This is a genomic window from Nocardia sp. 2TAF39, from assembly GCF_052114905.1.
Classification (GTDB): domain Bacteria; phylum Actinomycetota; class Actinomycetes; order Mycobacteriales; family Mycobacteriaceae; genus Nocardia.
Genome location: NZ_JBFRFQ010000004.1, coordinates 1 through 115,343 on the forward strand (window position 1 = coordinate 1; position 115,343 = coordinate 115,343).

Below are 115,343 nucleotides of genomic sequence, written 5' to 3' on the forward strand. Positions count from 1 at the left end.
GTGTCTGCGGTGTCTGCGTCCGCATCCTGCAACGCCTGCTTGCGCTCACCGCCGCGATCTGGCACAACGACACCACCAACGCACCGATCCACCGGTCACTGACCGCCTACGATCACTGACCAGCGGTGAGACCCACCGCTTGGAATCATTCATCTAGGGGCGCCCGGCGGCGCCGCCCGAACCTCGACCGCGCCGGACTCAGCGCGCAGGGCCGCGACTCCCGAGTGGCATCGGCTGCCGTCGCGCCGACGTCGGCGAAGCACGCGGACCGGCGGTCTGGTTGTCTGGCGCGGTGGACATCGGTGACTGGGCGGTTCTGTTGACGGCGGCGACAGCCGCCGGATGGGTGGACGCGGTGGTGGGCGGCGGCGGGTTGATCATCCTGCCGACGCTGTTCCTGGTGGCGCCGGGCATCGCCCCGCAGACCGCGCTGGGCACCAACAAGCTCGCCGCGGTCGCGGGAACGAGCGCCTCGGTGGCGACCTTCGCACGCAAGGTGCCGATGCGCTGGCGGGTCCTGCTTCCTGCTGCGGCGATCGCCGCGGTGGCGGCCGGGATCGGCGCTGCCGCGGTCTCGCTGATCGACCGCGATCTGTTCATTCCTATCGTGATGGTGGTGCTCGTCGGTGTCGCCGTGTTCGTCACGCTGCGTCCGTCGATCGGTATCACGTTGGCCACGCACCCGCCGACGCGCCGCAAGGTCGTCCTCACGGTGGCGCTGGCGGCCGGGTTGATCGGGTTCTACGATGGCCTGCTCGGCCCCGGCACGGGAACGTTTCTGATCATCACGTTCGCCACCCTGCTCGGCACCGAGTTCGTGCGGGCCGCCGCCATGGCGAAGGTGATCAACTGCGGCTCGAACATCGGCGCATTGATCTTCTTCGGTGCGACCGGTCACATCCTCTGGGTGCTCGGCGCGACGATGGCGGTGGGCAATGTGCTCGGCGCCGTCGTCGGCTCGCACATGGCGCTGCGCAAGGGCGCCGAGTTCGTGCGCATCGTGTTGCTCGTGGTGGTGGTGGGGATGGTGATCCGGTTGGGGTGGCAGCAGTTCGGCTGATCAGCCGACGGGTTCGATGCGGTGGGAGGCCAGCCACGGTTGCAGGACCCGCGAGGTCGTCTCGTAGATGCTCCGGTGCAGGCGCTCACCCTCCTCCGCCCCGGCCACCGGCTGCTGGAACAGCACCGTGAGCGCACCCGACACGGCGCCGACGACGGCGCCGACCAGCGCCGCGGCGCCGACCTCGTCGAGTTCGGCAGCGAAGGCGACGTGCAACTGCATGGCGATCTCACGCTGCGCGATCAGCTGGGCGTACGCGGCCCGGCCGCTCACTGCGGGGACGGTCCGCGACACCTCGGCACGCAGCGCGGCGATCCGGGCGCTGAGGTCGTCGATCAGATGCTCGCCGGGGTTGTCGCCCGCGGCGCGTAACGCACGCAGCAACACCTCCACCGGACGTTCCCCTGGCCGCCTGCCCGCGATCGCCGCGACCGCGTCGCGCACCCGCTCATCGGACTCGGGGAAGAGCAGCTCTTCCTTACTGGCGAAGTAGTTGAAGAACGTGCGCGTGCCGACGTTCGCCGCGGCGGCGATGTCCGCCACCGTGGTCTCCTCGTAGCCTCTCGTCTCGAACAGCTCGGCTGCGGCCTCGAGAAGAGCTCGGCGGGTACGGTCGCGTTTGCGGTCACGGAGGGCGGATGGCGGCACCCGGGCACAGTACGGCATCCGGCAAGCAGCACGCGGTAGGCACAGTGTCGCGCGTGCCGTTCACAGTGTGCCACTGGCTGATCCATGAGCCTTGGCACGTGACGCAAGATCGCACGGCGTGCAATCACGGCACAGGCACTCGCGCTCGAAGCGGCAACGACTAGGTTGGTGCGGGTGAGCATCGCGACTTCCAAAGATGTGGACGCCGAGTTCCTCGGCCTGCCACTGGCCGCGCTCGCCGACGCCGCCCTCACCGCGGCGACAGCGGCCGGCGCCGAGCACGCCGACCTGCGTGTGCACCGGTTGGTCACGCAGTCGATCCGGTTGCGTGACGGTCGTGTCGAGGCCGTCACCGACAGTACCGAGCTCGGGTTCGCCGTGCGCGTGATCGTCGACGGCACCTGGGGTTTCGCCTCCCACGCCGCGCTCACCCCGGACACCGCCGCCGAGGTGGCCCGCACCGCGGTCACCGTCGCGACCACGATGCGCGCGCTCAACCGCGAACGCGTCGAACTCGCCGCCGAGCCGCGTTACGACGACGTGCGCTGGGTATCTGCCTACGACCTCGACCCGTTCACCGTGCCGACCGGCGAGAAGATCGCACTGCTGCAGGAGTATTCGGAACGTCTGTCGCATGCCGACGGTGTCGATCACGTCACCGCGAGCGTGTTGCAGGTCAAGGAGCAGACCTTCTACGCCGACACCGCGGGATCCTCGATCACCCAGCAGCGGGTGCGGCTGAATCCGAGCCTCGAGGCCATCACCGTGGACACGGCTGCCGGGGTGTTCGAGACGATGCGCACGCTGGCCGCGCCGGTGGGCCGCGGCTGGGAGTACGTCACCGGTGCGGACGGAACCTGGGACTGGGGCGGCGAACTCGCCCACATCCCGGAGTGGCTGGCCGAGAAGGTGAAGGCACCCAGCGTGCGGCCAGGGCCGACCGATCTCGTCATAGATCCCACCAACCTGTGGCTGACCATTCACGAATCCATCGGCCACGCCACCGAGTACGACCGGGCAATCGGTTACGAATCCGCTTACGCGGGAACCTCGTTCGCGACGCCGGACCAGCTGGGCGCGCTACGCTACGGTACCCCGATCATGCACGTCACCGGCGACCGCACCGAAGCGCACGGCTTGGCCAGCGTCGGCTACGACGACGAGGGTGTCGCCGGGCAACGCTGGGATCTGGTGCGCGACGGCATCCTGGTCGGCTATCAGCTCGACCGGGTGTTCGCCCCGCGCCTGGGCCTGGAGCGCTCCAACGGCTGCTCGTACGCGGACTCGGCCCATCACGTGCCGATCCAGCGAATGGCGAACGTCTCGCTGCAGCCCGACCCGGACGGCGACGCCAGCACCGAGGAGCTGATCTCCCGGGTCGACGACGGCATCTACATCGTCGGCGACAAGTCGTGGTCGATCGACATGCAGCGCTACAACTTCCAATTCACCGGACAGCGGTTCTTCCGCATCCGTAACGGCAAGCTGGACGGCCAACTGCGCGACGTCGCCTACCAGGCCACAACCACCGACTTCTGGGGCGCGATGGAGGCGGTCGGCGGACCATCGACCTGGCAGCTCGGCGGGGCATTCAACTGTGGCAAGGCACAGCCGGGCCAGGTCGCGGCCGTGAGCCACGGCTGCCCATCGATTTTGGTGCGCGGCATCAACATTCTGAACACCCGGACGGAGGCGGGACAGTGACCGAGAATCTGATCCCCGCAGGTGCGGTCGTCGAGCGGGCGCTCGGGCTGTCGCGCGCCGACGAGGCGATGGTGATCGTGCGCGACGAGCACGAAGCTTCGCTGCGCTGGGCCGGGAACTCGATGACCACCAACGGGTCGTCGGTGGCACGGACGTGGGCGATGATCTCGGTGTTCCGCGACGGGCCCACGCTCGCTCGGGTCGGCATGATCGGCTCCTCCAGCGTGGATCCCGACGACATCGAGGCGGTGGTGCGCGCCAGCGAGGACGCCGCGCGCACCGCCGAGCCCGCCAGGGACGCCATGCCCCTGCTGGAGCCGGATGCCGCACCCGACGACGACTGGGCAGCCGCCCCGGGCAGCACCGGCATCGAGGTGTTCACCGACCTCGCCCGCGACCTGGCCACCGGCTTCGACGGCGCCGACCGCCTCTACGGTTTCGCCCACCACCAGGTGCACACCAGCTGGCTGGGCACCTCGACCGGCGTCCGCCGCCGCTTCGTACAGCCCACCGGTTCGGTGGAGGTCAACGGAAAGCGCGGCGCGGGTGCGGATCTGGCCAGCGGCTGGGTCGGGGTCGGGACCGCCGACTTCACCGACGTCGATGTGTCCGGCCTGCTCGCCGAGCTGTCCCGGCGCCTGGACTGGGCCGAGCGCAAGGTCGAGCTGCCCGCGGGCCGCTACGAAACCCTGATGCCGCCGTCCACCGTCGCCGACCTCATGATCTATATGGCCTGGGCGATGGAGGGGCGCGGCGCGCATGAGGGCCATACGGCGTTCGCGCGGGCGGGCGGCACCCGAATCGGCGAGCGCCTCACCGACCTTCCACTCACGCTCTACTCCGACCCCTATGCCGCCGGGCTGCGGTACCGCCCGTTCGTCGCGACGACCGCATCGTCGGAGTCGATGTCGGTATTCGACAACGGGCTGCCCGCCGAGCGGGTCGACTGGCTGCGCGAGGGTGTGATCGAATCACTGGTCTACCCGCGCGCCACCGCCGCCGAATTCGACGCCCCCACCACGGTCCCCGGCGAGAACCTGCTGTTGACCGGCGGGGCCGACGTCACCCTCGACGATATGATCGCCCGCACCGAGCGCGGCCTGCTGCTGACCACCCTGTGGTACATCCGCGAGGTCGATCCGGCAACGCTGCTGCTCACCGGCCTGACCCGCGACGGTGTGTACTTGGTGGAGAACGGCGAGGTCACTGCCGCGGTGAACAACTTCCGGTTCAACGAGAGCCCGCTGGATCTGCTGCGGCGGGCGACCGAGGCGGGCGCCACCGAAATCACTCTGCCGCGCGAATGGAAGGACTGGTTCACCAGAACCGCCATGCCGCCCTTGCGGATTCCCGACTTCCACATGTCGTCGGTCAGCCAGGCGACCTGAGTGGTGCAGTCATCCCCGGAAGGCGGCGCCTTTCAGTTCGTCCTGTCGTACGGCGCTCACCTGTGGAAACGGAACCCGTTGCCGCTGTGAGCTCTAGAGCCGGAAACTGATCAAGCGGCCAGGGTGATCTCGACGCCGATGGTGCCGGATTTCCCGCGACGCAGGTTGCTGACGAGAATGACCAGCGGCCCGGTGAGCCAGTACTTGCGCCGCAGCAGTTTGCGCACCCGCTCGGTGCCGTCGGCATCGAGGATGCGGCCGGTGCCCTCGACTACCTCGCCGTGCGGCTTGCCGGAGGCCGTGCACGGCTGCAGGGTGACCGCAGGATTGCGGCGTAGCCGCTTGACCTTCCAGCTGTCGGTCACCGTCCAGACGTACAGCTTGCCGTTCTCGGCGACCGCCCACACCGCGGTGCCGACCGGGCTCCCGTCCTTGCGGAAGGTGGTCAGGAGCACATAGTCGGCTTCGGCGACCTCCGCCAGCGAATTCGTCATGGGGGCAGCCTATCCGCCGACCGCGCCGCCTGCCGCACGCTGTATCTCCGTCGCGCCGCGAGGAACATGGACCCATGTCCTACTCGGACATCCGATACTCTCCCGCCTCCAACCGTGCCAGCACCCCCTCGGTCCATCCCGACAGATTCCCGAACACACCGCTCCACAGCTCCAGCAGATCCGTTGCGTGCGGCGCCTCGTAGCGTCCCGGGAAGGTCGGAATCATGTCGAGCAGGGTGGCCCGCACCTCCTCGCTCCGGCGGCGCTGTTCGCGCAACTTCTCGATGACGTGCGCGCGGGGCAGTGCGTCCATGAAGGCGATGCCCGCGCCGAGTTCCTCCATGTCGATGCTCACCAGCGCCTCGTCCATGAGCTTGCGGAACTCGACCTCGCCCGCCTCGGTCAACTCGAACAGCGTGCGCCCCGGGCCCTGACTGCTGCCCTCGGTGCCGAACGCGCTCAGCTTTCCTTCCTGGGTGAGTTGTTTGAGCGCATGGTAAATGGATCCGGGTTTGACGTTCGTCCAGGTCTCGGCGCGCCAGGACAGCAGCTCTCTGCGTACGGCGTAGCCGTAGGTGGGCTGATGTAGGCGCATCACCCCCAGCACCAACAGGCGCACGGCCGACATGACGGGCCTCCTTCCCAATCGAAACGCCATAGTAGTCAAGTTTGACTTCCCAGCTGGAGCAACCCTACCCTCCAACTAGTCAAAATTGATTACCGCAGGAAATGGGAGGGTTCTATGGCCGACACAGCGGTACCGCAACTCTGGACCGGCGACCTGGCCGGCACGCTGGATTTCTACAAGACACTCGGCTACACCGTGACCCACGAGCAGACCCGCCCGTACGTCTACGGCGCGGTGCAAGACCACGGTTGCGCCCTACACTTCGTGCCCGCACCCAAGGACACCACCCTGCCTACCGAGCAGGTCGGCTGCCTGGTGATGGTCGATGACGTGGCGAGCAGACACCAGACGTTCACCGCGGCGCTGCGCGCCCGCTACGGCAAGATACCCGCGAAGGGCTGCCCGCGAATCACCCGTTTCCGGCCGGGCCAGAGCCGGTTCACCGTGGTCGATCCGGCGGGCAACGCGGTGATCTACATCCAGCACGACGAGCCCGAAGAGGTGGAGTACGGCGGCTCGAAGAAGCTCGAAGGACTGGCCAGGGTATTGGACAATGCCCGCATCCTGCGCGATTTCAAGACCGACTACAAGGCCGCGTTCCGCGTGCTCGAGGTCGGGCTGGGTCGGTTCCGCGTCGAGGCGTCCCGACTGGATCGAGCCAGGGCGCTGGCGGCACTCGCCGAACTTTCCGTCGCGACCGACGAGCCAGAGCGCGCCGAGCAGTTCCGTGCCGAGCTGCGCGCGATGGAGCTGTCCGACGAGGAACGGATCGCGGTCGCCGACGAGCTTCGCGCATCCGACGACCTCACCGCCTGGCTGTCCGAAAAATGACCCGAGGGGCGGACAGCGTCACGCCGCGCGAGTCAGCACCTCCGGGCCGTCCGGGGTGATGGCCACAGTGTGCTCGGAATGCGCGGTGCGCGAGCCGTCCGCCGAGCGAATGGTCCAGCCGTCGGGATCGGTGACGATGCGGTCGGTCGTGCGCGCGAACCAGGGCTCGATCGCGATCGTGAGCCCCGGCCGCAGCCGGTAGCCGCGTCCGGGGCGGCCGTGGTTGGGGACATGCGGGTCTTCATGCATGGTGCGACCGAGGCCGTGTCCGCCGAATTCGGTGTTGACCGGATAGCCGTGGTCGCGCGCGACGGCGGAGATGGCGGCGGAGATGTCGCCGATGTGGTTGCCCGGCACCGCGACCGCAATGGCGGCGGCGAGGGCCTCCTCGGTCGCGCGGACCAGCCGCACGTCCTCGGCCGCCGCGGACCCGACGACGACCGAGGTCGCCGAGTCCGCAACCCAGCCATCGATCCCGACCGCGAGATCCATACTCAACACATCACCGTCCCGCAGCACGTAGTCGAACGGAAGCCCGTGCAGCACAGCGTCGTTCACCGAGAGGCACACGGTGTTGCGGAACGGCCCACGCCCGAACGACGGCGCGTAGTCCCAATAGCAGGATTGCGCGCCGCGTTCACGGATCCGCTCGCGCACGTGAGCTTCCAGCTCGAGCAGGTTCGCCCCGACCCGCGCCCGCTGACGCAATTCCGTGAGCACGTCGGCGACGAAGCGCCCCGCCACTCGCATCCGCGCGATCTCCGCGGAAGTCTTCAACTCGACCATCGACCCTCCAGTGCTGGTATTTTAATACCACCCTAGCGACGTTGGTATTTTAATACCATCTTGCGGTATTCAAATACCGCCCATACCCTGATCGCATGGTCCGTCTCCCGTTGACCCCGGCACAGATCGACGCAGGACGCCGCCTCGGGTCCGCCCTGCGCACCGCCCGCGCCGATCGTGATATCACCGAAGTCGCACGGGCGGCCGGGATTTCGCCGGAGACGCTGCGCAAGATCGAGACCGGCAGACTTCCCTCCCCCGCCTTCGGCACAGTCGTGGCGCTCAGCCAGGTGCTCACGCTCCCCCTCGATGATCTCGCCGATGTCTGGCGCTCGGCGGTGCTGGCCGAATCGGCCTGAGCGTCAGTCACCGACGACCTTCTGATCTATCGCGATGCCGACGGAGGCGTCCGCGCCGCGCAGCAGCTTGTGCCCGCGAATGGCCAGCGTGCCCAGGACGCCGTACTTGCGGGCAACCACGCCGCGCACGCGCTCGGTGCCGTCGGAGTCGAGGATCCGCGCGCTTCCAGCCAGCACCTCGTCCGCCTTCGGGTGGCCGCGTCCGTCGCACACCTGTAACGCGACCTCCGGGTTGCGGCGGATGCGCTTCACCTTCCAGGTCTTCGGATTGGTCCAGACGACGATCCGATCGCCGTCGGGCGCCACCCAGACGGGCGTGCCAACCGGCGTTCCATCCTTCTTGAAGGTAGTGAGCAGGACGTATTTGCTCTGACCCATGTCGTTCCACGTCATAGGAAGAACGGTAGGCGCGCGAGCAGGCGAAGACATCCGACTACGGAACGGCTCGGCGCTACGCGTATGGACGTATTCGATGCGGACCTTCGGTCCGGAATACACCGAGGAAGGCGGCAGCGCGATCGATCCGCGCCACAACTCTCGCCCGCTACCGCGATAGGTGCGGAAGAAGGCCCGCACACCCGCGAGGCAATCGTAGTCGGCAGTCTGCTGCGATGACCAGCCCGGGCGGTCACCGGAGGGCCGGCGTGACCAGTTGCTGCGCTCGGCGTAGAGGCAACCCCGGAGGGACTCGATCCGGCGAACTAGCGGCAGATCGGCAGTAGTTCGATCTTCGATACCCCCGGCAGCCGGTCCACCCGCTTGCTCAGAGTCTGTTGCTCACGGTCGGTACCGCAGACGCCATAGTCGACCATCCAGGTGTTCGACACACCGATTCGCCGCACCTCCAACGCCATGACCCGACAACGGGGCGAATTGAGTAGGTGCGCAATCCTCACCACACCCGCAAACCCGTCTTCGACGGTAACGCGATACGTCGACGCTGTCCCGCTACGACCGCGGGTGTCGGACGGTCCAGGGCGCTTCGTTGTTCTCGGAAATTCCACTGGCGGGGGCTCTCGTTGAACCGCCGGACCGGATCCGACTTGGTGACGGTCCTCGATGTCGTGGTCGTGAGACTCCCGATTGACGTTGCGGGCTCCCGATCCGGTCATGTCAGCTTTCACCATCCTTCGTGGCTCGTAACCGGATCACGGCGTGGTCGGCGCCTTGCGCTCGAGGATTCAGGGCGCAAAGTACGCGACATCATTAATCCGCGCGCCGGAACCGTCGAGTGTGCCGCGCTTGGTCGAGCAGATCGTCAGGACATCTCACAAGATCCGCAACTCGTGACTTCCTCGAACTTCGAGCACCCAGCAGATATCTGGATCAGGCCACTCCTGCTTTGCCCGTCGAATACCTTATGCGACGCCACTCCTCAGTCGATATCCCAGCCCGCGACGCACAAGCAGCCAGCGAGAGCTGGCCGCCATACTCAACGCTTCCGTCGGAGGGCCGAGACTCGGCTCCCACCAAGGGGATGGACGGATCGACCGCACGCCGAACACGGACTCGCTCACTGTCATCCGTCACCACTCGTTTGCAGGCCGTGGCGGAGTAGATCGAGGGCCACAACGAGCAGGCGCTTCATCTCGTCCGCGTCGGCACGCAGCGGATCGGAACGCCAGCCGAGCGCAAGCAACCCGTTAAACATCGCCCAAGTGACCTTCGCCGTTCGCTCGGCGTCGACGCACCGGATATCGCCGGCGGCGGCACCATCTCGGAGTGCCGCGACGAGCCGGGCGTTCTGCTCGGCGACCGCGGAGGCGATCCGTGCGAGCACATCCTGACCGGGTCCACCGGCAGCCTCGCCGGAATAGGGCCGACCCGGCGGAAAGGCCAGGAGCTGGAACTGCTCGGGATGCTCGGCGGCGAACTGCGCGTAGGCTGCTGCCGCCGCCTCGAGCCGGTCAGGAGCCGAGCCCAGGGTTCCGTAGGCGTTGTCCATGTATTCACGGTCGAGGGCCATCGCCCGTTCCGCGGTTGCCAGGAGAAGCCCGTCCCGTCCACCGAAGTGGTTGTACACCGTCTGCACCGCGACATCGGCTCGGCTTGCTACACGCTCAACCGAGAATTGTGCCACACCATGGGTGGCCAACTCGTCTTCCGCCGCATTCAGCACGCTATGTCGCAGCGCTGCCCGTTTGCGTTGCCTCCGCGTTTCCGCACCGTCGTCCATGCCCCAGAACAATAGTAGGTCTTCTATTTATGTAATAGCCTCTTGCCATGGAGGCGCCTCCATGATTGGGTGTGGCAATGACTGCATCAGCACGCATTCCGAGGGCCGCGGGACGCGAAAGCGTTCTCATCACGGGGGCAAGTAGCGGCATCGGGTCGGCGTTCGCCCAGCTGCTCGCCGAGAACGGCCACGATCTCATCGTGGTCGCTCGGCGGGCCGGGCGACTCACCGAACTGGCCGAGAATTTGGCGGACACCGGCGCGCATATCGAGATCCTCGCCGCAGACCTGCAAGATCGCGACGATGTGCGGCGGGTGGAGAATCGGTTGAGCAGCCGAACTGAACCAGTCCACCATCTCCTCAACAACGCAGGCGTGACCGACTACGTCCGCTTCGCCGACAGTGACGTCGACCGCGCTGTAGCTCAGATGGTGCTGCACGCCGAGGTGCCGATGCGCCTCATGCGCGCCGCACTACCGCAGCTGATATCGCGGGGCAGCGGCGGAGTGTTGAATATCGCTTCCACCGCGGGACTGCAAGCGACCCCGGGTCTCGCGGCGTATGCCGCCAGCAAGGCAGCGCTTGTCGCCCTCAGTGAATCGATTCACCATGAGGTCAAGCCCTTCGGGGTACAGGTGAGTTGCGTCTGCCCCGGATATACCCGGACAGAGCTGCAAGAGGCAGCCGGCGTCGATGCGAGCGGCCTGCCACGTATGTCTTGGATGAATGCCGCCGCGGTAGCCCACGCGGGCTGGCGCGGCTACCAGCGCGGACGAGCGCTGATCATTCCCGGCGCCGTCAACCGCGCTGCCGCTGCGGCGCTCCGATACGCCCCACGAACTACCAGTCGCCGCGTCACGGCCAACGTCGTCAAAAAGGTGCGCGCGGCCGCCGCGGACGGCGACTCGTCGAAATGAGCTTCTACGCCACCCCGAAGCCGCCGTCGCCCTGCTGCTCCCCGACCGCAACCAACTCGAAATCGCCCGCGCCGAAAGGTGATCGGCGCCGATCGCGGCGCTTCGGCCAAGGCACTTGCGAACAGCTTTCCGGCAGCGAACGATCAACTATGCGGCGGCTGCGTTCGCGGGCCGTGCGGTCGCGCACCCTCGGTGGACCACGACGCGTTGGCCTCCGCGATATTGTGGAGCGATCACTCCGCACGAGGAGGATTCGATGTTCATCCAAGTCATTCAAGGCAAAGTCTCCGATGCCGACGGACTACGTCGATGCATGGATCTGTGGACAGAGGAATTGCAACCGGGAGCTGTCGGCTACCTCGGAACGACCTGGGGACTGTGCGACGACGGAACATGCATAGCGTTGGCAAGATTCGAGTCAGCGGATGCGGCGCGACGGAATAGTGAGCGGCCGGAGCAAAACGCATGGTGGGCCGAGACCGAAAGATGTTTCGACGGGCCTGTCACATTCATGGACTGCCCCGAGGTAACGCAATGGATGGGCGGCGGCTCCGACGAGGCCGGATTCGTGCAGATCCTGGAGGGCCACACTCGCGACGCAAGCCGAATGCGCGAACTGGAGACACAAGCCAGCGATCGTTTGCACGAAGTGCGCCCAGAGGTTCTCGGCGGCACCTTGGCGACCTACGGCAGCGACGGATTCGTCGAGGCGGTGTATTTCACCTCCGAAGCCGAAGCTCGCGCACACGAGAAGATGGAGATACCCGACGATCTGAGGTCGCTGTTCGAGGAAGAGAACCAGCTCATGCGGGAGGTCACATACTTCGACTTGCATGAGCCGATGTTGGTGTCGCCACGGAGTTAGCAAGCACTCGGTCCGGCCCGGGCGACCCGAGGATTCAGGGTGCCCACCCCAGAATCGATCGGGCGGCCGCCCGGGCCGCCGCGGGATCGGCGGCGACCAGCGCCGCGGCCGCGGCACGCTCACAGTTCTCGCGGGTGACCTCTGACAATCCCGCACCTACCGCGGCGATCGCACTCGCGGCCGCGGACAGGGATCCGACGCCGAGGCCGACCAGGACACACGCCAAAGCTGGGTCGGCTGCGGCTTCACCGCACACCCCGACCGGCTTGCCGAGGGTTCGCCCCGCAGCCGCGGTGCGCGCGACAAGAGACAGCACCGCGGGCTGCCAGGGGTCGGTAAGGGCGGCAAGTGCCGGAGACATACGGTCGGCCGCCATCGTGTACTGCGCGAGGTCGTTGGTGCCGACGGAGAGGAAGTCGACATACCGGAGAATCGCCTCCGCGGTCAGCGCGGCGGCGGGCACTTCGATCATCGCACCGGGGACCAACCCGCGCTGCCGCACTTTCGCGGCGAAGGATTCCGCTTCGGCCGCGGTCGAAATCATCGGCGCCATTACCCACGGAACAGGTTGGCGGCCGGCAGCGGCACGCGCGATGGCGTCCAGTTGCCGGTCGAGGATGCCGCTGTCCCGGGCGGCGATGCGGATCCCGCGCACCCCGAGCGCGGGATTCGCCTCGTCGGGATGGTCTGCGAACCGCAACGGCTTGTCCGATCCGGCGTCGAGGGTGCGGATCACCACTTTCGCTCCGGAATACGCGTCGAGCACGGCACGGTAGATCTGCTCCTGCTCGGACACGCTCGGTTCGGTTTCCCGGTCCAAGAAACACAATTCGGTGCGAAACAGACCCACACCCTCGGCCGGTGTCCGGCGCGCCGCCCGCGCCCCGGCGCCGTCCTGGACGTTCACCAGCACCTCCACCCGGTGACCGTCCGCGGTGGCACCCGGTCCAGCCCACGCCGCGTCGCGGGCGGCGCGGGCATGGAACTCCTCGATTGCCTGTGCCGCGAAGCGGGGATCTGGGTCGACGACGACTTCCCCGGACGAACCATCCAGCAGCACCCCCGCTCCCGCCTCGACCTCGTCGAGCCCGGCCACCGCGACGACACAGGGAATGCCGAGCTGTCGCGCGATGATCGCCGTATGGCTGGTGGGCCCGCCCAGTGACGTCGCCAAACCGACGATGAGTGCCGGATCGAGTCCGGCCGCATCCGCCGGAGCCAGGTCGTCCGCGAGCAGGATCGCCGGCTGCCCGGGTACCGGGATTCCGGGCTCCGGCACGCCGGCCAGCTCCGCGACCACCCGGTCGCAGACGTCACGCAAGTCCGTGACACGCTCGGCCATCAGCCCACCGAGTTTCGTGAACACCTCCGCGAACTGGTCGGTGGCCGCGACCGCCGCCGCCCGGGCGGACGTGCCCGCGGCGATCAGCTTCTCGGCAGCACCGAGCCAACCACGGTCGGTAGCCATCGCGGCGTCAGCCGCGAGTACCTCCGCCGCGGCGCCGCTGGCGCGCTCGGCGCGTTCTCGCAATCGACCGGCAACGGTCGCCGCTGCCGCGCGGAACGCGGCCGATTCGGATGCCCGATCGGGCTCTGGTACGGGGTCCGTCGACACTTCGACGGGCAGCCGCGGGATCGGACGGACCGCGGCCGCGAGCGCGACCCCAGACACTGCCGGAGTACCGTGCAGCACCACGGATCCTGCCCTTACCTGCAACGACCTGGTCATCCGTCGTCTCCTCCACGCCATTGCCGAGCAAGTCCAGTTTCATACTCGCCCCACTTCCGATGTGATCCAGAATACTCGAACATCTTGACAAAGCAACACATACAGATATAAAACAACATAAGTCAACATCAAGCCGGGAGGATCGGATGTACGCCGAAGAACGACAGCAGGCCATCGCCACGCTGGTCGGGCAACGGGGGCGGGTGTCGGTCACCGATCTGTCCGAGCAGTATGGCGTCACCACCGAAACCGTGCGACGCGATCTCGCGGCGCTCGATCGGATGGGGCTGATCCGACGGGTGCACGGCGGCGCGGTGCCCGCCGCCACACTGACCGCGATCGAACTCGGCACCGGCGAACGCGAACACAGCCACGCCGCGGAGAAGGACCGTATCGCCAAGGCGGCTTTGGAATTCCTTCCGCCGACCGGCGGCAGCGTCCTGTTCGACGCGGGGACCACGACCGCGCGCGTCGCCGCGCTACTGCCAACGGATCGAGAGCTCGTCGCGGTGACCAATTCGGTTCCGATCGCAGCACGGCTCAGCGGGCACGCCGCGGTGCGGTTGCATCTGCTCGGCGGGCGCGTCCGCGGCGTCACCCAGGCCGCCGTCGGACCCGAAACCCAGCGCATGCTCGGCGAGCTGCGCATTGACGTCGCGTTCATCGGGACCAACGCACTGACCGCAGGGCACGGTCTGTCCACGCCGGATATCGACGAGGCCGCGGTCAAACGGGTCATGGTCGCCAGTGCACACCGCGTAGTCGTCGTCGCCGACTCGAGCAAGGTGGGGCGGGAGGATCTCGTGCGATTCGCCGCCGTCGAGGATATCGATGCTCTGGTCACCGACACCGACCTGGTGCCATCGGTGCGCAACGAGCTCACCGAGTACGGCGTCGAGGTGGTCACCGCATGATCCTCACGCTGACCGCCAATCCCAGCATCGACCGCACCGTCACCCTGACCAGACCACTGCACCGCGGCGCGGTCCACCGCGCCGCCGCGGTGAGCTCGCATCCCGGTGGCAAAGGCGTCAACGTATCGCGGGTGGTCGCCGCGGCCGGCTATGCCACCGTTGCTGTGTTGCCCGGCAACGAAGGAGATCCCCTGCTCCGGGAACTCACCGACGCGGGCATCGCGTACCGCGCCGTGGCGACATCCGGCTCCGCGCGGACCAATCTCACTGTCGCAGAAGTCGACGGAACCACCACGAAGATCAATGAACCCGGGACCGCGCTGACCACTGCATGCACCGAGTCGCTGGCCGAGTCGCTCGACAGCCTCGCGAGCGCCGCGTCCTGGGTGGTGTTGTCGGGCTCGCTGCCCCCCGGGGTGCCTGCCGACTGGTACGTCGAGTTGCTCCGCAGGTTGCGCGGGATCCCGGTGGCGGTCGACGCCTCCGATGGCCCGCTGCGGGCGCTGGCCGCCGGATTCGGCTCGGCCGCACCGAGTTTGCTGAAACCGAACACCGACGAGCTGGCCCAGATCACCGGCGGCAACCCCGCCGACCTGGAGGATCCGATTGCGGCCGCCCGCGCCGGCGCGACCCTGGTCGACCGCGGTGTCGGTGCGGTACTCGCGACGCTCGGCAAGGCAGGTGCGGTTCTGGTGACCGCCGAGGGCGCCTGGTACGCGGCGGYGCCGCCCGTCACGCCGCGCAGCGCCGTCGGCGCGGGCGACTCGTCGCTGGCCGGCTATCTGCTCGCCGACATCGACGGCCTCGGACCAGCTGAGCGGTTGCGGCACGCCGTCGCGTACGGCAGCGCTGCCGCCGCGCTGCCCGGCACCGGCCTACCCGGCCCGCACGACATCGACCTCGACGCCGTTTCCGTGACGGCGCTGGATTCTCTGCACTACAGCTAGAAGGAGGCCACGGTGGCCGACTCGATCATCACTCAGGACCTGATCACCCTCGACGCCGATCTCGGCACCAGCAAAGAAGCGGTGATCGCCGCGCTCGCCGAACGCCTGGCCGGCGTCGGTCGCGCGGCCGACGCCACGGCACTACGCGAGGCCGCGCTGGCACGCGAATCGCAATCCGCGACCGGCCTTCCCGGCGGCATCGCGATTCCGCACTGCCGCGCCGAGACCGTCATCACGGCGTCGCTCGCGTTCGCCCGGCTCGCTCCGCCGGTCGATTTCGGCGCCCCGGACGGCCCTGCCGACCTCGTCTTCCTGATCGCGGCGCCGGAGGGGACCGGCGCCGAGCACATGAAGTTGCTGTCGAGTCTGGCTCGGGCACTCGTCAAACCAGAGTTTGTCGGCGACCTGCGCGCCGCGGCCACGCCCACCGACATCGTGGCCCTGGTCCAGGGCGTGCTCGGCGCGCCGAGTGCAGCGAAGGACGCGCAGCGCACACCGACCACCGCTGCCGCCCCGGCGAGCGCGGCCACGACGGCCGAGGGCGAGGAACAACGCACCGAGCGGGCGATCATAGCGGTCACCGCCTGCCCGACCGGTATCGCGCACACCTATATGGCCGCCGACTCCCTGGTCGCCGCGGGCAAGCGCGCCGGGGTGACGGTGCACGTGGAAACACAGGGTTCGAGCGGCAGCACTCCGCTCGGCCAGGCGACCATCGCGGCCGCCTCCGCGGTCATCTTCGCCACCGACGTCGGAGTGCGCGGGCGCGACCGATTCGCGGGCAAGCCTGTCGTGGAATCCGGGGTCAAACGAGCGATCAACGAACCCGATGGCATGATCGCCGATGCACTCCGCGCCGCGGACGATCCGGCCGCAGCGACCGTCGCCGATTCGGAAGCCGACGAAAAACCCTCCACCGCACCGGCTTCCGGCGCCATCGGATGGGGCACTCGGTTGCGGCAGATCCTGCTGACCGGCGTCAGCTACATGATTCCGTTCGTCGCGGCGGGCGGCCTGCTCATCGCGCTCGGCTTCCTGCTCGGCGGCTACGAGATCTCCGAGAAGGCCAAGTCCATCGTCCTGGACAACTCGCTCGGCGCGCTGCCCGACGGCGGCTTGGCCACCTACCTCGGCGCGGTCATGTTCCAGCTCGGCTCGCTCGCCTTCGGCTTCCTGGTCCCCGCACTGGCCGGCTACATCGCTTTCGCCATCGCCGACCGGCCCGGCCTCGCACCGGGTTTCACCGCCGGAGCGGTCGCGGTCTTCGTCGGCGCCGGGTTTCTCGGCGGTCTGGCGGGCGGAGTGATCGCCGGATTCGCGGCCCTGTGGATCGCGAAACTCGCTGTCCCGAAGTGGGCCAGGGGGCTGATGCCGGTCGTGGTGATCCCGCTGTTCGCGTCGCTGGTCGTCGGCGCGGTGATGTTCATCGTGCTCGGCAAACCACTCGCCGCCGTGACCAGCGGACTCACCAACTGGCTCAATGGCCTGTCCGGCACGTCGGCGGTCTTCCTCGGCGTCATCCTGGGGTTGATGATGTGCTTCGACCTCGGCGGACCGGTCAACAAGGCGGCCTACTCGTTCGCCGTCGCCGGTCTCAGCGTCACCGACACCGCCTCCCTGCGCATCATGGCCGCGGTCATGGCCGCGGGCATGGTGCCGCCGCTGGCCATGGCGCTGGCCACCACGATCAGGCCCGGCCTGTTCACCACCGCCGAACGCGAAAACGGCAAGGCCGCGTGGCTGCTCGGCGCGTCCTTCATCTCCGAAGGCGCGATCCCCTTCGCCGCCGCCGACCCGCTGCGCGTCATCCCGTCCATGATGGCGGGCGGCGCCGTGACCGGAGCGCTGGTCATGACCACCGGAACTACGCTGAGCGCACCGCACGGCGGCATCTTCGTCTTCTTCGCCGTGGGCCACCTGCTCTGGTTCCTCGCCGCACTGACCGCCGGAGCGGTCGTCGGAGCACTCTGCGTCACGGTGGCCAAAGAACTCGTCCGGGCTCGCCCCACCGCCTCCCCCGCAACCGTCACCGCTGTATAACCCGTCCTACAAGGAGTTCCACCATGGCACACGCGACCGTCGCAGTCGGCTCGTCCATCGGTCTGCACGCCCGCCCCGCCAACATCATCGCCGAAGCCGTCCAGGCAGCGGGCGTTCCCGTGACGCTGTCCGTCGTCGGCGGCGAGTCCGTCGACGCAGGTTCGGCGCTGATGATCATGACCCTCGGCGCCACTCAGGGCACCACGGTCGTGGTCACCAGCGACGACCAGGCCGTCTTGGACAAGGTCGCCGAACTGGTCGCCGCCGATCTCGACGCTTGAGCACACCGTCCCCGGTCGCTTCGTCGGTGGCCGTGCGGGCCGGGTTCGGCCGACAATGGTGAGATGACGGCGCGGCGTACCGAGCATGTGGCCGCCGATTCGGTGGCCACACGACGGGCAGCGCTGCCCGCGCGATCGGACGCACGCTCCCGGACGGACCCGGTCTGGTATGCCGCCTACGGTTCGAACATGAACCTGATGCGGTTGCGCACCTATCTGCGCGGCGGCAGGCCCGAAGGCGGAGCACTGACCCTGCCCGGCTGCCGCGACCCAGCCGATCCGGTCCGCTCGGTGCCCTTACTGCTCCCTGGCCTGTTGTACTTCGCCACCGAATCGCTGACCTGGACCGGTGGCCGAGCCTTCTACGACCCGGCCGGCCGGAGCGAGATCGCCGTGCACGCCCACCTCGTCACCGCCGCCCAGTTCTCCGACATCGTGGCCCAGGAGATGTACCGCGCCCCCGGTGCCGACCTGGACCTGTTCGAGGTGATCGAAAGTGGCACAACGACACTCGGTCCCGGCCGGTACGAAACATTGGTCCGCGCCGGAATGCACGAAAGCCACCCCGTCCTGACCTTCACCGCGCCCTGGCGCTACCGCGACCTGCCCGGCAATCCGCCCTCCCCCGCCTACCTCCGGCACCTCGCCACCGGCCTGTCCGCCGCACATCACTGGAGCACCGCGACCACCGCGGCCTACCTCGCGACCCGCCCCGGCGCGGACCGCCGATGGACACCCGACTCCGTCGATGCGCTGCTCCGCGCAGGTTTGTAGGGCTGGAGCCTTGCATCGAGCCGGCCAGGCAACACGTCCGAGTCCATGCGCGACGGCGTCGACGCGGGCCTTGCCGTAGGTGGCGAGTGGCCGGAGCGCCGCGCGCCGAATGCCTGGGTCGATGCCGGCGCCATCAGCACATTCCTCGACGCACTGACGTCGGTGTGTCGCGCAGCTACGCCGACTGGCTGCGAGACCGCGGTTCACAGGCCGGCGACGAGAGCGGCGCTCTCGCGGGCGCAACCGTAGCCGATGGTGATGCCGGAACCACCATGGCCGTAATTGTGGATCACGGGGATGCCGGGCAGCGCGGAGGTATCGAGTTCGAGCCGGACTTCGCTGCGGCCGGGGCGCAGACCAACGAGGGTTTCCAGAACCCGACTGTCGGCCAGGGCGGGGGCCAGATCGCGGCAGCGCGCCAGAATCGACCGGGTCAATTCGGCATTCGGAGTGGTGTCCCACTCGCCGAGGTCCAGAGAGCCGCCGAGAACGCAGTCGTTCGCGCGCGGGTGAACATAGGCGCGACCGAGCGGGTGGGCTTCGTCGCGCAGCGACATCGACAGTCCCGGGTTCGCGACGCGCACGATCTGGCCGCGGATCGGATACACCTCGAGGTCGTCGACGAGTTCGGCGGCGCGCAGTCCCGCGCAGTTGATCACCACGTCCGGGCACAGGTCGTCGAGGTCGTCGAGCCGGTGAATCGTGCGCAACACCCACCGCGCCCCGGCCGCGTCCACCTGGTCGCACAGATACGGCAGGTAGGTCGGCATCTCAACCAGCGGAACGGCGAACCGGAAGCCGAAGGAATAGCCCTGCGGCAATTCAGCCTGGTCGGCGGCGCGGAACGAGCGGACCGAACGCGACCACGCGGGAATCGCGGGCTCGCCGCGGTAGAGCGCCGTCGACTCGCACATCCGCACGCCAGGCGTGCCCGCCGCAGCCAAGGCCGCCAAGTACTCGAATGTCGTTTCGCTCCAAGCTCGAACGCGCTCGACCGGGCCCGCCGCGGTCGGAAACCAGACGGCGGCGGCCAGGAAAGAGGTGGTCGCGGTGATCGGCTCGGCGCTGACAATCGTGACGTCGTGCTTGGCACGCAGCAGTTCCGCCGCGGTGGAAAGACCCGAGATGCCCGAACCGAGGACGACGATCCGCATGCGACGAACCTATCGTCGGGGTCCGTGCGGCGGCATTTTCGCAGCACCGTCCGTGGGAGGCCGTCGCGACTCCCGATCGCCGGCACCAGTCTTCGCCCACGCGACGCCGTCCGAACCCGACCGAACGCGGCGATCCCGCGGGTGATCGGGCAGCATCCGAGCGGCGATCTCGCGCCGCAACCACCGACTAGCGACGGAAACCTTGGGTATCCCGCCAGCATGGACGCTGGGCGCGCGACCGTCGGTGTGGAAGAGGAGTTCCTGTTGGCCGATCCGGTCACCGGAGCGCCGGTCGCAAAGAACGTCGAAGTGGCTCGGACGGCAAAAGAGATCGGCATCGACCTGCAACTCGAGCTGACGCGCTGCCAGCTGGAGACCAACACCGCGGTGCATACCGACATCGCCGCGCTCCACGGGGAGCTGCGCCAGCTGCGACGCACCATCGCCTCCTGTGCCGAGCAGAACGACGCGCGCCTGCTCGCGGTGGGCGTCCCGCCGACGGCACCGAACGAGGTCCCGGTCACCAACACGCCACGCTATCAGCGCATCGCCGACAACTTCGGCATGCTCGGACACGAGCAGGGGCTGTCGGGGTGCCACATTCACGTCGGCATCCCCGATCGTGAGACGGCGGTGCAAGTCGGCAACTATCTGCGGCCGTGGCTGCCGCTGCTGCTGGCGCTCACAGCCAACTCGGCGCTCTACCGCGGCGTCGAGACCGGCTACGCCAGTTGGCGCAGCATCCTGTGGCGACGGTGGCCGAGCGCGGGACCGCCACCGTACTTCGCGTCCGCGCGCGACTACGACGCCATGGTCCAGATGATGCTCAGCAGCGGAACCATCCTGGACCGAAAGATGGTCTATTGGGACGTCCGCCCGTCGATCTCGTTCCCGACCGTCGAAGTGCGGGTGAGCGATATCCCCGCCACCGTCGAGGAGACCGCGCTGCTGGCCGCGCTGGTGCGCGCGACAGTGGTGATGGCACGGAAGTCCTTGGCTGCCGGTCGGATCGCGCCCGCGGTTCCGGCCGAGGTACTGCGGGCGGCGTACTGGAAAGCCGCGCACTCAGGACTCGCCGGGGAGGGAGTCGACCCGTACGACTGCCACCTGGAGCCCATCCGCACCTTGCTGGGCAAGCTGATCGACCACGCCGCTCCCGCCCTCGAGGAAGCGGGCGACCGCCAGTTCGTGGACGAGGCGTTCGCCGCCGTCCTGGCCCGCGGCAACGGTGCGCACCGTCAGCTCGCGGCGTTCCACGCCCACGGCGACGTGGGTGACGTCGTCCGTGAGGTGACGCGCGCGACCCTCGAAGGGTGCCGGTAGTCGCCCCTGGCGCACCGTTCGTGTCGGTCCGGTCCGCCGAGAGCGACCGCGGCGAGCCGCGCCGAGGCGCTCACGGTGAGCATGCCCCCGCCGGGCAGCGGGCATGGGATCTCGAATCCGATTGCACCAGTGGCTGTTCCGCGTCGATTCACTCGGCATGGCCGCCGATGGTCCGCTCGGCGATCACGACGGCCCCGGCCCCGACTGCGGCAACCACGGCGGCGACGACAGCGAGCCGGGCCAGCCGCGGTACCCGACCGACCACCGCCCCGCCGCACCGTTCGCGCCGTGCGTGGCCCGTCGATTGGTCGAGCGCCTGCAGGACCTTCGACTCCAGCGTCGGCGGCGGATTCAGCGCGGCGGGCACACTCAGCGCCGTCAGTGTTTCCCTGGTTCGGTGCACGGTGTCGGCGAAGGCTGTTGCGGTGACGGAATCGGCCTTCGCCACACGGTTTTCGATGCTGCGGCGTTCGATCTCGGCTACCGCGTCCATCGCGTAGGGATAGGCCAGGTCGAGCAGGTCCGCTTGGGGCTGCCCGGTCTCGGTCATTGCTGATCACTTCCGGTAAGACAGGTCCGGAGTTGTGTGAGCCGGTCCCGGACATGGCTTTCGGCAATAGGTGCAGGGACGGTCGGCGACCTCGCCGCAGGTTCGATCGTTCGCCTGGCCGCCCGAAAATCCAGTGGACGACCGCATGACCGAAGTCGGCCGACGCGTTCGCCTCCCCCGCTCCGTACGCGCCGACCAGGTCGATCGCTCGACGGGCCGCGACCACATCGGCCCTCCGGACGGACTGGGCACACCCCCCGCGCCGACTCGCCCGCACCAGCGCGCAGACGGATCGGCGAGAACTCCGAATCAACCTGCATGATTGGATTTCGCGACGAGCCACCCGGCGGATTGGCGCATCGCCACATTCCATCCAATTGGTGTCTGCCGCCAGCGGCGCGGGCACTCTACCGGCCAGGTAGATCGTCTCGGATCGGCGGACTACACGCCGCCGACGATCTCCGGGGCATTTCCGACCGTAGAAGAGCACCGCACCGCCCGCGCTGGATGCTCCCGTGCTCACACACGGACGCGTCGGCGCGATAGGTGGAACGATTTGGTAGACAAGGGTTTTCGTGGACATCGCAGAGTTGTCCGGAAGCGACCGCACCGCGGCAAGGCTCCAAAAAGACGTGCAGGAACAGTTCGGTGAAGAGCCTATCGCGGGGCCGCAATCGCAGAACCCGCAGCATCCCGCTCGACCACCTTCTGCCGGGTGCCCATGCGGCAGGGTTGGAGATCGCGCTACTACCTCATCGGCTCCCACACTGGCTCGGCGATGGACAGGATTTTCGCGCTGACGGCACCTGGCAATGCGATCCCCATGGCGAGCGGCGCCACCGCGACGCGTGCAGGCAACTACCAGTTTCGGTCGGCAGACGGCACTTTCGTCGCGAATGAGTGCCCACGTCGCTCGGCTGGTGTGGTATCGCGGTGTGTGCTTACTCCGGGGCTGATGGGGTAGGTTGGCCGCAGAACACGTACTCTCTGCGCCGTGCCCAGTGCGCCAGAGGTTCGACACGCACCGGAGGCAGAAGTGGCGCATGGCGGCCCGACGAGCGGGAGCAAACCCGAGTGTCCCGCCCATGTGCTGCCGTCGGTTTCCAGTCCCAGCACCGAATGGCGCGCCGCTCGCACGGGAGGTGGACTGTGAGTGCCGACAACATGCCCCGTGCACTGGAGGTCCAGGTCCGTTCGGCGGACGACATCGTGATCGTCACCGTGCACGGCGAGATCGATATGGCATCCGCGCCGCACCTGCAGTCGGCGCTCGAAGAGGTCCTGCGTGCGGCGCCACCCACCGTCGTCGTGGATATGTCGAACGTCGGATTCCTCGGCTCGGCTGGTCTGAGCGTCCTGGTCGCCGCGTCGGCGGCGACCGGTTCCGGTGGGCTGCGGGTCGTGCCCAGCGTCGCGGCGCGACGTCCGATCGAGGTAACCGCGCTGGACCGGCTGCTCACCATTTTCGACACTGTGGAGGCAGCACTGGCGGCCGACGAGCCGCAGTCGTGAACTGAGCAAGGGCCCCTCGAGCGGTTCCAGCGTCATGTCCACGTAGTCGACGAAGCTCCTTCGTCCGCGTGGATGTGGTCGTCGGCGGACATGTCCAGGATGAACCAGAGCCGCGTGCTTTCGGTGCAGGAAGGATCGATCCAGATCCGGCCGCCGGACAACCCCACACACCAACGCCAGCACCTCGACCACTTCCCGCACCAGATCATCGGTCCCCACGGTTTCGCCGGCAATGGTCGAACGGCGGAGCGCATGCCTGAGCTACGGGCCCGTCCACCCGGCATCTTCGGCGGCATTACGGACTCCGACCTGCGGCGATGAGGCAGACAGCCGGTGCGTGCGCACCCCGCGTGGTTTCAGGCGAAAATCGCCGGGTATTTGCTCGGTCGTCGGCACCGTGTCGACGTCGATACACCGGGAGGAGGCCGTATGACAAAGACCCGCGAACACCGACTGGTGGGGGTGTCCGCGGCGGCGGCATTGGCGGATCTCGGATTCGCCTCGGTCGCGTCCGGGGTGATCGCACGGCGGCGGCCGGTGATGGGATTGCTCGAGCGCACCAGGGCCGATTCCCGGGCCATCGATCGTATGCGGCTGCTGCGTCGCGAATTCGGTTCCGGTCCGGTAGAACTCGTTGTACCGGGACGACGGATCGTCGTGGTCCTCGACCCGGGTGACGTCGGCCGGGTGCTTGCCGACTCGCCGACGCCGTTTCACCCGGCCAATCGGGAGAAGCGTGCCGCGCTGCGTCAATTCCAGCCACACGGTGTCCTATTGTCCGACGGCCCGATTCGTGCACAGCGCCGAGCGCTCAACGAGGCCGCGCTGGACGCGGCCGAGCCGCTGCATCGACTCGCGGGGCCCTTCGCCGCGGTCGTCGCGGACGAGGCGCGCGAGATCGTCGTGTCCGCGCTGCACCGCGGGCACCTGGACGCGTCGGAGTTCACGGTGCACTGGTGGCGACTGGTGCGACGGCTGGTACTCGGCGACCGGGGCCGCGACGACAGCACACTGACCGACGAACTCTGGCGACTGCGCTCGGCGGGCAACTGGTCGTTTCTGGCACCTGCGCACCGCAGGCAGCGCGACCTGTTCACCAATCGCCTGTACCGCTATGTCGAGTCCGCCCAACCCGACAGTCTGGCCGGTGCGCTGGCCGATATCCCCGCCGGAGGCGCCACAGACCCCGTCGGGCAGATTCCGCATTGGTTGTTCGCGTTCGATGCCGCGGGGATGGCGCTGAGCCGAGCGCTTGCGGTGCTGACCACCCATCCCCGGCAGCACGCTCGCGCGTTGGCCGACGCCGCCGATCCTGATCGCCTGGACCTGCGGAACTACCTGCGGGCCTGCGTGCTCGAGTCGGTGCGGCTGTGGCCGACCACGCCGACGATCCTGCGCGACATCACCACCGACACGCAGTGGCGCGACGGCGACGAACGCTTCACCATCACGGCGGGCGCCGCGCTGATGATCGCGGTCCCGGCCTTCCATCGGGATCCCGACCTGCTTCCGTTCGCCGACGAGTTCGTTCCGGACATCTGGCTCGACGGCCGCGCGGAGCAGTATCCGCAACTGGTGCCGTTCAGCGCGGGCCCGGCCGACTGCCCCGGCCGCAACCTCGTCCTGTTCGTCACGAGCACGCTGCTCGCGCACTTGCTGACCGCGGCCGAATTCCGACTGCGGTCCACGCCGCAGCCGGACCCGACCGCTCCGCTGCCGGTGACGTTGAACAACTTCGGGCTCGACTTCGCAGTCGAGCCGTGCATGACACAGACGCGGTAGCAGCTGCGAGCCATCCGATACGGCTGTCGACCGCGGAAGCAATACTTTCCTGGTCTTGGACGCGCCCCCGCTCGCCGAACACCTGATGGTCACCGCGGCGCGATTTCGGCGCGCAGCGGGGCTCGGATGACAAGCCGCACAGTACAATTCGGTGACGCAGAGAACCGGCCGCGCTCGGAAGTTGCGCGCCGATCACGGCCGATTCGCCGCCGATGACCTTCGTTCAGCGCCCTACTACTGGTTGGCGCCCGCGATACCGCCGATGATGCCACCGATCACGCAGCCGGGCAGGAACCCGACGATGAAGAAGAGGAGACCGATCAGCGCGCCGACGGCGCAGCCGATCAACACACCCGCCACGGTGGTGCCCGCATCACCGATGAACTGTGGCGCACCCGGTTCCGGGACGGCGGCTCCGACCGGCGTCAACGTCAACGTGGTCGCGGCCGCGTCGACTTCCGGCACCACCCGGACCTGCTGACCGGCCACGGTCTGCAGGGTGGTCGGCACAGTCGCGACCATCGCGCCGTCCGGCGCGAGCACCGCCACCTCCGCGTCCGGCGTCAAGCCGAACGTGCCGGAGGCCAGCGTGACGGTCGCACTCGACCGGTCGGGTGCGACGGCCGCCGTGTAGGCGACACCGCGGTCGACGCCGCTGATCACTTGCTCGGACACCCCGGCTTGACCGTGGGCGGTGGCCGCGGTGACTCCGGTGGCGGCAATGGTCAGCAGCGTGGTCGCTACCAATTTCTTGATCCTCATGAGACTTTCCCAATCATCCAACCGATACGAATGTGGCGTTTCCCGGAAATGGCCATGAAACATCACTAATCATGCGCTCCCGACATGACGATGTCGAGAGCTGTGGATAATCGAATTGCCTTGCAAGATCATATATTTCGATATACCCCGAAACTGGGGGGTTGATTTTTCGGATTATTCCAATTCCCCTTCGGTCTCCAGATAGACCTGACGCAGCCGATCGAGGGTGGCCGGTTCGGGGTGCTCCCAGAGCTTGCGCTCGGCCGCCTCCAGCAGCCGCTCGGCGATACCGTGCAGCGCCCACGGGTTGGACTGCTCCATGAACTTGCGGTTCACGTCATCGAAAACATAGCTCTCCGACAGCTTCTCGTACATCCAGTCGGCGACGACATCGGTGGTGGCGTCATAGCCGAACAGGTAGTCGACGGTCGCCGCCATCTCGAAAGCGCCCTTGTAACCATGCCTTCGCATGGCCTCCAGCCAGCGCGGGTTCACCACGCGGGCACGGAACACTCGCGCGGTCTCCTCCGACAGCGTCCGCGTGCGCACCGCGTCGGGGCGCGTGCTGTCGCCGATATAGGCCTCGGGGTTCCTGCCGGTCAGCGCCCGCACGGTGGCGACCATGCCACCGTGGAACTGGAAGTAGTCGTCGGAGTCGGCGATGTCGTGCTCGCGGGTGTCGGTGTTCTTGGCGGCCACCGCGATACGCCGGTACGCGCCACGCATGTCTTCGGCGGCGGGCGCGCCGTCGAGATCGCGGCCGTAGGCGTAGCCGCCCCACGTGGTGTACACCTGCGCGAGGTCGTCGTCGGTGCGCCAGCTCTTCGAATCGATCAGCTGGAGCAGGCCCGCACCGTAGGTGCCGGGCTTGGAGCCGAAGATGCGGGTGGTTGCGCGTCGCCGGTCGCCGTGTTCGGCGAGGTCGGCGTCGGCGTGCGCACGCACGTAGTTCGATTCGGCGGGCTCATCCAGGTCTGCGACCAGGCGGACCGCGTCGTCCAGCAGGGCGAGCACATGCGGGAAGGCGTCGCGGAAGAAGCCGCTGATGCGCACGGTGACATCGATCCGGGGGCGGCCCAGTTCCGCGAGCGGTACCACCTCGAGTGTGGTGACCCGGCGGCTCGCCTCGTCCCAGACCGGTCGGACACCCAGCAGCGCGAGTACTTCGGCGATATCGTCGCCGGAGGTGCGCATGGCGGAGGTGCCCCACACCGACAAACCCACCGATCGCGGGTACTCGCCGTGGTCGGCTTTGTACCGGTCCAGCAGCGATTCCGCCATGGCCTGACCGGTTTCCCAGGCCAGGCGCGACGGCACAGCCTTGGGGTCGACCGAGTAGAAATTGCGTCCGGTCGGCAGCACGTTGATCAGGCCGCGCAGCGGAGAACCACTCGGGCCCGCCGGGATGAACCCGCCATCGAGCGCGTGCAGCACCCGCTCGATCTCCGCGCCGGTCTGGCGCAGGCGCGGCACCACCTCGGTGGCCGCGAACCGCAGCACCCGGCGGACCTCGGCGTTGTCGGCAATGCCGTCGACCGCGTCCGGCGACCAGTTCGAGGCCTGCAATGCCGAAACCAGTTCTCGGGCCAAGCCTTCGACAGCGTCGACGCGCTCGCGCGCCTCGGTTCCGGACTCGTCGAGGCCGAGCGCTTCACGGAGGCCGGGCACCGAACGCTCGCCGCCCCAGAGTTGACGGGCACGCAGCATTGCCAGCACCAGGTCGAGTTCGGCCTCTCCCGCAGGTGCCTGGCCGAGCACGTGCAAACCGTCGCGAATCTGCACGTCCTTGATCTCGCACAGCCAGCCGTCGACGTGCAGTAGCATGTCGTCGAAGGACTCCTCATCCGGGCGCTCCGTGAGGCCCAGATCGTGATCCATCTCTGCGGCGCGCATCAACGTCCAGATCTGCTGGCGGATGGCCGGGAGCTTGGCCGGGTCGAGGGCCGAGATATTGGCGTGCTCGTCGAGCAGCTGTTCCAGACGCGCGATGTCGCCATAGCTTTCGGCGCGGGCCATCGGCGGGATCAGGTGGTCGACCAGCGTGGCGTGCGCGCGCCGCTTGGCCTGGGTGCCCTCGCCGGGGTCGTTCACCAGGAACGGGTAGATCAGCGGCAGGTCGCCGAGCGCGGCGTCGGTGCCGCAGGAGGCCGACATGCCGAGCGTTTTGCCGGGCAGCCACTCCAGATTGCCGTGCTTGCCGAGGTGCACCATCGCGTCGGCGGCGAAACCCTCTGGCGCGCTGAGCCAGCGGTAGGCGGCGAGGTAGTGATGGCTCGGCGGCAGGTCGGGGTCGTGGTAGATGGCGACCGGATTCTCGCCGAAGCCGCGCGGCGGCTGCACCATCAGCACGATGTTGCCGAAACGCAGTGCCGCGATGACGATCTCACCATTCGGGTCGGACGAGCGGTCGACGTACAGCGCGCCGGGCGGCGGGCCCCACGCCTCGACGACGGCTTCGCGCAGATCCTCGGGAAGCGTGTCGAACCAGGCGGCATAGGTCGCCGCGCCGATGCGGATCGGATTGCCCGCCAGCTGTTCGGAGGTCAGCCAGTCCGGATCCTGTCCGCCCGCGGCGATGAGGGCATGGATGAGGGTGTCGCCGTCGCGATCGTCCAGGCCCGGGACCTCGCCGAGATCGCCGAGATCGTAACCGGCGGCGCGCATTTCGGTGAGCAGCCGGATCGCGCTGGCCGGGGTGTCCAGGCCGACAGCATTGCCGATGCGGGCATGCTTGGTCGGGTAGGCAGACAGCATGACGGCGACGCGCTTGCGCGCGGCAGGAATGTGGCGCAGGCGTGCGTAGCGCGTCGCGATACCCGCGACGCGGGCCGCGCGTTCGGGGTCGGGAACGTAGGTGGACAGGCCGTCGGCGTCGAATTCCTTGAACGAGAACGGGACCGTGATGATCCGGCCGTCGAACTCCGGTACCGCGACCTGTGTGGCGACATCCAGTGGCGACAGGCCGTCGTCGCTCGCCTCCCACTGGGCGCGGCCGCTGGTCAGACAGAGTCCCTGCAGGATGGGTACATCCAGATCAGCGAGCGCGCCGACATCCCACGCCTCGTCCTCGCCGCCGGCGGAGGCGGTGGCGGGCTTGCTTCCTCCCGCGGCCAGCACCGTGACCACCAGGGCGTCGGCCTGCCGGAGGGTGGCGAGGAGTTCCGGCTCGGCAGTACGCAGCGACGCGCAATACAGCGGCAGCGGGCGCGTTCCCGCGTGTTCGAGTGCGGCGCACAGGGCGTCGATGTAGGCGGTGTTGCCCGCGAGATGCTGTGCGCGGTAATAGATCACCGCGACCGTAGGCCCCTCGACCGGCGCCGCGGCACGGTCCAGTTCACCCCAGCTGGGCAGCTGGACCGGCGGCTCGAAGCCGTGCCCGGTGAGCAGCACGGTGTCGGACAAGAAGTTGTGCAGCTGACGCAGGTTCCCCGGGCCACCGGCGGCGAGGTAGTTGTGCGCATCGGCCGCGACGCCGCCAGGCACGGTCGAGCACTCCATCAGCTCGGCGTCCGGAGCGATCTCGCCGCCGAGCGCCACCATGGGAACGCCGCTGGCGCGCACCGCAGCCAGCCCGTCCTCCCACGCCCGCTTGCCGCCGAGGATGCGCACGATCACCAGATCGGCGCCGTCGAGCAGACCGGGCAGATCGTCGACCAGCAGGCGGGCAGGGTTGCCCCACCGGTAGTCGGCGCCGCTGGCGCGGGCACTCAGCAGATCCGTGTCGGATGTGGACAGCAACAAAATCACGGGTGGCAGCCTTCCTCGGGTGACGCGCCCATCGGGGGTTCGCTGCTCGCCGGAGAGGGTCTGGCTTTCTACAGTGGCGCGACCGCACCGGACTTCCACCGGTTTCCTCGTCGTCCGCCGAGCAAGCAGATGCTACCCGCCGCCCGCGTCGGGCTTGCCCGTGTGCCCGCGCCGCGCTGCTCCGTTCCGCTGCGCCCGGCGTCAGCGGCCCCGGAAGTCCCATGGCTGGCGGGCGTCGCTCATCAGACTCGCGGGATGGGGCGTTGCGGCGAATCAGGCCGACGTCAGGTCAAGTCGCCGTTCCCGTCGAGGACCTTGAGGTAATAGTGGAACCGGTTGATCCGCCACCCGTCCGGGGTGCGCACGGTGCCCAGCGAATAGCTGCCGACGAACGTGCGGGTTTTGCCGTTGGCCGCCGAGTTCTTCACGTGCACGGCGATCGCGTCGGCATGTACGATCGCGACGTCACCTCGCAGATCGATCAGGTGATTGCCGGACTGGTGGTGCACCTCGTCCAGCTCGGCGAGCCCGGTCCGCCAGTCCCCGACGATGTCGGCCGCAGGCCGCTCCCCGACCGGCCCGCCGAACCCGCCGTCGAAATCCACCGTGGGCGTGAGAACCTCCCCCAGCAACTCCTCCCACCGCCGCTGGTCGGTGTACACGAACAACTTTGTGATCACCTCGACGATATCGAGCCGGTCCGACACCGTGCCAATTTCAGACATTCGCCCACATTAGACGATCACACACCGCCGACCCGGACGTCCTGAAAGGCCCGCCGCCGTCGATCCGCTTCCACGTGGGGTGGCGTCCAGGTCGTGGTGAGCCTACGTATCCACCGGGCCGGGTGCCCCGCGGGATACGTAGGGTGAGAATGCTATGACGCGAAAAGTTGCTGATTCCTGTCCCGGCGTGCTGCGGCTGCACGAGGCGGCCGACGGGCCGCTGGCGCGGATTCGGGTGCCCGGCGGGCGGGTGGAGGCCGTGCAGTGGCAGGTGCTCGCCGAGGCCGCGCGCGACCTCGGGGACGGGAACATCGAGCTCACAGCGCGCGGCAACGTCCAGCTGCGCCGGATACACGACGCCGAGGCGCTGATGGAACGGCTGGCTGGCGCGGGACTGTTGCCGAGCCGCAGCCACGAGCGGGTGCGCAATATCGTCGCCTCGCCGCTGTCCGGACGGATCGGCGGACTCACGGACGTGCAAGCGCTGGTACCCGCACTGGATGCCGGGCTGCTCGCCGCGCCGCGTCTGGCCGACCTGCCGGGCAGGATGCTGTTCACGCTCGACGACGGTCGCGGCGATGTCAGCGGACTCGGCGCCGACATCGGTGTGCACGCCGTCGCTACGGACGACTTCGCGCTGCTACTGGCCGGAGGCGACAGCGGCATCCGGATCACCGCCGCCGACGCGGTCGACATCATGCTCGCCGCCGCGCACGGCTTCCTGGAGTTGCGCGGCGACGACCCCGGCCGGTGGCGGTTGCGCGACCTCGAGCACGGCGCTGAACGCCTAGCCGATCTCCTCGGTCTCTCACCCGGCCCCGATCGACTCGAATTCACTGCGGGACAGGACATTCCGATCGGATGGTTGGAGCAGGACGACGGCCTGGTCGGTCTCGGCGCCGGCGTGCGTCTCGGCTCCCTGCCCGCCCGCACCGCCGAATTCCTCGCCGCCGTCGAACGGACGGTATTCGTCACGCCGTGGCGCAGCCTGGTCGTGACCGACCTGGAGGAATGGGCCGCCGAACAGGTGGTGCGTGTGCTCGCGCCGATGGGCCTGATCTTCGACGCCGATTCCCCGTGGCTATTGGTCAGCGCCTGCACGGGACGGCCCGGTTGCGCGAAGTCGCACACCGATGTCCGGGCCGATGCGGCGGAGGCGGTCGCAGCAGGCCGTGTGCTTCCGAGAGCTGACCGAGCCGAATGGAGAACCGGGCATGCGGAACCGAATCCCGCTCCGCGACAAGGTGTCCCGGATGTTCCACTCCTGGCACCGGCGGAGGTCTCGGTGGCCGGACGTCAGCACTGGTCCGGGTGCGACCGCCGCTGCGGCCGCCCCCGCGGAACGGTCACCGATGTCGTGGCGACCGACGAGGGCTATCGCTTCGAATAAAAGCCTGTCGTAGTGCGGCACGCACCCGAAGCCGCTCGGTGACCGAAATGCGATTGACCACCATGCCTGTCACTTGTTCAGGGTATCCGTCACCGTGATCAAGAGTTGGGTTGGAGATGGTTCGACCCCCAGCCATAGATGGCGGTCCCAAATTTTGTCGGCGGCTGGGGTCACACACAGCGGCGACGATTGGACTCAGGGAACGCGCGGTAGCCGAATGTCGTGCGTTTTCGCGCGGGAGTAAATGGGGTCGAGCGGCGGGGTGTAGGCGATCTAGTATCGCCTGGTGGTGGATGTGGTGAACAGGCAGTGGGTGTTGGGGCGGCGGCCGGTAGGGGCGCTGCGGGACAAGGATTTCGAGTTGAGGAGTGTGCCGGTGCCGGTTCCGGGGCCGGGGGAGGCCTTGATTCGGGTGCATTGGCTGGGGATCGATCCCACCCAGCGGGGCTGGCTCAATGAGGCTGACAACTATATCGACGCCGTGCCGGTCGGCGCGGTGATGCGTGGTAGTGGTGTCGGGCAGGTGGTGCGCTCGAACAATCCGGATTGTCCAGTGGGTAGCTGGGTCGCGGGAATGGTGGGGTGGCAGGACTATGTCGTCCGGTCGGCGGGCGGGTTGTTCGGGTTGAACGTGGTGCCCGACGGTGTGCCGCCTACGTCCATGCTGAGTCTGTTCGGAGCGCCGGGTTTGACCGCGTACTTCGGTATGACGGATATCGGCCGTCCCGAGCCCGGCCAGACGGTGCTGGTTTCGGCGGCGGCCGGTGTCACCGGGTCCATCGCGGGGCAGATCGCAAAGGTTTTGGGCTGCACGGTCATCGGTATCGCCGGCGGCCCGGATAAGTGCTCCTGGATCACCGAGCATGCGGGTCTGGATGCCGCCCTCGACTACAAACACGACGATATCGATGCCTGTTTGACCCGTCTTGCCCCCAACGGCGTCGACGTCTTCTTCGACGGTGTGGGCGGCCGTATCCTCGAGCATGGTTTGGCGCACCTGGCCTGTCGTGCGCGTGTCGTCCTGGCCGGGGCCATCTCTTCCGGGTATCAGGGCGCCGATCCGGCATGTGGGCCGCGGAACTATATGAGGCTGGCGCTGGACCGGGCACGCATGGAAGGGTTCATCTTCCTCGATTACCTGGACCGTTTCCCGGAAGCCTTCACGGCATTGCTTGACTGGCAGGCCCAGGGAGCGATCACCATTGCCGAGACCGTCAGTAGTGGACTGGAATCCGCGCCGAGCGCGTTGCGTGCCGTCTTCGAGGGTCGTAACCTCGGCAAGCAGCTGGTCAAGATCGCAGAGTCCTGACACCTGACGGACACGAGATATGGATGCCTCCAGGTCTCCCGAATGTACTGATCAGCCGCATCCCGCGCTGACCGGACCGGCTGCCTGGCACCTCGGAAGATCAACAGGCTGCGGACATCCGACTCCAGCCGGACGCACGCTATCGCCGCATATCGCGCCCGGCACCGGTCGACGCAGACCATGTACGTAGCCGCCGAGAAAACCTGGCAACACCCGCCGACTACACCTGGGAACGGACGAAAATAGAGATGCGGATAGAGCGACGCCGGATGGATGAAGCCGTGCTGGCAGCGGCCCGCGATGGTTTCGCCGAGCGAATCCATCGCGAGTGCCACTCCATGGCGAAGGCCGGCCCGATCGGAACCTACGAGTGGTGGCGGATCTCGGGCGAGTTCCTCGACTATCTGGGTGCTCTTTCCGTCGTGCTCCCCGACCTCGACGCTCCAGAGGTCAAGGCGGTCCTCGACAACGCCGCCGAGGCCGCCGCCGGTGGCGTGCAGTGCGCCGCCTACTTCGGCAACACCACCTTCTTCGTCTTCCTTGACTACGCGAACTTCGGGATGGACTACCAGAGGGAAACCCCGCGCGACCCGGATCCTGTCTCCGCCAACCAGTGGCTGGACGCCTTCTGCCTGGCGATCCTCTCCGAGAGAGCGGAATGGCATGGCGAGGCATTCCACTTCGCCCGCAAGGAGCTCGATGGCGAAATGGTCGGCGAGCCCAACGTCGAGCTGGTGAACGGCCTGATGGCCTACGCCATCGGGGACACGGGGAACGAGGACGCCGACTACCCGCCGTCCAGAGAATCGGTGGTCGCCGCTATCGACGCCGCGCTTTCCCGAGTCCAGGTGGGAGAGGGGTATCTCGACCTGCCGCACCACACCGCACTGTGCGCCCTGCGCGCCTTGGCCGCCGGTGACCGGGAGGCCTTCGGCACCGAGTTGACCGAGTTGCTGCTCCAATACGGCGCCGTGCCCGACCCCTTCGGCAGGCCTCGTGCTCTGCTTCCCCTCGTGCCGCTCGCCCTGACCGCTCTCGCCTACCGCTGCGAGGGTTGGCGACCGCCCGTCGAGACCGACTATCTGCCGCGCACGCTGATCACCGGATGCTGGACCGGTTCTTGAGCGGCCTTGGCCTCCGTCGCAATTGCGGCAGAAGTAGTAATCGCGCGGAAAACAACGTATATGACGTAATCCCCTAGGTTGCAAAGGGTTTGGCGTCACGGGGCTTGGAGAGGACCCCGTGACAAGCTGTTGCTGCGCGGGTCGACATCCCATCAAGCGGCGTCGAGGGCTGCGGTGATCGAGTTGGATGCGGCGTGCGAGTCCTGAAGCAGCAGCGCGGATGTGTGCAGCCGGTCGAGACGTCGTTCGAGTCTACGGATGCCGGCTCCGCCGCCTGCGAGTAGATCAGACGTGGCCTGCTGCGCATCACGAAGCCGTCTGTTGAATGCCGCTCTCAGACGCCTCAGGATTCCGTGGGACGTCGTGGGCATCAGACCGAGGTCAGTGACTGCGGCTGCCTCGAACGCGACAGCCGACGCCCTGGTCAGCTGCGGGAGTTGGCTGTTGCATCGCCCTTGTGGCCAGTCTGGTCCGGCGGGGTGGCGCGCGGTATGCGTCAGGTGACTGCTTCCACGGCTGGGCATGCCTTATTCGTGGTTGCCGGGCGTAGCGAGCGTCCCCTCGATGAGGTCGCGCAGCTGGGACCGGGCGGTGATGCCCAGCTTGGTGAAGCTGCGGTAGAGGTGCGAGCTGACCGTGCGCGGGGAGAGGAAGAGCTTCTCTCCGATTTCGCGATTGCTCAGTCCGCGGGCGGCGAGCTGGATGATCTGTTGCTGTTGCGGGGAGAGTTCGGCGAGCGCGTCCGGGTTCGAGTCCGTGACGTCGAGGCCGGCCGCGCGCGATTCGGCCCGGGCGCGCTCGATCCACGGGCGCGCGCCTAGGCGCCGGAAGGTCTCCAGGGCCTCGGTGAGTGGCCCACGCGCCGCTGCGATGCGCCGACGGCGCCGCAGCCACTCGGCGAGGTCGAGCAGGGTCTGCGCGCGTTCGAAGGGCCAGTTCGCCACTACCGGATCCGCCAGGGCCGCCCGGAAGTGCGGCTCGGCGTCCTCGGGATCCGCCACCGCGCGGTCAAATGTGTTGTTTTCCGCGCCGTTTCTACCGGGACCCCGACTGCGTGCGCGTCCCAGCCTCCCCTCAGTGGATTTCGAGCGTGCAGCATTTGACGCTGCCACCCGCCTTGAGCAGTTCGGACATCTCGATACCGACCGGGTTGTAGCCGCGGGCGCGGAGAGCTTCGCTCAGTTCGGTGGCACTGCTGCTGAGGAAGACGTTGAATCCGTCGCAGACGCCGTTCAACCCGAGTACCGCCGCGTCGGCGTCGGTGGCCAGGATCGCGTCGGGGTAGAGGTCGGCGAGGATCGCTCTGGCGGCCACACTGAAGGCGGGCGGATAGTAGGCGACGGTGCTGGAGTCCAGTGGCAGCAGGACTGTGTCCAGGTGATAAAAGCGCGGATCTACCAGTTCCAGGGATACCACAGGCAAGGAGAAATGGCGAGACACCTCCTCATGCGCCGCGAGTGAGCTTCGGAACCCCATGCCCGCCAACAATCGATCGCCGACCAGGAGGAAATCCCCCTCCCCCTCGTTCAGTTCCTCGGCGCCGACCACACCGGCGAGTCCGAGCTCCGCGAATCGGCGGTGATAGGCCGGGCCCTCGGCGGCACGTTCCGGGTGGGTGAAGCGGGCCGACATCGCGCGGTCCCCTACGATCAGCCCACCGTTGGCGGCGAACACCATGTCGGGCAGGCCGGGGAGGCCCGGCACCACATCGACCTTGTGTCCGTACTCCTCGTAGGTGGCGCGCAGTGTTTCCCACTGCGCGATCGCCAGGCCGCGGTCGACAGGCTCGTCGGGGTTCATCCAAGGATTGATCGAGTAGGTGACCTCGAAGTGATCGGGGCGGCACATGACGAACCGTCGCGGCGACGGACGACGTGCGGCGGACTCGGCCTGGAGGGTGGCTACAGATGTCAACGTGGGCTCCGTAGGTCGGCGCGAACTTTCAACTACAACGACCGTAATTCGCATACTATTGCGCCGGGAACAGCAATTCATTGTGTAGATCCCCTTTGACACGGTTAATCGTTGCGCGAAGACGGAGAAGGTGTGGCGTGGACAACCTCGATCGCCGAATTCTCGAACATCTCCTCGAGCACGCGCGCGCCTCGTTCCAGGAGATCGGCAGCGCGGTCGGGCTGTCCGCGCCCGCGGTGAAGCGCCGGGTCGATCGGTTGGTCGCGAGCAAGCAGATCACCGGATTCACCGCCCTGGTCAATCCGGCCGCGCTCGGCTGGAAGACCGAGGCATACGTCGAGGTCTATTACCGCGACAACATCTCCCCGGTCGAGCTGAGGCGCAGTCTGGAACCGATCCCTCAGGTGGTGGGCGTGTGGACGATCGCAGGGGAGGCCGACGCCCTGGTGCACGTGATGGCCACCGATATGGCCGAGATCGAGGTGACCGTCGAGCGGATTCGCGAGAACGCGCGCGTGGGGCGCACACGCAGTTCGATCGTCATGTCACGGATACTCGAGCGTCCGAGGACCTGATCGGATCCGCCGCGGCGCACGAAGCCGGCGACCCGAGCCGCCCAGGCCCGCACGCCACCTCCTAGGGTGGACCGCATGCCCGACGTACGTGCCAGCTACCTGACCGACGGAGCCGAGATCTACCGGCGCTCGTTCGCGACGATCCGCGCCGAAGCCGATCTGAGCGGGTTCCCCCCGGACGTGGCACAGGTGGTCGTGCGGATGATCCATGGCTGCGGCCAAGTGGATTTGGCGGCGGACATCGCCTTCACCCCAGGTGTCGTCGCGTCCGCGCGGGCGGCGCTGCGCGCGGGCGCGCCGATTTTGTGTGACGCGACCATGGTTGCCTCCGGGGTGACCCGCAAGCGACTGCCCGCTGACAACGAGGTGATCTGCACCCTCGGCGATGCCCGCGTACCGGACCTGGCTGCGACGTTGGGCACTACCCGCTCCGCCGCCGCGCTCGAGCTCTGGCGCGACCGTCTCGACGGCGCGGTCGTCGCGATCGGCAACGCCCCGACGGCCCTGTTCCATCTGCTCGACCTGCTCGACGCGGGAGCGCCCCGACCGGCCGCCGTACTCGGCATCCCGGTCGGCTTCGTCGGCGCCGTCGAGTCCAAGGATGCGCTGATCGATGTCGGCGGCGTCGAGTACCTCACGGTTCGGGGCAGGCGAGGCGGCAGCGCCATCACCGCGTCCGCGCTCAATGCGATTGCGAGCGAACAGGAATGAGCACTCGCGGCCCCGGCAAACTGTGGGGCGTCGGGCTCGGCCCTGGTGATCCCGAGCTGGTTACGGTCAAGGCGGCCAGGGTGATCGGCGCGGCCGATGTCATCGCGTTCCACAGTGCTCGCCACGGCCGCAGCATCTCCCGCCGCATCGCCGCGCCGTACCTGCGGCCCGGCCAGCTGGAGGAGCACCTCGTCTATCCGGTGACCACCGAGACGACCGACCATCCCGGCGGCTATCAGGGCGCGATCGACGAGTTCTACGAGCAAGCGGCCGAGCGGCTCGCCGGACACTTGGCGGCGGGCCGTTCGGTCGCGTTGCTAGCCGCCGGCGACCCGCTGTTCTACAGCTCGTATATGCACATGCACCGGCGCCTGGCCGACCGGTTCGAGGCCGAGATCATCCCCGGCATCACGTCGGTAAGCGCGGCGTCGGCCGCGTTGGGAACACCGCTGGTCGAGGGCGAGCAGGTGCTCACCGTCCTGCCCGGCACCATGCCCCCCGACGAGCTCACCCGGCGGCTGCGCGACACCGACGCCGCCGCGATCATGAAGCTGGGACGAACCTATCCCGGTGTGCGCCAGGCTCTTTCGGATGCCGGACGCCTCGCCGGTGCATACTACGTCGAGCGCGCGAGTACGACAGACCAGCGCGTCCTGCACGCCGACGCGGTCGACGACACCGAGGTCCCCTACTTCGCCATCACCCTCGTCCCCGGCCCGGAGCCGACCACGCCACTACCTCGCACCGACGCGAATTACGCTGCGGCTCAGCATATCTCGGTCCCACAGACGGACTCGGCCGAAAGCATCGGCGAAGTGGTCGTGGTCGGTTTGGGTCCCGGTGCACCGGAGTGGACGACCGACGAGGTGCGCGTGGCCTTGGCCGAGGCCACCGATCTGGTCGGATACACCACCTATCTGAACCGGGTACCGGAGCGTCCGGGCCAGCACAGGCACGCCAGCGACAATCGAGTGGAGTCCGAGCGCGCCACCATGGCCTTGGACCTGGCCGAGCGCGGCGCGCGCGTCGTGGTCGTCTCCTCGGGCGATCCAGGGGTGTTCGCGATGGCGGCGGCCGTGCTGGAGGAATCCGCGGACCCGCGGTGGCGCAGGGTGCCGGTGCGCGTGCTTCCCGGAGTCACCGCGGCCAACGCAGTCGCCAGCCGGGTGGGCGCACCGCTGGGACACGACTACGCGATGATCTCGCTTTCCGACCGGCTCAAGCCCTGGGAGGTTGTCGCACAACGCCTTTCCGCCGTCGCGGCCGCCGACATGGCGATCGCGGTCTACAACCCCGCGTCGTCGCAACGCACCTGGCAGGTGGGCGCGATGCGAGACCTGCTGTTGGAGCACCGCAAGCCCGACACGCCCGTGGTGCTCGGCCGTGACGTGGGCGGGCCCGCCGAGTCGGTCCGCGTGGTGGCCCTCGGTGACCTCGATCCCGCGGAGGTGGACATGCGCACGCTGGTGATCATCGGCGCGTCCACCACCACCGTGGTGGAGACCGACCAGGGCACCCGCGTCTATACCTCCCGGCGCTATGGTCACGCAGGCGACGCGGCTGTCGACGGCGCGTAAGATCTCGACCGGCTGGCCGGCGACGCCTAGTCGTTCCATTCGGGTAACATTCCACTATGGAATGTTAGAGCGAAAGGGAGCAGTCGTTGACGAACACCGCGACCACACGCAAGCCGTTGAACTCCACGGCGGCGTCGTTACTCGGATTTCTGCACGAAGGTCCCATGTCGGGATGGGATCTGGTGGCCGAGGCGCAAGACCGCATCGGTGACTTCTGGACGATCACGCAGAGCCAGGTCTATCGCGAGCTCGGCGCGATGGATGCGGCGGGGCTGGTCGAGAAGGGCGAGACCGGCGCTCGCGAACGGACGCCCTATCGCATCACCGACGCCGGACGAGAGGCCTTCCTGACATGGATCGGCCGCGACCCCGGCGGCGAGACCATCCGAGTGCCACTGCTGCTCACGCTCTCGTTCGGCGAGCACCTCGATCGTGATCGGCTGGATGGCATCGTCGCAGCCAACCGGGAGATCCACCTGGGGCGGCTCACCGAGTATCTTGCCGAGAGCCCTGAGGGGAAGTCTGCCTTCGCCCGGGCCACATTGGATTTCGGCATCCGCTACGAGAGGGCGGTGCTGGAATGGTTCGACCATCTGCCGGAGCTTCTCGGCGGTTGATCGGGCCGCCACTCGCCCGGTATTCAGCGAGACCGGATGCCACCTCGGTCCTCGCGTAGCCAATTCCATGCCTGCGCAACGGTTTCCACCGTCACGGCGCCCTCGGGCAAGGGCGGGCGTTCGATCAGGACAACCGGAATACCCGCCGCGCGTGCGGCGGCCAGTTTGGCGTCGGTCTGGTCGCCGCCGCTGTCCTTGGTGACGAGCACGTCGATCCGATACTCCGCAAGCAGCCGCGATTCGTCCTCGAACGCGAAAGGCCCTCGGGCAAGCAAGATTTCACGGTTCGGTGGCAACGGGCCCTCGGGCGGATCGATGGCACGGATCAGGAACCACTGCCCGGCCGGTCCCGCGAAGGCGCTGACACCTTGGCGGCCGATGGTCAGAAAGACGCGTTCGCCGAGCGTGGAGACGACGCACGCGGCGGCGGCGAGATTCGGCACGCGAATCCATCGGTCCCCCGCCTGCGCCGACCAGCTCGGCCGCCGTAGATGAACCAGCGGAACTCCCGAATCACGCAGGGCCACAGCGGCATTGACACTCATGGCGGCAGCGAACGGGTGTGTGGCGTCGACCACGGCCTCGATACCGTTGGCCGCGACCCAGTCGCGCAGTCCCTCGGCGCCGCCGAAGCCACCGATCCGGACCTCACCCTCCGGCAGCAGGGGTGCACGCACACGACCGGCGAGCGAGGAGACGATCTCGAAACCTCGCTCGCCGGTAGCGATATGGGCCAGCTCCCTGGCTTCCCGGGTGCCGCCCAGAATCAGAATTCTCAGGGCTGGCCGCTGAAGTAGGCGATGCCCGCGTTCAGCAACTCCGGCCCACCCGCGACGGCGAGACCGATGATCGCGCCGAGCACGGCGCCGGGCAGGATGCCGACACCGAAGAAGAGGATGCCGATGGCGGCGCCGATCAGGCCACCCACCAGAGCACCGAGGGATGCGCGCTGCAACTCGGCGAAGAACCACTCCTGCGCACCGATGAACTCGGCCGCGACCGGCGCGTTCGCGGTCGGCGCGACCTGCGGTGTCAGAGTCAGCTGTCTGCCCTCGTCGGCGATGTTCGCGGCGATCTGGACCTGCTGCCCCTTGGCCGTCGCGGCCAGCGGAACCGTGGTGACGGTCTCGCCGGCGGCATTCTTCAGGCTGACCGACTGCTTGTCGGTGTCGAGGCTGAACACGCCGCCGGTCACGCTGGTGACCACGGACTTACCCGCGTCAGCGAGCTGCAGCATGTAGCCGACACCCTGATCCGTACCTGTGACCGTCGGCGAGGTGGCCTGGTCCTGCGACGCGGGCGCTGTCGGCGGCGCGGGCGCGGGCGCAGTCGGCGGCGCGCCATAAGCGGTACCAGCGGCGACTCCGGTGGCGGCGATCGCCATCAGTGCGGTAGCGGCGAATTTTTTGTATCTCATGTATCTCCCCGTCAGGAACCGGATTTCCGATCATGATCGGAACTCGGCCCCGACCCTACCCCCACGACCGAGAACACGTTCATCCATCGGCTGGGAATTCCGGAACGATATCTTCCCTTTTCACCACAGACCACTGTGCCACGGGAAGCTGCGGCCGCCAGGCCGTGAAGGATCCCAGCGGTTCGGCACGGTATATCTGAAACTTCCGCAGCTCACCGCCTTCTGCGGCCGCCCAGCTGAGCAGCAGCGATTCCGATTCCGCGGTCACCGCGTTCGCGACAAGCCTGCCGCCGTGTCGCAGCTGCGCCCAGCATGTCTCGAGCAGGCCATCCTGAGTAAGCCCGCCGCCGACGAAAATCGCGTCGGGAGAGGTGATTTCGGCGACCCCGACCTCCGCGGACAGCTCGCCGCGCACCACGATGTACGGGACTCCGAGGGCAGCCGAATTGTCGGCGATCTGCCGCCGTCGGTGCTCCAGCCGCTCGAAGACGACGGCGCGATTGGCCGGATGCGCGCGGCACCATTCGATCGCGATGCTGCCTGAGCCGCCCCCGACGTCCCACAGCAGCTCCCCCGGGGCCGGGGCCAGCGCCGCCAACGTCAGTGCGCGGACCTCACGCTTGGTGAGCTGCCCGTCACCGCCGAACAGCTCGTCCGGCAAGCCGGGCAGCCGCGTGGCGCGCGGGCGCTCCAAGTCCTCCGCACAGGAGACCGCGACGATGTTCAGCGGGTCACCGGGCGGGCGCACCCACTGCTTCGCGACACCGATGGCGAGGCGTTCGGCCGGTCCGCCCAGTTGCTCGAGAACGGTCAGCTCGGACGCACCGAAACCGTGGCGGCCCAGCAATTCCGCCAGGCGCGCCGGTGTGTGCTCGTCGGCGCTGAGTACCAACAGACGCCTGCGGTCGACCAATTCGGACAATACCGTCTCCAGCGCACGACCCACGGCGCTCACCACCGGCGTTTCGGCCAGCGGCCACCCGAGTCGTGCACAGGCCAGCGACGCGGACGACGGCTGCGGCAGTACCCGCAGCGCCTGGGGCCCCAGAAGCCGAGCCAGAGTGACGCCGATGCCGTAGAACATCGGATCACCGCTGGCCAAGACACACAGCCGTGTCCGGGCATGCCGTTCGAGCAACCCCGGCAGTGCGGGGACCAACGGCGAAGGCCAAGCCACCCGCTCGCCCGCCACCAGGTCGGGCACGAGCGCGAGCTGACGGGCCGAACCGAACACGACCTCGGCGTCGGCGACGGCTTCCCGCGCGACGCGCCCGAGACCGTCCCAACCGTCGGCGCCGATCCCGACGACGGCGATCGGCGGCCCGGTCCACACCACAGACGAGCTGGTCACCGTGGCATCCGACGCCAGATCGGTTGAGGAAGAAAGCGCATCGCGAAGAACACCGGCCGCAGGATCCAGGGCACCCACACACCGCCCGCTCCCGTGCGCAGCCCCCTGACCACGGCGGCGGCGACCTGGTCGGGGGTGCTGGAGAACGGGGCGGGAGACATGCCTTCGGTCATCCTGCCGATGACGAAGCCGGGACGGACCAGCAGCAGATGAACGCCGCTGCCGTGCAACGAGTCGGCGAGACCACTCGCGAAACCGTCGAGACCAGCCTTGGCCGAGCCGTAAACGTAGTTGGCGCGGCGGACGCGGATGCCCGCGACCGAGCTGAACACCACGATCTGCCCAGCTCCCTGGGCGCGCAGCAGACTCGCCAGGCTGGTCAGCACGCCGGCCTGCGCGACGAAGTCGGTGTGCAGGATCGCCATCGCGTGGGCGGGGTCCTGCTCGGCGCGACTCTGATCGCCGAGCACACCGAACGCGAGCACCGCGATGCCGATCGGCCCGTGCTCGGCGGCGATCTTCGCCAGCATCGCCGGATGACTTGCGGCGTCGTCGGCGTCGAACTCCACCCTGTGCACGGCGGTCGCACCCGCGGCCGCGAGTTCCGCGCTCTGCGGACCCAATTCGCCGCTGCGCCGGGCCGCGAGGACCACCACCCGCCCCGGCGCCAGCCGCCGAGCCACCTCGATCCCGATCTCACTACGCCCCCCGAGCAGCAACACCGCGCCTTCGGCCAACCCTCGCGTTCCCATACGCCCAGTCTGTCAGTCCGACGAGTGGTACCAGCGGAGGGGCGTCGCGCGCTCCGCCGCAGCAATGTGCCACTCGCCGAGGCTGATGGCGAGTGGGTTACGGTCGGGGGATGCCGACGAGTATTGCCGAGTTGTCGCCTGGTGCTGTGGAGTTCGTGGCGGAACGGCACCTTGCCACGTTGACGACATTGCGGGCGGATGGGACGCCGCATGTAGTGGCGGTGGGGTTCACCTGGGATGAAGAGGCGGGAATCGCGCGGGTGATCACCAACGACGGATCGGTGAAGGTGCGTAACGTGCGCCGCTCCGGGTACGCGGCGGTCAGCCAGGTCGACGGAATCCGGTGGATCACCCTGGAGGGCCCGGCGACCGTGCTCGACGACCCGGACGACGTCGCCGAGGCGGTGGAGCGCTACGCCGACCGCTACCGCGCCCCCCGGGAGAACCCGACCCGCGTGGTGATCGCGATACAGGTCCGGCGCGTCCTTTCCAGCAGTACCCTCGTCGCACCGGCCGTCGACGGCAAAACCGCGGAAAACGGTGTCACAGCACCGTGAGGCCATGGGGTTGATTGTTCATGGACTCGCTGCCGTCGGCGGTGACGACCACGATGTCCTCGATACGAGCGCCCCACTCGCCGCGGAAGTAGATGCCCGGCTCGATGCTGAAGGCCATACCTGGCTGGAGGACGAGGTCGTTGCCTTCCACGATGTAGGGCTCCTCGTGCACCGACAGGCCGATGCCATGGCCGGTGCGGTGGACGAAGGCGGGGCCGAAACCAGCCTCTGTCAACGGATTTCGTGCGGCGGCATCCACCGCGGCGGCAGTGACGCCGGGGCGAACGGCGGCTACCGCGGCCGCCTGGGCGCGCTCGAGTTCGGCGAACCGCGCAGCCACCGTCGGGTTCGGGTCGCCCAGCACATAGGTGCGGGTCGAGTCCGAGTAGTAGCCCGGGTCGACCGGGCCGCCGATATCGATCACCACCACGTCCCCGGCCTCGATGCGCCGCTCGGACACCCCGTGGTGCGGGTCGGCGCCGTGTGGACCGCTGCCGACGATGACGAACGCCGCCTCGGTGTGCCCCTCCGCTATGATCGCGGCCTCGATGTCCGCGCCGACCGCGGCCTCGGTGCTACCCACTTGCAAGAACTCACCCATCCGCGCGTGCACCCTGTCGATCGCGGCGCCCGCGCGGCGCAGCGCGTCCACCTCGGCGGCGTCTTTGATCATGCGCAGTTCGCGCAACACCGGAGTGGCGGATACCGGTAGGCCGGTGAACGATTCCGCGAGCGGCAGCAGGTGCAGCGCGGGCATGGCATCGGCGACGCCCACCCGAGAGCCGACGTGCAGCGCGGACTTCACCACACCGTACGGGTCGGTGCCATCGACCCAGTCGAGCACCTGCAGACCCAGTTCGCCCGCCGCCGAATTCTCCAGCGACGCGAGCTCCAGCTTCGGGATCACCACCGACGGGGTTGCGCCATCGGCGGGGATCACCAGGCAGGTGAGCCGCTCGAAGGACTCGGCCGCCGATCCGATCAGGTAGCGCAGGTCCGACCCTGGAGTGATCAACAAAGCATCCAGATGGGCGGCCCGCATCAGCTCCACCGCCCGCTCGAGTCGAGCACCGTAGACGTCTGCCGCGAATCTGGAATCCGTATGCGAGCTCATACGACCGACGTTACCTGCCCGGTGCCGGACATTGGGCACGGGCGCCGACACGGGCAAGCCCGCCCGACGGCCTGCCCGTTCCAGCGGGTCGTGTCGGGATCGGCGAGTAGCCTCAGCCCGTGACCTCTGCTGCTGATGGGCCCCTATTGCTGCTGGATGGAGCCAGTCTGTGGTTCCGCGCCTTTCACGCGATCCCCGACAAGATCACCGCGCCGGACGGCCGTTCGGTGAACGCGCTGCGTGGTTTCACCGACATGGTGGCATCGCTGATCACCAAGCACACCCCGAGCAGGCTGGTGGTGTGCCTGGACCTGGACTGGCGACCCGCGTATCGGGTGGATCTGGTGCCGTCGTACAAGGCGCACCGGCTGGACACCTCGCCGGATGCCGCGCCCGGCGCCGAGGTGGTTCCGGACACGCTGACGCCGCAGGTGGCGATGATCCTGGAGGTGCTCGGCGCGGCCGGCATCGCGACCGGCGGAGCGGCCGGGCTGGAGGCCGACGACGTGCTCGGCACCCTCGCCACCCGGGAGCGCACCGACGCGGTGATCGTCGTCAGCGGCGACCGCGACCTGCTCCAGCTCGTGCGGGATGAACCGGCACCGCAGGTGCGGGTGCTGTACGCGGGGCGCGGCCTGGCCAAGGCGGAATTGTTCGGCCCGGCCGAGGTCTCCGCGAAATACGGTGTGCCGCAGCAGAATGCGGGCCCGGCGTACGCCGACATGGCCACACTCCGCGGTGACGCCTCCGACGGCTTGCCCGGTGTCGCGGGCATCGGCGAGAAATCCGCGTCGATACTGATCTCACGCTTCGGTTCACTCGACGCTCTGCGCGCGGCCGTCGATGATCCCGACGCCGACCTCTCCAACGGTGTGCGCGCCAAACTCCGTGCCGCGCAGGAGTACTTGAAAGCGGCGGCGCCTGTCGTGCGTGTGGTGTGTGACGCCGACGTGGAACTCTCCCGCACCGACATCCTCCCCACCGAGCCCGTCGATCCGGTCCGGCTCCGGGAACTCGCCACCGCCTACAACGCTGAGAGCCCGATCACCCGCCTGATCACGGCCATGGGCGCAGCACGCGAAACCTGACCCCCATGCAGAAAATCCCATCGCGCACATTTCGCGATGGGACGGCTCGATTTCGACGCCGGGCTCGGACCGGTGCGGCCCACCCGTGGGTGGGCCGCACCGGGATGCAAGCGGGGTGGGAACTAGTTCGGGCGACCGACCTCGTAGGTACCGTCCTCCTTGGTGATCTTGATGGTCACCTTCTTGGCCTCGCCGCTGACCTTCAGATCGCACTGGAAGGTGGCATCGACCTTGACCTCCTCGCCGGACGGGCACGAGACGTCGCTGATGTCCTGGATGCCGTAGGAATCCGACAGCACCTTCTTCACGCCGTCCTGCACCGCGGCCTGATCCAGTTTGTCCTTGGCGGTCAACACCAGCACCAGGGCGATGATCGCGCCGACCACTACGACACCGAGCACGGAAAGGCCGATGATCAGGCCCTTGCCCTTACCGCCCTGCGGCTGCGCCTGCTGCGCACCCCACTGCGGCTGCTGCTGACCCCACTGCGGCTGCTGGCCTTGCTGGCCCCAGTCCTGTGGTTGGGACTGGCCCCACTGCGGCTGGCCCTGCTGCGCGGGCTGCTGCCCCCACTGGGGCTGCTGCGGTTGTTGCTGGCCCCACTGCGGCTGCTGCGGTTGCCCCCACTGCTGCGGCTGCTGTTGCTCACCCCAGGTCGGCTGCGCCGACGCCGGGGTCTGCGGTTGACCGCCCCACTGCTGCGTGGGACCTGCCCCGCCGGGTGCCTGCTGTCCGCCCCACTGCTGGGTGGGATCGTTGCGTCCCTCCCCGGGGTCGCTCGGTCCGAAAGGGCCGCTCATCTACTTGCCTCCACTCGCATCGTTGTACTCACGGTAGCCCCCCGCGTGGGCCTCGTCGCATGACACGACTCTTCCGCCACGGTCGGTACGCGAAAGAAATCAAATCACAAACGAATCAGCTGTGTTGAGATTGGCGGCGTTCACGGTCCCCTGGTTACGCAGGCTGCCTCCTGCCGGATCCGTCGCTCACACCGCTCAGGCGGCGTCCACCGCGACGACACCCCGCCGGATCGCCCGCACCGCCTTCGCCGCCGTGGCGGCGATCTCGGAATCGTCGGCGGTGCTGTGGATCTGATCGAGCAGATCGATCACCTGCCTGCACCAGCGCACGAAATCGCCCGCCGACAGTGGCGCGCCCTGATCACCACTGGCGAGCAACGAGTCGGCCAGCCCGTCCCCGCGCGCCCACTTGTAGACGCCGGTGACGAAGCCGAGATCCGGCTCCCTGGTCGGCGGAAGCTTGTGCCGGGCCTCATCGGAACGCAGCTCGGTCCACACGCCGATGGTCGCGCCGACCGCCCGCCGGATCGGCGCCGTCGGGCCGCTCGCGGCGAGATATCCACCCTCCTGACGGGATTCGTACACCAGGATCGAGACCACGCCGGCAAGTTCGGCGGGGCCGAGGCCGCGCCACAGTCCCTGCCGCAGACATTCGGCGACCAGCAAGTCGCTCTCGGCGTAGATGCGGGCCAGTCTGCGCCCGTCGGCGGTCACCTCACTCTCGTGCACGAACCCGCGCTCCTGCAAAAGCCCGAGGATCCGATCGAAGGTGCGCGCCAACGAGTTGGTGGTCGCGGCAACCTTCTGGCGCATCGATTCGGTTTCGCGCAGCAGCCGCTGGTAGCGCTCGCCGATCCGGGCCATCTGCTCGCGGTCGGGTCGCGTGTGCGCCGGATGCGAACGCAGGCTGCGTCGCAATGTGGACAGTTCGTGGTCCTCTGCCGCCGTGGAACGCTTGCCGCGCCGCGGCCTGCCGGGCGCCGAGATTCCGGTGCTGCGCAGCGCCGAGGCCAGATCGCTGCGAATGCGCGCGGTGCGATGGTCCACCCGGCGTGGCAACCGCATGTGTCCGAGCGCTTCGGCGGGCACCGGGAAGTCGGCGACCGATACCCGGCCCGCCCACTTGTCCTCGGTGAGCACCAAGGGACGCGGATCCCCCGGCGTCGCGTCCGGCTCCAGGATCACCGCGAGCCCGGCACGCCGCCCGGACGGAATCGCGACCACGTCGCCGCGGCGCAGTGCTACCAGCGCGTCCACCGCCGCACCCCGCCGGTCGGCCCGGCCCTGCTGCGCCAGCTGCCGTTCCCGCTGCTTGATCCGTTCGCGCAGCGCGAGATAGTCCAGGAACCCTCCCTTGCTGCCACCGAGCTGGTCGCGCAGCTTGCGCAACGCGGCCTCGTTGCGCTCGATGCCGCGCACCAGCCCGACCACCGAGCGGTCCGCCTGGAACTGGGCGAACGACCGCTCCAGCAGGGCACGTGACTCATCGGCGCCCATCCGGTCGATGAGATTGATCGACATGTTGTAGCCCGGCCGGAACGAGCTGCGCAGCGGGTACGTGCGCGTGGAAGCCAGGCCCGCGACCGCACTGGTATCCACCTCCGGCTGCCACAGCACGACAGCGTGGCCTTCGACGTCGATACCGCGCCTTCCCGCGCGCCCGGTCAGCTGGGTGTATTCCCCCGGCGTGAGTTCCGCGTGCGACTCGCCGTTGAACTTCACCAAGCGCTCCAGCACGACGGTGCGCGCGGGCATATTGATGCCGAGCGCCAGTGTCTCCGTGGCGAATACGGCTCGCACGAGCCCGTTGACGAACAGTTCCTCGACGGTATGCCGGAACGCAGGCAGCATGCCCGCATGGTGCGCGGCAAGCCCCCGGTGCAGTGCCTCGCGCCACTCCCAGTAGCCGAGCACCTCCAGATCGGTCTTGGGCAGATCGCCGGTGTGCTTCTCGATGATCGCGTCGACCTCGTCGCGCTCGTCCTCGCGGCTCAGCTCCAGCCGCGACCGCAGGCACTGCGCCAGCGCCGCGTCGCATCCCGCGCGGCTGAAAATGAACGTAATCGCGGGCAGCAGGCCCTCGTCGTCCAGTTTGGCCAGCACCTCGGGTCGCGGCAGCGGACGGAAATCGCGGCGCGGACCGCCGCGGCCGTTGCGCGGACCGCCCCAGCCGTTCATCCGGTCGGCAGCCGCACGGTGCCGGATGAATCGCACCAGATCTTCGTCGACGAGCACCTTCTGATCGGTGGACTTCGTGTCGAACAGGTCGAACATGCGCCGCCCCACCATGACGTGCTGCCACAGCGGCACCGGCCTGGTCTCGTCGACCACCACGGCGGTGTCGCCGCGCACGGTTTCCATCCAGGCGCCGAATTCCTCGGCGTTGCTGACCGTGGCCGACAGGCTGACCAGCCGGACGTCCGGCGGCAGGTGCAGGATGACCTCCTCCCACACCGCCCCGCGGAACCGGTCGGCGAGGTAGTGCACCTCGTCCATCACTACGTAGGACAGCCCGCGCAGAGCGTCGGAGGAGGCGTACAGCATGTTGCGCAGCACCTCGGTGGTCATCACGACCACCGGTGCGTCCGGGTTGATCGACTGATCGCCGGTCAGCAGGCCGACGCTGTCGCGGCCGTACCGTTCGGTGAAGTCGGCGAACTTCTGGTTCGACAGCGCTTTGATCGGCGTCGTGTAGAAGCACTTTCCACCCGCCGCCAGCGCCAGGTGTACCGCGAATTCGCCCACGACGGTCTTGCCCGCGCCGGTCGGGGCGCAGACCAGCACGCTGTGGCCGTCCTCGAGCGCCGCGCAGGCATTCTGCTGAAACGGATCCAGCTCGAACTTCAGCTCGGCCGAGAATACGGCCAACTCGCCCGTCTGCGACCGGTGATATGTCACCGTCAGAGGGTATCGGAGTAGTCCGACACGGGTCGCGCGGATTTCTCCCGCGGCGTCGTGATCGACCCCGCCGGATCGATCGGTTCGGGCCCGCCCAGCTCGGAGGCTTCCTCGTCGGACAGCGCGCCCCAACCCTCGCGCTCCTGGCGGGCGCGGCGGAGGTCGTTGATCCTGGCGAACTGGATGGCGACCTCGAACAGGACCGTCAGCGCCAGCGCGAGCGCCAGCATGGAGAACGGGTCTTGCGGGGTCACGATGGCGGCGAAGACGAACAAGCCGAACGTGATGCCGCGCCGCCACGCCTTGAGCCGCTGGTAGGTGAGGACACCGATCAGGTTCAGTCCGATGATCAGCAACGGCGTTTCGAAGCTGACGCCGAAGATGATGAGCAGGTTGATGATGAAGCCGAAGTACTGCGAACCGCTCAGCGCCGTGATCTGCACGTTGTCGCCGATGGTGAGCAGGAAGCTCAACGCGTGCGCGATGACGACGTAGGCCAGCACCGCACCAGCGGTGAACAACACCGTGCCCGAAGACACGAACCCGATCGCGTACTTACGCTCCTTGGCGTACAGCCCCGGCGTGATGAACGCCCACAGCTGATACAGCCAGATCGGCGCGGCGAGCACGACACCGGCGGTCATACCGACCTTCAAGCGCAAGGTGAACTGCTCGAACGGTGCAGTGGCCAGCAGACGGCACGCGCCATCCGGGCTCAGCGACGCGCGCGCCGACGCGGGCAGCGAACAGTACGGCCCGCGCAGAATCTCGCCGAGGCTCTCGATGCCGAGGAACGAATGCCCGTACCAGAGGAATCCGAGCACCGTGGTGACCAGCACCGCGGCGATCGAGACCAGCAGGCGGTAGCGCAGCTCCTGCAGATGCTCGATCAACGACATGGTGCCGTCGGGATTGGTCCTGCGCTTGCTGCGGCGCGGATCGAACGGGATTCGCATGGTTGGTGATCGCCCCTGGTTTGACGTGCCTCGCTCAGCTCGGCAACAGCGCTATGTCCGGAGTGAGCTCTTCCTCACCCCGGCACGAACGTTTCCGCTCAGACCGACTTCTGCTCGGTACGGGGCTCGGTGACCGACGGCGCCACCGGCTGCGCGGGCGGCAGCTGCTGCTGCTGCGCGGGCTCCTGCGTCGACGCGGTGGCGTTCGACGTGTTGCTCTCGCTCTGCATCTGGCTGACCTCGCTCTTGAAGATGCGCAATGATCGGCCCAGGCTGCGGGCCGCGTCAGGCATCCGTTTCGCGCCGAAGAACATCACGAAAACCACCGCAATGATCAGCCAGTGCCAGATGCTCAGACTGCCCATAATTTACCTCCCAAGACTGTGATGTCTCGATGCTACCGGACCGTGACGTGCGCGAACGCCGCCGTCACTGCTCGTTTCCCGGGGATTCGACCGGGCCGCTCGCCGCGGCGGCGCGCAGTTGAGTGAGCAGTTCACTGCCGGTCCAGCTGCGCCGATCGCCGTGTTCGGCGGCGACGATCAGTTCGATCAGCCGCTGGTTCACCGGCGTCGGTACCCCGACCATCGCACCCAACCCGACGATTTCACCGCACAGCCAGGAGATTTCGGTTTTGCGGCCGAGTTCCAGATCGTCCGCCATGGATGATCGCGCCGTCGGATCGATGGCGAGCACCTGCCCGAACACGCGCTGGAACAGGCGGTCGGGGACGGTCAGCAGCGCGACCATCACCCGCGGCGGCAGCGGGGTCAACCGGGCAGGGCGAATTCGCGCCCCGCTCATCGCCGTGAGCGCTTCGCGCTGCGCCAGCGCGAGGCAGCGGCGGAAGTCGCGGTCGGCGAGTTCCTCGCGCAGCGGGCGCCCGGACAGCGCGTTGATCGGGTTGTTGAGATTGAGCAGCAGCTTCGCCCACTGGACCGGGCGCAGGTCCGGGTAGCGGCGCAACCCGAGTCCCGCCTGCTCGAAGACATCGAGGAACGGAGCGAGTGCCGGGTCGTCCTGCACCGCGAGCCCACCCTCGGTGCCGCGGTGGAAGTGGCCGTCGGGATGGTGCACGACGTTGAACATCACCATGCCCGCCAGGACCACGCAGTGCGGTAGCAATTCCCGGATCACCGAGTCGTTGCCGATGCCGTTCTGCAGGCTCAGCACCACGGTGCCCGGCCGGATCTCGTCGCGGAGCCCGCGCACCGCCTCCGCGGTCGCCGCCGATTTGACCGTGACCAGCACCAGATCCGCCGATCCTGCGTCCTCCGGTTCGGTGGCGACATGGAACCGGTCGGCTGCCAGGGCGTCGTCGGCACCGTCCAGATCGGTGAGCCGCAGCCCTGAAGCGGTGATCTCGTCGAGCATCCGCCTGCGGCCGACCAGCGTGACCTGCGCCCCGGCTACTCCCAGCTTGCCACCGACGAACGTACCGATACTGCCCGCGCCGATCACGAGCACGCGACCCTTCACGCCGATTCAGCCCCTCGCGTCCGACGGGACACCCGCACCCGGTGCGGCGACGAGACGCCGGACGACCTGCTCCTCATCGAGCCTCCGCGGACATTGGGCCACCCGTCGGCTCGATACGGCGCTGTCGGTTGTCCCCTCATCGGGCCTCCAGGTCTCCGGCTTCCTCGTAGGCGGCCAGGGCGGCGTTCGAGCGCTCTCGCACCGCAGCGACCAGTTCCGGCGGACCGAGGACGGTGACGCCCGCGCCGAAGCCGAGCAACAGGCGTGCCATCCAGTCCAGCGTGGCGAACCGCATGGTCGCCTCCAGGCTGCCGTCGGGATGCACCGCGAGCCGGTGCATCGGGTACTGATCGAGTACCCAAGCGTAGTGAGCGTGAATGCGCAAGCGCGCCAAGGGAACCGCCGGATCGTCCTGGAACAGGTCGAGCCCGGCCGCCGCCTCGGTGGCATGTTCGGGCGCCCGCGCGGGCTCGTCCAGCGCCGTCGCGTCCTCGATTCGGTCGAAACGGAACAGCCGCACTCCTTCGGCCTGTCTGCACCATGCCTGCAGATAGCTGTTGTTGTCCACGAGGACGATGCGAATGGGGTCGACCACCCGTTCGGACACCACATCGCGGCTGGCGGAGTAGTACACCAGGCGCAGCGCGCGCCCGCGCGCCAGCGCCGACCGCACGGTGGCCACGCCGGGCGCCTCCCGCGGCGGCGTACGAGACTCGTCGGCCTCGGCTGCGTGCGCGGACCCGCCCGCGATGGCCGATTCGATCTTGGCTATGGCAGCGTGCGCGGCGGTCGGGTCGACCATACCGGGCATGTCCACGATCGAGCGCAGCGCGACCAGCAGTGCGGTCGCCTCGGTGGAGGTCAGCCGCAACGGCCGGTCGATGCCCGCGGAGAAGGTGACCTCGACGCTCTCCTCGGAGAACGACAGGTCGATCAGGTCGCCGGGGCCGTACCCGGGCAGCCCGCACATCCACAGCTGATTCAGGTCGCTCATCAACTGTTTGGTGGTCACACCCAGGTCGGCGGCGGCCTCCGCGGCGCTGATGCCGGGGTGCGCGATGAAATACGGGATCATATTGAGCAGCCGCGAAAGGCGCACCGAGAGCCTCGAACTCACCACGCCACCTCGCACATCGTGCCGAGTTCGCACTCGGCTGCACCCAATGCTCGCTCGCTACGCTCGCTCATGCCTCCGCCACGCTGACGCTCGGCTCCAGCCCGACCGAGCGGCGCTCGGCTGTACCCAATGTTCGCTCGCTACGCTCGCTCATGCCCGAACCTCCGTGTGGTCGAAGACCGAGCGCAGCCTGGCGATGACATCGGTCCTGAGCGCCTCGGGCGCGAGTACCACCGCATCCGGCCCGAGACCGGTGATGAGCCGGGCCAGCCAGTCGCGGGAGCGGACCGGCAGCTGCACGACGGCGCCCGTGCGACTTCCGAGGCTGCGCTCGCCGATGACCTGTCCGAGCCTGCGGATCTCCTGTCCGCGCCCGTCGGCGACCCACACCGTGGCCGAGCCGCTGACCGGCGCCGTGCTGGTGACCTGGTCGACGATCGCGCGCAGATCGACACCATCCGGCTTACGGACCGCATTGCGCGGGCCACAGGCGGTCACGTCGTCGCCGATCCGGGACAGCCGGAAGCTGCGCACCGCATCCCGATCCCGGTCGTGCCCGACGAGATACCAACGGCCGTGGTGGGTGACCACGCCCCACGGTTCGACGTCGCGCATCAAGTAGGGGGCGTTGATCGCGCCGCGGTGCTCGAATCGAACGGCCTGGCCAGCATCGATCGCGGCGAGCAGCTTGCCGAGCACCGGTTCCGAGCCGCGGGTGCGAGCCGGGACGGCGGGCACCGACGCCACCGCGGCGTCGGTCTCCACGTGGATACCCGCCGCGCGCAGTTTGAGCAGCGCGCCCTCCGCGGCTGCGGCGAGCTCGGGCGATTCCCACATCTGCACGGCCACCGCGACGGCGGCGGCCTCCTCGTCGGTCAGGTCGATATCGGGCAGTTCGTAGGCGTCCCGGTTGATCCGGTAGCCCTCGATCGTCGAATACCGGCTCACCGGTCCGACCTCGAGCGGTATGCCCAGATCGCGCAGTTCGTTCTTGTCCCGCTCGAACATCCGGCTGAACGCCTCGTCGCTGGCGGAGTCCTCGTATCCCGCGACACTGTCCCGAATCCGCTCCGCGGTCAGGAACTGCCGGGTCGACAGCAGCGCGATGACCAGATTCATCAGCCGCTCGACCTTGGATATCGCCACCCGATAGAGGGTAATCGGCGCCGCGCCGACACCGCGCGGCGGCGCGCAATTCAGTCGGTCACAGCGTGCGGACGGGCATCATCAAGGCATGATCATCGCTTTCTCCGTAACTCCGCTCGGCACCGGCGTGGACGTCGGGCGAGCCGTCGCTGAAGCGGTCCGCGTGGTACGCGCCAGCGGACTGCCCAATCGCACCGATGCCATGTTCACCACGGTGGAGGGCGAATGGGACGAGGTGATGGGCGTGGTGAAGCAGGCAACCGACGCGATCCTCGCGGTCGCGCCACGGTGCAGCCTGGTGCTGAAGGCCGACATCCGGCCGGGCATCACGGATGCTATGACTGCAAAAATCGACAAGGTCGAGCGGTACCTGTCGGAGAACTAGTGTCCGCCGCCGGACCGCCGACCCGATCACGAACTCGCCGCCCGCTGGCAGAACACAGACCCCACCGTCCGCCACACGAACTCCGGCGATGTTGCGGCGGATGAATGCCGCAAGAGTGTCGGATGCCGACGACAGCCCGAACGTAGACACTGGTCAAGACCTCGCGCAACGCGGACTCGGCGCCCTCGCGATAGCCACGACGCCGATGTAGACCAAGATCACGGCAGCGCCCGCATGGACCAGGCATGGGTCCTGGACGAACACACAAACCGACCGTGATCACACTCTCAACCCCGTCGAGTGCGAGTCTTACGAGCACCGTTCGCGGCCCGGCTCGCATCCGAGCGACCGAAGCGCATGCGCCGCGGGCGCTGGTCTCGGTCGCTCGGACGCGAGCCAAGAGAGGGCCGCGAACACGCCGCGCGGAGGCGCGGCAAATCCAACACAGCTCTCACATCGACGCGATGAGGCGATCCACGCGCTCGTCGACCGAGCGGAACGGATCCTTGCACAGCACAGTGCGCTGCGCCTGGTCGTTCAGCTTCAGGTGCACCCAGTCGACAGTGAAGTCGCGGCCCGCCTCCTGAGCGGCGGTGATGAAGTCACCGCGCAGCTTGGCCCTTGTGGTCTGCGGCGGGGTGTCCACTGCGGCGTCCACGGCCTCGTCCTCGGTGACCCGCTTGGCCAAGCCCTTGCGCTGCAGCAGGTCGAAGACGCCGCGTCCGCGCTTGATGTCGTGGTAGGCCAGATCCAGCTGAGCGATCTTCGGATCGGACAGCTCCATGCCGTAGCGGTCCTGATAACGCTGAAACAGCTTGCGTTTGATCACCCAGTCGATCTCGGTGTCGACCTTGGCGAAGTCCTGTGCCTCCACCGCGTCCAGGGTTCGGCCCCACAGGTCGACCACCTGATCTATCTGGGGATCGCGGTCGCGGTTGCGCAGATGCTCCACCGCGCGGGCGTAGTACTCGCGCTGGATCTCCAGGGCGCTGGCCTGCCGGCCGCCGGCCAGGCGCACCGGGCGGCGGCCTGTCAGGTCGTGACTGACCTCGCGGATCGCGCGGATCGGGTTGTCCAGGGCGAAATCGCGGAAGGAGACGCCCGCCTCGATCATCTCCAGCACCAGCGCGGCCGTGCCGACCTTGAGCATGGTGGTGGTCTCGGACATGTTGGAGTCGCCAACGATTACGTGCAGGCGGCGGTACTTCTCCGCGTCCGCGTGCGGCTCGTCGCGAGTGTTGATGATCGGGCGCGAGCGGGTGGTCGCCGAGGAGACGCCCTCCCAAATGTGCTCGGCGCGCTGCGAGAGGCAGAAGGTGGCGGCCTTCGGCGTCTGCAGCACCTTGCCCGCTCCGCAGATCAGCTGGCGGGTTACCAGGAACGGCAGCAGCACGTCCGAGATCCGGGAGAACTCGCCCGCGCGGACCACGAGGAAGTTCTCGTGGCAGCCGTAGGAGTTGCCTGCGGAGTCGGTGTTGTTCTTGAACAGATAGATGTCGCCGCCGATACCTTCTTCGGCCAGACGCTGCTCGGCGTCGATCAGCAACTCTTCGAGGACCCGCTCGCCTGCTCGGTCGTGGGTCACCAACTGCGCCAGGTTGTCGCATTCCGCGGTCGCGTACTCCGGGTGCGACCCGACATCGAGGTAGAGCCGAGCACCGTTGCGAAGGAACACGTTCGAGCTACGGCCCCAGGACACCACCCGGCGGAACAGATACCGGGCCACCTCGTCGGGGGACAGTCGACGGTGACCGTGGAAGGTGCATGTCACACCGAACTCGGTCTCGATCCCCATGATTCGTCGCTGCACACTATCGACATTACAGCCATGTCATGGACTTGCGTGGTTCAGCGAACAACCCGGATGCATACGTCTTCGCAACGATTTGGCCCGCTTTGTCGGAATTCGCACGGTTGACCCCGTGCTTGCACCGAAGAATGCACACCCGGATCCGGAACCGGGACGCGACGGAACGGCCCGCGAACGAGGCTCCGTCGATGCATCGTTCACGGGCCGTGGAACTCGGCCGCCCGGCGCTTCACTCCGACTTCGGAGCGACCTCCGCAGGGGATTCCTCGTCCTTCGACTCCGGCTCATCTGCCGCCTTCGCCGGGCTCAGCAACCGCTCCAGCGCGGTGTTGGTGACCCGCCGGAACGCCCGGCGCGGCCGGGCCTGCTCCAGCGTGGCCACCTCGAGCGAGTTCACGCCCAGCACCCGCTTCTCCTTCTCGGTGCCCTCCGGCACGCCGGCCTGCAGCGCGCGCACCGCGACACCGACCGCGGAGGCCAGGTCGAGACCCGACTTGTAGGAGGCCTTCAGCGCTGTGACGATCGGCTCGGTCGTGCCGCCCATCACCACGAACTCGCGCTCGTCCACGATCGAACCGTCGAAGGTGATCCGGTACAGCACCGACCGCGCGGCCTGTTCCGGATAGCCTACCTCGGCCACGCAGATCTCCACCTCGTACGGCTTGAGCTGGTCGGTGAAGATCGAACCCAGAGTCTGCGCGTACGCGTTGGCCAGGGCGCGGCCGGTGACATCGCGGCGGTCGTACTGGTAACCGCGGATGTCGGCCTGCAGGATGCCGCCCCTGCGCAGGTTCTCGAACTCGTTGTACTTGCCGACCGCGGCGAACCCGACCCGGTCATAGAGCTCACTCACCTTGTGCAGCGTCGCGGACGGATTCTCCGCGACGAACAGCACACCCTTGTCGTAGGCCAGCACTACGACACTGCGACCCCGACCGATGCCCTTTCGCGCGAGCTCGGTCTTGTCGCGCATGATCTGCTCGGCCGATGCGTAGTACGGCAGTGTCATACTCAGGCGCTCCCTTCTTCGGCGGCCTCACGGTCGGCGATGATCCCGCGGGTGATCTCCGCCAGCCGCGACTCGGTCACCTCGACCGCGCCCTCGTCATCGACAACAATCGCCGTCGGGAAGATGCCGCGCAGCAGATCCGGACCACCCGTCGCGGTATCGTCGTCAGCCGCGTCGAACAGCGACTCGACAGCGATGCGCAGCGCACGATCCTGATCGATTCCCTTGGCGTACAACTTCTTCAGCGCGGACTTCGCGAACACCGAGCCGGAACCGACCGCGGCATAGCCGAACCGCTCCTCACTGCGTCCACCCACCACATCGAACGACACGATGCGGCCCGCCTTGTCCGGATCGGCGGCATCGAGTTCGTAGCCGACCAACATCGGCACCACCGCAAGACCCTGCAGGGCCGCGGGCAAATTCTCTCGCACCATCTTCGACAGCTTGTTCGCCTTGCCGTCGAAGGTCAGCGGCACGCCCTCGAGTTTCTCGTAGTGCTCCAGCTCCACCGCGAAGATCCGCACCAGTTCCACGGCCATCCCTGCGGTACCGGCGATGCCGGCCGCGGAGTAGCTGTCGGTGATGTAGACCTTCTCGATGTCCCGGCTGGCCAGCAGGTTCCCTTGCGTGGCACGCCGGTCACCGGCAATCAGCACACCGCCGCGGTAGCTGACCGCGACGATGGTCGTGCCGTGCGGAGCGATGTCCTTCGCGGAAGTGCCGCCGGAAATTCCGGCGGCACCCTGTCCGAATCTGCTGGAAGGCAACAGGTCCGGAGCATGCGCGCGCAAGTATTCGGAGAAGGAAGAGAGGGCGTACCCCAAGTGGAGACGCGAGGGGTCACCTACTGTCACTGGCCGCCTTTCTGGACGTACGCACGAACGAAGTCTTCGGCGTTCTCCTCGAGTACGTCATCAATTTCGTCGAGCAGGTCGTCGGTATCCTCCGCCAGCTTTTCGCGGCGCTCCTGACCCGCGGCGTCGACACCATCCGGGCCCTCGTCCTCGTCGCCGCCCCCGGCGCGCTTGGTCTGCTCTTGTGCCATGGCAGCCGACCTCCTCTGTCCTCATCATGACCGGAGCCCATCTGAGCACGGCTCCGATCATGAGCAATGTCCGTGCTCGTCCTTCAACACTACCCAGCGACACCAACACTGTGTCTAATTTGCGACGCGCTGTGTTTATGGCCGCGCCTGCCGCGCGGCGTGTTCGCGGCCCCCTTTTGGCTCGCGTCCGAGCGGCCGCCGCTGGCGACTTCGTCGCGAACGCGCCGGCCGCTCGGACGCGAGCCGGGCCGCGAACGGGTAATGCTCGGTCTCGCTGCGCTCGAAAACAGGAGTGGGGCCGATGTGGCTTCGTCAGGACGCAACCATCGGGCCACAGGCACGCTGGGTCGATCGGCCGGACCGGTTTCTTAGTCACCGCGACGAACGACCGACCGCACAACTCGCACCAGCGACTCGGCTGCAAACCCGACTTCGGGGAGGCGAGATCGAACATTGCCTGGGTCGCGGTGCAGCGGGCACTCTGAGAACGGCGCCCTACGTGGTGAGCTGTTCGACCAGGTCGGCGGCGGTGTCGACGCCGTCGAGCAGCTTCCCGACGTGCGCTTTGGTGCCGCGGCGCGGCTCGAGAGTGGGGATGCGGACCAGCGAGTCCCCGCCCAGATCGAAGATCACCGAATCCCAGCTCGCCGCGGCGATATCGGCGCCGAAACGGCGCAGGCATTCGCCGCGGAAGTACGCGCGCGTGTCGGTGGGCGGATTGGTCATGGCGTCCAAGACTTGCTGCTCGTTGATCAACCGCTTCATCGAGCCGCGCGCGACCAGGCGGTTGTAGAGGCCCTTGTCCAGGCGCACGTCGGAGTACTGCAGGTCCATCAGGTGCAGCTTGGGGGCCGCCCAGCCCAGGCCCTCCCGGCTGCGCATGCCCTCGAGCAGGCGCAGCTTGGCGGGCCAGTCGAGCAAGCTCGCGCACTCCATCGGGTCGCGCTCCAGCAGGTCGAGCACCATGGCCCAGTTCTCGATGATGTCCTGGACGCGCTTGTCGTCGTTGCCCGCGCGGTCCACGAACTCGACCACCCGATCCAGATAGACGCGTTGCAGCGCGAGACCGGTGAGCTCGCGGCCGTCGGCGAGCGCGACGGTGGCCCGCAGGGTCGGATCGTGGCTGATCGCGTGCACCGCGGTGACCGGGCGGGCCAGCTGCAGGTCGGACAAGTCCTCCCCCGCCTCGATCAGGTCGAGGACCAAGGCGGTGGTGCCGACCTTGAGGTAGGTCGACATCTCGGCCAGGTTGGCATCGCCGATGATGACGTGCAGCCTGCGGTACTTGTCCGCGTCGGCGTGCGGTTCGTCGCGAGTGTTGATGATGCCGCGCTTGAGCGTGGTCTCCAGGCCGACCTCGACCTCGATGTAGTCGGAGCGTTGGGACAGCTGGAAACCCGCATGGTCGCCGGACTGGCCGATGCCGACCCGGCCGGAGCCGCAAATCACCTGGCGGGACACGAAGAACGGGGTCAGCCCCACGATGATTTGGTTGAACGGGGTGTCGCGGCTCATCAGATAGTTCTCGTGGGTGCCGTAAGAGGCGCCCTTACCGTCGACATTGTTCTTGTACAGCTGCAGGCGCGGGGCTCCCGGCACGCTCGAGGCGTGCCGTGCGGCGGCCTCCATCACCCGCTCGCCCGCCTTGTCCCAGATGACCGCGTCCAAGGGGTCGGTGACCTCGGGCGCGGAGTATTCGGGGTGAGCGTGGTCGACGTAGAGACGGGCGCCATTGGTGAGAATCATGTTGGCCGCGCCGACCTCATCGGCGTCGATCACAGGCGCGGGCCCATTCATCCGGCTCAGGTCGAATCCGCGCGCGTCACGCAGCGGCGACTCCACCTCGTAGTCCCAGCGGGTGCGCTTCGCCCGCGGCACACCCTCGGCCGCGGCGTACGCGAGAACCGCCTGCGTGGAGGTGAGGATCGGGTTGGCCGACGGCTCGGTAGGGGTCGAGATGCCGTACTCGACCTCGATTCCGATGATGCGCTGCATGGTGTCGAGCCTAGGCGACGCACCCGGCCGCACCCGTCGCGACCGGCGGAGTCCAAATGTCATACCGCAGGTGGTACTTCCGGAGGACCCCTCCCGCGCAGGTCGACGCGATAGTCGGTACATGACCGAATCTATCGCCGAGCTCGGCGCGGATACCCGGGGGCCGCACCGCGTGCCGGAACCGACAACGCCGCCCGCACCCACCCGATTGGTCGCGCTGGACGTGCTGCGCGGGATCGCGATACTCGGCACACTGGGCACCAACATCTGGATCCTCACCAACCCGGAGGGCCTGGTCGGGTACCTGCACGAGCTGGGCGAGTCGGCCGGTGGATGGATGTGGACCGAACGGGTGCTCCAGCAGCTGACACAGGGCAAGTTCCTCGGGTTGCTCACCATCATGTTCGGCATCGGACTCGCCATCCAGCAACGCTCGGCGACCAGGGCCGGCCGCTCCTGGCCGGGCAGCTATCCGTGGCGCGCCGGCCTACTGTTTCTGGACGGTCTGCTGAACTTCGTGTTGGTGGCCGAATTCGACGTGCTGATGGGTTACGCGGTGACCGGCCTCGTCGTCGCCTTCGTGCTCGCCACGGGAGAACGAGCGCAACGGCGCTGGCTTGTCGTCGCGGCGGGCATTCATCTGGCCATGCTCATGCTGATCGGATTCGCTATAGCGCTTGCACCGCAACAGGATTCGACACTGCGCGAGCCGCTGGACCCGAACCCTTACGCGGACGGCTCATGCTGGGATCTCGTGCTCTTTCGACTGGCGAACGCGGAGCTGTTCCGCGCCGAGGCGGTCTTCGTGTTCGCCATGTCGGTCGCACTGTTCCTGGTCGGCGTCCGGCTGTTCCACGCGGGCGTGTTCCGACCGGAGGGCACGACAATTCGGAGGCGGCTCATGATCGTCGGGTTCGGGATCGCCGCGCCGATCGATCTGGCTGTCGGCATCGCGGGCGGCGGCGACCTGATCTTGTTCACCCGCTACGGCACCGCTCCGTTCGTCGCCCTCGGCATTCTGTCGGCGGTCGCCGAGTTCTACGTGCGCCGTCCTCGGGTCGGGTTTGTCGGCCGTCGTTTCGCCGAGGTCGGCCGCACCGCGCTCAGCTGCTATATCCTGCAGAACCTGGTGGCGTCGATCCTGTGCTACGGCTGGGGTTTCGGACTCGCCGCCCACGTGTCCTCCTGCTACCGTGTTCCGTTCACCGTCGGGGTCTACCTTGCTGTGTCGCTGATCATCGTCATCGGTGCGCACCTGTGGTTACGCCGCTTCGAGCGCGGCCCGATCGAATGGCTGTGGAACGCCGCTACCGGGCGCTCGCCCGCTCGTGACACCGATCGGCTCGCACGCATCCTCGACAACGGCGGTCGAGAGCGCGACCAGGAGCGGATTGAAGCCCGGTACGACGACCGAAGACCGCCGAATCCGAGCTCGAATCCTCGCTGAACACGCCGGGCCATCGGACTGCCGACGTGGCGGCTTGCGCTCCGGAGATACCGGCGTTACGGCGGCGCCTCGCAGTGTGTGCCGACCAGACGTCCCACAGGGCGGCGTTGTGGGGGTAGACGCGGTCGACGACCTCCCGCGCGGGCAGCACGCGGAGGCGACTGCGGCTGTGAACGGACCAAGCACCCGGCGGACACCTGGCGATCTGTGCGAGCACTATGCGTCTCGCTCGGCCTCGGCACCCGAATCTGCCGCTAGGCCCGCCCACCATTCCCGCTGCTGGGGCAGAATCGGGGTATGGCAACGGCAACCTGGCACGGCCGCGTCCTCGCGACCAGCGACGACACCCTCGTCGTCGAAGGCAACCACTACTTCCCCCCGGACTCGGTGCACTCCGAGTTCTTCCAGCCCTCCGACACCAACACGGTCTGCCCCTGGAAGGGCACCGCGAGCTACTACACGGTGGTGGTCGACGGTGAATCCAACCCGGACTCCGCCTGGTACTACCCCGACCCGAAACCCGAAGCAGCCCAGATCAAAAACTACGTCGCCTTCTGGCGCGGTGTCGACGTCACCGACAACTGACGCCCTCCCGACCGGAGTCGAATGACGGTCCCGAGGTGCGTGTGGGCCGCCTTTCGACACAGGCGCGCGTCCGAGCGCTCGGAGCGCCGGGGCCCGGCGCGAAACCGCATCGGCATCGACCTGGCGGATCCTGGCCGCGGTGATCGTCCCGGTATCAGCGGCGATCGGCAAAGTGCGACGGTCGCGGCATCGAAAAGGCTACGCTCGTCGGAGGATCCAGCGAGAGTGCGTCAGCCGGGGGCATCCGATGAAGGCTCTGGTCATCAACGACTTCTCGACGTCGACAGACGCCCGGGCCGCCGCGCCACGGGCGGGTACCGCGCTACTACGACCCGGAATCCTGGCCCTCGAAGGCGCGATCGGCTCGACAGAGTTACACGCCCATCACGCGGTGCAGATCGTCGCGGCCTGTAGCCCGATAGTGGTGGTGGATGGAAGCGGTACCCGCCTGCACGGCACCCACGTGATCGTTCCCACCGACGCGCCGCATCGGATCGATGTCGGCGCCGCACACGGCACTGCCGTCTACCTCGACCCGGAGACCGCCGCCGGTGCCGCCGCCGACCGCAGAGCGCACCTGCACGGCTGGGCCGACATAGTCGGAATCGACCCTGATCACGGCGATTTGACCGAGCATGTCACCGCCGTCGTCGATGATCTGCTGCGTCAGGGCGGCGAGACCGGCACGGTCGAGCGGAACGCCGTCGTGACCGCGGCGCTGCACCTGCTGCCCGCACTGGTCCGAGAGGGCTCGGTGCGTGGCTCGGACATCGCACGCCAGCTGGGTGTTTCGACGACACGACTGACGCAACTGTTCGTCGAGCAGGTCGGAATCCCGTTGCGCCGCTATATTCTCTGGCTGCGTCTGCACATCGCGACAACCCGGGTGATGGCTGGCGACGACCTCGCCGCGGCCGCGCACGCCGCGGGCTTCTCCGATACCGCGTACCTGACCCGGACCTGCAGGCGCACCTTCGGGCTACCACCTTCCGCCCTGATCGGTACAGCCGACCGTGATATCGGCGAGTAGCCGAATCTTGCCGGATCAGCCCCCTTCGCCCCGACGACCAGGGCTGCGCCGGCGGGCGCTGCATGCCGGGCACTCAGGTGGTGCTCGATTCGCGCGACCGGACCTGAGCTGTGTGCGGCCCGTGTGCCGCACGATGCCGAAGCCGCGCGCCCGGCTAGCGACGAGGCACGCGGTCGGGTTGGTGACATGCCAGTTGAAATTCGCCGATTCGGAAGCATCGTCGGAGCGATCCTCTCTCGAGGTGGCGTGCGGTGTTGACGTTACCCTCGACCCGTGCCGATTCCGCCTCGCCGTGAGTCACCGGACGCCGACGCACCGGGCTCCGAGCTGATCGCGGTCTACGACCCGGCGGGCGAACCGGTCGGCGCCGCGACCCGGGCCACGGTCTACCGCGACGGACTGTGGCATGCCAGCGCCGGTGTGCTGTTGCGGTCGCGGGACGGCGACCGGATCTACGTGCACCGCCGCACCGACACCAAGATGGTCTTCGCGGGCATGCACGACTGCCTCGCGGGCGGCGTGGTCGAGCCGGGCGAGACTCCGCGCGACACCGCCATCCGCGAACTCGCCGAGGAATTGGGCATCGTGCTCGGCCTGCACGATGCCGCCCCGCAGCCGCTGGCGAGCGTCTCCTGGGACGGCGACTGGCAGGGCAGGCCCATGCGTTGCCACCTGTTCGCGTACGAAGTGCGCTACGCGGGACCGATCCGGCACCAGCCCGAGGAGATCGCCGACGGCTGGTGGTGCACCGATGCCGAACTGCGCGCGCACCTTGCCGACCCGGACTGGCCGTTCGTCCCGGACACCCGCTTGCTGATCCCGGACATACTGACCGGAACGGCCCACCGGCCGAAGGACGCCGGCGGGCCGCCGCGATGATCAGCTCGACGAGGTCACCGAACCGGCCCACGCTGCGAACGCGCCGGGGTTTCGGGTTTGCAGCAGTACCCGGCCGGGACCGGTGAAGTCGAATACGAATCCCTCGCCCGACTTCAGCGACTGGATCGACCGGCCCGAAACTGCGCGGCGGATAGTGAAATTCATCGCCAGGTCATAGGCCACCACGTGGCCGGTGTCGATGGTGATCGGCTCGCCCGGTTGCAGATCGATGACATCGATCGCGCCGAACACGCCGACGACGATCTCCCCCTCGCCGTGCGCGCGAAGGCCGAACCCGCCCTCGCCACCGAACAGGTTCGCGAAACCGCCCCACTTGCTCTCCACCTGCACGCCGTGTGAGTTGGCGATCCAGCCGCCGCGGCTGATGAAGAACGGGCGATCCGGACTGATCTGAAGATTCAGCATGTCGCCCGGCAGCGCGGGCGCGACATCGACCCAGCCGCCCTGCGACGGCGCGGTGAACGTCGAGACGAAGAACGACTCGCCGGCCAGCACCGACCGCTTCAATCCGGCCAAGATGCCGCCTTCGGCCTTGGCCTGCAACGTGACTCCCGCCGAATGGGCGACCATGGCACCGCTCTCGACGCGCATCGGCTCGCCACCCGCTAGGAAGCACCGCGCGATGGTCGAGGCGGGGTTGTGGCGCAGTTGTACCTTCATGCCCGCCGACCCTACCGCCTGATTCCCACGGGACCGTCGGCCGGATCAGGGCCGAGGGATCACCCCGAGCGCGGCGTCGTCCCGCGCGACGACGGCGCCACCGTCCGCGGTCAGCACGATGGGCCGTTGGATCAGCTTCGGGTGTTCGGCCAGCGCCTCGATCCACCGGTCCCGGTCCGCGGCGCTGCGCCCCCAGCTCGCCATACCCAGATCCTCGGCGATCTGCTCGCCGATCCGGGTGATGTCCCACGGTTCGGCGCCGAGCCGCCGCAGCACGTCACGCAGTTCGGCAGCGGTCGGCGGCTCGTCGAGGTATTTGCGCACCGAGTACTCGATGCCCTCCTCGTCGAGGAACGCGGTCGCGTTGCGGCTCTTGGTGCACCGCGGGTTGTGCCAGATCTGTGTCTGCCGGGAGGTCATGCACGCAGCGTACCGAGGGCGGCCACCGGCACGACGGCAGTCGGTCACCGCGCTGGCGAGTCTCGGCCAGCGCGCCGCGTACCCGACAGCGCCGTTCGATAATGGAGTCATGAGCGAGCGAACAACGAACACACCCGAGTTCTCGGTCATGGCGGAGCCGAGCGCTGGCGAGGCGCAGTCATGAGCGAGGAACCCCTGTCCGAATACCCTTACGGCACACCGACCACGTCCGGCCCCGAACCCGTTCCGTCGTATCAGAGGGTGGTGAACGGGGTCGTGCGGACGCTGCTCCGTGTCCCGGGAATCTCCGGCGTCGTCGGCAAAAGGCTGATGATCTTGCACGTTGTCGGGCGCAAGTCGGGCATCGTCTATGACGTGCCACTGGCCTACACGAAGCAGGGGGAGACACTGCTCATCGGCACGGCCCAGCACCCCTGGGTCAAGAACTTGCTCGCAGGCGCCCCGGTGCAGGCATCGTTCGGCGGGAGGCCACGCACATTCGACCCGGTGGTCCACACCGCCGAGGCCGACGTGCTGCGGCTCTTCGAGATCATCGCGCGGGACAACCGGCAGAACGCGAAGTTCAACGGCATCGGCCGTGCCGCTGACGGTTCGCCGTCGAAAGCCGACATCTATCAGACCTGGCAGCTGGGCGGCGTCGTGGTCGAGCTGACGCCGCACTGAAACCGGGTCAGTCCGCCTGGACGTAGCCGTCGGCCACGTCCAGCACCTCGTCGACGATTTCCAGGCCGGCCCGCAGCTCGTCCGCCGTCGTGGTGAGCGGCGGTGCGATCTGGAAACGGTTGCCCGCGTTGAACGGCCACAGCCCGCGTTCCTTGGCCGCCGCGGTGACCGCGGCCATCGGTTCGGCTGCCGCGCCCGCCGCGGCGAACGGGACCAGCGGCTGCCGGGTGTATGGGTCGCGCACCAGTTCCAGCGCCCAGAAGAAGCCGAGACCGCGCACCTCGCCGACGCTCGGATGCCGGGCCGCCAACTCCCGCAAACCTTTTCCGAGCACGTCGGCGCCTACCGAGCGCACATGGTCCAGGATGCCGTCCCGCTCGAACACCCCGATCGAGGCGACGCCCGCGGCGCAGGCCAGTGGATGTCCGGCGTAGGTGAGACCACCCGGGTACACCGTGTGGTCATACCGCTGGGCGATCCTTTCCGCCATGAGCACCCCGCCGAGCGGGACGTAACCGGAGTTCACGCCCTTGGCGAACGTGATCAGATCCGGCGCGACGCCGAACGCCTGCACCGCGAACCACTCGCCCACCCGACCGAACCCGACCATCACCTCGTCGGCGATGTAGACGATGCCGAATTCGTCGCATAAGGCGCGCACCCCCGCGAGATACCCTGGGGGCGGCACTAGCACACCGTTGGTGCCGACCACCGTCTCCAAGATCAGACCCGCGATGTGTTGCGGGCCCTCCAGTTCGATCACCTGCCGCAGATGGGCCAGCGCGGCGGCGGTCTCCTCCTCGGGAGTCGCGGTGCCCCAAGGCGAACGGTAGGGATACGGTCCGAAGAACCGCACCACGTCGACGTTGGTCGGCTCCGCGCCCCAACGGCGCGGTTCACCGGTCAGGCCGATCGCGACACCGGTGCCGCCGTGGTAAGAGCGGTACGCTGCAAGCATTTTCGTGCGCCCGGTGTAGCTGCGAGCCAGGCGCACAGCATGCTCGACGGCTTCCGCGCCGCCGGTGGTGAACAGGATCCGGTTCAGCTCGCCGGGCGCCCGTTCGACGATCAGGCGTGCCAGCTCGCTGCGCGCCTCGTTCCCGACAGTCGGCGAGATGGTGGTGAGTAGCTGTGCCTGCGCCACGATCGCGGCGACGAGGTCGGGATGCTGATGGCCGATGTTGACATTGACGAGCTGGGAGGAGAAGTCGAGGTAGCGTTTGCCGGCGGCGTCCCAGAAGTACGAGCCGGACGCCCCGGTGATCGGCACCGGGTTCAGCTCGGCTTGGGCGCTCCACGGATAGAAGACGTGATCTGACCCGATCATGGGGCGAATTCCCCCTTCGAAGCTGGATAGAACAGCACATCGGCACAATAGCCCGATTGCGACTCCTGCGCGGCCGGAGGCGCGGTCTCTGACAAGAACTGTCCCGCCGGTGATTCCACACAGGTTCGAAGGCCTCGGCCAGGCCGTCACGCATCCCGGAGCCACGGCACGAGACATGATCGAACTGCCGCTCGCCTCGATGCGTCGCCATCGCCCGGACGCGGCCAGGTACTCGTTGCGTCCGGGCGATACGCATGGACAGATCATGGACCGTGAGCTGACCGCCTCACGGGGCTGGGACATCAATTCGATACCGCTTGCCGTGGTATCGAAATCAGCGCATGGGTGCGGTCACGGCGATAAATCGGACCATTCCGATTGCTGAGCGTACGCAACGACTTCCAGATCACGGGTTCGCGCCACCTACATCAAGCCCACTGTCTCAGATCAGACGCAGCATACGCCGTCAACCGGCGCAAATGTGATATACATCACATTCGCCAGCAAACTCCCTGGACGGAGCGGCCAGACGAGGGCGGACCTGCTGCTTTTCGCCGCAACTCCCATCCTCGCCCTATGCATAGTTAACCGTTTGTGCGTAAACTGTGACCAAGTTGATATCAAAAGCTCAGGCTGGGAAGGTAGAGAGCACCTGTGGACACCCGGTTGCGACGACCGCACGTCTGACAAGGTGCCCGCGAGTCGGTGAGCCGAATACGGCAACCGACTCGCGATCTGAAAGCTTTCCCTCGGCATCATCGCATTCGAGGATATTGAGGCCCCCGGGGTCGGCTACATGATAGCGAGACGGAACCCGGCGGTGGACGAGCAGCGACTCATGGTGGTCGATCTCGCATTCGAGGCTATCGGCGAACCCGTACCAGCCACCGCGCCAATTCTCCGGGATCCGAACCAATGCTCGCGATAGGCGAGTCCAACCTCCGGCGTGCCGAGCGCGCCATCCAGAAGTGAAGATTCAGAGAGAAGATCACCAAGGAGCCGGCAATGCACAAGAAGGTCGAGAACGCACTACGTCAGGATTTCGAGCGGTGGGCCGAACTCGTCGACCGGGCCGCACACGGGGAGAACGAAGTCGAGCGGGAGAAACCCGCCTTGGCAGCGGCAGCGCTCAAAATGCAGTGGATCCGCGCGGCTGCCGAAGACTGGAGAGCGTTGCACGAGCAATGGTGCGAAAGAATTTACCCGACGCAATCAGGTGTGAAGTCCGAAATACCCAGTCAGATCGCCGAATCGAACTGCGTATGTGAACAATCGGGGCCACGACAAGCTCGCGCCGTCGTCTACAAGTGATGACATCTCGGGTGGGGCACGGCTCGTCAACAAGTCGCCGTGCCACATGCAACGCAAGAATCGGCGAGTATCGTACGGCCGATATACAACAGCTTCTGCAGATGCCGAGCGCGCCGATCTGGGCGGCCCCGCTCGGCTGATCCGCCAACACGGACGGGGGGCGACGAGGTCGAGATGCGGCCAGCAAGCACCGAGCCGCCGAAGCCGGACCTGAGCTGCTGAAATTGCCGAGTGAGCGTCAGGTCGGAGCCAGTTGCAGTCAGCTGAAGCACCACTCGGTCGGCCCGACATGTGATGCTGGAAATCCGCCCCACAAAACAACTCCCCGAACCCGGTCGGGCCAGTCCTTACGGATGCCTGGCAGCGGATACCGCCATCCGACGCTCGTTCAAAAATTCGGTCGAGGCGTCCGGTCGCCATGATTGCGCCCAAGGCAACACCAACGTCTTACACGGCTGCCTGAACCTCGCCGGGTAACGCCGGATCGCCGCCATGCCTGCGGGCCCCGAGCGCGTTGTCGGCCCGAGGTCGAGCCGTGCCGGGATCGAAGGTTCGCTACGAGATCGGGTGCGCCGCACGCCGATACGCGACACCGTCGAAGAAATCAACCGAATTTGATCATCGAATTCGCATGCGGGATGAAGATCAAATTGCGTAACCTCGGCAAAATTTACTGTTTGCCAATTGTTAACGGTGATTATTGACACAGTAAAAGAAGTGGATTTGCAGATTTCTTATTCATAACATTTGTGATGTATGCGCCGTAATGGCGTCGCTATCCATCTGTGAAAGGAAGCTCCGTACATGTTCTCTCGCAAGGTCTGTGCAGCCGCCGCCACCGGCTCCGCCGCCGCCCTGTTCTTCGGCCCGGTCGCGGTGGCCTCCGCCGCCAACTCCGCCGCCACCGGCTCCGCAGGTCTGGGCTCGGGTTCGGCCGACGGCGGCTCATCCTCGGGTTCGGCCGGATCTTCCTCCGGCTCCGCCATGCTCGACTCCGGCAGCTCGGCCCTCGACGGCGGCACCTCCGCCATCGTCAACATCCTCGATGCGATCACCGGCGTCAGGGACCTGTCCCAGTCCAAGCCCGCCTCCTGATTCGGTCTCGGTAGATCACCACTTCGTCCGTGTCGCCCCTCGGGGCCGGATTTCTTTTGTGCCGCTGCGCTGCGCATCGGCAAGTACGTGCTATTGCAGTAAATTTGCCAGAATCAAATCGGTCATTCGCCGCGTCGAGTTGCTACGGCAGGTGAACTCTGACGATCTCGTTTGTCCGCCAACGAGATAGCTCTCCGCGCTGTGCGTCCGACGCTTCCTTGAAAACCGAGTTTCGTGCCGTTCGAAGAACCGCCGGACGGCACGAAATTTCCGGGGAGTTCGATACGCAACCCGTCGTGGCGGGAGTACCGCGGGACGCGCGACCCGCTCAGCGGAGCCTGCCGCGCCGACCGCCTGCACGGTTGACTAGGTACGGACCCGGGTGCCATCAGGACTTGTCGGGCAGCGCGAGCGCTGCCCGGAGCCCCCTGGGCGTACCTGCCGACACCGCATTTGGCGAGCCCCAGCGCTGATCAGACCCCGGACAGGTCGGTAGCCGGACTACGCATCTGCCGATCCGGTAGACGAGTTCGCCACGTCGGGCCATGATCATCGTCGAGCGTGGCGAAGTCGGGGTTGGGCGAGGACACTGAAGGCGTAATGCCGAATTCGTCTCCAGGAGCAATGTGATGGCACCCGACAGGCCTTTCGGGATCGATCCGGAAGATTTCGAACGCGCGTTACGGGAGGTGGAGATCGAATTCCGCGACCTCCTCGGAAAGGCCGGCGAGTACATCGATCGCGCAAGCGTGAGTACACTGGTGTCGCTGCTCGGTCAGTTTGTTCAGCCGGAGCGTACGCGGCCGCCGAAGCCGGAGGGCGAGACCACCGGCGAGACCGGCAGTGGGGTGTGGGTCATCTACAGCATCGACGACGTCGGCGAGGCCCGGGTCGAGCAGGTTTTTCCGAGCGAGCTCGAGGCGTTGCGTGCGCATCGCGACAATACCGACGAACGCCGTCGCGTGCGGTTCCTGCCCTACGGCGTCCCCGCAACTGCGCTGGGCACGCCCTGACACAAGCTGCGGCCGAGGTCACTGAGCGAAGCTCCACGGCGCAGACCGAGCTCACGACCACGCTGGGCGAACTCGACGGCCACCGCCGACAGCTGGCAGAGCTGGACTACGCACTCGAAGATCGCAACCGTGACCTACGTGAGCTGATCGGCAAACGGTCGAGCATCGAATGTTACTTGGGGCGCTACGACCAGGTCACTTCGCTGGAGAAGCTGAAACAGGTGGTCGCCGACGAGTCTGCCTCGGCAACTGCTGCCGTCGGCACCGGAATCAGTCTTCGAGCCCAGCGACAGTTCTCCGCTGTCCTGGCCTGGCGATTGAAGGCTTGGCGGTTCCCCGACCCCGAGAGCATTCGCTACGACACCTCCGAACAAGACGTCGTCGCCAACGATCAACTGCGGCCGGCGCATGGTAAAGGCGCTCGCGCCATCCCCCACGCAGCGTTCACGCTCGCTCTTGCCCAGTACTGCTTCGATCGCGACCTTCCGCACCCCGGATTCGGCGCGAAGCCCGCTCCGGTGACGTCGGTCCCGTCGGACTTCAACGAGTCGAGCGCCTCGGTGACGTATTCGTCGGTGTAGGCCCCGGCATCCGGCTCGTGTTTCAGGACGATGGCACCCTGGTGATTCCTGGCTTCCTCGGCGATTCGCGCCGTCCGGTCCCAGGCGTCTTTGTCGAGCAGGCCGACACCTCCCGGCGAAAGTCAGATGAGCTCGTTCACCTCGTTGAGCTGCCACTGCTGGTGGCTGGCGCCGAGCGTATCGAACTGCTGCTGCACCAGCTTCACATCCTGCACCACCGCGGCTGACCACCTGCTCATCCGACCATCTCGGTAGCGTTCACCGGATGGGCCAGGCGCGGCAGCACCGATTCGCCGTACGCATCCAGCGTCGCGGTCTTCGCGTCGTGCTGGAGGTAGACCGCGAACTGGTGGACGCCGAGCTTCTCCAGCTCGCGCAGCCGGGCCAGCTGGTCGTCAGGTGTGCCGAGCAGGCAGAAGCGGTCCACAATGGCGTCGGGCACGAACTCCGCGTGCGTATTGCCCGCACGCCCGTGCTGGTTGTAGTCGTACCCCTGCCTGCCCGCGATGTATTCGGTGAGCGCGGCCGGGATGTCGCTGCCCGACCCGTACTTCGCGACGATGTCGGCGACGTGGTTGCCGACCATTCCGCCGAACCATCGGCACTGCTCCCGGGCGTGCGACAGCGCCGAATCCGATCCGTCGGTGATGTACGCGGGCGCCGCGACGCAGATCCGGATCGACGCCGGGTCGCGGCCCACCCGTTCAGCCGCCGCCCGCACCCGGGCTATGGTCCACGCCGTGATGTCCGGGTCGGCCAGTTGGAGGATGAACCCGTCGGCCACCTCGCCGGTCAGATCGAGGGCGCGGGGACCGTACCCGGCCACCCACACCTCCAGCCGTGAGTCGGCCGCCCAGGGGAAGCGGACGACGGTGTCGCCCACCCGCGCGCTGCGGCCGTTGCCGAGTTCCCGAATCACCTCGACCGATTCCCGCAGTGTGGCCAGCGTGGTCGGCTTGCCGCCCAGCGTCCGTACGGCCGAGTCACCGCGGCCGATACCGCACACGGTGCGGTTGCCGAACATGTCGTTCAGCGTGGCGAAGATCGACGCGGTCACCGTCCAGTCCCGAGTGGCCGGGTTGGTCACCATCGGACCGACGACGACCTTGCGGGTGGCGGCCAGGATCTGGCTGTGGATGACATAGGGCTCTTGCCAGAGCAGATGCGAGTCGAAGGTCCAGACGTGCGAGAACCCGTGCGTCTCCGCCAGTCTGGCCAGTTCGATCACCCGCGCGGCAGGGGGAGTGCATTGCAGCACCACGCCGATGTCCATGCGGCACTCTCCGTTTCGAGGATCAGAGAAGATTCTGCGACAGTTGACGTTTGACGAACCGGCCTTGCCCCGCGCTGCCGAGGTACCTGCCGTCGTCGACGATCACCCGGCCGCGGGACAGCACCGTGTCGACATGACCGTCGATCTCGAAGCCCTCGTAGGCCGAGTAGTCCATGTTCATGTGGTGGGTCTTGCCGAGTCCGATGCTGGTGTGACCGTTGGGGTCGTAGAGCACGATGTCGGCATCCGCGCCAGGGCTGATCACGCCCTTGTGCGGGTACATCCCGAACATCCGAGCCGGCGTGGTGCAGCAGACGTCGACCCAGCGTTCCAGCGAGATCCGGCCGGCCTTGACGCCCTGGAACATCAGGTCCATCCGGTGCTCGACGCCGCCGATCCCGTTGGGGATCTTGCTGAAATCGCCGAGGCCCATCTCTTTCTGGTCTTTCATACAGAACGGGCAGTGGTCGGTGCTGACGGTGGTGACGTCGCCGGTGCGCAGGTAGCGCCACAACTCGTCCTGATGTCCTTCGGCCCTGGACCGCAGCGGCGTCGAGCACACCCACTTGGCGCCCTCGAAACCCGGTGCGCCCAACTGCTCTTCGAGCGACAGGTACAGATACTGCGGGCAGGTCTCGCCGAACACGTTCTGGCCGTTGCCGCGCGCGGCGGCGATCTGCGCGAGCGCCTGCTCGGCCGAGACGTGCACGACGTACAGTGGCGCACCGGTCAGGTGGGCCAGCATGATCGCGCGGTGGGTGGCCTCCTCCTCCATCTGCCACGGCCTCGTCGTGCCGTGGAAGTACGGAGCGGTGTCCCCGCGCGCGACCGCCTGTTCGACCAGTACGTCGATAGCGATCCCGTTCTCAGCGTGCATCATGAGCAGCGCCCCGAGGTCACCGGCGGACTGCATGGCCCGGAGGATCTGGCCGTCGGTGGAGTAGAAGACACCGGGGTAGGCCATGAAGAGTTTGAAGCTGGTGACCCCTTCGGCCACCAATTCGCTCATCCCCTTCAAGGATTCGTCGTTGACCTCACCGATGATCTGATGGAAGCCGTAGTCGACCGCGCACTGTCCCGCCGCCTTCTGATGCCAGGCGCCGAGCGTGTCCTGCAGCCGCTCCCCCGGTTTCTGGACGACGAAATCGATGATCGTGGTCGTCCCGCCCCAGGCGGCGGCACGGGTACCGGTTTCGAAGGTGTCGGATGCCTCGGTGCCGCCGAAGGGCATCTGCATGTGGGTGTGGCCGTCCACGCCACCGGGGATCACGTATTTGCCGGTCGCGTCGATCACGATCTCGGCCGATTCCGTGAGGTCCGCGCCGAGCGCGGTGGCGCCGGGTTGCAGGACGGCGACGATGGTCTCGCCGTCGACCAGTACGTCGAGCGGTTGCGATCCGGTGGCCGAGACCACCGTGCCGCCGTGGATGAAGGTGCGCGTCATGTCGGTCTCCCCTGTCTCAGGGGGCCACTAGCGGCCCATAGGCGTCGGGGCGGCGGTCGCGGTAGAAGGCCCAGCGATCGCGCACCACCTTGATCAGGTCCATGTTCAGGTCCCGGATCACCAACTCGGGGTCGGTGTCGGAGGCGACGTCGCCGACGAACTTGCCCTCCGGGTCGACGAAGTAGCTGGTGCCGTAGAAGTCGTCGTCGCCGTACTCCTCGACACCGACGCGGTTGATGGCGCCGATGAAGTACTCGTTGGCGACCGCGGACGCGGGCTGTTCCAGCTTCCAGAGGTAGCCGGACAAGCCACGCGAGGTGGCGGAGGGGTTGAACACGATCTCGGCGCCCGCCAGGCCCAGCGCGCGCCACCCCTCCGGGAAATGCCGGTCGTAGCAGATATAGACGCCGACCTTGCCGACCGCCGTGTCGAACACCGGCCAGCCCAGGTTGCCCGGCCGGAAGTAGAACTTCTCCCAGAATCCGTTGACGTGCGGGATATGGTGCTTGCGGTACTTGCCGAGGTAGCTGCCATCGGCGTCGATCACCGCCGCCGTGTTGTACAGCAGACCGGGCTGCTCTTGCTCGTACACCGGTAGGACCATCACCAGGCCCAATTCCCGTGCCAGCGCGGCGAAGCGCTCCGTCGTCGGCCCCGGCACCGATTCGGCGTAGTAGTAGAACTTCGCGTCCTGCAGCTGACAGAAGTACGGGCCGTAGAACAGCTCCTGGAAGCAGACCACCTGTGCACCCTGCGCGGCGGCCTGACGTGCGTAGTCCTCGTGCGCTTTGATCATGGACTCTTTGTCGCCGGTCCAGTTCGTCTGGACAAGCGCCGCTCGAACGATTCCCATGCTTTGTTATACTCCACCGAAAACTGATTCGGTTGTGTTACAACGCTGCGGAAACAGTTTCGTAGCCGTAAACGCGGCCATGATCTCCCTCGCCGCCGCGGGCATCAAAGCGGCACCCGGTGGTCCCTTCGCGGTCGGCGATCATCCGAGCGCCGACCACCTGCGCCTCACCATCGCCGCCGTCACCGATGCCGATATCGACCGGCTCGCGACCGAACTCGCGGCCGCCGCGACCTACCGCCGCATGCGCCGGGCCTGAAAACACGTCCGTACCGTACCGCGCGGCAGGGAAATCGGGCCGTACGGCCACGCCAGGCGAAGCGAGATGGAATGATTCGCGTCGCATCGTCCGGTGCGCAACCCAAATGAAGGAGATTTCCAGCGTGAGCAGCGAAGTGCAGGCGCGGCAACTCGGCGGCGGTCGGCGCGGAGGACGATTCGACGTACCGTGGCGGACGCTGCGAATTCTCGGTGTCCTTGCCGTCGGCGCAACGCTGGCGGTATCGGTTGCGGGCGGTGTCTCAGCAAATCCGGGAACCGCGCGGGAGAAGGCGCCCGCCGGCTGCAATGCGCCGGCCGCCGGTCAACCGAATGGCAAGCAGTGGACCGTCGAGCCCGCCGTGACGATCGACGCCAACGCCGGATACACGGCGACATTGGCGACCACCTGCGGCACCGTGACGATCGCGCTGGACGCTGCCCGCGCGCCGCACACGGTCAACTCGTTCGTGTTCCTCGCCAATGAGCAGTACTACGACCACACGAAGTGCCACCGGATCACCACCGAGGGCATCTACGTGCTCCAGTGCGGGGATCCGACAGCGACAGGCACCGGCGGCCCCGGCTACAGCTTCCCCGACGAGAACCTGTCCGGCGCCACCTATCCGGCGGGAACGGTCGCGATGGCGAACGCGGGACCGAACACCAACGGCAGCCAGTTCTTCCTCGTCTACCAGGACAACCAGCTCCCGCCGAACTACACCCCGTTCGGTCGGGTCACCGCAGGCTTGGACGTGCTCGCGTCCATCGCCGCGGCGGGCGTCAAAGACGGCTCGGGCGACGGCGCGCCAGCCGTGGACGTCGTGCTCGATTCAGTGACCGCCGTACGCAATTGAGTCCACAACACACCGGGTGGCGGCGCCGATTCGGCGCCGCCACCGCTAGTTGTCGACGGCCCGTGAGTCAGGACACCCCGGCCCTGCGCCGCGACACCAGCGCGAGGACCGGCTCGACGACGCGGCTGGCGACCGGGCCGAGGATCGCCATCAGCAGCACGTAGGTGGTGGCCAGTGCGGCGAACTCGGCGGGGACCGCGCCCGCGGAAACCGCCAGTCCCGCGATGACGATCGAGAACTCGCCGTGGGCGACCAGTGCGGTGCCTGCTCGCGCCCGGCCGTAGCGGCCCGCACCGGCCCGCGTGGCCGCCCACCATCCGGTCGCGACCTTGCTCGCCGTCGTGACGACCGCGAGCAGGCAAGCCCAGCCGAGCACCGGCGGGATGCTCGCCGGATCGGTGCTCAGACCGAACAGGACGAAGAACAGCGCGGCGAACAGGTCGCGCAGCGGCTCCAGGATCTTGGTGGCGTTGTGCGCGGTCGAGTCCGAGATGGCGATGCCGAGCAGGAAGGCGCCCACCGCAGCGGACACCTGCACCGCGGAGGCGACCCCTGCGACCAGCAGTGCGGAGCCGAGCAACTTCAGCAGGAAGATCTCCCGGTCCTCGCTGTCGACGATCGCGGAGACGTAGCGGCCGTAGCGCAGCGCGACGATGAGCACGACCGTGACCGCCACCAGCGCGATGGCCAGCGTCTTCAGTCCGGCGAGGAAGCCGACGCCGGCCAGCACGGCCGTGAGCACGGGCAGATAGCCGGCCATCACCAGGTCTTCGAAAACCAGGATGGACAGGACCACCGGTGTTTCACGGTTGCCGAGCCTGCCCAGGTCGTTGAGCACTTTCGCCACGATGCCCGAGGACGAGATATAGGTGACTCCGGCCATCGCGATGGCACCGGTGAGGCCCCAGCCGAGCGCGAAGGCGACCAGCACGCCGGGGGTGGCATTGAGCACGATGTCGACGACGCCCGCGGCCCACGATCGGCGCAGCCCGGTCACCAGTTCCGGCGCGCTGTATTCCAGGCCGAGCAGCAACAGCAGAAGGACGACGCCGATTTCGCTGGCCAGGTGGATGAAGTCGTCCACCTGCCGCAACTCGACCAGGCCGCCTGTGCCGAACACCAGTCCGCCGACCAGGTACAGCGGGATCGGCGACATGCCGATGCGTGCGGCGATCCGGCCGAGCAGGCCGAGGCCGAAAAATACCGCGCCCAGCTGGATCAGCGCGAGCGCGGTCTCCTGAGCAACCATCCCCGCTCAGCCGTCCAGCAGGATCTTGGCGGCGGCCTCCAGGCCCTCCGCGGTGCCGACAACGACAAGGACGTCACCGGCGGTGAACGTGAAATCCGGGCCTGGCGAAGGGATCGGCTGCCCGCCGCGCACCACCGCGACGATGGATGCCTTTGTCCGCGTTCGTATCTGGGTCTCCCCCAGCATCCGCCCGTCGTAGCGGGACCGGTCGGGGATGGAGAGCTGGCGGGTGGTCAGCCCGGTGAATCGGCGGTGTTCTTCGCGCAGCTGCTCGACCAGCTGCGGGGCGCCGAGCAGGTTGGCCAGCACGGCCGCCTCATTGCCCGACAGCGGTATCTGCTCGGTTTCGTCGGGGTGGTCGGCCCTGCTCACGATCAGATCCATGGTGCCATCGCGATGATCGATCACCCCAATCCGGCGCCGGGTATTGGTCAGCGGAAAGTCCTTGCGTACACCGATACCGGGCAGGGGTGTCACCTCAACGTTCACGACTTCAGCCTAGCCACCGAGCGGTACACCCCCACAGACGGGTGCCCGAATTGTCCGTATCACTTCGATATTTCCGCACGACACTCCGGCCGTGCAGGTTGGACCATAGCTTCTCGCGCCCGTGGTAAGAGAATGACGTGTCCCGTACATCAGCCCGTCGCTTCGCCGGCACCTTCGACCGTCGATTCGGCGACGCCATGCGAGTCCGGTGACGGTCGCCCGAGTGGTGAGCCGGTTGCGACGGTCGGGCACGATAATTGCCGCCGCGGCGGCGCCGCGCGCCGCCGCCGACAGTTACCGGCATGATCTGGACGGACTGCGTGGTGTGGCGATCGCGCTGGTCGTGGTGTTCCACATCTGGTTCGGCCGCGTCTCGGGCGGGGTGGACGTCTTCCTGGTCCTGTCCGGCTTCTTCTTCACCAGCTCGCTGCTGCGGGACGCGGAGTCCACCGGCGCGATTCGCATCGGTCACACCGCGCGCAGGCTCGCCCGTCGGCTGCTTCCTGCCCTGGTGACTGTGCTGACCGCGGTGCTCGCGGCGACGGTGCTGCTGCACCCCTTCACGCAGTGGACCGAGATGGCCGCGCAGACGCTGGCGTCGCTGCTGTACTACCAGAACTGGCATCTGGCGCTGTCCTGGTCGGACTACCTGGCCGCCGACCCTTCGGTGAGCCCGCTGCAACATCTCTGGTCGATGGCGGTGCAGGGACAGTTCTACCTGGTAGCCCTGCTCGGTGTGGCGTCGGCGGTGCGACTGTGCAGGCGTCTCGCGGGCCCTGCCACGCTGCGGCCCGGCCTGGCGATCCTCCTCGCGGCGATCGCGATGACCTCGTTCCGCTACGCCGCGCACGGCACCTCTGTGCATCAGGGCTGGAACTACTACGACAGCTTCGCGCGCGCCTGGGAGCTGCTGGCCGGTGCACTGCTCGCGGTCGTGGTGCCATGGCTGTCCGCGCCGCGTCTCGCGCGGGTGGCGCTGGCGGTGCTGGGCGCCGCCGCGGTGGTCACGTGCGGGTGGCTGATCGATGGCGCGGACGGGTTCCCCGGGCCGGCGGCGTTGGTGCCGGTGGGCGGTGCCCTGGCACTGATCGCGGCGGGCAGCAATCTGCCCGCCGCCGCGCATCCGCTGCCCAACCGGCTGCTGAGCACATCCGCCGCGGTGCGCCTGGGTGGACTGGCTTACGCGCTATACCTGTGGCACTGGCCGATCCTCATCTTCGTCCTCGCGGAGACCAGGTCCGCCACGGCGGGATTCGTCCGCGGGCTCGGCGTGCTCGCGGGGTCGCTGATGCTGGCCTACCTGACCAACAGGTTCATCGAGGAGCCGCTGCGGATCCGGCGGTCCGCAGCGTCCGCCCAGGAGACGCCCGCCCGCCGTCGCCGCACCGGCCAGGTGGTCTCGGTGCTCGGGATCGCCGTACTCGCGGTATCGGTGGGCGAGCAGGTGGTCACGCGGGCGAACCCGCCGCAGCCGGTGGCCTTCCTCGACCCGGTGCACTATCCGGGAGCGGAGGCGCTGGTCGGTGGCGCAAGCACGCCCCGGGCACGGCTGCGTCCGACTGTGTACGAGGCGCCCGCCGATCACGCGTATCCATCGCAGGACGGCTGCATCGCGGACTGGGACACCCGCGACGTCATCACCTGCGCCTACGGGAACACGGATGCGCAGCGCACTGTGGCGGTGGTGGGCAGCTCGCATGCCGAACACTGGGTTCCCGCCCTCGACGTGCTGGCGCGCGAGCACAACTTTCGCGTCGATGTCTATCTGAAGATGGGCTGCCCGCTGACCGTGGCGGCGGAGCCGATGTACAAGGGCGAGGCCATTCCGGACTGCCGAGACTGGTCCGCCGAGGTGATCGACCGCCTCGGTGCCCACCGTCCGGAGTGGGTGTTCACCACCGCGACCCGCCCCCGTGACAAGCTCGGCGATGAGACACCCGCCGACTACGTGGACGTGTGGTCGCACCTGGCTGAGCGGGGGCTCAATGTGTTGGCCATCCGCGACACCCCGTGGCTGCGCCGCGACGGGGTCCGCTATCGGGCGATCGACTGCCTCGCCCAGAGCGGCGACCGGATCAGCTGCGGCATGCCGCGCACGGCCGCGCTGGACGAGGTCAATCCGGCGCTGGAGTTCGCCGCCTCGTTCGCCAACGTGTTCCCCTTGGACCTGAGCGACGCGGTGTGTGAGCGGGACGTGTGCGCGGTCACCGAGGGCAACATCCTGATCTACCACGACGAGCACCACCTCACCGCCAGCTACTCGCGGTCGCTGGCACCGGAACTGGGCAGGCAGCTGTCGCCGATTCTGGGCTGGTGGTGAGCCGGCGCCCGGTCAGTTCAGGCGCAGCAGGTCCGGCCACACGCGAGACCACGGTGCGCGCGGTTGAGCGCAGCGCCAAAGGGTGACGTGGCGGGTGACGCCGGGGAACCCGAGCCGTGCGTCGACGCGTCCGACCGGCGTCACCTCGGCGCATGATTCGCGCACTTCCGGCTCGGCGCCGCCGACCCACAGGACCGTGCTCGCCGTGTCCGGCGGGGAGCCGAAGTAGCCGAAGCCACGGTTCGGGCTGTAGACGGCGGGCAAACCGTATTCGGCGCGGTACACATCCAGAGCGGCTGCCTGCCAATAGGAGTCGGCGATCACCACGGCCGACGCCCGTTCCGGCTCCGGTAGCGCCTGGTAGGCGGCCGCCACCTGGGTCGCGAGCTCCGTCCAACCGAAACGTCCGTAGACCGCGATCTCCAACCCCGCCTTGGCCTGGGTGTCGACCGGCTCGATATCTGTCTCCGTGCGTAAGGGCAGCGAGTACACCAGCAGCGCGGCCGACACCGCGACCAGCGGGGCGGTGACGATCATGCGCGAGCGGCCCCAGCCGTTCGTCCAGCGCACCGCACCCACTGCGATCAGCGCGCCGTAGCAGCCCGCCGCGTAGTACGGGCGTCCGTTGGTCGCGATGAAGATCACGGCCAGCACCAGCGGCAGCAGGCCGAGAAACCGATAGGGCCGCCAGGAGTCGGCCCGCCACAGTGTCCACACCCCGTAGACCAGCAGCAGCCCGCCGAGCAGCCCGGCCGAGGCGAGCGCAAGGGGCAGCCAGCTATAGCGGCCGCCGATCGTGGCCTGTTCCTCGGCGACCACACTTCCGAGGCCCAGCTGCGGCCACCCGTGCGTGGCCTGCCACAGCAGACTGGGCACCGCGGTCACGACGACGAGCGTCGCACCCCACCACAGGGCGGGGCGGCGCAGCAGCTCCCGCGGCCCGTACATCGCCACACCGAGCGCAAGCGCGATCCAGAAGAACGGAATCAGCCATTTGACTTGTATGTCCACCGCGGTGACCACCGCGGCTGCCAGCAGCAGGCCGTCGTGCCGCATGCGGACCCATCGGATCACCAGCCAGCTCACCGCTACCCACAGTGCTGTGTCGATCGTATTGGTGGCCAGCTGATCGCCCTGTACCAGTAGGAACGGTGAGGTGGCGTACGCCGCCGCGGCCAGTACCTGCGCTGCCCTGGTTCCGCCGAACTCTCTGGCGATCTGCGCGGTGATCACCACTGCGCCCACGGTGATGAGCACCGCCGGAATCCGTTGCGCCACCAGCGAACCCGGGGCGAGCAGATCCATCAGACGGGCAATCGCCGGCACCAGCGGCCCCTGGTCGGCGTAACTGACCGCAAGCCTGCGCCCGGCGGAAACGAAATACAGTTCGTCACCGAAGAATCCGTACCGGCCGATCGAGACCAGCAGCGCGAGCGCCGCGAGCGCCGCCACCGCGCCCACGCCGCCGAGGGCGAAGGGCGGCAAGGGTTCTCGGGTATCGGTCTCCCGCGTCTCGGTGTCCCGCACCTCAGTCATTGCTCCCCGCCTTTCGTGTCGCAAGATCGAACAACCTGGCTATGTGCGCCGAGTACGCGTCCATCTCGAAACCCGGTTCCCGGACCGCCCGTGCGGCCGCACCGTCGATGGCGTCCCGAATAGACTTCGCCATCAGCAGCGGATCGAACTCCCCGAACTCCCCGATGCGCTGCCCCTCGCTCATGATGTCGACGAGGGGAACGATGATGTCGCGCTCGCCATCGGCGGAGGCGAACCTCGGATGACCTTCCGCGTCACGAAGATTCGTCACCACGTCGATGAGCGCGGCCACGTACTTCGTGTTCGTGTCGATGAAGGCCAGGTTCGACTCGATGTAGGCGAGCAGACGATCGCGTGGGCCGACCGCCGCGGCGACCCTGGGTGCGATGTACTGCGCGGCAGAGACGTACAGCTGGATCACCAGCTGCGTCATCAGGTCGTCCTTGCCCTCGAAGTGGTAGGAGATCACGCCTTTCGAGATCCCCGCGTGCTCGGCGATTCGCGCCAACGACGCGTTCCCGTACCCGACCTCGGAGATCACCTCCACCGCCGAGGCGATGATCTGCCGCCTGCGCGCCTCCTCGATGAACGACAGCTTCTGGCCGGTCGGTCGATTTTCTGGCCGCACGGCCAAATTTTAGCACGTGCGGGCAGCCCCGGGCTTCCTGAGCTCATGGCGGCGTGAGCCACCGTCGAACGGCGCTGGTTGCAGCCGTCCCCGATCATCCGACTCGACACACTCACCACCGACCCCAGCCCGGAGGCCAGGTACCAGGCCGCCGAGGCGATCGAGTCGGCCTTCGTCGCATTGCTGCAACGGTTGCCTCCGCGGGCCGCCTGCCCTGCCTCGACCGCTCCCCTACCTGAGCCGCGCAGTCGGCGACCCGCACGGTCCCCCGAATGACGAAGGGCCGCGTCTCCGGCTTGCGAGACACGGCCCTTCGGGTCGACAGAATCTTACAGGTACTGACCCGTATTCGACTCCGTATCGATGGCGCGGCTGGCACTGGCGTTCTTGCCGGTGACCAGCGTGCGGATGTAGACGATCCGCTCGCCCTTCTTACCCGAGATGCGTGCCCAGTCGTCCGGATTCGTGGTGTTGGGCAGGTCCTCGTTCTCGGAGAACTCGTCCACGATCGAATCGTAGAGATGCTGGATGCGTAGACCCGGGTTGCCGGTGTCGAGCACGGCCTTGATGGCGTACTTCTTGGAGCGGTCCACGATGTTCTGGATCATGGCGCCGGAGTTGAAGTCCTTGAAGTACAGGACCTCCTTGTCACCGTTGGCGTAGGTGACCTCCAAGAAGCGGTTGTCCTCGCTCTCGGCGTACATCCGATCGACGACCCGTTCGATCATCGCGCGGATGCACAGCCCCTTGTCGCCGCCGAACTCGGCCAGGTCGTCCTCGTGCAGCGGTAGGTGCTCGGTGAGGTACTTCGAGAAGATGTCCTGGGCCGATTCCGCGTCCGGACGCTCGATCTTGATCTTCACGTCGAGGCGGCCGGGCCGGAGAATGGCCGGGTCGATCATGTCCTCGCGGTTGGAGGCACCGATCACGATCACGTTCTCCAAGCCCTCGACGCCGTCGATCTCCGACAGCAGCTGGGGCACCACCGTGGTCTCCACGTCCGACGAGACGCCCGAACCACGGGTGCGGAAGATCGAGTCCATCTCGTCGAAGAACACGATCACCGGAGTGCCCTCGGATGCCTTCTCGCGAGCCCGCTGGAAGATGATCCGGATGTGGCGCTCGGTTTCGCCCACGAACTTGTTCAACAGTTCGGGACCCTTGATGTTGAGGAAGTACGACTTGGCTTCCTTGGCATCCTCACCACGCGCCTCGGCGATCTTCTTGGCCAGTGAGTTGGCCACCGCCTTCGCGATGAGCGTCTTGCCGCACCCGGGTGGACCGTAGAGCAGCACGCCCTTCGGCGGACGCAGCGCGTATTCGCGGAAGAGATCCTTGTGCAGGAACGGAAGCTCCACCGCGTCTCGGATCTGCTCGATCTGCCGACCGAGACCACCGATATCGCTGTAGCCGACGTCGGGCACCTCCTCCAGCACAAGGTCCTCGACCTCGGCCTTGGGGATACGCTCGAACGCGAAACCGGCTTTGGTGTCCACCAGGAGCGAATCGCCCGGCCGTAGCTTGCGGATGGGGGAATCGGGGTCGTCCAGGTCATCGACCTCGGCGACCTTGGCCAGCGGACCCGACAGCCACACCACACGCTCCTCGTCGGCATGGCCGACGACCAAGGCGCGACGACCGTCGTCGAGGATCTCCCGCAGGGTACCGATCTCGCCGACCGCGTCGTAATGCCCGGCCTCGACGACCGTGAGCGCCTCGTTGAGGCGGACGGTCTGACCGTACTCGAGCGTCGAGGCCTCGATATTCGGTGAACACGTCAACCGCATCTTGCGCCCCGAAGTGAACACGTCGACCGTCTGATCGTCGTACACGCCGATCAGAACGCCGTATCCGCTCGGTGGCTGACCCAGCCGATCGACCTCCTCGCGCAGCGCGACAAGCTGCTGGCGCGCCTCCTTGAGAGTGTCCATCAGCTTCGTGTTGCGAATGGTCAGCGAATCGATGCGGGCTTCCAATTCCCGTGTGCGATCCGGCGAATCGGCGAGTTGCCTTCGGAGTGCAGCCGCCTCGGCGCGTACTGCCTCGAGCTCTCTCCAGGCCGCCGAATCCGAATTCTCGATGGGGCTCATGTGCTGCTCCTCCCAGTCCCGGTCTATCAACGCTACCGGTCGCGGCCCATTCTCGCTTTCCGACATGATTTCGTGGTGATCACATCTGGGCGGCGATCAACGGCCGAACGACCATGTTAGCCTGCCCTAACCCGTACCAGGCGAGCGCGCTCGCCAACCGAGCCGAAAGGTTGCTGACGATGCTCCTTCCCGCCAGAACTTTGCGCGTTTCCGTGGTCACCGCCGCAGCGGCACTGGCCCTTACCGCCGGCCTGGCGGCCTGTGGCTCCGACGACGACTCCAGCACCGCGACGACCAGCAGCACCGCCACGGCGAGTACCCACAGCCACGGCGACCAAGCGGCGGGCGCGCCGACGGCCGAGACGCTGCAGGCGATTCTGGTGAAGCTGGCCGATCCGAACGTCCCCACGGCCGACAAGACGAAGCTGATCGTCGACGGAGAGAAGCGCGCCGCCAACATCGACCAGATGAACGCGGGCCTGCACGGCTACACGCTGACCTTCGCGGTCGCCGACATCACCACCCAGGGCACCATCGCGAACGCGCAGGTGACCATCAACTCCCCGCACGGCGCCGCACCCGCCGTCCCGATGACCTGGGAGAACGTCGGCGGCACCTGGAAGCTGTCGGACGCGAGCGGCTGCCTGATGCTCGGCTTCGCACAGGCGCCCTGCGTCCCGGCCTGAGCCGCACCCGATCGGAGGCGAGTGTCGGTGTCGGCCGGACCGGCGGTCGCCCTGCACCGCTCAGCCCTTCGAGGGCCTGCGCTGCGGCTTCGGGGTCACCGTGCCCTCGGCGAGCCTGCGGGCGCTGACCAGGAAGGCGGTGTGGCCTTGCATGCGATGATCGGGGCGCACGGCGAGGCCGACCACATGCCACGGCCGGACCAGCGACTCCCAGGAGCGCGGTTCGGTCCAGCACTCCTGCTCACGCAGCGCCTCCACCACCTTGGACAATTGCGTAACGGTCGCCACGTAGACGATCAGGACACCGCCGGGGACGAGTGCCTTCGACACGGTGGGCAGCGCATCCCAAGGCGCGAGCATGTCCAGCACGGCACGGTCCACCGGCTCTCCGCTGTAATCGGCGACGTCACCGATGGTCAGCGACCAGTTGGCCGGACGTTCGCCGAAGAACGTCTCCACATTGCGGACGGCGTGCTCGGCGTGGTCGGCACGGATTTCGTAGGACACGACCTGCCCCTGTGGCCCGACCGCGCGCAGCAGTGAGCAGGTGAGCGCGCCGGACCCCGCGCCCGCCTCGAGCACCCGCGCGCCGGGGAACATGTCGCCCTCGTGCACGATCTGCGCGGCGTCCTTCGGGTAGATCACCGCCGCACCGCGCGGCATGGACAGCACGTAGTCGATCAGCAGCGGACGTAACGCAAGGTACGGTGTGCCATTGGTCGACTGCACCACGCTGCCCTCGTCGGCACCGATCAGGCTGTCGTGCTTGATGCCGCCGCGATGGGTGTGGAACTCCTTGCCCGGCTCCAAGACCACCGTGTACAGGCGCCCTTTGGCATCGGTCAGCTGCACCCGGTCACCGATGGTGAATGGCCCGGTCCGTCTGGCCGTCATGAATCTCCGTTCCGCTGGTTCGAATCGTGCTGCCGTGCACCGGCGTGTCGGTGCCGCCGGATAGCCTGCCAGGTATGTCCTCGCCCGTGTCCACGCCCCCTGCCGACGACGCACAGGCATCCGAGCCCGACGCGCGGGCAGGCCGCGCGCGGCCCGCGCTTTCTCCTTCGCGGGCAATGGATTTCAAGCAGTGCCCGTTGAAATACCGGTTCCGGGCGGTCGACCGGATTCCGGAGCCGCCGTCGCGGGACGCGGTGCGTGGCACAGTGGTACACGCGGTGTTGGAGGATCTGTACGGGCTGCCGGCGGTCGAGCGCCTGCCCGAGCGCGCCGACACGCTGGTGCCGACGGCTTGGGCCCGGGTACGCGCCGAGCGACCGGAGGTGGCCGAGCTGCTCACCGACGACCAGCTCGAGGCATTCCTCGGCGAGGTGCGCGCGCTGATCCGGCGTTACTACCGACTGGAAGATCCGACCGGCTTCGACCCGGAATCGCGGGAGGCTCGGGTGGAGGTCGAACTCGCCGACGGCGCGCTGTTACGCGGCTTCGTCGACCGAATCGATATCGCGCCGACCGGTGCGCTGCGGGTGGTGGACTACAAGACCGGCCGCGCGCCGGGACCCACGCAGGAGACCAGGGTACTGTTCCAGCTGAAGTTCTACGCGCTGGTCCTGCTGCGCACCCGCGGTATCGTGCCCGCCCAGCTGCGGCTGATCTACCTGGCCGACGAGCAGATCCTCACCTACGCCCCCGATGAGGAGGAGTTGCTGCGCTTCGAGCGCACATTGTCGGCGCTGTGGACGGCCATCCTGGATGCCGGCCGCACCGGCGAATTCCCGCCCAACCCGAGCTGGCTGTGCTCCTACTGCGACTACAAGCCGCTGTGCCCGGAATTCGGCGGCACACCGCCGCCCTACCCGGGCTGGCCGATCGGTGGCACGGGCGAGCCGCCGGAGCAGACCCTGGCGGACGCGGTATCCGAATGAGCGGTTAGCGGCCGGTCGCGACGACCATGAAATCCAGTGCGGAGCCGTGGGATCCGATGATGGCGAGCGCGGCGATCAGAACCGCGACACCGACCCCGTCTCCCACGATGATCAAGAGGTTTCGCATCCGCGGCCATGCGGGGTGCGGCTCGGCGCCGTCCACCCCGATCCGGCCACACACCTTCGATCGCGTTGCGGCCTTCTCGTCGTTGATCTCGTCCGACACGACCGACAGTCTCCCCTACGAACCGGGAAGTTTCGACCGGACACGCCACATCGGCCTCGGCAGAGAGGCCTTTCCCGAACGCTGCGAACCAGAGCCCCGCAAGAGACCGGACGACCCCGTGTGCGGACACCGAACCGAAGACAGCATCGCGCTCAGACGGTGCAGTGGTGGAACACCAGGATCGAGAGCCCGAGGCCCACAAGCAGCTTCACGACCGCTGTCGAGGCGGACATCACGACCGGCTGCCTGCCCGCCTCGCGCAGAGAACTCCAGACCGCGCGGTAGCAACACCCGATCAGCGGGCACGCCGATTGCGTTCAGCGCGAGCCGATCACGCGAACAAGGCGGGTCGGACGGTCAGAATGCGCGGCAGGAACGGATGTCGGTGGCCAGGATGGCTTTCGCGCCCAGGTCGGCCAGCTGGTCCATCAGCTCGTTACCCTGGTTACGTGGCACGAGGGCGCGTACCGCGACCCATCCGGTATCGGCCAGCGGCGCCACAGTCGGCGACTCCAGCCCCGGGGTGATCGCGAATGCTCGGTCGAGGAGGTCCTTGGGGCAGTCATAGTCCAGCATCAGGTACTGCTGGGCGAAGACGACGCCCTGGACGCGGGCGACGAGCTGATTGCGGGCCCGGTCGCGCTGGTCGGCGTCCTTGGCCTCGATGAGCACGCCCTCGGAGTCGCACAGCGATTCGCCGAACGCGACCAGGTTGTGCTGGCGCAGGGTGCGCCCGGAGCCCACGACATCGGCGATGGCGTCGGCGACACCGAGCTGGATAGAGATCTCCACCGCACCGTCCAGGCGGATCACCTCGGCCTCGATGCCCCGTCGCCGCAGATCGCTCAGCACCAGGTTCGGATAGGAGGTCGCGATGCGCTTGTCGTAGAGATCCTCGACCTTCCACTCTGGTCCGGCGGGCGCGGCGTAACGGAAGGTGGAGCGTCCGAAGCCGAGCGCGAGCCGTTCCTGCACGGATGCGCCGGAATCCAGGGCCAGATCGCGGCCGGTGATGCCGAGGTCGAGTTCGCCGGAGCCGACGTAGATGGCGATGTCCTTGGGCCGCAGGAAGAAGAACTCGACCTGGTTGGCCGGGTCCAGGACAGTCAGGTCACGCGAATCGGTGCGCTTGCGGTACCCCGCCTCCGCGAGGATCGAGACGGCGGATTCGGACAGGGCGCCTTTGTTGGGGACTGCGACACGCAGCATGGGGGAGTCCTTTCGGAGGAGAAACCGGGATCGAAACGGCCGTCACAGATGTCGGTACACGTCTTCGAGGTTCAGCCCGCGGCCCACCATCAGCACCTGCACCCAGTACAGCAGCTGGGAGATCTCCTCGGCGAGCGACTCGTCGCTCTCGTGTTCGGCGGCCAGCCACACCTCACCGGCCTCCTCGAGCACCTTCTTACCCTGGCTATGCACGCCGGCGTCCAGCGCGGCAACGGTTCCGGACCCAGTGGGGCGGTTGACCGCACGATCCTGCAGCTCGGCGAACAGGGTTTCGAAGTTCTTCACGATGAGCCATTGTTTCAGACCCGTATGCGGGCCTGTTGCTCCGGCCCACGATGGACGCTACGCCACCGCCCGGCTTTCCGCGCTGATACTCGAAGTGCGAAAACCGGGCGGTGTGCCGTCAGCTTCCGGCCAGCAGCGCCTCCAGGTCGGCGACCGCGGTGCGGAGGTGATCGGCGAACGCGTACATCTGGTCGGCGACCGGCGTCGGGGTGGCCAGGTAGAGGTTCCAGCGGTCGGGGAGCAAGACGTAGGCGACACCGATGCACCGGGAACTGGTGGAGCCGAAACCGAAGTAGCGGATGTTGACCGACGGCGCCGAACTGGTGCTCAGGTAGTCGTCGCGCAGGATGGTCCAACCCGGGCTGTCGTAGAGCGGGAGAGGGTCGATGACGCCCAGTTCCGCACCGCGGCGGCGCTGGATCCACTGCAGCTCCCACAGGTGCTGTTCCGGCGCGTCGCCCACCTGACATTGTTTGGCCCGCTCCACGTGCGCGCTTGCCGCCGTCCGCGCGGCCGCGCGCTTCGACTCGGGGTCCGAGTCCGGGTCCTGCATCGTGTCCACGAAGGCGACCATCTCCGGGGTCACCACCCGCATTGCCTCGGTGCGGCCGTTGCGGTACTGCCTGGTCGCGATGGACTCGTAAGTGGCGCCGGTGAGTCCCTTGCTGCGCCGGTGGGCGAGCTGGTAGCTCAGCTGCGCGAACGCGTCCGGGGAGATGCCGAGTTGCTTGGCGCGGGCGGTGCCGAAGTCGGGGAACGTCACCGTCTGCGTGGCGTTCTCCGCAGCGTAACGGGCGAAAGCGGCACCCGCCGCGGCGATGTCGGCGCGCTGCGCCGCATTCAGCACGAACTCGATCGGCTCGACTGCGGGCAGGCCCTGCGCCTGCGCTGCGGACCGGGCGGCGTGCTCCGGTACCGAGGTTTCCAGCAGCGTGTCGACGAAGGACAGAATGGTGGTGCCGTCCAGCCCGCAGTGTTCGACGTTGATGCCCGCCTGCCCGTCGCCGAAGACGATGAACGACACCGACTTGTCGAACCACCGGTTCGCGCTGTCGCCGTGCAACAGCTGATCGCAGGCGTGCAGCTCGTCGCGCGGGGTGAAGTCCTCGAGACAGATCGCGAACAGCGCGGTCTCGACAGCGTCCAGCGCCGCGACGTTCACCGGTTCGGTCGAGAGCGTCTGCCTGCTGGCCGCCCATTCGGCGCGGGCCTTGGTGGTGAGGTGCCCGACGGCGGTGTCGGTGCGGGCCGGCCGCGCGCCTGCCTTCAGCACCGCACGCAGCCCGTCGGCGAGATCCTCCGGCGAGTACGGCGCACCGTCCGGGCCGATCACGTCCATCCGGAACATGCTGCCGCGGAAGAACACTACGATGTGCCTGGCCTCGGAGTGGCCCGGCCACTCGTCGCTGTAGGGCACCCGCACGGTGTCCTGCTCCACACCGGGGATCCGGGTCTCGGAGAACAGATACTTGTTCTGCCACATCGACAGTTTCTGCCCGCGGTGGGTCACCGGCGGGATGGCCTCCTGGTCGAGGGCCAGTTTGTAGTCGACGGCGGCGGAGATTATTCCGGACGCGCGGTCCACCTGTGTCGCGGCGGTGGACGTGGCCAGCGGCGTGTCGTCGCGGAACAGGAAGAAGAAGTTCGCGTTCAGCGCGATCCGGTCCCTCCTGCCCAGATACCGCGACGGCCAGAACAGATCCAGCCAGCTGCCCACACCGGGGGTCGCATCGTACTCCGCGAGTGCTGCCTGCAGCGTGCGACCCGGTCCGTCGGCCCGCAGCAGGTCATCGACCGCGGCTCGGGTAGTGGCGAGTTCGTCGGCGGTCAGCAGCGGCGCGCACCACTGCAGGAACCGGCCGCAGCTGTCCTCCAGCGTCGGCAGGGGCACCCTGGGTAGGTGGTCGTCGGCGGCGAAGGTGCGTTCGGTCAATGCGGATCCTCGATGTCGGCGTGGTGTTTCGGCAACGGCCTGGAGAGATACAGATTGGCGTAGAGCCAACCTCCATCCTCCCAGCCGGTGATGTCGATCCCGTTGACGGACAGGGTGTTCAGCACCTGGGCCTGTTCGGCTTCGGAGGCGAACCTGCGCTGCTGATACAGCCCGGGCGCTTGTTCGGTGCGGTAACCGAGTGCGGCGAGTTCCGCCGCGATCGGCGCGAAGTCGAACATGCGCAATACGAAGTGTGCCATCCAGGGTCGCCTGCGCGGATGCGCGGTGGCGACGCGGACGAGAGTCTTCTCGGTGACGTAGCCGACGCAGCCGGTGGAGACGACCAGGTCGGCGGTGGCCAACAGCGCGCGTTGCTCCTCGGTCGGCTCACCGGACTCCAAGTCGGCGTGCACGACGTCATCCAACAGCCCGGCCTCGTGCGCATAGTCCAGGGCGGGGCGGGCAACGTCCATGCCGAGGAAACGGACGTCGGTAAGGCCGGTGCCCGCGTTCACCCGGGCGCGGTCGCGCCGGATGAGCCCGGCCCGGTCGGCGTCGGCGTCGGCGTAGTGGTCGGCCAGCTCGGGCACTGTGGTGTCGAAGCGCAGCAGCGCGGCGTTGACGCCGTAGGAGCAGCCGATGTCCAGGACGGTCGGTGCGGTGACCCGGGCGGAGGCGCGGTATTCCCGAATCTGCTGCTGAAAGAACGGTTTCGCCAGTTCCGGAATGCGGTAGTCCAGCTCGGACATGCGCGTGTAGTACGCGCGCGGATCGGGGTGGACGTAGATGTCGTCGAAAGACGCTTTCCCGGTTGTGTGTAACGGAACTGGCACTGTCGGTCCTTTCGGGTCGAGCTCGGTCAGTCGAACCGCTCGGCTCAGTCGAGCAGTCGATCGCCCCGGACCGGGTCGGCGGCGGCCAGATGGTGGGGCAGCACGCGGCCGAACAACTGCCGAGTACGTTCCACCGTGCCGACCATCCCGGGGCGCTCGGTATAGGCAAAGATCGCCGAATGCCGCTGGCGCGCACCGTCGACGGGTGATACACGGTGCAGCGAGAAACGCCCGCGGAACAGCTGCAGGTCACCGGGACGCAGCTGGAGCCGCTGGACGAAACGCTTACCCGAGCCGGTGAGGACGGCGCGCACATAGTCGAGATTTTCCGTCTCCGGTGTGCGAATGTTGGGGCAGTACTCGAAAATTCCACCGGTCTCCGCAGTCTGGGTCACCATGGAGACGGTGAATTCGTTGGTATCGAAATGCCAAGGATGCGACATTCCCGGCGCGACGACGTTGAGGCACAGTCCGGCGAGGGGATCAGCGAACTCGTGCAGTTCGGAAAGGCCGAAGCAGTCCGCGATGAATCGTTGGAACGGCTCGGCAGTATAGAGCCGATGGATCAGCGCATCGGCCGGGATGCGGTCGCGCGGCACGAAGGCGTTGCCGCGCTCCAGCACAATCCGGCCCGGATGATCCTGTGGCAGTTCGGTATCCAACGGAATGTTGTAGGCGTTGACTCGCTCGACCTGATAGTACGCGTGTGGCGCAATCCGCTCCCCCTGCGCGCGCAGCAGGTCGATCAGCTCCGACCGAATGAAACCGGGCAGTACGGTGCAGCCGCTGTCATCCAGGTCCGCGCGGGCGCGGCGCACCGCCGCGCGCAGGGTGGCGCCCTCCGGATTTCCGAGGGAATATCGTGCGGTATCTACGATCTCGTCGAGCACACCCAACGCTGCCATGGCGCCATTTTCGTGTAGCGTGCGTCGACACGCCCGAGATTCGGCGAGATTGCCGGTGATCACCGTCACACCTATCAGCTGCGCTCACCCCGGTTGCGGCACAGTAACTCTCGGCAGACCGAGGTCGGGAGTGTCGTACCCGGCGGCTCGGTCGCGTACCAGCAGCACGCGCTCTAGGTCGTCGGCGCTCAACCCGACCAGCGAATCCCGGAAGACGCGTCCGGGCGCGTCCGGTACCGGAATCTCGCACGGGACGACCAGCACCGCGCAGCCCGCGGCCTCGGCGGCGCGGGTTCCGGTCGGCGAATCCTCCACGGCCACACAGTGTCGCGGGTCCAGACCGAGTAACTCGGCGGCGCGCAAGTAGACGTCCGGCTCCGGTTTGCCCTGCTGCACCTCGTCGCCGCAGACCGAGACGCCGAAGAAGTCGCGCCCGAGAGTGTCGAGCCCGAACTCCGTCAGCGACCGCTTGGTGTTGGTGACCAGCGCGCTGCGCAGACCGGCCGCGCGCACCATGGCCAGCGCGTCTTTCGCACCGGGCCGCCACGGGATCGGTCCCGTCATCAGCTCGGTCACGCGCCGATCGAGGAACTCCCCCGCCGCCCGCAGCGCGCCGAGTGTCGGCTCGATACCGAGACCGGTGAACATGATCCGCAGCGCGTTCGGACCGGACGCGCCGATCAGCGCGTGCCGGATCGCATCGGTCATCTCGTGTCCGTGCTCGCGCGCAAGTTCGCGCACCGCGATATCCCAGAGCTTCTCCGAATCGAGCAACGTGCCGTCCATATCCCAGAGCACTCCGGCCAGTCGCGCTGTCACGTTCGGTGCGTCTCCTCTGTCTCGTCTGCTGATGGGGCGGCCGGAAGAAGTCCGTCCGCAGCCCCGCGCCGGGCCGAGCCAGGCGAGGCAGCCGCACAACTGGCGCAGCCGGAAGAAGTCCGTCCGCAGCCCCGCGCCGGGCCGAGCGAAGGCGAGGCAGCCGCTCAGGTGCCCGATGCGGCGATCTGTAGCCTGCTACTGTCCCCGACGACCTCGATCCACCGATTCTCCGAGGTGGTCGTGCCGTTCTTCAGGGTATAGGTCAGCGCGACAACCGCCCGGTTCGCCCCGCTCGGCGTGACCGCACCCACGCTTACCGAGCGAATCGTGCCCCAGAAGCTCACATAGGAGTCGTAGCCGGTCTGCGCCTGGTACCCGGGAGATAGCTGAGACCAGGCGCCGGACACGTTGCCTGGCAGCATGCCGTAGTAGCCCTGGATGAAGGAGCCGAGCCGGTCGGGCGACGCCGGGCCGGACGGGGTGGTGGTGATGGTGGCCGATGTTCGACTCGACGTAGTGGGTTGGCCCGAGTTGCTCGGCGTGGCCGATGCGGAACCAGGTCCGGAAGTGGCGGTCGAGGCCACGGTAGTTGGCGCCGGGGTCCCCTCGGGGACGGGCCCGACCGCGTTCGCCGCGGGCGGCGAGCTCTCGGCATGCGAGGCCGGGGGCACGACCGACGATGCCGCCGCGGTGCCCCCCTCGTCACGGTTTCCGGCGGTCATCGTCGCAATGATTCCGGCCACGATCAGCACAACGACCACCGCACCGGCGGCGGCCAGCGCTGCTATCCGGCCGCGTTCGGGTCGGCTCGTTCCGCCGGACAGGGTCGCGCTGCCCTGCGGCTGGATGGGCGGCTGAGCGGGAACCGGTTGGGGTGCAATCGGACCCGCGACGACTGCAGGCACGACCGCGGTGGCGGCAGTATCACTCGGGCTTCCGGTCGACCCGGCGGCGCCCGACTGCGGAAGAATCGCCGTCGTGCCTGGCGCGCCGGGCGCGGGCATCACCTTGGTCGGTGCCGGCGGCGCCAGTCCCGGGTCCCGGCCCGCAGCAACGGCTTCCAACGCCTCCTTCGCCTCCCGCATGGTCGGGCGGGCATCGGTGGCCGGGGCCAGCAGACGCATCAGCACCGGTCCGAGCGCGCCCGCGTTCTCGGGCTCCTCGACCTGTGCCCTGGCCACCGCGTGCAGTACGGCGAGCGGGTTGTCGCCCGCACCGAACGGCGGTCTGCCTTGCACGGCCGTGTACAGGGTCGAGCCGAGCGCGAAGACGTCGGAGGCCGGTTCCGGATCCTCGCCGCGCGCCACCTCCGGCGCCAGATAGGCGGGCGTCCCCGCGAGAAAGCCGGTGGCGGTGACTGTCACATCGCCGACGGCGCGGGAGATGCCGAAATCGGTGATCTTCACCGTGCCGTCGTCACCGACCAGCAGGTTGGCCGGCTTCACATCCCGATGCATGATGCCCGCGTCGTGGGCGGCGGCCAGCGCGGACGCGGCCTGAGCGCCGATCTTCGCGACCTCGGCGGGGGCCAGCGTGCGCTTGCCGGACAGCTTGGCCGCCAGGCTGGGCGCGTCCATGTACTCCATGACCAACCAGGGCTGGCCGTCCTCCTCCGCCACGTCGAAGACGGTGATGGCGTTCGGATGGTGCAGCCGCGCCGCGATTCTGCCCTCGCGCATGGCACGCGACTTCGCCTCCAGCGCCGACGAACGCGACAGGCCAGGACCGAGCAGCAACTGCTTGACCGCGACAGTGCGCCGCAGCCGGACGTCGGTGGCTCGCCAGACGACTCCCATGGCACCGGCGCCGATCGGATCCGTGAGCCGGTATCGTCCCGCGATCAATCGATCCGCAGTCATGGTGGTGTGCCTCTCCTACTTACGCGCCTAGCCGTCCAGCATTCAGCGCGCAAGCCAGGAAATCTCCAAAAATCCCACGCGCCGAGGTGCTTAGCACCCCCAAAGCAGCGACACGAACGCATCCGCCGACTGCTCCGGATGCAGTTGCAACGCTTCGACAATGGCACACCGACCCGACAGACATCCACCTTGCGGCGCGGGCACCGGCGATCCCCCAGGTCAATGCCGCGCGCCCGCGCGCCGTGTCGCGGCCTCCGGGAGCCGGATTTCCGCAAATCACACTATATGTCCAGGTAGCCGAGGCCCTTTTAGCGACCGAATTCCGCTACGCCGCATGGTGAACACCGTCACAATGACACGACCCGAGCGGGTGGTCTTCCGGCCCGGCAACGCGACGGTTCGGAGCGCCTTCCCTCGATTACCAACCGCTCGCTCTGTGACGCGCGAGATCGCATCTGCGCCCAACTCCACCGCCAGCACGGTGATCGTGACGATGTAGCTCAGACTTCACGCGTCAGAGAGATCGACGCTTGTCCGGACTGCAGCGATATTCGCGGAGTTCGGCCAGCAGCGCCAGGTGGTCAACACTCCAGGGCCGCTACCCGTAGGGCTCGATCTTGACGACGTACTCGAGGTCTTTGATTCGTTCGGCCACTTCGTACGAAGAGAAGACGACCAGTCGATTGGCGCCGCCGTCCTCGACGACCTCGCCGTCGGTGGTGTCGAGCCAGTCGAAGAACTTCACCCGAGCCGCCGCCGGAGCGGCACCGCCGCCGAAGTGCCTTGGATCCAGAAGGATCAGGTATCTGCGATGTTGCGCTGACATGGAGCCCTCCTTCGCTCGCCCTGGAGAAACCGTGCAATCGGATTGCTCGCCGCCCTGCCGGCAAGGTGATCCCGCCGTGGGGTCGGCTCGGCGGGCATCGGCGAGGTGGGCCTGGTGCCGCGCCGGAGGTACCGATGACGCGGGTCTGTGAAGACGAACAGACCCGACAGAGACAGGTCGACGCGCGTACAGCCGACCGGGTCGATATCTACGGTGCTACAGCAGGAGGATAGGGGTAGGGGTGCCGGGCGCAGGGGTCGCAGCAGGTGGAGGCAGCGGTCGCCAAGATCCCGAGCTCAGGCGTTGAAGTACTTCGCTTCCGGGTGCAGCAGGACGAACGCGTCGGTGGACTGCTCCGGATGCAGCTGAAGCTCCTCGGACAGCACCACGCCGATGCGATCGGCCTCGAGCAGATCGACCAGCTTCACGCGGTCCTCCAGATCGGGGCATGCCCCATAACCGAAGGAGTACCGGGCGCCCCGGTAGCCGAGCTTGAAGTACTCCAGCACGTCCGCCGGATCGGAGTCGGCGACCGCGCTGCCGTCGAGAACCAGCTCTTCCCGGATGCGGCGGTGCCAGTACTCGGCCAGCGCCTCGGTGAGCTGGACGCCGATGCCGTGCACCTCGAGATAGTCGCGGTAGCTGTCGCCCGCGAACAGCTCGTTGGCGAAGTCGGCAATCGGCTGCCCCATGGTGACCAGTTGGAACGGCAGCACGTCCACCTGACCGGTTTCCTGTGCGTAGGCCCGCGACCGGATGAAGTCGGCGATGCACAGGAACCGATCGCGCTGCTGGCGCGGAAACGCGAATCGATAGCGTTCCGGCGCAGCGGGATCCGGCTCGGTGAGCACGACGACCTCGTCGCCCTCGGACACCGCCGGGAAATACCCGTACACCACTGCGGCGTGCTGCAGCACGCCCTCGGTGCTCAGCCGGTCCAGCCAGGCGCGCAGCCGCGGCCTGCCCTCGGACTCCACCAGCTCCTCGTAGCCGGGCCCGTCGCCGCCGCGCTGTCCGCGCAGTCCCCACTGCCCGAGGAACAGCGCCCGCTCGTCGAGCAAGCCCGAATACTCATGCAGTGCAAGACCTTTCACCACGCGAGTACCCCAGAACGGCGGCACCGGCACCGGCAGGTCCACCGCGACATCGGAGCGCTCGGGCACCATAACGGGCACCTCGGCCGCCTTGCGCTCCGCAGCGATCCGCTTGGACCGCTCATGGCGCGCCTTACGCTCCGCGGCCCGCTCTCGCTCGGCGATGGCCTCCGCGCTGGCCGGATCGGGGCCGCCGCCGCGCTTGCGAGTCATGATGTCGTCCATCAGCCGTAGGCCCTCGAACGCGTCTCGCGCGTAGTGCACGTCGCCCTCGTACACCTCGGTGAGGTCGTTCTCCACGTACGAGCGGGTGAGCGCCGCCCCGCCCAGCAGCACGGGGAACTGCTCGGCCACACCCTTGGCGTTGAGCTCTGCCAGGTTCTCCTTCATGACGACGGTCGACTTCACCAGCAGGCCGGACATGCCGATGACGTCGGCCTTCTTGTCCACCGCTGCGTCGAGGATGGTCGCGATCGGCTGCTTGATACCGAGATTGACCACTTCGTAGCCGTTGTTCGACAGGATGATGTCGACCAGATTCTTGCCGATGTCGTGCACGTCGCCCTTCACGGTGGCCAAAACGATGCGCCCCTTGCCGCTGTCGTCGGTGGCCTCCATGTGCGGCTCCAGGTACGCCACGGCGGCCTTCATCACCTCGGCGGACTGCAACACGAACGGCAGCTGCATCTGGCCGGATCCGAACAGCTCACCCACCGTCTTCATCCCGGACAGCAAGGTCTCGTTGATGATCCGCAGCGGCGGCACCTCGGTCATGGCCGCGTCCAGATCGGCCTCCATGCCGTTGCGCTCGCCGTCGACTATCCGCCGCTCCAGCCGATCGAACAGCGGAAGCGCGGCCAGCTCCTCGGCGCGCGAGGCCTTCGACGACGCGGTCGATACACCCTCGAACAACGCCATCAACTTCTGCAGCGGGTCGTAGTCCTCGCTGCGACGGTCGTACACCAGATCCAGAGCGGCTTCGCGCTGTTCGTCGGGGATCCGGCTCATCGGCAGGATTTTCGAGGCGTGCACGATCGCGGAATCCAAACCGGCCTCCACACATTCGTGCATGAATACCGAGTTGAGCACCTGACGTGCCGCCGGATTGAGGCCGAAGGAGATGTTCGACAAGCCCAGTGTGGTCTGCACGTCCGGGCGGCGGCGCTTCAGTTCGCGGATGGCCTCGATTGTCTCGATGCCGTCGCGGCGGGACTCCTCCTGGCCGGTGCCGAGCGTGAAGGTGAGTGTGTCGATGATGATGTCGCTCTCCCGCAGGCCCCAGTTGCCGGTGATGTCGGCGATCAGGCGCTCGGCGATCGAAACCTTCTTCTCCGCGGTGCGGGCCTGGCCCTCCTCGTCGATGGTCAAGGCGACCACCGCGGCGCCGTGCTCGGCGACCAGCCGCATCGTCTGCTGGAAGCGAGATTCGGGACCGTCGCCATCCTCGTAGTTCACCGAGTTCACCGCGCAGCGGCCGCCGAGGTGTTGCAGACCGGCCCGCAGCACCGGCGTCTCGGTGGAGTCGAGCATGATCGGCAGCGTCGACGCGGTGGCAAGCCTGCCGGCCAGCGCCTCCATGTCCTTGGTGCCGTCGCGTCCGACGTAGTCGACACACAGGTCGAGCATGTGCGCGCCGTCACGGGTCTGGTCCTTCGCGATGTCCAGGCACTTCTGCCAATCCTCGGCCAGCATGGCGTCGCGGAAAGCCTTGGAGCCGTTGGCATTCGTGCGCTCTCCGATCATCAGGACCGAGGCGTCCTGCTCGAAGGGCACCGCCGTGTACATGCTGGACACGCTCGGCTCGTGCGCCGGCTCGCGCCGCTCGGCGATCGGCGGCAGACTCGGCTCCACCTCGCGCACCGCGGCGGTGACCTGGCGGATGTGTTCCGGGGTGGTGCCACAGCAGCCGCCGACCAGGGCGAGCCCGAACTCGGAGACGAACCCGCTCAGCGCGACCGCCAGCTCTTCGGGCGTGAGCGGATACACCGCGCCGTCGGCGCCGAGCACCGGAAGACCGGCGTTCGGCATCACCGACACCGGCACCTGCGCGTGCCGCGACAGATGGCGCAGGTGTTCGCTCATCTCGTCCGGGCCCGTCGCGCAATTCAGACCGATCATATCGATGCCGAGCGGCTCCAGCGCGGTCAGCGCCGCGCCGATCTCGCTGCCGACCAACATGGTCCCGGTGGTCTCCACCGTGACGTGCGTGATGATCGGGATCCGGCGTCCGAGCTTCGCCATCGCCCGGCGGCTGCCGGTCACCGCGGCCTTCACCTGCAGCAGGTCCTGGCAGGTCTCGATGAGGATGGCGTCGGCGCCGCCGTCGAGCATGCCGAGCGCGGCCTCGGTGTAGGCGTCGCGCAGCGCGGTGTATGGAGCGTGGCCCAGCGTGGGCAGCTTGGTGCCCGGCCCCATCGAACCGAGTACATACCGTGGCGTACCGTCCGCGGACGGGCCCATGTCGTCGGCGACCTCACGGGCCAGCCGCGTGCCGCGCTCGGACAGATCGCGAATCCGGTCCGCGATGTCGTAGTCGGCAAGGTTGGGCAGGTTGCAGCCGAAGGTGTTGGTCTCGACCGCCTCGGCGCCCGCCTCGAAATAGGCGCGGTGGATTCCGCGCAGCACGTCGGGGCGGGTCTGGTTGAGGATTTCGTTACAGCCCTCCAGCCCGCGAAAATCGTCCAGCGTCAGATCTGCGGCTTGCAGCATCGTGCCCATCGCACCGTCACCGATGACAACGCGGCGGCGTAGCGTGTCGAGTAGCGTGGTGTCGAACTCGGCGGGGATGGGCGCAGACATGTGATCAGCGTAGTGGGCAGGGCGGACGATCCAGCCCACGGCGTCGTGGCTCGGTGTCCTACGCCACACCACCGCTCCGCGGCAGGTGGGGAACACGCCGCCCCATCCGGCCGCCATACGACACGCCACCTCCGCTCACGCCGTAGGCTGACCGAGTGAACGCCAGTGAAACTCCCGATCCGGAACTGCCGACGTTGCGGGATCCGGTGCTGGTCGCCGCCTTCGAAGGCTGGAACGACGCCGGTGACGCGGCCAGCGGCGCCGTCGAGCATCTGGAACTGATCTGGGATGCCGAACCGCTAGCCGAACTCGACTCCGAGGACTACTACGACTACCAGGTGAACCGGCCGACGGTGCGCCAGGTCGACGGTGTGACCAGGGAAATCCAGTGGCCCTCCACGATGCTGTCGGTCTGCTCGCCGCCGGGTAGCGACCGCGATGTGGTGTTGCTGCGCGGCATCGAACCGAACATGCGCTGGCGCAGCTTCTGCGGCGACCTGCTGGAGTTCATCGAACAGCTCGGGGTGCAGACCGTCGTCATCCTCGGCGCGCTGCTGGCCGACACCCCGCACACGAGGCCGGTCCCGGTGACTGGCTCCGCCTATAGCAAGGAGGCGGCCGAGCGGTTCAATCTGGAGCAGACCCGCTACGAGGGACCGACCGGCATCACCGGCGTGCTGCAGGACCAGTGCGTGAAGGCGGGCGTGCCCGCGGTGTCGTTCTGGGCCGCGGTGCCCCATTACGTCTCGCAGCCGCCGAACCCCAAGGCAACGATCGCGCTGCTGCACCGGGTCGAGGACGTACTCGATATCGAGGTGCCGCTGGGCGAGCTGCCCAAGCAGGCCGAGGACTGGGAGACAGCCGTCAACGAGATGACCGTCGGCGACGACGAGATCAGCGAGTACGTGCGCTCGCTGGAGGAGCGCGGCGACGCCGCGGCCGACGTGAACGAGGCGATGGCCAAGATCGACGGCGACGCCATCGCAGCCGAGTTCGAGAAGTACCTGCGCAGGCGGGGTCCGGGCAGCTTCGGACTCTGAGCTTGTCGCGCGGCGTCGACTTCGGTTCCGGCGACCGCGCATCGCCGGTTCACCGGAAGTTCGCCGGGGGGCCACCTTCGGGCCGGGAAACGTCCGCCACCTACACTTCCGCCGGTGACCGTTCTCCCGATCGTCGCGCATCTCCGCGGCTTCGACGACCGGATCGCCGTCCAGTGCTCTCGACCGAGCCCGGCGAGCGTCACCGCGGCGAAGTCGGTGTGGGATGGTCCGCAACAGGTTACTTACGCGCAACTGGCGGCGCTCGTCGAGGGCTACGCGACCGAGCTCGGACCGACGCCGCGCCTCGTCGCGCTCGCGGCGCGCAACGACCTCGCCTCTCTCGTCGCGTATCTGGGTGCGCTCAGCGCCGGTTGCGCCGTGCTGCTGGCCTCCGAGATCACCGGAGAGTTGCGGGCGACCTACGATCCGGACGTCGTCGTCGAGGCGGGCCGCACCGACGTGGTTCGCGAGATCTCGGCGCATCGCCTGCACCCGGATCTCGCGCTGCTACTGAGCACTTCGGGTTCCACCGGCTCGCCGAAACTGGTCCGGCTCTCGGCAGCGAACCTGCACGCCAACGCCACCGCCATCGCCGAGTACCTGTCCATCGGCCCGAACGACCGCGCCGCGACAACGTTGCCGATGTTCTACTGCTACGGGCTTTCGGTGGTGCACAGCCACCTGCTGCGCGGCGCGAGCCTGCTGCTCACCGAACGGTCGGTACTCGACCACGAGTTCTGGCGCGAGTTCCTCGACTACCGCGCAACATCGTTCGCCGCGGTGCCGTACACCATCGATCTGCTCGACCGCATCGGTTTCGCCCGCATGACTCTGCCCGACCTGCGCTGCATCACCCAAGCGGGCGGCAGGCTCCCGCCCGGACGGGTTCGCGAATACGCCGCGCTCGGCAAGCAATCCGGCTGGGATTTCGTAGTCATGTACGGCCAGACCGAGGCGACCGCGCGCATGGCCTATCTGCCCGCGCATCTGGCGACCGAGCATCCGGATTGCATCGGAATCCCGATTCCCGGAGGCGAATTCACCCTCGAGCCGCTAGAGGATGCCGACGACGGGTCCGACGCGCCGTGCGAGCTGGTCTATCGCGGCCCCAACGTGATGATGGGTTACGCGCAGTCCGCGCGTGAGCTCGCGTTGGGTCGCACCGTCGAGGCACTGCGCACCGGCGATCTTGCCCGGCGCACTCCCGAGGGGCTGTATCAGGTGCTGGGCAGGCGCAGCCGGTTCGCCAAGATCTTCGGCCTGCGGGTCGACCTGCAACGCCTCGAATCCGGCCTCGCCGCCGCCGGATTCACGGCCTGCTGCGCCGACGACGACGAACATCTGGTCGTGGCGGTCGAGGCTCCGGCGTCCGATCCGACCGAGACCGCGGCGCGGCTGGCCGGGCTTCCCGCCGCGGCCGTCCGGATCTGTCCGGTCGAGCGGATGCCGCGGCTGGCCAACGGCAAGCCCGACTATCTTGCCATCCGGCGGCTGGCCGAGCCCGCCGCACAGGTCCGTGACCTCCGCACCCTGTACGCCGACACACTCGGGATCGATCCCGTACTGATCCGCCAGGACAGCACGTTCGTCGACCTCGGTGGCAACTCGCTCACCTACGTGAACACCGCGGCGCGGTTGGAGCGCGCACTCGGCCGCCTGCCCGGCGACTGGCCGACCACAACGGTCGCGGAACTGGAGCGGATCCCCGAGGGCCGCACGCGGTTCGGGCGCTCGCTCGACACCGGGACGCTGCTGCGCGCCATCGGCATCGTGCTGATCGTCGGCTCGCACGTCGGCCTGTTCGTGCTGTGGGGCGCGGCACACGTGCTGCTCGGCGTGGCGGGATTCAACTTCGCGCGGTTCGCGGTGACAGCGGCGCCGCGCGCCGAACGACTTCGCCACACACTGCGCACCGTAGCGCTGATCGCGGTGCCGACCGCGGCATGGGTGGCGCTCACCCTGGTGGCCGGCGATTATTACGGCTGGCAGAATGTGCTGCTGCTCAACAAGCTTCTCGGCCCACACGACAGCGCCACCGCCGGGCACCTGTGGTTCCTCGAGGTACTCGTCTACTTCATGATCGTGGCCGCGCTGGTGATCCGTATCCCGTTGGTGGACCGGCTGGAGCGGCGCGCGCCCTTCTGGTTCGCGATGGCGCTGGTCGCCGTGAGCATCGTGTTCCGCTACCAGGCATTCGGTTTGTACCCGTCGAAGGATGTGCCGTTCTCGCGCCTGGCCTTATGGCTATTCGCGCTCGGCTGGGCGGCGGCGAAGGCGACGACGGCGTGGCAGCGGTTGATGGTCGGTGCGGCCGTGCTGGCCACGGTGCCCGGGTATTTCGGCGTTCCCGATCGGGAACGACTGATCATGGCCGGCCTGCTCGTGCTGGTGTGGCTGCCCGCGATCCGGGTCCCCGCGCTCGTCGCCGTCGGCGCCGCGGTACTGGCCGATAGCTCGCTATTCGCCTATCTGCTGCACTGGCAGGTGTATCCACTGTTCGGGCAGCGCCGAGTCGCGGCGTTGCTCGCGTCCCTCGTGGCCGGTGTGGTCGCGACGAGGATGGTAACCGGTCTACGGCGCTGGGTTCCCCGCGGTGCAGGGCAATCCTGTCGCTGCGATCAGGTCTCGATGGTCCAGACCCTGGCCGCCGCCTCGTGGGCCAGCTTCGCGATCAAGATGTCGCGCGGAATCGTCTGGCCGGCAAAGTGATCAAGTGATGGAACCACCACGTGGTGTGCGTCGGCACGCTTGAGCTCGGCCGTCAGCTCGGCGAACGCCGTACCGTCACCCGCTGTCGATTCATGGAATGTTGCGGCGAAACATAGCCCTTCTTCGCGGGCGAGGCTGCTCATCGCATCCTCGAGCTGTTTGCTGTTGCCATCGGCCAGATCGTCACGCAAGTATCCATAGATCAACGCTTCCACCCGAACCTCCGTTGGATTGGGATCGCTGTTCTCTTATGTGGATCCACCCGACTTACGGTGTTATTGCGCCTCCTACCAGAGTAGATGTACGGGCACCTGCTCTTACATGTGGGGCGGGCAAACTCTCCGCTTCCATCTTCAGCATGCACAACGCCACAGTGCGAATGTAGATGTCAACCCGGTGACATCGCTCTGCCCTAATGCGGCCATCGAGCGTTAACTGGTGCGATACTACAGACGTGGCCGCTGCTGACGATCGACCCGTCTGGGCTGTTCGAATGCGTTCCGAGCGCGACGCGAGGGGGTGGTCACAAGCCGACGCCGTCCGCGTGATGCGCGCGAAGTCATCGAGCAATCTGCCGACCGACAGTACGCTCCTACGGAACTGGCGCCGCTGGGAATCGGGTGAGTCACGCCCGGATGATTTCTACGCTCCGATCATCGCCGCCGCGTTCGACACGGTTACCGCGGCATTCTTCCCCAAGGCCAGGCCGAACCGGGACGACGAACTGCTTTCCGCCACCGGCATGGACACCGTGGAGTTCCTCGGCAGACTACGCATTTCGGACGTTTCTTCCGTGACGCTGGAGGCCATCCGGATCACCGCCGAGCGCCTGTGCTGCGAATACTCCAGCGCCGACCCGCATGAACTGCACGCCGAGGGCACCGCCTGGCTGCGCAGGATCACTTCGTTGCTGGACGGACGCCTGACGCTGTCCCAGCACCGCGAAATCCTCGTCCTCGCAGGCTGGGTCGCGCTGCTTGTCGGATGCGTCGACTTCGACCTGGGCCGGCGGACTGCCTCCGAGGCGACGCGCCGTGCCGCGTACTCACTGGGGCAGGAGGCCGAACACGCCGAGATCACCTGCTGGGCCGCGGAACTGGCGGCCTGGTCCGCGCTCACCCAGGGCAACTATCGGGGTGTCATCGACACGGTCGACCCGATGCTGGAAGTAAGCCGGAGTCTGCGGGTCGGTGTCCAACTCACCGCCCAGCGTGCCAAAGCCTGGGCCAGGCTCGGCCAACGACGGGAGGCGGAAGCCGCACTGGCGGACGGCCGGGCGATCCTGGAGCGACTCGATCATCCGGCGAATCTGGACAACCATTTCGTGATCGACGCGCAGAAGTTCGACTTCTACGCGATGGACTGCTGCCGAGTGGCAGGCGAGGATCGATTGGCCGAATCCTACGCGCGCGAGGTGATCCGGAACGCGACCCGCGCCGACGGTTCCGTACGCAACCCGATGCGGGTCTCGGAAGCGCACTTGACCCTGGCCGTGGTCGCGGTCCGTAACCGCGATCTGGAACTGGCGCTGGACGAGGGCATGCGTGCCTTCGCGGGAAAGCGGCGCTCGTTGCCCTCGCTGGTCTGGATCGCGGGCGAGACCGCGCGCGAGATGATCGAGCGCTACCCCGGCGACCCACGTACTCAGGTGTATATGGACCAGCTGCGTTCGCTGTCTATTGAGTGAGCTGCCACCGAAGCGTCGGCGAATGGCGACGAACTGGACGCAGCCACGCCGAACACCGGAGCATCGCGTGGGCGGCGATCGGCCCGCTACTACCCTGTTCCCGGTGACCGACTCCGTCGACGGCTCCGCCGTCCCCTGGGACGACCGGCTGCGGCTGTTCTCCTTCGCCACCGCCGAGCGGCGCGCCGACTACCTGTGGGTACTTCGCGCATTCGACAGCGCGCGAGCGACATACGTGGTGTTGCTGCACGCGAACGACGTGGCGGACTGGATCGAGCGAGACGGAAGCAGCCCGCGCACGTCCGATTTCGGTGATCCTTACCAGTCGGATGCCGGTGCACCCACCCGAACCGCCGTTGCCGGAGGCCGGCCGAATGCTCCGCGTCTGACCGCCGCCGAGATCGGCACGCTGCTCGACCAGCTGCACCGATGGGGCGTGCTGGAGCGCAGTTACGACGGAACCCGTGCCGCCACCCTGGCCGAATACCGCAACCGGCACTACGTGTACCAGTTCTCGCAGGCCGGTTTCCGGGCCTACCGCGCAGTGTCCGGTGTGCTCGATGCCCGCCTCGACGAGGCCGCGCTGTCGCGGCTCGTGCTTCCTGAGCTGCTGGCCGACCTACATACCCTGGCCGAAGCCAATCAGGCGGGCGACGCCGAACGTGTGTATCGCACGCTGCGCCGCCTCGACGCCGCGCTGTCGGACATGGCCGCTCGCGCCGCGCACTTCTATCTCGGGCTCGGCGATCTGGTCCGTACGACCGAGATCACCCCGGAATCGTTTCTCGCGCACAAAGACGCGCTGCTGGCGCACATGCGGGAGTTCAGCCTCGACCTTGCGCGGTTCACACCGCGCCTGGCAGGCGCGATCGCAGAGATCGAGGAGACCGGCGTCGAGGAGCTGATCACACGCGCGGCCAACTGTGACGAGCGGGTGCTGTTGAGTCTCGCCGAGCGCCAGTCGGATTGGCAGTCCCGATGGGATGGACTGCGGACCTGGTTCGTCGCCTCGGGCGGCGGCGAATCCGCGGGTACGACCGAGGCCGAGCGGCTACGCGAGGCCACGATGAGCGCTATCGCCGCGGTGCTGTCCCTGCTGCGCCGGGTCACCGAGACTCGGCGCGGCGGGGTGAGCAGGGAGTCGGCGCTGCGGCATCTGGCGGGCTGGTTCACCGCGGCGCCGACAGCCGAGAGCGCGCATGCGCTGTTCGACGCGGTCTTCGGGCTGGGCAGGCCGCGACATCTGGCGATGGAGCATCCGGACGCCGACGTGATTCCGGCGATCCGATCCTGGTGGGACGCACCGCCGTTGGAGATCTCGCGGACGCTCGCCGAAACCGGGCGTCCGCCGTCGGCGGCCGCGCCGGCACGTATCCACCGCAACGACGTGGGTATCCGGCGGCTGCGCGAGGCGCAGCTCGACGCGCAGCGGGCTCGCGCGGAGGCTGCCACGTCGCTGGCCTCCGGCGACGTGCATGAGCGAGTTCTCGACGAACGCGAAACCGAGGTGCTGCTCCGGTTGCTGGATGCCGCGTCCACCGCGTGGGTTCCGGTGCGCGGACGGATCGCGGGGGCGACCGGTTCTGACAGCGGCGTCACCCTCACCGTCTTCGAGCACGAGGGGTCGACCGTCGTGCGTACTGCGCGTGGGCTGCTGCACCTGAACAATCGCGCGCTGAAGGTCGAGCAGACGACCAGGGCGCGGTCGCGTGCCACCGGGGAGCGCCCCTGATGCGCGGACACAAGATCGACGTTCTCGCGCTGGACAACTACCAACGCGCCGCACGGGTCGTCCTGGCCAATCACCTGGTCACCCGGACCTATCCGGACCGGATCGCGCTGCCGCTGATCCGCCGATGGGCCACCGAGCTGCGCGAGGATCTGGCCGAGCTGTTCGGTTACCGGCTGGAGGTCACCGAGACCACCGCGCGGGTGTTCCCGGTGCTCGACCGCCTCGACGCGGGCAGGCCCGCGCGCACCCCGGGCGAGCGCGTCTTCGACCGCCGCCGCTATGCCTACCTCGCGCTGGCACTCGCCGCGCTGGGCCGCGCAGGCGACCAGGTCACATTGTCGGAGTTGGCCGATCACGTCGCCGCCTACACCGGCCAGGTGGACGGGCTCGAGCTGTCCCCCGACCGGACCGCCGACCGCGACGCGTTCGTCGACGCGGTGGGCTGGCTGACCCGGCGCGGCGCGATCACCCTCGCCGACGGCGACGCCGGCAGCTGGGCCAGCGATCCGGAGGCCGGTGAGGCGCTCTACGACATCGACCGGCCGGTGGTCTTCGCGCTGTTCCGGCCGCCGCGCGCACTGCAGCATCTGCACAGCGTGCGCGGGCTGCTCACCGAAGAGGCCGCGACCCCCGGCGTTTCCCCGCACCCGACGACCGCCGCCGCGATCGCGCGGCGGGTCCGCAGGGCGCTGGTCGAACGGCCGGTGGTGTACGCCGACGATCTCGCGCCCGAGGAACGCCCGGTGCTCGCGCAGGAACGGATCGTCGCCGACGTCGAACTGTTCACCGGCCTGCGCGCCGAGCGCCGCGCCGAGGGCGTCGCGCTGATCGACACCTCCGGACGGCTCTCCGACATCCGGTTTCCCGGCACCGGAACCCTCGCCCAGGTGGCGCTGCTGCTGGCCGGTGAGATCGCCGACCGCGTACTCGACATCGACAACCCACTGCCCCGGCGGTCCGGCGCGCCGGACGCGGGCGAGGCGCTCGCGGAGCAGCTCGATGACGCCATCCCCGAATCCACCGTGTTCGCACCGCTCGCCGAGCTGCGCTCACTGGATTCGCCGGCGAACGAACCCTGTTCACCGGAACCGGACAGCCTTTCGGGGCACGCGATGGACGGAGTCGAGACGTATCCACTCGTCGACACCACGTGGGTGCGCGAGACAGTGCAGGCGCTCGCCGACCGCTATGGCGCCACCTTCGCCGCACAGTGGCAGGCCGATATTCCCGGCCTCGCCTCGGAGGTGGTGGCGCTGCTGCAGCGGCTGCGGCTGGTTCGGGTGGTTCACGACGGGCTGCTCGCGCTGCCCGCCCTGGCCCGTTACCGCGGCGCGGTCGTGACAGTCCGCACCAAGCGGGCGGCGGAATTGTTCGTCACCGCGGCCGACACCTATGGTCCCGACAGCACCGGAACGGAAGGGAACTGACTGATGTCGCTCATTCACGGCGGAGTGCGGTTCACCCCGACCCGCGCCGGGATCGTCAACCTGTGGGACTACCGCGACCAGGAATTCTGTTTCGCAGACGGCAGATTGGTGCTGCGCGGGCCGAACGGGTCGGGCAAGACCAAGGCGCTGGAGGTGCTGTACCCATTCGTGCTGGACGGGCGGATCGAGCCGCGCAGGCTCAACCCCTTCGCCGGCGAGGAACGCACGATGAAGTCGAACCTGCTCTACCGCAAGCAGGAGTCGGCCTACTCCTACGTCTGGATGGAGTTCGCGCGCGGTCACCGGGACGACCCGGAGGTGGTCACCGTCGGGATCGGCATGCGCGCCACCCGTTACTCGGACAAGGTGACCCGCTGGTACTTCGTCGCCGACGGCCGGGTCGGCGTCGACTTCTCGCTGATCGGCCCGGACGACCGTCCGTTCACTCGCAAGCAGCTCGCCGAGCAGATCGGCACCGACTCGATCGTCGACCGGCCGGTGGACTACCGCAACGCCATCGACGCGCGCATGTTCGGTCTCGGCACGCAGCGCTACGACCAGCTGATCAACCTGATCCTCACGTTGCGCCGCCCGCAACTGGCGAAGAATCTCGACCCGCGCGGGCTGTCCCAGGCGCTCACCGACGGCCTACGTCCGCTCGACGAGCAGCTGATTCTCGACGCCGCCCGCTCCTTCAGCGACATGGAGGAGGTCGGCCGCACCCTGGAGTGCTTGGTGCATGCCGACACCGCGACCAGGGCTTTCGTGGCGGTGTACCGAAAATACCTTGCGGTCCAGGCGAAGACGGACGTCGACCTGGTGCGCGCCCGGCTGGACGCGGTCACCCATGCGAGCACGGCGCTGTTCGCCGCCACGGCGCTACGCGAGCGCAGGGAGGCCGAGCGCGCGACCGCCGAGACCCGTGCCGAAGACGCCGACCGCACCTACGAGCAGGCTCTCGCCGACCGGGAGAACTTGCAACGCTCCAGCGCGTACGAGGGCAAGCAGCAGCTCGACGACCTGGCCGACGCCGTGCGCCGCCTGGAGAGCTCGGCGGCCGTCCACGGCGACAAGGCGCTCAAGGCACGTCAGACCATGGACCAGCGGGCCCAGGAAGCCGAGCGCACGCGCACGACGGTTCGTACCGCCGCCGCCGCGCTCGCCCGCGGTGAGGACGAATTGCGCACGGCCGCGGAAGAAGCCGGGATCGTGTGGACGCCGCAGCCCGAGACGGTACGCGCCGAGCAGCTCACCGCCGCCGTCCGCGCTCACGCCGAGGAACGCGACGCCGACGTGCGCGCGGCACGGAAGGCGTTGGGCTTCCTCGACAGCGCGACCGCCGAGCGCACCAGGGCCGAGCGGCTCGCCGAGCGCGCCCGCGAGCTGCGCGAGGCGGCCGCCGCGGAGGTCGCCCACGCCGAGGCGGCCGTGGCGCTGGCCCGCACCGAGGCCGCGTGCACCCTGCGGTCTTGGTGGGACGAGCACCGCGAGGTCTACTCCCCGCTCCGCGACGGCCTTTTCCAGGCGCTGGACACCGCTGTGGCCCAAGCCGGTTCGGACCAGGCCACCGTCGCCGAGGTGCTGGCCGAGCGGGCCGAGCCCTTGCTCGACGAGATCCGCACCCGCCGCCGAGACGCCCGCGCTCGCGCGGCCACGGCGGCCGCGCGTATTACCGAGCTGAACACCGAACGCGACCGGGTCTGCGCCCAGCGTGACGACGCGCCACCGGCTGTCGCGGCGCGCTCCGGTCGGACGGGCGACCGGCCCGGCGCTCCGCTGTGGCGCCTGGTCCGTTTCGCCGACGACGTGTCCCCCGCGGCCGCGGCGGGCATCGAGGCCGCGTTGCACGCCGCCGATCTGCTCGACGGTTGGGTCTGCGCGGACGACGAGCCGCCGTCGGACTACGAGTCGGATCAGTTCCTCGTCCCGCTGCCCGCGCAACAGCGACCTTCCGGACGCACACTCGCGGATGTCCTTGTCGTCGAGGATGATTCGGACACCTGCACGGTGCCGCGGCAGACGGTCGCCGACGTGCTCGCCTCGATCGCCCTGCACGACGACGCGGACGAACCGACCGGCATGGTCGCAATCGGGACCAGTGGTAGCTTCCGCCAGGGGGTGCAGGTCGGCGAGCACCGGAAGGCCGACGCGGAGTTCATCGGTGCCACCGCGCGGGCCAGGCGGCGCGAGGCCCGCGCGGCCTCGCTCGCGGCCGCCATCGAGGTGGCGAGCGAATCCCGGCGTGCCGCCGAACAAGACGAGGCGGACGCCGCCGCCGAACTCGCTCGGATCTCCGCCGCTGCCAAGGCGCTTTCGCGTCCGACCGCGGTCACCGCCGCATTGCGCGCGGTAGCGGAGACCGCGGGCATGATGCGGTCCCGCTCCGAGGCCGCCGCTCAAGCCGAGCGCGACCTCGACCAGGCGGTGGCGGAGGTGTCCGCCGTCGAGAAGAAGCTGCGTGCCGCCGCGACGGCGCACCGGACACCACGCTCGGCCCGCGAGCTCGACGCCCTCGCCGCCGCTATCCGGCACTTCGAGAACACCGGCACCGGACTGCTGCGCCTGCGCACCGAATACGAACGCGAACGCGAACGCGAGCGGGAAGGCGAGGACCGCCTGACCGAGGCGGCGGACTTGGCCGAGGCGTTCGCGGAGGAGGCGGAGGCGGCGCAGTCCGGTTACCAGGAGCAATTGCGCAAGCTCGAGACGCTGCGCGATGCACTGGGTGCGGGCGCGGCCGATATCGACCGCGAGCTGGACCTGGCCAGGCAGCGAATCGAAGCGACCAAGGCCGAGCAGAAGGCCGCGCGCAAGGCCGCCAACGAGGCCATCGCGGCGGTCGGCGACGCGGAGGCCGCCTACCGCACCGCGCACGAGTCTCTCGGCACCGCGCTCACCGAAGTGCTCGCGGAGGTGAAAGCCCTTGCGCCATATGCCGAGCCTGATCTGCTCACCCTACTCGGCGCGCCACCTGACGGACGCTGGCCGAGCAGTGACGCGGCATGGTCGACACCGGAACAGCTGCTGTACCGGATCGCGTCGGCAGGGCCGCACGCCGAACCCCGGGTGCTGCCCGACGAGGTCGCCGAGCTGTTCGACAGTCTCGCCACCGCCACCGCGTCCGTGCGCGCGAACGAGGCCACCCGCAAGTCCACTCGCAGCGCGGTGACCGCCGCGCTACAGGAGTTCGACGCCGCGCTCTCCGGTTCCGGTCGCGACTATCGGCTGCAGTGGGACGCGGCCGACGGCCTCACCGTGGTGCAGGTGCAGGACGAGTACGGCGTTTCGGCGGTCGCCGATTTCGCCGCACGCATCGATGCCGCGCGCAAGGACCAAGAGCTGCTGCTCACTGACGCCGAGCGGCGCATCCTGGAGGACGCGCTGCTGACCGGCCTCGCCCAGCAAATCCACGAACGCACCAGCGACGCCCGCCATCTCATCGCCAGAATGGGCGCGGAGATGAAGCAGCGCCGCATGTCATCGGGCAACACCATCGGCGTGCACTGGGTGCTCGCAGACAGCCTGTCCGACGCGGCGCGGGCCATGTGCAAGCTACTCGACCGCGATGCTTCGGCGCTGTCCGCGCAGGACCTGGCAGCGATCCGGGCGCATTTCGCCGTCGAGATCCGCGCCGCGCGGGCCGCGCACCCGGAACGCTCCTACCCCGAGATCCTCGCCGCGACCCTGGATTACCGCACTTGGCGGGTGTTCTCGTTCACGCTGATCTCCGCCGACGGCAGCGAGGACAAGCTGACCGTGGCCCGCCACAGCGCGCTGTCGGGTGGCGAGCAGTCGGTGTCGCTGCACCTGCCGCTTTTCGCCGCCGCGCACGTCATGCTCGATTCCGCCGACCCGCAGGCCCCCCGCCTGCTCGCGCTGGACGAGGCGTTCGCGGGCGTGGACGACAACGGACGCAGCGAATTGCTCGGACTGAGCGTGCAATTCGACCTCGACCTGTTCATGACCGGCTACGACCTGTGGATCACCTACCCGCACGTCCCCGGCTGTGCGCACTACGACCTGGCGCACGCCGCGGCCGAGAACACCGTCAGCGCGACGCTGCTGGTGTGGGACAGCGGTGATCTGCTCGCCGAACACGACGGCACCGATCTGACCGCCGCGCTCGGCTCACCCAATCGCCGCCGTGTCCCGAACACGATCGAGGGCGGACTCGAACTGGCGCCGGCGACCTGACTTCGGAGGCCGCCGCACAGGCGCGATGTAGTCATCGGTCCCGGCGGACGATGCTGCGACTACGGTCATCGACGCCCGTTCGCCGAAATGGTTACCGCTCGCTCGCGGCCGGCCGCATCGGCGGGCAGTCCACGCCCGGGAGGGTGGCCAGCTCGAAATGCCACCACTCGTCGGGTCGAACTGGTCGCGTCCTACAAACCCGACGGGTCACCGCATGCTGGCGTCGGGCAGCATGGGCGGGCAGGGCGTCCCAGGCAGGGTTTGCAACTCGAAGTGCCAAAATTCGTTGTCGAACGTGCGACAGAGGCCCCATCGGTTGCCGTTGGCCTCCAGCCATGCCGCGCCCTGCGGCGGGCCGACGTCGATGGCCTTGCCCTGGACATGGGTGGACTCATCCGGCGGGAGCACCCACCGACGCGCGGAGTCCGGGCTGCCGTAGGTCGCCAGTCCGTCGTCCCACAGCGCCTGCTGCTCGGCGGGCGTCCGAAATCCGGAGGTGATCGACAGCGGCACGCCTTGCGCATGCGCTTCGTCGGCCGCAAGCGTGTACGCGATCGCCAGCAGCGGATCGAGGCCCTCGGTCTCGGCCTTCGATTCCGTGGCGACCGGAGCCGCCCCCGCCGCAGGTACCGACCATCCGGCAAACCCGATTCCCGCAAGCACTACCGACCCGATGGTTCGTCGCAGCATGCAGGTGATCCTAACCAGCACCGCAGATCCGTCCGCCTCTATACACGTGCGTTGTACAAGCTAGGTAGTCGAGTCGATGACCCACTGCCAGTAGCCCGGATGCGCGTCGGCAACCGGCACCGCGAGAACCTGGGGCGTGGTGTCTGGATGATCTGTGTCAGCCCGCTCGATAATCGCGGGCACCAGCGCGGCTCGGGTATGGAGGATTACGAGGGTCTGCTGGTCGTCGTGGATCGCGCCTTCCCACCGATAGACGGATCGAACACCGGGGATCAGGTTGCCGCACGCCGCCAGTTTGTCCTCCACGAGGCGGCGCGTGAACTCCGCCAGCCAGTCGGCATCGTCGGCGGTCACTGTTACGTCTACGAGATGATCGTCGGCCATGTGAGCCAGTCTCGTACACCCTGGTTGCCAATGTCATCCATGAGGGTCTCCAGCAGGTCGCGGTCACGCGCTATGCCTGCCCAACCTCGAACCGCCGGACCCTGGTAACTGAGGCCAACCCAGCCGCCCATCATGTGCGTTCCGTGCGGGTGCAGCGCCATGTACATGACGCCCTTCGAGCGGACTGCACCGTCGGTAGCGCGATACCAGCCCATCAGCACCTCGGAGTCCCACAGCCGCATTTCCCCGCGCCAGGCGTAGGAGCCCTCCTCGACCGAGCGCGCACGATCGCCGAAGAACTGGAAGAACACGCCTTCCTGCGTGACCTCGAGCTCGTGGATGTCAACACGCGGAATGCCGTCCTTGACCGTTTGCCATGCGGCCCACCAATCACCGGACAGGTTCAACTCTGCGGACTGCCGACCCGCCAGTTCAGTGAGCGAGATTTCGCATGCATCGGATATCTGGACGGCTTCTTCCAAGGTCAACTTCGCCGAACCGTCCTCCAACCGGGAAATGGTGCGCTGGGTCAACCCCACCCGCGCACCGAATTCCGTTTGTGACAACTCCCCGCGTAGCCGCCTCAACACCTCCGGCGTCCCGCTCACTGGCCTGTCCTTTCGCTCAAACTTGCCCAAATTGTAGGCACCCGTCGTATGCTCAGACAATTCCGTCTAGTTCAGACGGATTAGTCTAAACCTCGGGGGCTCGATGCACGAGACGGCAGTACACACGAACGAACTACCACACCGGACACCCTTCGTCGGGCCGCTTGTTCCCTGGAGCGGGCTGCGTGTCGACGTATTGACGGACTACCTCGAAGCCCTCCGCGAATGGGTGGAGACCCCAGAAACGTCCCGGAGCCGGGGTGAGCACCCCTCCGGCTCCGGCGACTCCCAACCCAGAGATCACACGAGGATTGATGCAGCGATGGGGTTCAACTGGTGGCAAGACGACGCCGACCCTGCGGAACGGGGAACCAACGTCCAAGACATTGTCGACCGCGTCCAGGCCGAATGGCGGGCCGAGAACCAGCGCGCACAGGCACAGCGCGCACGCCCGACCGATGCGGGGATGTGGCCTTCCGGATGGCCGCACGAAGCGCCAGATCGGCCGCTGAGCGTGGAAGAAGCCCACCGAACCATGCAGCGACATCGCGGATGCAGGGCAACCGAGTGCCCCCGCAAAGAAGCGGCACGCCAAACACTGATCAGCGCCGGACGGATCAAGCCGGACGCATCACGGGAGTACTGAGCAGTGAAGACGCTCAGGCAAAAGAATAGGGGAAACCTGGTGCACTACAACACTTCTCGACTGTCCATCATCGTCGCCGCGCTCGCAATGGCACTGACCTCCGGCACAATTGGCGTCGTCGCCAACGCCAGCCCCGGCGGACCATTGGCCACAGAGGCGAAGAAGACCCTCTGCGACAACGGGTTCAGCCCCTGGTCCACCCCAACGGTTTTACCGCCCAAGATCGAGGGCTACGGCTGGGCGAAGTGTGACCAAGCTCCCGGTGGCGGTACCCCTGAGCTCACGCATGACTACTACCTGACCTTGCAGCGACGGAACGCTTCGGGTGGCTGGGATTCTGTTGGCGAGCACATCCGAACCAGCCTCGTCCCGTGGACACGCCAGACCTTCACGGCCAGCGCGCCCTGCGCGGCTGGATACTGGCGGATCTTCTCCTCGGTGAGAGGTACGATCCAGGGCAGGGCATACGGCCCCATTGAGACCCCATCTGAAACACGGGTCGTCACAGCCGCCGAATGCGGATAGAGGGATGACATGGGATTGCCGAATGGACGACGTTACGCCGA

Annotated in this window: 106 protein-coding genes, 1 pseudogene and 1 riboswitch; of the genes and pseudogenes, 49 read left to right on the forward strand and 58 right to left on the reverse strand. The window is 67.8% G+C overall.

The genetic code is table 11. The features are described 5' to 3' along the window. Together AB4Z47_RS03575 and AB4Z47_RS03580 are read left to right on the forward strand one after the other, a co-directional pair. Positions 1–119 (forward strand): annotated as a pseudogene (locus AB4Z47_RS03575) (IS982 family transposase); the annotation flags it as partial. A 173-nt stretch (positions 120–292) separates the two neighbouring features. Further along, positions 293–1,060 carry a TSUP family transporter gene (locus AB4Z47_RS03580; RefSeq protein ID WP_441947766.1) on the forward strand — a complete coding sequence of 256 codons (768 nt, stop codon included), beginning with the start codon at positions 293–295 and terminating at the stop codon, positions 1,058–1,060. On the opposite strand, the gene AB4Z47_RS03585 is transcribed toward AB4Z47_RS03580, so the two are convergent. Then, positions 1,061–1,708, reverse strand: a complete 648-nt coding sequence (locus tag AB4Z47_RS03585) for a TetR/AcrR family transcriptional regulator (protein ID WP_441947767.1) — start codon at positions 1,706–1,708, stop codon at positions 1,061–1,063. A gap of 174 nt (positions 1,709–1,882) precedes the next feature. Between AB4Z47_RS03585 and AB4Z47_RS03590 the strand changes: the two genes are divergently transcribed. Together AB4Z47_RS03590 and AB4Z47_RS03595 are read left to right on the forward strand one after the other, a co-directional pair. Further along, positions 1,883–3,412, forward strand: a complete 1,530-nt coding sequence (locus AB4Z47_RS03590) for a TldD/PmbA family protein (protein WP_441947769.1) — start codon at positions 1,883–1,885, stop codon at positions 3,410–3,412. A gap of 8 nt (positions 3,413–3,420) precedes the next feature. Next, a complete protein-coding gene (locus AB4Z47_RS03595; RefSeq protein WP_441948040.1) occupies positions 3,421–4,800 on the forward strand; it encodes a metallopeptidase TldD-related protein in 1,380 nt (459 codons plus the stop codon). A gap of 110 nt (positions 4,801–4,910) precedes the next feature. Here AB4Z47_RS03595 and AB4Z47_RS03600 read toward each other — a convergent pair whose 3' ends face one another. Both AB4Z47_RS03600 and AB4Z47_RS03605 read right to left on the reverse strand, forming a co-directional pair. Then, positions 4,911–5,294: a PPOX class F420-dependent oxidoreductase gene (locus tag AB4Z47_RS03600; protein ID WP_441947770.1), complete on the reverse strand. Its 384-nt coding sequence runs from the start codon at positions 5,292–5,294 to the stop codon at positions 4,911–4,913. A 79-nt stretch (positions 5,295–5,373) separates the two neighbouring features. Continuing rightward, the gene (locus tag AB4Z47_RS03605; protein WP_441947772.1) at positions 5,374–5,922 is read right to left on the reverse strand and encodes a PadR family transcriptional regulator; all 549 of its coding nucleotides are present in this window, start codon (positions 5,920–5,922) and stop codon (positions 5,374–5,376) included. Positions 5,923–6,036: 114 nt separating this feature from the next. Here AB4Z47_RS03605 and AB4Z47_RS03610 point away from each other — a divergent pair, with 114 nt between their 5' ends. Beyond that, positions 6,037–6,753, forward strand: coding sequence for a glyoxalase (locus AB4Z47_RS03610; protein ID WP_441947774.1), 717 nt, complete (start codon positions 6,037–6,039; stop codon positions 6,751–6,753). 18 nt (positions 6,754–6,771) lie between these two features. Here the strand turns inward: AB4Z47_RS03610 and map are convergent, their stop codons facing one another. Continuing rightward, positions 6,772–7,539 (reverse strand): type I methionyl aminopeptidase, encoded by a 768-nt coding sequence (map, locus tag AB4Z47_RS03615; protein ID WP_441947776.1) that lies wholly within the window; start codon positions 7,537–7,539, stop codon positions 6,772–6,774. Between the two features lie 95 nt (positions 7,540–7,634). Between map and AB4Z47_RS03620 the strand changes: the two genes are divergently transcribed. After that, on the forward strand, positions 7,635–7,898 hold the full coding sequence (locus AB4Z47_RS03620) for a helix-turn-helix transcriptional regulator (protein WP_441947777.1): 264 nt from the start codon (positions 7,635–7,637) through the stop codon (positions 7,896–7,898). A gap of 3 nt (positions 7,899–7,901) precedes the next feature. Here AB4Z47_RS03620 and AB4Z47_RS03625 read toward each other — a convergent pair whose 3' ends face one another. The 3 genes from AB4Z47_RS03625 to AB4Z47_RS03635 all read right to left on the reverse strand — a co-directional run bounded on the left by AB4Z47_RS03625 (position 7,902) and on the right by AB4Z47_RS03635 (position 10,074). Further along, positions 7,902–8,291: a PPOX class F420-dependent oxidoreductase gene (locus AB4Z47_RS03625; RefSeq protein ID WP_441947778.1), complete on the reverse strand. Its 390-nt coding sequence runs from the start codon at positions 8,289–8,291 to the stop codon at positions 7,902–7,904. 308 nt (positions 8,292–8,599) lie between these two features. Further along, entirely contained in the window at positions 8,600–8,752 is a 153-nt protein-coding gene (locus AB4Z47_RS03630; protein ID WP_441947779.1) for a hypothetical protein, read from the reverse strand. A gap of 665 nt (positions 8,753–9,417) precedes the next feature. After that, complete coding sequence (locus AB4Z47_RS03635; RefSeq protein WP_441947781.1) at positions 9,418–10,074, reverse strand: TetR/AcrR family transcriptional regulator; 657 nt, start codon at positions 10,072–10,074, stop codon at positions 9,418–9,420. 77 nt (positions 10,075–10,151) lie between these two features. On the opposite strand from AB4Z47_RS03635, the gene AB4Z47_RS03640 reads away from it, so the two are divergent. Both AB4Z47_RS03640 and AB4Z47_RS03645 read left to right on the forward strand, forming a co-directional pair. Then, positions 10,152–10,991, forward strand: a complete 840-nt coding sequence (locus AB4Z47_RS03640) for an SDR family NAD(P)-dependent oxidoreductase (RefSeq protein WP_441947783.1) — start codon at positions 10,152–10,154, stop codon at positions 10,989–10,991. Positions 10,992–11,247: 256 nt separating this feature from the next. Further along, positions 11,248–11,856 carry a hypothetical protein gene (locus tag AB4Z47_RS03645; protein ID WP_441947785.1) on the forward strand — a complete coding sequence of 203 codons (609 nt, stop codon included), beginning with the start codon at positions 11,248–11,250 and terminating at the stop codon, positions 11,854–11,856. A 34-nt stretch (positions 11,857–11,890) separates the two neighbouring features. Here the strand turns inward: AB4Z47_RS03645 and AB4Z47_RS03650 are convergent, their stop codons facing one another. Continuing rightward, the gene (locus AB4Z47_RS03650) at positions 11,891–13,585 is read right to left on the reverse strand and encodes a putative PEP-binding protein (RefSeq protein ID WP_441947787.1); all 1,695 of its coding nucleotides are present in this window, start codon (positions 13,583–13,585) and stop codon (positions 11,891–11,893) included. Between the two features lie 146 nt (positions 13,586–13,731). On the opposite strand from AB4Z47_RS03650, the gene AB4Z47_RS03655 reads away from it, so the two are divergent. The 5 genes from AB4Z47_RS03655 (at position 13,732) to AB4Z47_RS03675 (ending at position 18,541) form a co-directional block, all read left to right on the forward strand. Continuing rightward, positions 13,732–14,499: a DeoR/GlpR family DNA-binding transcription regulator gene (locus AB4Z47_RS03655; RefSeq protein ID WP_441947789.1), complete on the forward strand. Its 768-nt coding sequence runs from the start codon at positions 13,732–13,734 to the stop codon at positions 14,497–14,499. Beyond that, entirely contained in the window at positions 14,496–15,446 is a 951-nt protein-coding gene (locus AB4Z47_RS03660) for a 1-phosphofructokinase family hexose kinase (protein WP_441947790.1), read from the forward strand. The genes AB4Z47_RS03655 and AB4Z47_RS03660 overlap by 4 nt, the downstream gene beginning before the upstream one ends. Before the next feature lie 12 nt (positions 15,447–15,458). Beyond that, positions 15,459–17,486: a PTS fructose transporter subunit IIABC gene (locus AB4Z47_RS03665; RefSeq protein ID WP_441947792.1), complete on the forward strand. Its 2,028-nt coding sequence runs from the start codon at positions 15,459–15,461 to the stop codon at positions 17,484–17,486. A gap of 23 nt (positions 17,487–17,509) precedes the next feature. Further along, complete coding sequence (locus tag AB4Z47_RS03670) at positions 17,510–17,767, forward strand: HPr family phosphocarrier protein (protein WP_441947793.1); 258 nt, start codon at positions 17,510–17,512, stop codon at positions 17,765–17,767. A 63-nt stretch (positions 17,768–17,830) separates the two neighbouring features. Beyond that, positions 17,831–18,541: a histone deacetylase gene (locus AB4Z47_RS03675; protein ID WP_441947795.1), complete on the forward strand. Its 711-nt coding sequence runs from the start codon at positions 17,831–17,833 to the stop codon at positions 18,539–18,541. A 203-nt stretch (positions 18,542–18,744) separates the two neighbouring features. Here AB4Z47_RS03675 and AB4Z47_RS03680 read toward each other — a convergent pair whose 3' ends face one another. Beyond that, on the reverse strand, positions 18,745–19,695 hold the full coding sequence (locus AB4Z47_RS03680; protein ID WP_441947797.1) for an FAD-dependent oxidoreductase: 951 nt from the start codon (positions 19,693–19,695) through the stop codon (positions 18,745–18,747). A gap of 219 nt (positions 19,696–19,914) precedes the next feature. Here AB4Z47_RS03680 and AB4Z47_RS03685 point away from each other — a divergent pair, with 219 nt between their 5' ends. Then, a complete protein-coding gene (locus AB4Z47_RS03685; RefSeq protein ID WP_441947799.1) occupies positions 19,915–21,018 on the forward strand; it encodes a carboxylate-amine ligase in 1,104 nt (367 codons plus the stop codon). Positions 21,019–21,166: 148 nt separating this feature from the next. Here the strand turns inward: AB4Z47_RS03685 and AB4Z47_RS03690 are convergent, their stop codons facing one another. Further along, a complete protein-coding gene (locus tag AB4Z47_RS03690; RefSeq protein ID WP_441947800.1) occupies positions 21,167–21,568 on the reverse strand; it encodes an RskA family anti-sigma factor in 402 nt (133 codons plus the stop codon). Positions 21,569–22,717: 1,149 nt separating this feature from the next. On the opposite strand from AB4Z47_RS03690, the gene AB4Z47_RS03695 reads away from it, so the two are divergent. The 3 genes from AB4Z47_RS03695 to AB4Z47_RS03705 all read left to right on the forward strand — a co-directional run bounded on the left by AB4Z47_RS03695 (position 22,718) and on the right by AB4Z47_RS03705 (position 24,862). Continuing rightward, positions 22,718–23,080, forward strand: a complete 363-nt coding sequence (locus tag AB4Z47_RS03695; RefSeq protein ID WP_441947801.1) for an STAS domain-containing protein — start codon at positions 22,718–22,720, stop codon at positions 23,078–23,080. Between the two features lie 99 nt (positions 23,081–23,179). Then, complete coding sequence (locus AB4Z47_RS03700) at positions 23,180–23,401, forward strand: hypothetical protein (RefSeq protein ID WP_441947803.1); 222 nt, start codon at positions 23,180–23,182, stop codon at positions 23,399–23,401. 108 nt (positions 23,402–23,509) lie between these two features. Beyond that, positions 23,510–24,862: a cytochrome P450 gene (locus tag AB4Z47_RS03705; RefSeq protein ID WP_441947804.1), complete on the forward strand. Its 1,353-nt coding sequence runs from the start codon at positions 23,510–23,512 to the stop codon at positions 24,860–24,862. Positions 24,863–25,096: 234 nt separating this feature from the next. Here AB4Z47_RS03705 and AB4Z47_RS03710 read toward each other — a convergent pair whose 3' ends face one another. The 3 genes from AB4Z47_RS03710 to AB4Z47_RS03720 all read right to left on the reverse strand — a co-directional run bounded on the left by AB4Z47_RS03710 (position 25,097) and on the right by AB4Z47_RS03720 (position 30,096). Then, positions 25,097–25,624, reverse strand: a complete 528-nt coding sequence (locus AB4Z47_RS03710; protein ID WP_441947806.1) for a hypothetical protein — start codon at positions 25,622–25,624, stop codon at positions 25,097–25,099. A 174-nt stretch (positions 25,625–25,798) separates the two neighbouring features. Beyond that, positions 25,799–29,371, reverse strand: a complete 3,573-nt coding sequence (cobN, locus tag AB4Z47_RS03715; protein WP_441947807.1) for a cobaltochelatase subunit CobN — start codon at positions 29,369–29,371, stop codon at positions 25,799–25,801. 34 nt (positions 29,372–29,405) lie between these two features. Then, a riboswitch (cobalamin riboswitch) is annotated at positions 29,406–29,505 on the reverse strand. 150 nt (positions 29,506–29,655) lie between these two features. Beyond that, positions 29,656–30,096, reverse strand: a complete 441-nt coding sequence (locus AB4Z47_RS03720) for a nuclear transport factor 2 family protein (RefSeq protein WP_441947808.1) — start codon at positions 30,094–30,096, stop codon at positions 29,656–29,658. 154 nt (positions 30,097–30,250) lie between these two features. Between AB4Z47_RS03720 and AB4Z47_RS03725 the strand changes: the two genes are divergently transcribed. The 3 genes from AB4Z47_RS03725 to AB4Z47_RS03735 all read left to right on the forward strand — a co-directional run bounded on the left by AB4Z47_RS03725 (position 30,251) and on the right by AB4Z47_RS03735 (position 33,919). After that, positions 30,251–31,486, forward strand: a complete 1,236-nt coding sequence (locus AB4Z47_RS03725) for a precorrin-3B synthase (RefSeq protein WP_441947810.1) — start codon at positions 30,251–30,253, stop codon at positions 31,484–31,486. 286 nt (positions 31,487–31,772) lie between these two features. Next, positions 31,773–32,795: an NADP-dependent oxidoreductase gene (locus AB4Z47_RS03730; RefSeq protein ID WP_441947812.1), complete on the forward strand. Its 1,023-nt coding sequence runs from the start codon at positions 31,773–31,775 to the stop codon at positions 32,793–32,795. Positions 32,796–33,064: 269 nt separating this feature from the next. Then, positions 33,065–33,919: an Imm49 family immunity protein gene (locus AB4Z47_RS03735; protein ID WP_441947814.1), complete on the forward strand. Its 855-nt coding sequence runs from the start codon at positions 33,065–33,067 to the stop codon at positions 33,917–33,919. Positions 33,920–34,446: 527 nt separating this feature from the next. On the opposite strand, the gene AB4Z47_RS03740 is transcribed toward AB4Z47_RS03735, so the two are convergent. Next, complete coding sequence (locus AB4Z47_RS03740) at positions 34,447–34,920, reverse strand: helix-turn-helix transcriptional regulator (protein ID WP_441947816.1); 474 nt, start codon at positions 34,918–34,920, stop codon at positions 34,447–34,449. 73 nt (positions 34,921–34,993) lie between these two features. Then, on the reverse strand, positions 34,994–35,833 hold the full coding sequence (gene ddaH, locus AB4Z47_RS03745; RefSeq protein WP_441947818.1) for a dimethylargininase: 840 nt from the start codon (positions 35,831–35,833) through the stop codon (positions 34,994–34,996). A 137-nt stretch (positions 35,834–35,970) separates the two neighbouring features. On the opposite strand from ddaH, the gene AB4Z47_RS03750 reads away from it, so the two are divergent. The 4 genes from AB4Z47_RS03750 to AB4Z47_RS03765 all read left to right on the forward strand — a co-directional run bounded on the left by AB4Z47_RS03750 (position 35,971) and on the right by AB4Z47_RS03765 (position 39,313). Beyond that, positions 35,971–36,408 (forward strand): Lrp/AsnC family transcriptional regulator, encoded by a 438-nt coding sequence (locus tag AB4Z47_RS03750; RefSeq protein WP_441947820.1) that lies wholly within the window; start codon positions 35,971–35,973, stop codon positions 36,406–36,408. Between the two features lie 75 nt (positions 36,409–36,483). Next, positions 36,484–37,119, forward strand: coding sequence for a precorrin-8X methylmutase (locus AB4Z47_RS03755; protein ID WP_441947821.1), 636 nt, complete (start codon positions 36,484–36,486; stop codon positions 37,117–37,119). Then, positions 37,116–38,696, forward strand: coding sequence for a precorrin-2 C(20)-methyltransferase (locus tag AB4Z47_RS03760; RefSeq protein WP_441947823.1), 1,581 nt, complete (start codon positions 37,116–37,118; stop codon positions 38,694–38,696). Before AB4Z47_RS03755 ends, AB4Z47_RS03760 begins: the two co-directional genes overlap by 4 nt. An 86-nt stretch (positions 38,697–38,782) precedes the next feature. Further along, entirely contained in the window at positions 38,783–39,313 is a 531-nt protein-coding gene (locus tag AB4Z47_RS03765) for a PadR family transcriptional regulator (protein WP_441947824.1), read from the forward strand. 23 nt (positions 39,314–39,336) lie between these two features. Here the strand turns inward: AB4Z47_RS03765 and AB4Z47_RS03770 are convergent, their stop codons facing one another. From AB4Z47_RS03770 to AB4Z47_RS03785, 4 genes are all read right to left on the reverse strand, one after another. Next, positions 39,337–40,086, reverse strand: a complete 750-nt coding sequence (locus tag AB4Z47_RS03770) for a cobalt-precorrin-6A reductase (RefSeq protein WP_441948041.1) — start codon at positions 40,084–40,086, stop codon at positions 39,337–39,339. 2 nt (positions 40,087–40,088) lie between these two features. Next, positions 40,089–40,730: a DUF6861 domain-containing protein gene (locus AB4Z47_RS03775; RefSeq protein ID WP_441947826.1), complete on the reverse strand. Its 642-nt coding sequence runs from the start codon at positions 40,728–40,730 to the stop codon at positions 40,089–40,091. A 79-nt stretch (positions 40,731–40,809) separates the two neighbouring features. After that, positions 40,810–42,081: a precorrin-6y C5,15-methyltransferase (decarboxylating) subunit CbiE gene (gene cbiE, locus AB4Z47_RS03780; protein WP_441947828.1), complete on the reverse strand. Its 1,272-nt coding sequence runs from the start codon at positions 42,079–42,081 to the stop codon at positions 40,810–40,812. Then, positions 42,078–42,833 (reverse strand): SDR family NAD(P)-dependent oxidoreductase, encoded by a 756-nt coding sequence (locus AB4Z47_RS03785; protein WP_441947829.1) that lies wholly within the window; start codon positions 42,831–42,833, stop codon positions 42,078–42,080. Before AB4Z47_RS03785 ends, cbiE begins: the two co-directional genes overlap by 4 nt. 110 nt (positions 42,834–42,943) lie before the next feature. Between AB4Z47_RS03785 and AB4Z47_RS03790 the strand changes: the two genes are divergently transcribed. Continuing rightward, positions 42,944–43,390, forward strand: a complete 447-nt coding sequence (locus tag AB4Z47_RS03790; RefSeq protein WP_441947830.1) for a PPOX class F420-dependent oxidoreductase — start codon at positions 42,944–42,946, stop codon at positions 43,388–43,390. Here the strand turns inward: AB4Z47_RS03790 and AB4Z47_RS03795 are convergent. After that, positions 43,377–44,504: a M24 family metallopeptidase gene (locus AB4Z47_RS03795; RefSeq protein WP_441947831.1), complete on the reverse strand. Its 1,128-nt coding sequence runs from the start codon at positions 44,502–44,504 to the stop codon at positions 43,377–43,379. The two genes, AB4Z47_RS03790 and AB4Z47_RS03795, sit on opposite strands and share 14 nt — an antisense overlap. Before the next feature lie 119 nt (positions 44,505–44,623). Between AB4Z47_RS03795 and AB4Z47_RS03800 the strand changes: the two genes are divergently transcribed. Beyond that, positions 44,624–45,592, forward strand: a complete 969-nt coding sequence (locus tag AB4Z47_RS03800; protein ID WP_441947832.1) for a 5'-3' exonuclease — start codon at positions 44,624–44,626, stop codon at positions 45,590–45,592. Positions 45,593–45,714: 122 nt separating this feature from the next. Here AB4Z47_RS03800 and AB4Z47_RS03805 read toward each other — a convergent pair whose 3' ends face one another. The 7 genes from AB4Z47_RS03805 to AB4Z47_RS03835 all read right to left on the reverse strand — a co-directional run bounded on the left by AB4Z47_RS03805 (position 45,715) and on the right by AB4Z47_RS03835 (position 53,988). Continuing rightward, positions 45,715–46,392, reverse strand: a complete 678-nt coding sequence (locus AB4Z47_RS03805; RefSeq protein ID WP_441947834.1) for a DUF4333 domain-containing protein — start codon at positions 46,390–46,392, stop codon at positions 45,715–45,717. Between the two features lie 195 nt (positions 46,393–46,587). Next, positions 46,588–49,290, reverse strand: coding sequence for a DEAD/DEAH box helicase (locus tag AB4Z47_RS03810; protein WP_441947835.1), 2,703 nt, complete (start codon positions 49,288–49,290; stop codon positions 46,588–46,590). Positions 49,291–49,292: 2 nt separating this feature from the next. Next, positions 49,293–50,246, reverse strand: coding sequence for a twin-arginine translocase subunit TatC (gene tatC / locus AB4Z47_RS03815; RefSeq protein ID WP_441947837.1), 954 nt, complete (start codon positions 50,244–50,246; stop codon positions 49,293–49,295). A gap of 98 nt (positions 50,247–50,344) precedes the next feature. Beyond that, positions 50,345–50,611, reverse strand: a complete 267-nt coding sequence (gene tatA / locus AB4Z47_RS03820) for a Sec-independent protein translocase subunit TatA (protein WP_441947838.1) — start codon at positions 50,609–50,611, stop codon at positions 50,345–50,347. A 64-nt stretch (positions 50,612–50,675) separates the two neighbouring features. Beyond that, entirely contained in the window at positions 50,676–51,725 is a 1,050-nt protein-coding gene (locus tag AB4Z47_RS03825) for a 2-dehydropantoate 2-reductase (protein WP_441947839.1), read from the reverse strand. A 136-nt stretch (positions 51,726–51,861) separates the two neighbouring features. Continuing rightward, positions 51,862–52,842: a helix-turn-helix transcriptional regulator gene (locus AB4Z47_RS03830; protein ID WP_441947841.1), complete on the reverse strand. Its 981-nt coding sequence runs from the start codon at positions 52,840–52,842 to the stop codon at positions 51,862–51,864. Positions 52,843–52,992: 150 nt separating this feature from the next. Then, on the reverse strand, positions 52,993–53,988 hold the full coding sequence (locus AB4Z47_RS03835) for a helix-turn-helix transcriptional regulator (protein WP_441947843.1): 996 nt from the start codon (positions 53,986–53,988) through the stop codon (positions 52,993–52,995). 88 nt (positions 53,989–54,076) lie between these two features. Between AB4Z47_RS03835 and AB4Z47_RS03840 the strand changes: the two genes are divergently transcribed. Continuing rightward, positions 54,077–54,373 (forward strand): thiamine-binding protein, encoded by a 297-nt coding sequence (locus AB4Z47_RS03840; RefSeq protein ID WP_441947845.1) that lies wholly within the window; start codon positions 54,077–54,079, stop codon positions 54,371–54,373. Positions 54,374–54,824: 451 nt separating this feature from the next. Here the strand turns inward: AB4Z47_RS03840 and pafA are convergent, their stop codons facing one another. From pafA to dop, 5 genes are all read right to left on the reverse strand, one after another. Continuing rightward, on the reverse strand, positions 54,825–56,183 hold the full coding sequence (gene pafA, locus AB4Z47_RS03845) for a Pup--protein ligase (RefSeq protein ID WP_441947847.1): 1,359 nt from the start codon (positions 56,181–56,183) through the stop codon (positions 54,825–54,827). Between the two features lie 229 nt (positions 56,184–56,412). Next, the gene (gene prcA, locus AB4Z47_RS03850) at positions 56,413–57,192 is read right to left on the reverse strand and encodes a proteasome subunit alpha (RefSeq protein WP_441947849.1); all 780 of its coding nucleotides are present in this window, start codon (positions 57,190–57,192) and stop codon (positions 56,413–56,415) included. Between the two features lie 2 nt (positions 57,193–57,194). After that, positions 57,195–58,049, reverse strand: coding sequence for a proteasome subunit beta (prcB, locus tag AB4Z47_RS03855; RefSeq protein ID WP_441947851.1), 855 nt, complete (start codon positions 58,047–58,049; stop codon positions 57,195–57,197). After that, entirely contained in the window at positions 58,046–58,240 is a 195-nt protein-coding gene (locus AB4Z47_RS03860; protein WP_040790983.1) for a ubiquitin-like protein Pup, read from the reverse strand. The genes prcB and AB4Z47_RS03860 overlap by 4 nt, the downstream gene beginning before the upstream one ends. Before the next feature lie 495 nt (positions 58,241–58,735). Then, positions 58,736–60,235 carry a depupylase/deamidase Dop gene (gene dop / locus AB4Z47_RS03865; RefSeq protein ID WP_441947853.1) on the reverse strand — a complete coding sequence of 500 codons (1,500 nt, stop codon included), beginning with the start codon at positions 60,233–60,235 and terminating at the stop codon, positions 58,736–58,738. A 121-nt stretch (positions 60,236–60,356) separates the two neighbouring features. On the opposite strand from dop, the gene AB4Z47_RS03870 reads away from it, so the two are divergent. From AB4Z47_RS03870 to AB4Z47_RS03885, 4 genes are all read left to right on the forward strand, one after another. Beyond that, positions 60,357–61,682: a DUF418 domain-containing protein gene (locus tag AB4Z47_RS03870; protein WP_441947855.1), complete on the forward strand. Its 1,326-nt coding sequence runs from the start codon at positions 60,357–60,359 to the stop codon at positions 61,680–61,682. Between the two features lie 297 nt (positions 61,683–61,979). Then, positions 61,980–62,267, forward strand: a complete 288-nt coding sequence (locus tag AB4Z47_RS03875) for a DUF427 domain-containing protein (RefSeq protein WP_441947857.1) — start codon at positions 61,980–61,982, stop codon at positions 62,265–62,267. A gap of 247 nt (positions 62,268–62,514) precedes the next feature. After that, complete coding sequence (locus AB4Z47_RS03880) at positions 62,515–63,297, forward strand: helix-turn-helix domain-containing protein (RefSeq protein WP_441947858.1); 783 nt, start codon at positions 62,515–62,517, stop codon at positions 63,295–63,297. A 273-nt stretch (positions 63,298–63,570) separates the two neighbouring features. Continuing rightward, on the forward strand, positions 63,571–64,176 hold the full coding sequence (locus AB4Z47_RS03885; RefSeq protein ID WP_441947860.1) for an NUDIX hydrolase: 606 nt from the start codon (positions 63,571–63,573) through the stop codon (positions 64,174–64,176). Here AB4Z47_RS03885 and AB4Z47_RS03890 read toward each other — a convergent pair whose 3' ends face one another. Together AB4Z47_RS03890 and AB4Z47_RS03895 are read right to left on the reverse strand one after the other, a co-directional pair. Continuing rightward, positions 64,177–64,857 carry a TIGR00266 family protein gene (locus AB4Z47_RS03890; protein ID WP_441947861.1) on the reverse strand — a complete coding sequence of 227 codons (681 nt, stop codon included), beginning with the start codon at positions 64,855–64,857 and terminating at the stop codon, positions 64,177–64,179. It lies immediately after the preceding gene. A gap of 45 nt (positions 64,858–64,902) precedes the next feature. Continuing rightward, positions 64,903–65,277 carry an arsenate reductase family protein gene (locus AB4Z47_RS03895; protein ID WP_441947863.1) on the reverse strand — a complete coding sequence of 125 codons (375 nt, stop codon included), beginning with the start codon at positions 65,275–65,277 and terminating at the stop codon, positions 64,903–64,905. Positions 65,278–65,457: 180 nt separating this feature from the next. On the opposite strand from AB4Z47_RS03895, the gene AB4Z47_RS03900 reads away from it, so the two are divergent. Continuing rightward, positions 65,458–65,961: a hypothetical protein gene (locus AB4Z47_RS03900; protein WP_441947865.1), complete on the forward strand. Its 504-nt coding sequence runs from the start codon at positions 65,458–65,460 to the stop codon at positions 65,959–65,961. Between the two features lie 7 nt (positions 65,962–65,968). Here the strand turns inward: AB4Z47_RS03900 and AB4Z47_RS03905 are convergent, their stop codons facing one another. Next, positions 65,969–67,288 (reverse strand): aspartate aminotransferase family protein, encoded by a 1,320-nt coding sequence (locus AB4Z47_RS03905; RefSeq protein WP_441947866.1) that lies wholly within the window; start codon positions 67,286–67,288, stop codon positions 65,969–65,971. Positions 67,289–67,463: 175 nt separating this feature from the next. On the opposite strand from AB4Z47_RS03905, the gene AB4Z47_RS03910 reads away from it, so the two are divergent. From AB4Z47_RS03910 to AB4Z47_RS03930, 5 genes are all read left to right on the forward strand, one after another. Continuing rightward, the gene (locus tag AB4Z47_RS03910) at positions 67,464–67,673 is read left to right on the forward strand and encodes a hypothetical protein (RefSeq protein ID WP_441947868.1); all 210 of its coding nucleotides are present in this window, start codon (positions 67,464–67,466) and stop codon (positions 67,671–67,673) included. 620 nt (positions 67,674–68,293) lie between these two features. Further along, a complete protein-coding gene (locus AB4Z47_RS03915) occupies positions 68,294–68,599 on the forward strand; it encodes a hypothetical protein (RefSeq protein WP_441947870.1) in 306 nt (101 codons plus the stop codon). Positions 68,600–69,403: 804 nt separating this feature from the next. Next, positions 69,404–69,694: a hypothetical protein gene (locus AB4Z47_RS03920; RefSeq protein ID WP_441947872.1), complete on the forward strand. Its 291-nt coding sequence runs from the start codon at positions 69,404–69,406 to the stop codon at positions 69,692–69,694. Positions 69,695–70,323: 629 nt separating this feature from the next. Continuing rightward, positions 70,324–70,707, forward strand: a complete 384-nt coding sequence (locus AB4Z47_RS03925) for a hypothetical protein (RefSeq protein ID WP_441947874.1) — start codon at positions 70,324–70,326, stop codon at positions 70,705–70,707. A 176-nt stretch (positions 70,708–70,883) separates the two neighbouring features. Continuing rightward, entirely contained in the window at positions 70,884–71,288 is a 405-nt protein-coding gene (locus AB4Z47_RS03930) for a hypothetical protein (protein WP_441947876.1), read from the forward strand. 235 nt (positions 71,289–71,523) lie between these two features. On the opposite strand, the gene AB4Z47_RS03935 is transcribed toward AB4Z47_RS03930, so the two are convergent. Genes AB4Z47_RS03935 through AB4Z47_RS03945 form a run of 3 tightly spaced genes read right to left on the reverse strand, consistent with a single transcriptional unit; the run spans position 71,524 to position 74,858 of the window. Continuing rightward, positions 71,524–72,561: a TIGR03842 family LLM class F420-dependent oxidoreductase gene (locus AB4Z47_RS03935; protein ID WP_441947877.1), complete on the reverse strand. Its 1,038-nt coding sequence runs from the start codon at positions 72,559–72,561 to the stop codon at positions 71,524–71,526. A gap of 22 nt (positions 72,562–72,583) precedes the next feature. Next, complete coding sequence (hydA, locus tag AB4Z47_RS03940; RefSeq protein ID WP_441947878.1) at positions 72,584–74,005, reverse strand: dihydropyrimidinase; 1,422 nt, start codon at positions 74,003–74,005, stop codon at positions 72,584–72,586. 16 nt (positions 74,006–74,021) lie between these two features. Continuing rightward, entirely contained in the window at positions 74,022–74,858 is an 837-nt protein-coding gene (locus AB4Z47_RS03945) for a nitrilase-related carbon-nitrogen hydrolase (RefSeq protein WP_441947880.1), read from the reverse strand. Between the two features lie 79 nt (positions 74,859–74,937). Between AB4Z47_RS03945 and AB4Z47_RS03950 the strand changes: the two genes are divergently transcribed. After that, positions 74,938–75,117: a hypothetical protein gene (locus AB4Z47_RS03950; protein ID WP_441947881.1), complete on the forward strand. Its 180-nt coding sequence runs from the start codon at positions 74,938–74,940 to the stop codon at positions 75,115–75,117. A 124-nt stretch (positions 75,118–75,241) separates the two neighbouring features. Beyond that, positions 75,242–75,973 (forward strand): peptidylprolyl isomerase, encoded by a 732-nt coding sequence (locus tag AB4Z47_RS03955; RefSeq protein ID WP_441947883.1) that lies wholly within the window; start codon positions 75,242–75,244, stop codon positions 75,971–75,973. A 67-nt stretch (positions 75,974–76,040) separates the two neighbouring features. Here AB4Z47_RS03955 and AB4Z47_RS03960 read toward each other — a convergent pair whose 3' ends face one another. Together AB4Z47_RS03960 and AB4Z47_RS03965 are read right to left on the reverse strand one after the other, a co-directional pair. Continuing rightward, positions 76,041–77,222, reverse strand: a complete 1,182-nt coding sequence (locus AB4Z47_RS03960; RefSeq protein WP_441947885.1) for a cation:proton antiporter — start codon at positions 77,220–77,222, stop codon at positions 76,041–76,043. 6 nt (positions 77,223–77,228) lie between these two features. Then, positions 77,229–77,711 (reverse strand): cation:proton antiporter regulatory subunit, encoded by a 483-nt coding sequence (locus tag AB4Z47_RS03965; RefSeq protein ID WP_441947886.1) that lies wholly within the window; start codon positions 77,709–77,711, stop codon positions 77,229–77,231. A gap of 208 nt (positions 77,712–77,919) precedes the next feature. On the opposite strand from AB4Z47_RS03965, the gene AB4Z47_RS03970 reads away from it, so the two are divergent. Next, on the forward strand, positions 77,920–80,031 hold the full coding sequence (locus AB4Z47_RS03970) for an acyltransferase family protein (RefSeq protein WP_441947888.1): 2,112 nt from the start codon (positions 77,920–77,922) through the stop codon (positions 80,029–80,031). Between the two features lie 12 nt (positions 80,032–80,043). On the opposite strand, the gene AB4Z47_RS03975 is transcribed toward AB4Z47_RS03970, so the two are convergent. From AB4Z47_RS03975 to arc, 3 genes are all read right to left on the reverse strand, one after another. Continuing rightward, complete coding sequence (locus AB4Z47_RS03975) at positions 80,044–81,567, reverse strand: ArnT family glycosyltransferase (RefSeq protein WP_441947890.1); 1,524 nt, start codon at positions 81,565–81,567, stop codon at positions 80,044–80,046. Further along, on the reverse strand, positions 81,560–82,195 hold the full coding sequence (locus tag AB4Z47_RS03980) for a TetR/AcrR family transcriptional regulator (protein ID WP_441947891.1): 636 nt from the start codon (positions 82,193–82,195) through the stop codon (positions 81,560–81,562). The genes AB4Z47_RS03975 and AB4Z47_RS03980 overlap by 8 nt, the downstream gene beginning before the upstream one ends. Positions 82,196–82,524: 329 nt before the next feature. Next, positions 82,525–84,285, reverse strand: coding sequence for a proteasome ATPase (gene arc / locus AB4Z47_RS03985; protein WP_441947893.1), 1,761 nt, complete (start codon positions 84,283–84,285; stop codon positions 82,525–82,527). Between the two features lie 179 nt (positions 84,286–84,464). On the opposite strand from arc, the gene AB4Z47_RS03990 reads away from it, so the two are divergent. Then, a complete protein-coding gene (locus AB4Z47_RS03990; RefSeq protein WP_441947894.1) occupies positions 84,465–84,971 on the forward strand; it encodes a hypothetical protein in 507 nt (168 codons plus the stop codon). 60 nt (positions 84,972–85,031) lie between these two features. Here the strand turns inward: AB4Z47_RS03990 and AB4Z47_RS03995 are convergent, their stop codons facing one another. Further along, positions 85,032–85,865 (reverse strand): tRNA (adenine-N1)-methyltransferase, encoded by an 834-nt coding sequence (locus AB4Z47_RS03995; protein WP_441947896.1) that lies wholly within the window; start codon positions 85,863–85,865, stop codon positions 85,032–85,034. Positions 85,866–85,939: 74 nt separating this feature from the next. Here AB4Z47_RS03995 and AB4Z47_RS04000 point away from each other — a divergent pair, with 74 nt between their 5' ends. Beyond that, positions 85,940–86,851, forward strand: a complete 912-nt coding sequence (locus tag AB4Z47_RS04000) for a RecB family exonuclease (RefSeq protein WP_441947898.1) — start codon at positions 85,940–85,942, stop codon at positions 86,849–86,851. A gap of 4 nt (positions 86,852–86,855) precedes the next feature. Here AB4Z47_RS04000 and AB4Z47_RS04005 read toward each other — a convergent pair whose 3' ends face one another. The 10 genes from AB4Z47_RS04005 to metH form a co-directional block, all read right to left on the reverse strand. Then, positions 86,856–87,077 carry a hypothetical protein gene (locus tag AB4Z47_RS04005; RefSeq protein ID WP_441947899.1) on the reverse strand — a complete coding sequence of 74 codons (222 nt, stop codon included), beginning with the start codon at positions 87,075–87,077 and terminating at the stop codon, positions 86,856–86,858. A 357-nt stretch (positions 87,078–87,434) separates the two neighbouring features. Further along, positions 87,435–88,286, reverse strand: a complete 852-nt coding sequence (gene hisG, locus AB4Z47_RS04010) for an ATP phosphoribosyltransferase (protein WP_441947900.1) — start codon at positions 88,284–88,286, stop codon at positions 87,435–87,437. Between the two features lie 42 nt (positions 88,287–88,328). After that, positions 88,329–88,610 (reverse strand): phosphoribosyl-ATP diphosphatase, encoded by a 282-nt coding sequence (locus AB4Z47_RS04015; protein WP_441948043.1) that lies wholly within the window; start codon positions 88,608–88,610, stop codon positions 88,329–88,331. A gap of 100 nt (positions 88,611–88,710) precedes the next feature. Continuing rightward, entirely contained in the window at positions 88,711–90,525 is a 1,815-nt protein-coding gene (locus AB4Z47_RS04020; protein ID WP_441947902.1) for a choline/carnitine O-acyltransferase, read from the reverse strand. Continuing rightward, positions 90,522–91,358: a class I SAM-dependent methyltransferase gene (locus AB4Z47_RS04025; RefSeq protein ID WP_441947904.1), complete on the reverse strand. Its 837-nt coding sequence runs from the start codon at positions 91,356–91,358 to the stop codon at positions 90,522–90,524. The genes AB4Z47_RS04020 and AB4Z47_RS04025 overlap by 4 nt, the downstream gene beginning before the upstream one ends. Before the next feature lie 44 nt (positions 91,359–91,402). Then, positions 91,403–92,263, reverse strand: coding sequence for a HalD/BesD family halogenase (locus AB4Z47_RS04030; protein ID WP_441947906.1), 861 nt, complete (start codon positions 92,261–92,263; stop codon positions 91,403–91,405). A gap of 84 nt (positions 92,264–92,347) precedes the next feature. Next, positions 92,348–93,082, reverse strand: coding sequence for an HAD family hydrolase (locus AB4Z47_RS04035; protein ID WP_441947907.1), 735 nt, complete (start codon positions 93,080–93,082; stop codon positions 92,348–92,350). Between the two features lie 164 nt (positions 93,083–93,246). Next, the gene (locus tag AB4Z47_RS04040; RefSeq protein WP_441947908.1) at positions 93,247–94,941 is read right to left on the reverse strand and encodes a protein kinase domain-containing protein; all 1,695 of its coding nucleotides are present in this window, start codon (positions 94,939–94,941) and stop codon (positions 93,247–93,249) included. A 598-nt stretch (positions 94,942–95,539) separates the two neighbouring features. Further along, positions 95,540–95,767, reverse strand: a complete 228-nt coding sequence (locus AB4Z47_RS04045) for a hypothetical protein (protein ID WP_441947909.1) — start codon at positions 95,765–95,767, stop codon at positions 95,540–95,542. A 296-nt stretch (positions 95,768–96,063) separates the two neighbouring features. After that, positions 96,064–99,660 carry a methionine synthase gene (gene metH / locus AB4Z47_RS04050; RefSeq protein ID WP_441947911.1) on the reverse strand — a complete coding sequence of 1,199 codons (3,597 nt, stop codon included), beginning with the start codon at positions 99,658–99,660 and terminating at the stop codon, positions 96,064–96,066. Between the two features lie 155 nt (positions 99,661–99,815). Here metH and AB4Z47_RS04055 point away from each other — a divergent pair, with 155 nt between their 5' ends. Together AB4Z47_RS04055 and AB4Z47_RS04060 are read left to right on the forward strand one after the other, a co-directional pair. After that, entirely contained in the window at positions 99,816–100,700 is an 885-nt protein-coding gene (locus AB4Z47_RS04055; protein WP_040779604.1) for a PAC2 family protein, read from the forward strand. Between the two features lie 114 nt (positions 100,701–100,814). After that, positions 100,815–103,409: an AMP-binding protein gene (locus AB4Z47_RS04060; RefSeq protein WP_441947913.1), complete on the forward strand. Its 2,595-nt coding sequence runs from the start codon at positions 100,815–100,817 to the stop codon at positions 103,407–103,409. On the opposite strand, the gene AB4Z47_RS04065 is transcribed toward AB4Z47_RS04060, so the two are convergent. Beyond that, positions 103,319–103,624 carry a hypothetical protein gene (locus AB4Z47_RS04065; RefSeq protein ID WP_441947915.1) on the reverse strand — a complete coding sequence of 102 codons (306 nt, stop codon included), beginning with the start codon at positions 103,622–103,624 and terminating at the stop codon, positions 103,319–103,321. The genes AB4Z47_RS04060 and AB4Z47_RS04065 overlap by 91 nt on opposite strands. A 278-nt stretch (positions 103,625–103,902) precedes the next feature. Here AB4Z47_RS04065 and AB4Z47_RS04070 point away from each other — a divergent pair, with 278 nt between their 5' ends. The 4 genes from AB4Z47_RS04070 (at position 103,903) to AB4Z47_RS04085 (ending at position 112,449) form a co-directional block, all read left to right on the forward strand. Beyond that, positions 103,903–105,096 (forward strand): XRE family transcriptional regulator, encoded by a 1,194-nt coding sequence (locus tag AB4Z47_RS04070; protein ID WP_441947917.1) that lies wholly within the window; start codon positions 103,903–103,905, stop codon positions 105,094–105,096. Between the two features lie 148 nt (positions 105,097–105,244). After that, on the forward strand, positions 105,245–106,828 hold the full coding sequence (locus AB4Z47_RS04075; protein WP_441948045.1) for a TIGR02677 family protein: 1,584 nt from the start codon (positions 105,245–105,247) through the stop codon (positions 106,826–106,828). After that, on the forward strand, positions 106,828–108,255 hold the full coding sequence (locus tag AB4Z47_RS04080; RefSeq protein ID WP_441947918.1) for a TIGR02678 family protein: 1,428 nt from the start codon (positions 106,828–106,830) through the stop codon (positions 108,253–108,255). The genes AB4Z47_RS04075 and AB4Z47_RS04080 overlap by 1 nt, the downstream gene beginning before the upstream one ends. 3 nt (positions 108,256–108,258) lie before the next feature. Further along, entirely contained in the window at positions 108,259–112,449 is a 4,191-nt protein-coding gene (locus tag AB4Z47_RS04085; protein ID WP_441947919.1) for a TIGR02680 family protein, read from the forward strand. A 207-nt stretch (positions 112,450–112,656) separates the two neighbouring features. Here the strand turns inward: AB4Z47_RS04085 and AB4Z47_RS04090 are convergent, their stop codons facing one another. From AB4Z47_RS04090 to AB4Z47_RS04100, 3 genes are read right to left on the reverse strand one after another with little or no spacing between them, the layout of a single operon-like run. Next, entirely contained in the window at positions 112,657–113,139 is a 483-nt protein-coding gene (locus AB4Z47_RS04090) for a M15 family metallopeptidase (RefSeq protein ID WP_441947921.1), read from the reverse strand. Between the two features lie 60 nt (positions 113,140–113,199). Then, positions 113,200–113,523 (reverse strand): divalent-cation tolerance protein CutA, encoded by a 324-nt coding sequence (cutA, locus tag AB4Z47_RS04095; RefSeq protein ID WP_441947922.1) that lies wholly within the window; start codon positions 113,521–113,523, stop codon positions 113,200–113,202. Beyond that, positions 113,502–114,131, reverse strand: a complete 630-nt coding sequence (locus AB4Z47_RS04100; RefSeq protein ID WP_441948047.1) for a helix-turn-helix domain-containing protein — start codon at positions 114,129–114,131, stop codon at positions 113,502–113,504. The genes cutA and AB4Z47_RS04100 overlap by 22 nt, the downstream gene beginning before the upstream one ends. A gap of 685 nt (positions 114,132–114,816) precedes the next feature. Here AB4Z47_RS04100 and AB4Z47_RS04105 point away from each other — a divergent pair. After that, positions 114,817–115,302 (forward strand): hypothetical protein, encoded by a 486-nt coding sequence (locus AB4Z47_RS04105; RefSeq protein WP_441947924.1) that lies wholly within the window; start codon positions 114,817–114,819, stop codon positions 115,300–115,302. Positions 115,303–115,343: the final 41 nt, after the last annotated feature.

Bases quoted from the DNA above. Each gene is read 5' to 3' on its own strand.
- AB4Z47_RS03690 (WP_441947800.1), bottom strand. From the start codon at position 21,568: ATGACCGAGACCGGGCAGCCCCAAGCGGACCTGCTCGACCTGGCCTAT.
- AB4Z47_RS03910 (WP_441947868.1), top strand. From the start codon at position 67,464: ATGATCGAACTGCCGCTCGCCTCGATGCGTCGCCATCGCCCGGACGCG.
- AB4Z47_RS03890 (WP_441947861.1), bottom strand. From the start codon at position 64,857: ATGAAGGTACAACTGCGCCACAACCCCGCCTCGACCATCGCGCGGTGC.
- AB4Z47_RS03775 (WP_441947826.1), bottom strand. From the start codon at position 40,730: ATGAGATACAAAAAATTCGCCGCTACCGCACTGATGGCGATCGCCGCC.
- AB4Z47_RS04085 (WP_441947919.1), top strand. From the start codon at position 108,259: ATGTCGCTCATTCACGGCGGAGTGCGGTTCACCCCGACCCGCGCCGGG.
- AB4Z47_RS03920 (WP_441947872.1), top strand. From the start codon at position 69,404: ATGTTCTCTCGCAAGGTCTGTGCAGCCGCCGCCACCGGCTCCGCCGCC.
- AB4Z47_RS04030 (WP_441947906.1), bottom strand. From the start codon at position 92,263: ATGGCAGCGTTGGGTGTGCTCGACGAGATCGTAGATACCGCACGATAT.
- AB4Z47_RS04070 (WP_441947917.1), top strand. From the start codon at position 103,903: ATGCGTTCCGAGCGCGACGCGAGGGGGTGGTCACAAGCCGACGCCGTC.
- AB4Z47_RS04090 (WP_441947921.1), bottom strand. From the start codon at position 113,139: ATGCTGCGACGAACCATCGGGTCGGTAGTGCTTGCGGGAATCGGGTTT.
- AB4Z47_RS03755 (WP_441947821.1), top strand. From the start codon at position 36,484: ATGCCCGACGTACGTGCCAGCTACCTGACCGACGGAGCCGAGATCTAC.
- AB4Z47_RS03870 (WP_441947855.1), top strand. From the start codon at position 60,357: ATGACCGAATCTATCGCCGAGCTCGGCGCGGATACCCGGGGGCCGCAC.
- AB4Z47_RS03840 (WP_441947845.1), top strand. From the start codon at position 54,077: ATGATCATCGCTTTCTCCGTAACTCCGCTCGGCACCGGCGTGGACGTC.
- AB4Z47_RS03760 (WP_441947823.1), top strand. From the start codon at position 37,116: ATGAGCACTCGCGGCCCCGGCAAACTGTGGGGCGTCGGGCTCGGCCCT.
- AB4Z47_RS03895 (WP_441947863.1), bottom strand. From the start codon at position 65,277: ATGACCTCCCGGCAGACACAGATCTGGCACAACCCGCGGTGCACCAAG.
- AB4Z47_RS03975 (WP_441947890.1), bottom strand. From the start codon at position 81,567: ATGACTGAGGTGCGGGACACCGAGACGCGGGAGACCGATACCCGAGAA.
- AB4Z47_RS03640 (WP_441947783.1), top strand. From the start codon at position 10,152: ATGACTGCATCAGCACGCATTCCGAGGGCCGCGGGACGCGAAAGCGTT.
- AB4Z47_RS03700 (WP_441947803.1), top strand. From the start codon at position 23,180: ATGAACCAGAGCCGCGTGCTTTCGGTGCAGGAAGGATCGATCCAGATC.
- AB4Z47_RS03725 (WP_441947810.1), top strand. From the start codon at position 30,251: ATGACGCGAAAAGTTGCTGATTCCTGTCCCGGCGTGCTGCGGCTGCAC.
- map (WP_441947776.1), bottom strand. From the start codon at position 7,539: ATGGTCGAGTTGAAGACTTCCGCGGAGATCGCGCGGATGCGAGTGGCG.
- AB4Z47_RS03900 (WP_441947865.1), top strand. From the start codon at position 65,458: ATGAGCGAGGAACCCCTGTCCGAATACCCTTACGGCACACCGACCACG.
- AB4Z47_RS03605 (WP_441947772.1), bottom strand. From the start codon at position 5,922: ATGTCGGCCGTGCGCCTGTTGGTGCTGGGGGTGATGCGCCTACATCAG.
- AB4Z47_RS03625 (WP_441947778.1), bottom strand. From the start codon at position 8,291: ATGACGTGGAACGACATGGGTCAGAGCAAATACGTCCTGCTCACTACC.
- cutA (WP_441947922.1), bottom strand. From the start codon at position 113,523: ATGGCCGACGATCATCTCGTAGACGTAACAGTGACCGCCGACGATGCC.
- dop (WP_441947853.1), bottom strand. From the start codon at position 60,235: ATGCAGCGCATCATCGGAATCGAGGTCGAGTACGGCATCTCGACCCCT.
- AB4Z47_RS03795 (WP_441947831.1), bottom strand. From the start codon at position 44,504: ATGAGCTCGCATACGGATTCCAGATTCGCGGCAGACGTCTACGGTGCT.
- AB4Z47_RS03880 (WP_441947858.1), top strand. From the start codon at position 62,515: ATGAAGGCTCTGGTCATCAACGACTTCTCGACGTCGACAGACGCCCGG.
- AB4Z47_RS03705 (WP_441947804.1), top strand. From the start codon at position 23,510: ATGACAAAGACCCGCGAACACCGACTGGTGGGGGTGTCCGCGGCGGCG.
- AB4Z47_RS04080 (WP_441947918.1), top strand. From the start codon at position 106,828: ATGCGCGGACACAAGATCGACGTTCTCGCGCTGGACAACTACCAACGC.
- AB4Z47_RS03645 (WP_441947785.1), top strand. From the start codon at position 11,248: ATGTTCATCCAAGTCATTCAAGGCAAAGTCTCCGATGCCGACGGACTA.
- AB4Z47_RS03600 (WP_441947770.1), bottom strand. From the start codon at position 5,294: ATGACGAATTCGCTGGCGGAGGTCGCCGAAGCCGACTATGTGCTCCTG.
- AB4Z47_RS03735 (WP_441947814.1), top strand. From the start codon at position 33,065: ATGGATGAAGCCGTGCTGGCAGCGGCCCGCGATGGTTTCGCCGAGCGA.
- tatC (WP_441947837.1), bottom strand. From the start codon at position 50,246: ATGCGAATCCCGTTCGATCCGCGCCGCAGCAAGCGCAGGACCAATCCC.
- hisG (WP_441947900.1), bottom strand. From the start codon at position 88,286: ATGCTGCGTGTCGCAGTCCCCAACAAAGGCGCCCTGTCCGAATCCGCC.
- AB4Z47_RS03635 (WP_441947781.1), bottom strand. From the start codon at position 10,074: ATGGACGACGGTGCGGAAACGCGGAGGCAACGCAAACGGGCAGCGCTG.
- hydA (WP_441947878.1), bottom strand. From the start codon at position 74,005: ATGACGCGCACCTTCATCCACGGCGGCACGGTGGTCTCGGCCACCGGA.
- AB4Z47_RS03905 (WP_441947866.1), bottom strand. From the start codon at position 67,288: ATGATCGGGTCAGATCACGTCTTCTATCCGTGGAGCGCCCAAGCCGAG.
- AB4Z47_RS03680 (WP_441947797.1), bottom strand. From the start codon at position 19,695: ATGCGGATCGTCGTCCTCGGTTCGGGCATCTCGGGTCTTTCCACCGCG.
- AB4Z47_RS03995 (WP_441947896.1), bottom strand. From the start codon at position 85,865: ATGACGGCCAGACGGACCGGGCCATTCACCATCGGTGACCGGGTGCAG.
- AB4Z47_RS03990 (WP_441947894.1), top strand. From the start codon at position 84,465: ATGCTCCTTCCCGCCAGAACTTTGCGCGTTTCCGTGGTCACCGCCGCA.
- AB4Z47_RS03655 (WP_441947789.1), top strand. From the start codon at position 13,732: ATGTACGCCGAAGAACGACAGCAGGCCATCGCCACGCTGGTCGGGCAA.
- AB4Z47_RS03875 (WP_441947857.1), top strand. From the start codon at position 61,980: ATGGCAACGGCAACCTGGCACGGCCGCGTCCTCGCGACCAGCGACGAC.
- AB4Z47_RS03790 (WP_441947830.1), top strand. From the start codon at position 42,944: ATGCCGACGAGTATTGCCGAGTTGTCGCCTGGTGCTGTGGAGTTCGTG.
- prcA (WP_441947849.1), bottom strand. From the start codon at position 57,192: ATGACACTGCCGTACTACGCATCGGCCGAGCAGATCATGCGCGACAAG.
- AB4Z47_RS03915 (WP_441947870.1), top strand. From the start codon at position 68,294: ATGCACAAGAAGGTCGAGAACGCACTACGTCAGGATTTCGAGCGGTGG.
- AB4Z47_RS03860 (WP_040790983.1), bottom strand. From the start codon at position 58,240: ATGGCACAAGAGCAGACCAAGCGCGCCGGGGGCGGCGACGAGGACGAG.
- tatA (WP_441947838.1), bottom strand. From the start codon at position 50,611: ATGGGCAGTCTGAGCATCTGGCACTGGCTGATCATTGCGGTGGTTTTC.
- AB4Z47_RS04045 (WP_441947909.1), bottom strand. From the start codon at position 95,767: ATGTCAGCGCAACATCGCAGATACCTGATCCTTCTGGATCCAAGGCAC.
- AB4Z47_RS03650 (WP_441947787.1), bottom strand. From the start codon at position 13,585: ATGACCAGGTCGTTGCAGGTAAGGGCAGGATCCGTGGTGCTGCACGGT.
- AB4Z47_RS03630 (WP_441947779.1), bottom strand. From the start codon at position 8,752: ATGGCGTTGGAGGTGCGGCGAATCGGTGTGTCGAACACCTGGATGGTC.
- metH (WP_441947911.1), bottom strand. From the start codon at position 99,660: ATGTCTGCGCCCATCCCCGCCGAGTTCGACACCACGCTACTCGACACG.
- AB4Z47_RS03610 (WP_441947774.1), top strand. From the start codon at position 6,037: ATGGCCGACACAGCGGTACCGCAACTCTGGACCGGCGACCTGGCCGGC.
- AB4Z47_RS04040 (WP_441947908.1), bottom strand. From the start codon at position 94,941: ATGACTGCGGATCGATTGATCGCGGGACGATACCGGCTCACGGATCCG.
- AB4Z47_RS03670 (WP_441947793.1), top strand. From the start codon at position 17,510: ATGGCACACGCGACCGTCGCAGTCGGCTCGTCCATCGGTCTGCACGCC.
- AB4Z47_RS03685 (WP_441947799.1), top strand. From the start codon at position 19,915: ATGGACGCTGGGCGCGCGACCGTCGGTGTGGAAGAGGAGTTCCTGTTG.
- AB4Z47_RS03620 (WP_441947777.1), top strand. From the start codon at position 7,635: ATGGTCCGTCTCCCGTTGACCCCGGCACAGATCGACGCAGGACGCCGC.
- AB4Z47_RS03720 (WP_441947808.1), bottom strand. From the start codon at position 30,096: ATGTCTGAAATTGGCACGGTGTCGGACCGGCTCGATATCGTCGAGGTG.
- AB4Z47_RS03785 (WP_441947829.1), bottom strand. From the start codon at position 42,833: ATGGGAACGCGAGGGTTGGCCGAAGGCGCGGTGTTGCTGCTCGGGGGG.
- AB4Z47_RS04000 (WP_441947898.1), top strand. From the start codon at position 85,940: ATGTCCTCGCCCGTGTCCACGCCCCCTGCCGACGACGCACAGGCATCC.
- AB4Z47_RS03935 (WP_441947877.1), bottom strand. From the start codon at position 72,561: ATGGACATCGGCGTGGTGCTGCAATGCACTCCCCCTGCCGCGCGGGTG.
- AB4Z47_RS03710 (WP_441947806.1), bottom strand. From the start codon at position 25,624: ATGAGGATCAAGAAATTGGTAGCGACCACGCTGCTGACCATTGCCGCC.
- AB4Z47_RS03925 (WP_441947874.1), top strand. From the start codon at position 70,324: ATGGCACCCGACAGGCCTTTCGGGATCGATCCGGAAGATTTCGAACGC.
- AB4Z47_RS03960 (WP_441947885.1), bottom strand. From the start codon at position 77,222: ATGGTTGCTCAGGAGACCGCGCTCGCGCTGATCCAGCTGGGCGCGGTA.
- AB4Z47_RS03675 (WP_441947795.1), top strand. From the start codon at position 17,831: ATGACGGCGCGGCGTACCGAGCATGTGGCCGCCGATTCGGTGGCCACA.
- arc (WP_441947893.1), bottom strand. From the start codon at position 84,285: ATGAGCCCCATCGAGAATTCGGATTCGGCGGCCTGGAGAGAGCTCGAG.
- AB4Z47_RS03950 (WP_441947881.1), top strand. From the start codon at position 74,938: ATGATCTCCCTCGCCGCCGCGGGCATCAAAGCGGCACCCGGTGGTCCC.
- AB4Z47_RS03805 (WP_441947834.1), bottom strand. From the start codon at position 46,392: ATGAGCGGCCCTTTCGGACCGAGCGACCCCGGGGAGGGACGCAACGAT.
- AB4Z47_RS03945 (WP_441947880.1), bottom strand. From the start codon at position 74,858: ATGGGAATCGTTCGAGCGGCGCTTGTCCAGACGAACTGGACCGGCGAC.